Origin of the sequence: Trueperella bernardiae (assembly GCF_001469025.1) — a bacterium.
GTDB lineage: Bacteria > Actinomycetota > Actinomycetes > Actinomycetales > Actinomycetaceae > Trueperella > Trueperella bernardiae.
This window is the reverse complement of record NZ_LNIZ01000004.1, coordinates 53863-169205: the sequence shown is the minus strand read 5'-3', so window position 1 is coordinate 169205 and position 115343 is coordinate 53863. Positions and strand designations below refer to the sequence as shown.

Below are 115343 nucleotides of genomic sequence, written 5' to 3'. Positions count from 1 at the left end.
TTGTTCACCTCCACCACAATGACTCTCATCCCGCTCACCGAGCACCGGATCAGGGCGGGGCAGTGGGCTAAGCACTGGGGGATCGTGTACCTGGGCAACTTCACGGGCGCCCTGGTGCTGGCCGCCCTCATTGTGGCCTCGGGCACCTACATGCAGGGCGAGGGTGCGTGGGGCGCGGTGGCGATGAGTGCCGCAATGGGTAAGCTTTCCCACTCGTGGGGCCAGGCCTTCGTGCTCGGCATCCTGTGCAACATGCTCGTGTGCCTGGCGATCTGGGCCTCGTACACGGGCAAGACCACGGCTGACAAGATCCTGGCCGCCTTCGCTCCGATCGCGCTGTTCGTGGCCACGGGTTTCGAGCACTCGGTGGCGAACATGTTCCTCATCCCGATGGCGATCGCCACCAGCCGCATGGTCGGCCCGGAGTTTTGGACGTCAGAAGGGCCGGTGGCGCTCGGCCTGGACCCGAGCGCCACCGGCACCCTCACCGTTCAGTCATTCCTCCTCGATAACCTCATCCCCGTCACGCTCGGTAACATCGTGGGCGGCGGGCTGATGATTGGAATGTTCTTCTGGTGGACGCACGCGAAGGCGGGGTCTACTTCCGCATCGCGTCGATGATGGCATTCAGCGTGGCCGAGGGCCGCATCGCGGCCTCAACCTGCGCCTTGTCCGGGTGGTAGTAGCCCTCGATCCCGGAGTGCTGACCCTGCGAGGCGAGTAGCTCGGCCTCGATTGTCTCCGCGTTTTCGGCCAGCTGGCGGGCGAAGGGCGCGAAGGTGGCGGCGACGTCGTCGTCGGCCTTGGCGAGCTCGTCAGCCCAGTAGATGGCGAGCCAGGCGTGCGAGGAGCGTGTGTCCGGCGTGCCGGTCTTGTACTGCGGCGAGCGGCCCTCATTGAGCAGGGTTTCGGTGGCGCGGTCGAGCGCGTCGGCGAGCACGGCGGCCCGCGGGTTGTTGGCGAAGCGGGAGAGCTGGCGTAGCGACTCGGCCAGGGCCAGGAACTCGCCGAGCGAATCCCAGCGCAGGTGCATCTCGTTGATGAGCTGCTCCACGTGCTTCGGCGCCGAACCGCCCGCGCCTGTCTCGAACAGGCCACCGCCGGCCATGAGCGGCACCACCGACAGCATCTTGGCCGACGTGCCAAGCTCCATGATGGGGAAGAGGTCGGTGAGGTAGTCGCGTAGCACGTTGCCGGTCACCGAAATCGTGTCCTCGCCCTTGCGGATGCGCTCGAGCGTGAAGCGCGTGGCCTCGATGGGCGACAGGACGCGGATGTCGAGCCCGGTGGTGTCCTCCTCGAGCAGGTAGGCATCCACCTTGGCGCGGATCGTGCGGTCGTGGGCGCGCTCCGGGTCGAGCCAGAACACGGCCGGCATCCCAGACAGGCGGGCACGACGCACGGCGAGCGAGACCCAGTCGCGGATCGGAGCGTCCTTCGTCTGGCACGAGCGGTAGATGTCGCCCGCGCCCACCTCAACGCGCAGGAGCACCTCACCATCCTTGCGCACCTCCACGTGGCCCGCCTCGGCGATCTCGAACGTCTTGTCGTGCGAGCCGTACTCCTCGGCCTTCTGCGCCATGAGGCCCACGTTTGGCACGGTGCCCATGGTGGCCGGGTCGAAAGCGCCGTTGGCCTTGCAGTCCTCGATCACAGCCTCGTAGGCCCCGGCGTAGCTGGAATCAGGGATGACGGCCAGGGTGTCGGCCGTGTTGCCATCCTTGTCCCACGCCTTGCCGCCGTTGCGGATCATGGCCGGCATCGAGGCGTCTACGATCACGTCGGAGGGGACGTGGAGGTTGGTAATGCCACGGTCGGAGTTAACCATGGACAGGCCCGGGCCCTCGGCCATCTCGCGTTCGAAGGAGGCGCGGATCTCGGAGCCGTTCTTCAGCGCGTCGAGCCCGGCAAGCACCGAACCGAGGCCGTCGTTCGGTGACAGGCCGGCGTCGGCAAGCGCCTTTCCGTAGGCGGCGAAGGTCTGGGGGAAGAAGGCGGCGACGGCGTGGCCGAAGATGATTGGGTCGGAGACCTTCATCATGGTGGCCTTCATGTGCAAGGAGTACAGCACGCCGGTGTCCTTCGCCTCGGCCACGGTCCCGGCCAAGAACTCCTGGAGCGCCGCGGCGTCCATCTTCGTGGCGTCAAAAACCTCGCCGTCCGTCACGGGCACCTCGCGCAGCACGCGCTCCCCGCCCGCGCCCACGAACACGATCTGCACGGCGCCGTCGCCGGAAATGACCGTGCTGACCTCGTTGGCGCGGAAGTCGCCGGCGTCCATCGTGGCCACCCGCGTGCGGGAGTCGGCCGACCATGGCTTCATCGAGTGCGGGTGGGCCTTGGCGAAGTTCTTCACGGCCTGGGGTGCGCGGCGGTCGGAGTTGCCCTCGCGCAACACGGGGTTGACGGCCGAGCCCTTGACGGCGTCGTAACGGGCGCGGATCTCGCGCTCCTCATCGGTGGCGGGGGGCTCGGGGTAGTCGGGCAGCGCGTAGCCCTCGGCCTGCAGCTCGGCGATCGCGGCCTTGAGCTGGGGGATCGAGGCGGAGATGTTGGGCAGTTTGATGATGTTGGCCTCGGGGGTCTTGGCCAGCTCACCGAGCTCGGCGAGCGCGTCGGACTGGCGCTGGCCCGCGGGCAGGAAGTCGGACAGGGCGGCGATGATGCGGCCGGCCAGGGAGATATCGCGCAGCTCGACGTCGATGCCGGCCTGCGCCGTGAAGCCTTCGATGATGGGCAGCAGGGAGGCGGTGGCGAGCATGGGAGCTTCGTCGGTGTGAGTGTAAATGATCCGTGCCATGAGGTCTCCTTTGCGGGCAAGAATTTCTCTCGATCTCAAGATTATCCGATTTTTGCGCTCCGTGTGAGGCACTACGCAATCTCGTGCCGTCCTCCTGCAACCGAGTGTGATCTTGGGCTAGATGTGCCCTTTTCGCGAGGAAAGCTTTTCGGAATCTACGCCTCGGTTGGTACGGTGAAATCATCAATCAACCGAGGGAGCACGATGATACAAGGGAGCGCAGTCAAGCACTGGGCGATGTCCCACGGCGTCGTGGAATTCCCGTCCGGACGCCGGGTTCGCGGCCGCTCGTGGCGCAAGGCCACCGAGGAGCCGGCTGACCTGTGCGTCATTCTCACCACCGGCGTCGGCTCGCGCTTCGGCCACCCCGGCGTGGTGACGTCGGCAACCGAAACCATTCTCATCGACTGGCCGGACCTCCGCCTGCCGCGCCGCCCCGCCCAGGCGCACGAGGTGCTGCGTGAGGCGTGGGAGCGCGCGGAAAACGAGAAGGTGGAGATCGTGTGCGCTGGAGGTGTGGGCCGCACGGGCACCGCGCTCGCCATCATGGGCGTGCTCGATGGCATGGACCCGCACGCCGCGATCGATTTCGTCAAGACTAACTACGATCCCCACGCGGTGGAGACGCCCACCCAGCGCGCCTTCGTCAACGACATGGGTGCCGAAAGCAACTAGTCGATGGATGTTCAACCACCCGGGCTCTCCCTCGGGGAAGAGCGGGCCGTGCAATGGCTTCGAACCTTGCCGATCCGACCTGACCGTGTGGAGTCCTACGGGGAGGCGCCGAACCAGGTCATCGAGTGGTATGGCGATCCGGCAGGCCGGCCCGTCTGCCTCGTCCACGGCGCCCTGTTCCACCACGCCCTTGCCGCCACCCGCCCGGCCGCCCGCGCGCTCGCCCGCGCCGGCTACTGTGTGGGCCTGGTCGACTATCGCCGCGTGGACGCCCGCCCCGAACTCGCCGCGGCCGACTACACCACGCTCGGCATGCATCCGGTGCTCGGCCAGGCGATCTGGGTGGGTCACGACGTCGGTGGCACCTTTGCGATGAACGTGGCACTCGCGCCGGAAACGGCCGTGTGCTCCGCCATCCTCCTCGCCCCGATCCTCGACCTGGCGCGCGATGTGCACGAAGCCGATGACGGCGGCACCACGGCTCGCTGGATCGGCGGACTGCCAGAGGAGGTCCCGGATCGCTACGCCGTCTACGACCCGCTCTTTACCTATTACCAGGTGGGCCCGGCGCGCTTCCGCGCCCGCGAACTCTCGGTGGACATCATTCACGGGGTCGACGACGCGCTGGTGCCGGTGGACCGCTCGCGCGAGTTGCGCGCCGAGCCATTCAACCTGGCCGTGGTGGAGGGAGCCGACCACCTGGACCTCATCCGCCCCGACCGCGACGCCTGGGTCTTCCTCCTCGGCGCGCTCGCCGCCCAGGAGCGCTAGGTAGCCCGCGTTCTTCATTCCGTGGCGGAAAAACTCGGGGCGGTGGCCTGCCACCACGTACAATGGCGGCATGTCTACGTTGATCCAGGATTATGCAGCTTTCATTAGTGCGTCCCCGAGCTCGTTCCACGCCGCGGCTGAGATCGCCCGGCGCCTGGGGGAGGCCGGGTATGCCCGCCAGGATGAACAGGCGGCGTGGGTGGGGGAGCGCAAGGGCTTCCTCGTGCGCGGCGGGGCCGTCATCGCGTGGTGCGTGGGAAAGGTCGGCCCGGATTCGGGCTTCCGGATCGTCGGTTCCCACACCGACTCCCCGAGTTTCAAGGTCAAGCCTGCCCCCTCCAGCCAGGCCCACGGGTTTGGGCAGGTCAACGTGGAGGTCTACGGCGGCGGGCTGCTCAACTCCTGGCTGAATCGGGACCTGGGCCTGGCCGGCGTTGTGACCGAACTGGACGGCACCGTGCACCTGGTGCGCACGCCCGCCATCATGACCATCCCGCAGCTGGCCCCGCACCTGGACCGCTCGGTCAACGATAACCTCAAGCTCTCCCGCCAGGTCGATTACAAGCCAATCTGGGCAATCGGGGAGGCGGAGCTGCTGCCCTACATCTGCGAGCTGGCCGGGGTGGACCCAGAGCGCGCCGCGGCCTTTGACCTCTTCGCCTACGACGTGCAGGAGCCCGCGGTCTACGGCGGGCCGAGCGGGGATGCCTTCTTCTCCGCTGGCCGCCAGGACAACCTTTCCTCGGTCTTCACCTCGCTCTCGGCCTTCCTCGATCCCGGCGTGCAGGCCGCGGTGGCGGAGGGCGAGGACGTGGCGATCTTCGTGGCCTTCGACCACGAGGAGGTCGGCTCGTCCACCTACACCGGCGCGGCCGGGCCCTTCCTCGAAAATACGCTCCGCCGCATTGCCGCCAGCCTCGAGCTCGACGCCGTGGGGGACGAGCGTTTTGCCCGGATGATCGCCAACTCCACGTGCATCTCCGCCGACGCCGGCCACTCCATCAGCCCGAACAAGGCGGGCCTGCACGACCCGGACCACCACCCCGTGCTCGGGGGCGGCCCGCTGCTCAAGGTCAACGCCAACCAACGCTACGCAACCGAGGCCGAGGGCACCGCGCTGTGGCTACGCGCGGCCGCCGCCGAAGGGGTGGCCACCCAGCAGTTCGTCTCCAACAACGACGTGCCCTGCGGCTCCACGATCGGCCCGCTCACCGCCACCCGGTTGGGAGTGCTCACGGTGGACGTGGGCGTGCCGCTGCTGTCGATGCATTCGGCGCGCGAGATCTCCTCGCCGGCCGACATCGAGGCCATGACCGCGATTTTGCGAGGATACTTCGCCGGTGCTTAAGAAACCGAACTACAACGCCGCCCACGCCCTCGACCGCGCGGCCCGCGCCCACCCCCAGCGCACCTCCATCGTTTACGGGAGTGCGGAGATAACGGTGGTCGAGGCTGCCGTCCGCACCCGCCAGCTCGCGCAAATGCTCGCCGCCGCCGGTGTCTCCGAGGGTGACCGGGTCATGCTCATCTCCCGCAACTCGCCCTACCACCTGCTCCTGCATGTGGCGTGCGCGCGGCTGGGCGCCATCTTCGTGCCCGTCTCCGCGCGCCTCACCCGCGCCGACCACCAGGCAATCGTGGACTTTTGCGGCCCGCGTGTGGTGGTGCTCGAAGCGGCGCTCGCGGACCTGGGCATCTTCACGTCCACCGGCACGCTGCTCCACCTGGTGGTCGACGATGACGCCGCCTCCGTCTCCACCGCCATCTCCAACGGCTTCATCGGGATCGGCGCGGCGATGGAGGCCCAGAACGGCAAGTTCATCACCACTATCAAGGACGGCTCCACGGCGCTGAACTCCCGCCAGTACCCGGAGGGGCCGGCCGCGATGCTCTTTACCTCGGCCTCGGCGGGCATGCCCAAGGCGGTGGAACTCACCCATGAACAGCTGTGGTGGGCCAGTCGCAACTTCCGCGAGGGCTTCGAGTACTCCAACCTGGACTCGGTGCTGACTGTCGCGCCGATGACCCACATCGGCGGCTTCAATGGCACCACCCTCGATCTGTTCTCGCACGGCGGGAAGGTGGTGCTGGTGCGCGACTTCAACCCCGGCGTCGTGCTCGACCTGCTCGAAGAACACCAGGTGACGATGATGTTCGGCGTGCCGACCATCTACGCCGCCCTCCTCGACCACCCGAGCTTCCCCGTGCGCGACCTCAGCCACTGGCGCCTGCCACTCATCGGCGGGGGCATGGTGCCGCCGGCGTTACTGGCCCGCCTCATGGACGCCGGCCTCAAACCGCTTAACGTGTGGGGGATGACCGAGATGGGAGCCTCCGGCGCGTACCTGCCGGCCGAACACCTGGCCGAACGGCCCGGCTCTATCGGGCGGCCCTTCGCGCACGTGGAGGCCCGCATTGTCGACGCCGACGGCAACGACACGACCGAGGGCGAGCTGGTGGTCCGGGGCCCGAGCGTCGTGAACGGCTACTGGCACGACCCGCTTCAAACCGCGCAGTCCTTCCGGTCCGGCTGGCTCCACACAGGAGACCTGGTGCGCCTCGACGAGGACGGCTTCATGTCGGTGACCGGGCGCCTGCACAACGTCATCAACTCCGGCGGAGTCAACATTCAGGCCGAGGAGATCCAGGCGGTGCTGGCCCAGATGGAGGGCATCTCCGACTGTGCGGTCGTGGGCACGCCGGACGAGAAGTGGGGAGAGACGGTGTCGGCCGCGGTGGTCATGCAGGCCGGGCATGCGGCCCCCACCCTCGAGGACGTCCAGCGCCATGTGGGCTCGCGCCTGGCACGCTTCAAGGTGCCGCGCAAGCTCATCGTGGTGGACGCGCTACCGATCAACGGCAACGGCAAGGCCGACCGCAACGCCCTCGTGGCGATGTTCTGACCCGGCGGTTGCGCGGCCGCGCGGTCAGCCGTGGCGGGCGACGACGGCGGCCGCCTCCTGGCGGGCAAACAGCGGCTTGTCGTCCGCGCCGGCGATCGCGCGCAGGTTCTCGGGGATCTCCCAACCCTTGTGCTTCATCGCCCGCGACCACAACGAGCCCGAACGGTAAGAGGAGCGCACGAGCGGACCGGCCATGATCCCGGCAAAGCCCATCTCGTAGCCGATCTTCGACAGCTCCACGAACTCCGCGGGCTTAACCCAGCGGTCGATCGGGTGGTGCAACTTGGAGGGGCGCAGGTATTGGGTGATGGTGAGGATGTCGCAGCCGGCCTCGCGCAGGTCGGCCATGGTCGCCAGCACCTCGTCGTGGGTCTCGCCCATGCCGAGGATGAGGTTCGACTTCGTGATCAGCTCGTTCTCCGAGGCGAACGTGATCAGGTCGAGCGAGCGCTCGTAGCGGAAAGCCGGGCGGATCTTCTTAAAGATGCGCGGCACGGTCTCCAGGTTGTGGGCTAGCACCTCGGGGCGCGAATCGAAGACCCGCTGGAGGGCCGGGGCGCCGCCGCGCATGTCGTCGATCAGGAGCTCCACGCCCGTGTTCGGGCACAGCTCGTGGATCTTGCGGCACGTCTCCGCGTACAGCCAGGAGGCGCCGTCCTCCAGGTCATCGCGGGTGACGCCCGTGATCGTGGCGTAGTTGAGCTGCATCTCGCGCACGCTCTCCGCCACGCGGCGCGGCTCGTCGACGTCGTACTCGGTGGGCCTGCCCGTCTTAATAAAGCAGAAGTCGCAGCGGCGGGTGCAGATGTCACCGCCGATGAGGAAGGAGGCCTCGCGGTCCTCCCAACACTCGTAGATGTTGGGGCAGTTGGCCTCCTTGCACACCGTGTGTAGGCCGGCGCCGTCCACGCGGTTGCGCATGTCGGTGTATTCCTTGCCCACGGTGGCGGTGGTCTTGATCCACTCCGGTTTCGATTCGATCGGTGTCTCGGCGTTGCGCTCTTCGATGCGCAGCAACTTGCGCCCCTCGGGATTTCGCTGGTCGATGCTGAGGCTCACGTGTTCTCCTTTAAACGTACGTCGTCATTGTAAGCCGGGCCGCCTAGTGGCGGGGATGCCAGGCCGAGCCGGTATCCGCGTGCGGGGTGGGGTGGAAGTCGCCCATCTGGGTGATGATCGCCTCCGTGTCCGCGACCTCCAGCTCCTCCGACGGGCGCAGCGCAAACTGCTGGTAGGCCCGCGCGAGGTGAGGCAAGAGGGTGACTGCGGCGTCGTCGAGCGTGGTGGGATGTCCCAGCTCGGCAAGCGAGGTGACCCCGGCGTCGGCAAGGCCGCAGGGGATGACCCGCGTGAAGTCCTCCAGGTTGGTGGTGACGTTGAGGGCGAGGCCGTGCATCGTGGCGTCGTCAGCGAACTTGATGCCGATCGCGCACACCTTCCGATCGATCGCGCCGGGCGCGCAGATCCACACCCCGGACCGGCCCTCCACCTGGACCGAGTCGATGCCGTACTCGGCAAGCGCCCCCATGATCGCCCGCTCCGTGTTGCGCACGAACGCGACTACGTCCTTCGGCGGGCGGACCTTGACGATGGGGTAGACCACAAGCTGGCCCGGGCCGTGATAGGTGACCGATCCGCCCCGATCCATCCGGATCACCGGCACGGACGTGTCCGGGATGTCCTTGTCCTCCGTGCGCCGGCCGGCCGTGTAGGTGGGCTGGGCCTCCCACACAATAAAGGTATCCGGCATCCGCAAAGCCGCCACCTCGCCGTGAATATAGCGCTGGAGACGGTCAACGGTCATGTAATCGACTGGGCCGCGATGAAGTACGTTGACGATCTGCACGGATTCAGCCTAGTTTGGAAGTGGTCAGTTATCGACTCGAGGTCGGCTTTGCCACTCCGAGGGCATTCCCTAGCGTGATTTTGAACTGAATTTGAGGGGCGGGACACCTCTAAACGTGATTAGATCAATGCTTGGGTATAGACTCCCTGACCATAAGTGAAGAATTGACGCCCATCGTCCAAGCGAGGCGGAGGGCGTCACTTACGAGAAGGCCTCGCATGACTAAGTATCTGATCCGACGGTTGCTGAACTACGTAGTTCTACTGTTCGTAGCCGTCACTATCGCCTACTTCTTGGCGGGCACACAGTTGGATCCGCGCTCGATGCTCATCGAGAACGAACTGACCAAGATGGCCAACAGTTCGTACGCGGAGGTCGTGGCGGCAGTTGACACCCGCCTTAACGCGTGGAACATCAACCCGCTCGAGCCGATCTGGAGCCGCTACGTCGACTGGCTCGGAATGGTCTTCGGGCACTGGGACTGGGGCTTCTCCCCGCTGGGCGAATCGGTCAACGACCAGGTCGCCAACCGCATCCTGCTCTCCTTGCAACTGGTCTTCCTCGGCTTCTTCATTGGCATCGTCGGCGGCGTGGCGATCGGCGCATGGGCGGCCGTGCACCAGTACTCGGTGGGTGACCGCATCGTCACCATCATCGCCATGATCATCATCTCCACCCCCGCCATGGTTATCGCCATCGGCCTGCAGATGAGTGCCGTGTGGTTCAACAACACCTTCGATTCAACCTTCTTCCAATTCCTCGGGCCACAGTCAGCCGTGCCACCCGCGGAATTCTGGCCCAACCTGCAAGATCGCCTCACGCATCTGCTGCTGCCCACGATCGCGATCTCGCTGGGCGGCCTCGCCACTTATTCGCGCTACCAGCGCAACCTCATGCTTGACACCCTCGGTGCCGACTACGTGCGCACCGCCCGCGCCAAGGGCCTGCGCTTCGGCACCGCCGTGCGCCGCCACGCCCTGCGCACCTCCCTCATCCCGATTGCTACCTACTTCGCCTTTGGCATCACCGGCCTCGTGCTGGGCGCCGCCATCACCGAGCAGGTCTTCGGCTGGGAGGGCATGGGCATCTACGGTGTGAAGACCATCCAGGCGCAGGACATCAACGGAACCGCGGCCGTGGTCGCCTTCTCCGGTGTTGCCACACTCACCGGCGCTTTCCTGTCCGACGTCCTGATCGCAGCAGTCGATCCACGAGTGAGGGTGAACTAATGGAGCATCTCGATCACACCACTGAAGTAGTGTTGCCCGAACAGATTTCCCCGATGGCGGATGCCGCACAGCTCGGCGCCGTGCGCACCAAGCTCGCCCAGCAGAATGCCGAGCGCCTGGCTTCCACCAAGCGCTACTCGCGCCGGCAGATCGTCCTGCGCCGCTTCTGGCGTAACAAGACGGCCGTCGTCGGCATCATCGGCCTCGTCATCGTCTTGCTCGTGGCCATCATTGGCCCGCACCTGACGGAGTGGAGCTACCTCGAACGCGACCGCGGGCACTACCTCGAGGGCCCGAGCGCGGAGCACCTCTTCGGTACCGACCGCCGCGGGCGCGACATGTTCGCGATGACGCTCGAGGGCCTGCGCAAGTCGATCATCATCGGCTTCGCCGTGGCGCTCATCCAGACCGGATGGGCGGCCCTCTTCGGATCGGCCGCCGCTTACTTCGGCGGCTGGGTGGACAAGGCCGCCACCTGGTTCATTGACCTCATGCTGGTCATCCCGTCCTTCCTCATGATCGCCATCATCTCCAACCGCTTCGGCGCGGAGAACAAGGGCGTGTTCATCTTCATCCTGTTGCTGGCAGGATTCGGCTGGATGCTGACGGCGCGCGTGGTGCGGTCGCTGACGATGTCGGTGAAGAACCTTGACTACGTCCACGCCGCGAAGTTCATGTCCGTGCCCTCCGGCACGATCATCGTGCGCCACATCCTGCCTAACATCTCCTCGCTACTCATCATCGACTTCACGCTCGGCGTGGCCACCGCAGTGCTGTCCGAGACCTCCCTGTCCTACTTCGGCTTCGGCATCAAGGACCCGCAGGTCTCCCTCGGCTCGCTCATCGGCGCCGGCCAGGCGTCGGCGATCACACACCCGTGGCTGTTCCTGCCGCCGGCCGTGGCGCTCGTCGTGATGCTGGCATCGGTGAACTTCATCGGTGACGGTCTGCGCGACGCGCTCGACCCGTCGTCGAAGTCCGGGGGTGGTAAGGCGTGACATCTACGAAAGAGACCAACGTGAGTGAAACTACCGACGATCGTTCGTTGCCCACCCCCACGCCCGGCGTGCCGGTGGTGGAGGTGTCGGGCCTCAACGTCCGCTTCCCTTCCGAGGATGGCGTGGTGCACGCCGTGCGCGGAGTCAACCTCACCGTGAACTCGGGCGAGGTGCTCGGCATCGTGGGCGAATCTGGATCGGGTAAGTCCGTGACCTCCATGTCGATCATGGGTCTGCTCGATCCGGCGGCGGACGTGGAGGGATCGGTCAAGATCCACGGCACCGAGATCCTGGGCAAGTCCGATTCCTACCTGTCGAAGATCCGCGGCAAGAACATCGCCATGGTCTTCCAGGACCCGCTTTCGGCCCTGACCCCGGTCTACACGATCGGCGATCAGATCATCGAGGCACTCCAGTCGCATGACAAGAAGATCTCGGAGAAGGACGCCCAGGCCCGCGCGGTAGAGCTGCTGAGCATCGTGGGCATCCCGAACCCCGAGATCCGGGTCAAGTCCTTCCCGCATGAGTTCTCCGGCGGAATGCGCCAGCGTGCCATGATCGCCATGGCGATCGCCAACAAACCGGACCTCATCATCGCCGACGAACCGACCACGGCACTCGACGTGACCATCCAGGCCCAGATCCTCGACGTTCTGCGCCGCGCCCAGAAGGAGACGGGCGCCGCGGTCATCATGATCACCCACGACCTGGGCGTGGTAGCCGGCATCGCCGACAAGGTGGCGGTCATGTACGCCGGGCGCATCGTGGAGCGTGGCGCGGTGGACGAGATCTTCTACCACTCCGCCATGCCCTACACGATCGGCCTGCTCGGCTCCCTGCCGCGGCTCGATTCGAAGAAGGACAGCCAGCTCGCCGTCGTCGAAGGCAACCCGCCGTCGATGCTGTACGAACAGACCGGCTGCCCTTTTGCCGCCCGCTGCCCGGTGGCCGTGGAAGCCTGCCTGGACGGGGAACCCACGCTCGAGCCGGTCAAGTCTGACACCCCGGACATCCCGCACGACGTGGCCTGCATCCGCCGCGAGGAGATCCGCGACGAATCGAAGCGCTACTCGGATATTTACCCCAAGCCCGCCCCCGTCATTCCGCCGTTCGATGGAACGCCGCGCAACGAGCGCGAAGAGGTGCTGCGCCTGGAGGACATGAAGAAGCACTTCCCGCTCATGAAGGGCTCGGTGTTCCGCCGGCGCGTGGGCACGGTCCACGCGGTGGACGGCATTTCCCTCGACATCCGTGCGGGGGAGACCCTGGGCCTCGTGGGCGAGTCCGGCTCGGGTAAGACGACCACCCTCATGGAGGTCCTCAACCTGGTCAAGCCGATCGAGGGCAAGATCGTGGTGCTCGGGGAGAACACGGCGGACATGACGCGCGCGGACCGCAAGCGCGTGCGCAATGACCTCCAAGTGGTCTTCCAGGACCCGATGGCCTCCCTTGACCCGCGCATGCCGGTCTTCGACATCATTGCTGAACCGCTGAAGTATGCCGGCTGGAATAAGGCCGACATCGAGCCGCGGGTGAAGGAACTGATGGACATGGTGGGCCTCGAGCCCGCGCACGTCAACCGCTACCCGCGCAACTTCTCCGGCGGCCAGCGCCAGCGCATCGGCATCGCCCGCGCGCTTGCGGTCCAGCCCAAGCTGCTGGTGCTGGATGAGCCCGTCTCGGCACTCGACGTGTCGATCCAGGCCGGCGTCATCAACCTGCTGGACGAACTGCGCGCCAAGCTCAACCTGTCCTACCTGTTCGTGGCTCACGACCTGTCGGTCATCCGCCATATCGCCGACCGCGTGGCCGTCATGTATTTGGGCAAGCTCGTGGAGGTTGGCGATGTCGACGCCGTCTTCGAGGCGCCGCGTCATCCCTACACCCAGGCCCTGCTCTCCGCGATCCCGATTCCGGATCCGGCAAAGGAGCGCAGTCGCCACCGCATCCTGCTCAAGGGCGACCTGCCGTCGCCGGCGAACCCGCCCAAGGGGTGCCGCTTCGTCACCCGTTGTCCAGTCTTTGAGACGCTGATGGAGGGGGAGAAGCAGGTCTGCCAGGGGGCTCACCCCGAGTTCTCCACCATGGGTGCAGATCACGACGTGGCGTGCTACTACCCGCGCCAGCTCAATGTTTTCTAACCGTTCCAGGTAGGGGTGGGCCCGCGATCGTCGATCGCGGGCCCACCCTTTTGACCGGCGGCAATAGACATTTCTTGACCGAAAAGTAGATAACGCTTCGGTAACGGATGGGGAGAGGTTTTCACGATGTCGAGATTATGGACTAATCTGGCTCCATGAACTTTCGCACGTCCGGCGAAAGGCGAGTCCTGAAGGAGGACATTTTATGCGAATGAAGAAGGCAGGCATTGCACTGGTTGCCGCTGGCGCGCTCACGCTGAGCGCCTGCTCGTCTGGTGGTTCGAACGGCGGCTCGGGTGGCGACCCGGGCAAGGGTAGCGACGAGAAGGTGCTGCCGGCGTCGGACTACAACAAGGTTGATCCGGCCGAGCTCGCCGACGGCGGTACGCTCCGCCTCGCGATCTCTGACGCCTACCCGGAGCAGTTCAACCCAAGCCACGTTGACGGCAATACCGTTGACGTCTCCTCCACCATCTCCTCGTTCATCGCCCCGGTGAACTGGATTTTCGACGAGAACGGTGGCTTCGACGTCAACCCGGCCTACCTCGAGTCCTATGACGCGAACCTTAAGGGCGACGGCGAGAACGCCATGGTCATCACCCTGAACCTCAACCCGGATTCCAAGTGGAATGACGGCACGCCCATCACCGCCGCCGACTACGAGGCGCTGTGGAAGGCCTGCTCGGGCCAGGTCGAGGGCATCAGCTGCCCGTCCTCTGATGGCTGGACCCAGATCAAGTCGATCGAGGCTGGCGACTCCCCGCAGCAAGTCATCGCCAAGTACTCGGAGGAGTACCCGGACTGGTCGGCGAACTTCTCCACGGTTCAGCCCGCGGCTGGTATCTCCGATCCGGAGACCTTCAACACTGGCTGGGTTGACCCGGTCGAGGCGAACAAGTTCTTCGCCGGCCCGTTCCGCGTGGCGAACTCGAACGCCGCCCAGAAGGTCCTTACCCTTGAGCGCAACCCTGAGTGGTGGGGCTCGACTCCGAAGCTTGAGACTGTGACCTTCTCCTCGCTGAACCAGCAGGCCACGGCCTCCGGCTTCGCGAACGGTGAGATCGACGCGATCAACTTCATTGTTGACGCCGCCTCCTACGAGACGGCACAGAACCGCCCCGACGCTCAGATCACGATGTCGTCCTCGGTTCAGTGGCGTCACTTCACCTTCAACTCCCGCGCGGGTGCGCTCCAGGACAAGGCGGTTCGCCAGGCGATCCAGCTCGGCATTGACACCAAGGACATTGCCGCTTCCGACCTGTCTGGCCTGCCCTCGCAGGATTACGATCTGAACCTGGGCAACCACTTCTTCATGCCGAACCAGGCTGGCTACCAGGACAACTCGGTCGGCTTCGACCCGGAGGCGGCCACCGCCCTCCTCGAGGACGCCGGTTACACCATGAATGAAACCTCGGGCTACTACGAGAAGGACGGCCAGGAGCTTGGCTTCCGTTACCTGCGCATTCCGGGTAACGCCGCGAATGAGAACGAGGGCGCCATGCTCATGGAGATGATGAAGGACATCGGCATCAAGGTGACCTACCAGGATGTTGAGGGGCAGAACTTCTTCAAGCACGTCATTGGTGGCGAGTACGATGCGACCTCCTTCGCGTGGAACGGCACCCCGTACCCGATGGCGAACGTCGGCCAGATCTACGGCAACCCGTTCGATGATGAGGGCAACCTCGTGAACTCGAACTTCGCCGGCCTCAAGGTTGACAAGGTTGACGAGCTGATCCCGCAGATCGCTGCTGAGACCGACGTCGACAAGCGCCGCGAGCTCACCAACGAAGCCGATAAGGTGATCTGGGACGAAGTCATGGTTCTCCCGCTGTACTACCGCGCGAACATCACGGCAATCCCCTCGAACCTGGCGAACTACGGTTCGACCACGTTCGAGACCCTGCTGACCGAGAACATCGGCTACACCAAGTAATCTCTCGGCTATAGCACACGAACACGGAGGGCCGTCCCGGAAGGGGCGGCCCTCCCGCATATTGTCACGTGAGACTGCGTTTGACACTTGACCGATGACGGTGTGGAATTGCGAAAGCTATGGCAAAACACGTTTCTTCTCAGCGCGCCTCCCGCGCAATTAATCAGCGCCGGTTCGAGGTTGGGCCGCAGCCGAAGCGCTGGCCGGCCTCCTTCGAGATGTCCGCGGTTCCGGAGATGGACCCGGGCCGCCTGCTTCGTTCTACCCTTCGCGCGAACTGGCAGGTGTTGGCGCTTGCCACGCTCCTGTCGATGGCGGCGTACGGCGGCGGGGTGTTCATCTCCTGGGCGCTGGGGCGGGCGTTGGACTCCGGCATCGAGCGCGGCCTGACCACGTCCCTACTCCCAGGGGTCGCCCTCATTTTTGCCGCGATGGCGGTACGGATGATCGGCGCGGCTGCCGAGCCCGTGCTCATGGTGACAGAGTTGCGCGCGCATGTGGGCTGGTCGTTGAAGATGGTGGAGCGGATCGCGGGCGTGCGCGGAGGAGGGCGCGCAGCGATCCCGTCGGGGGAGATGGTCACGGCCGTCACCACCGACGCCCAGAAGCTTGGCGCTTTTTCCTACATGGTTGCCGACGTGACGGCTGCAATCTTCTCCTTTGTGCTGACCGCCGCCCTCATGCTCCGCATTAGCGTGCCACTAGGGCTTGTGGTGGTGATCGGGGTGCCGGTGGCGATCGGGATCATGCTGGTGTTCATCAACCCGCTCCAGCGCCGCCTTGACGCCCAGCGCGAGGAGAGGGGCAAGCTCACCACCCTGGCCTCGGATGCCGTGGTCGGCCTGCGTGTGCTGCGCGGCGTGGGCGGGGAGGATATTTACATCGGGCGTTACACGCGCCAGTCGGAGAAGGTGCGCGAGACGGGGATTCGTGCCGCCGCCCTGCAGTCCTTCCTCAACGCGTTGTCGGCCGCGGTGCCGTACGGCTTCACCGTCCTCATCGTGGGCGGCGGCCTGTGGGAGGTCTATTCGGGCGCGATGACGCACGGCCAGCTCGTATCCTTCTACGGGTATTCGATGTTCATGGGCGCTCCGATCTGGATGGTGCTCGGCTTCCTGCAAACGTACACCGACGCCCGCGTCTGCGCCGGGCGGGTGGCGAAGGTGATGGCGATTGAGCCCCTCACGTCCGACGCCGCCGCCCAGCCGGCCCGCGCCGGCGCAGACTGGTCGTGCGCCCACCTGCGGGACGAGGCGACGGGTGTGGAGATCAAGCCCGGCCTCAACACGGCGCTCGTGTGCTCCGCGCCCGAGGTCTCGGCCGAGCTCCTCGAGCGTCTGGCCCGCACCGACGACGCCGCCCCCGTCACCGCCCGCTGGGAGGGCGAGGATTCCATCCCGCTGACGGCCTTCCCGCTGGCCGAGGTCCGTAGCGCGATCGTGCTCTCGGACGCGATCGCCCAACTCTTTCAGGGCCGGCTGCGCTCGAACCTGGAGGCGAACAACGCTGCCTGGCCGCTCCCACGCGAGGTGGGCCGCCAGATGGCCGACACGGGCGACGGCTCGGGGGTTGCCCACCGCGACCACAAGGACAACCCGGTGGCGATCGGGGTGCGCGAGCTCATGCTCGCCATGATCACCGCCGACGCCGCCGACATCGTTGACAGCCTGGAGGAGGGGCTGGACGGCTACGTGGCCGAGCGCGGCCGCTCGCTCTCGGGAGGCCAACGCCAGCGCGTGGCACTGGCTCGGGCGGTGCTCACCGAGGCGCCCATCCTCCTGCTCGTGGAGCCGACTTCCGCTGTCGACTCCCACACCGAGTCCCGCATCGCCCAGCGCTTGCGCGCCGCGCGGGAGGGCCGCACCACCGCCGTCGTCACCACCTCGCCCATCGTGCTCGGTGAGGCGGACGAGGTCATCTTCCTTGGTGCCGACGGCGCCGAGCTCGCCCGCGGCACGCACGCCGAGCTGCTGGACGATCCGCGCTACTTCGACGTCGTGCACCGGGAGGCCCGATGAAACTACCCATTGCAACAAACCGGACGGTCGGGGCGAAGATGCTCGAACTCTTCGCCGCCTACAAGGACGAATTTCTGCTGGTCATCGCCACGCAGATCGTGGTGGCCGTGGCCGCCGTCATCACTCCATGGATCATCGGGCGCTCCTTCGACGCGCTCGCGGGCGGGGCACAGGCAGCGGTGATCCGCACGTATGTGGTAGCGATCGCGATCTCAATGCTGGCCAACGTGGTCGCCACATGGTTCGCCGACTTCCGTAGTCGCGTGCTGGGGCAGAAGGTGTTCCACGAGTTGCGCGTGCGGCTGGTGGAGGCCGTCATGCACTTGCCGCTGTCCACGGTCGAGGCGGCCGGCACGGGCGACCTGCTGGGGCGCACCACCGCCGACGTCAACCGGGTGGAGTTCATCATTCGCCAAGGGGTATCGCGCATCATGGTGCTGTCCTTCCAGGTGGTCGTCACGGTGGTGGCGGCGTTCCTGGTGGAGTGGCGGGTCGGCTTTGTGGTGCTCCTGAGTTTTGTTCCGATGTACTTCGTGGTACGCAAGTATTTGCGCCGTACGATCGCCGTGTACCTGGCGGCCTCCGCGCTCAACGCCGAGGTCTCGGGTGACATCACGGAAACCGTGGAGCAGTCCGCCACGGTCGATTCGCTGGCGATGAGTGAGGTGCGCATCCGCCGCACCTCCGTGCTCCTGCGCGAGTACTGGGACAACGAGCGCTACTCGGGGCTCATGCGCTCCTACCTGGTCATCTCCTTGCTTGCGGTGCTTTACGCCCCGATGGTCATCTCGATCCTGTGGGGGGCCTGGCTGGTGGGCCTGGGGTATGTGACGGTGGGTGCGGTCATCGCCGTCACACTGTATGCCCAGCAGCTGCGTGTGCCGCTGGATGAGCTCGCCTGGTGGTTCGACGAGCTACAGTTCGCCGCCGTCGCGCTCGCCCGTATCTTCGGCGTGGCCGAGGTTGAGGCGGACAGGGTTGCCGGCGACGCCGTCCCGGCCAGTTCCGCGGTCAGTGTGGAGGGCGTCTCGTTCAGCTATCGCGACGGCCGGCCCGTGTTGCGCGACGTCAGCCTCGAGGTTGCCCCGGGTGAACGGCTGGCGATCGTCGGCCCGTCGGGCGCGGGCAAGTCGACCCTCGGCCGCCTCATCGCCGCGGTCAACCCGCCGGGGTGTGGCTCGATCCGCGTGGGCGGGGTGGAGGTCACGGCGCTGCCCGAGGCGCTCTTGCATCAGACCATCGCGCTCGTCACCCAGGAAAATCACGTGTTCGTGGGCACGATCGCCGACAACCTGCGCTTTGCCAAGGAGGATGCCACCGACGCCGAGCTGCTCGCGGCGCTCGCCACCGTTGACGCCACGTGGGTGGAGCGCTTGGAGAAGGGCCTTCAGACCCGCGTGGGTTCGGGGGAGAAGGAGCTGGCGCCGTCGCAGGCCCAGCAGCTGGCCCTGGCGCGCATTGTGCTACTCGACCCTGACGTGCTCATCCTCGACGAGGCGACCTCGCTGCTCGACCCTACGGTGGCGCGCTCGGCCGAACAGTCGCTGCTGCGCCTGCTCGAGGGCCGCACGGTGATCTCGATCGCCCACCGCCTTTACACGGCCTACGACGCCGACCGCGTGGCTGTCATGATCGACGGCGAGGTAGCCGAGCTCGGCTCGCACGACGAGCTGGTGGCTAGGGGCGGGGAGTACGCCTCACTGTGGGAAGCCTGGCAACAGGACTAGCGGGTGCCCGCGATTGCCAGACCCGCTCCGGCGAGCGCCACGCCGAGCACGATGACCGGCAGGGGCTGGAACTTCGTCACCGTCTGATCGGGCCAGTATTGCGCGGGCTTGAGGCTGGCGCGTAGCTGGGCGTTGCGGGTGATGTTGCCGTGGCGGACCATGATGAGGTCCGCGGCGAAGCCGGTGGAGACGGTGCGGGAGAGCGTGCCGGAGTCCTCCCACACAATGTCCGGATCCTCGTAGGCCTTCTTGCGGTCGCGCCAGGAGTTGTTGAACAGGCCCACGTTCGAGGGCACGCCCCACACGCTGATCTTGCGGTCAGCCCGGTTGTAGAGGTAGAGGCCCCAGCGGTTTTCGGCGAGCGCCAGGTCGGACCAGGGGATCAGGTGTTCGCGGATAATGTTGACCACGCGCAGGCCGCCGGGCCCCACCTCGAGGCGTGGGTTGTGGAAGACCACCCAGCCGAAGGCGGCGAGGACGGCGGCGATCGGCACGGCCCACAGCAGCTCGGCCACCCCGCCGTGGACCGCCGAGCCCACCAGGGAGATGGCGGCGAGGGCGTAGAGGAGGTAGGCGTAGGTGCGGGTTTTACCGCGCAGGATCACAGTCATGCCGGTATTCTCTCACGCTCCGCTGGGCGCTGCCGGGCGGGCCCGTGTACTTTCGCTCGCATTTGGCCGGCCGCTCTACGCCGGTGCGGCGGGCCGGGTTTAGGATGAGACGTTGGCTTTCTACCTGAAGGATTCCTATGACCCTCACCGTTCGCAACGATCTGCGCAACGTCGCGATCGTGGCCCATGTCGACCACGGCAAGACCACCCTGGTGGACGCCATGCTCTGGCAGGGTGGCGTCTTTGACCCGCATGCCACGGTGGAGTCCACCGGCGAACGCGTGATGGACTCGGGCGACATCGAGCGCGAGAAGGGCATCACGATCCTGGCTAAGAACACGGCCATCTCCTACGTGGGCCCGTCCGCGGCCGAGTTCGGCGCGCCCGAGGGGCTGACCATCAACGTCATCGACACCCCCGGGCACGCGGACTTCTCCGGCGAGGTCGAGCGCGGGCTGTCGATGGTGGACGGCGTGGTGCTCCTCGTCGATTCGTCCGAGGGCCCGCTGCCGCAGACCCGCTTCGTGCTGCGCAAGGCGCTCGAGGCCGGCCTGCCCGTCATCCCGGTCATCAACAAGGTCGACCGCCCCGACGCCCGCATATCCGAGGTGGTCCAGGAAACCCAGGAGCTGCTGCTCAACCTCGCCGCCGACGTCGAAAGTGAGGGCACTGCACTCGACCTCGAGGCGATCCTGGAGATCCCCGTGGTTTACGCCGCCGCGAAGGCCGGCCGCGCGTCGCTGACCCAGCCCGACGACGGCGCCCTGCCGGACTCGCCCAACCTCGAGCCGCTCTTCCGCGCCATTTTGCAGCACGTGCCCGCGCCCACGTATGACCCGGCGGCCCCGCTCGTTGCGCAGGTGACCAACCTGGACGCCTCGCCGTTCCTCGGCCGTTTGGCGCTCGTGCGCGTGTTTTCCGGCGAGCTGAAGAAGGGCGCCTGGGTGGGCTTGGCCGACGGCCCGGATTCGCCGATCGAGCGCGTCCACATCACTGAGCTCCTGCGTACGAAGGGCCTCGAGCGCCAGCCGGCCCCGAGCGCCGGCCCGGGTGACATCGTGGCCATCGCGGGGATTGCCAACATCACGATCGGTGAGACGCTGGTGGACATGGAGGACCCGCGCCCGCGCCCGCCGATCCACATTGATGATCCGGCGATTTCCATGACGATCGGCACGAACACCTCCCCGCTGGCCGGCCGCGTGGCTGGCCACAAGCTGACGGCCCGCCAGATCCGCGACCGGCTCACCCAGGAGCTCGTGGGCAACGTGTCGATCCGCGTGCTGCCCACCGACCGCCCTGACACGTGGGAGGTCCAGGACCGCGGCGAGCTGGCGTTGGCCGTGCTCGTGGAGACGATGCGCCGCGAGGGCTTCGAACTGACCGTGGGCAAGCCGCAGGTGGTGCGCAAGGTGATCGACGGCGTCGTGAACGAGCCGTGGGAGCGCGCGCAGGTGGACGTGCCCGAGGAGTACCTGGGCGCGGTCACCCAGCTCATGGCGCTGCGCAAGGGCCACCTGGAGACGATGGCGAACCGCGGCTCGGGGTGGGTGCGCATGGAGTTCATCGTGCCGGCACGCGGGCTTATCGGCTTCCGCACGCAGTTTCTCACGCTCACGCGCGGCACGGGTATCTACACCTCGATCTCGGAGGGCTACAAGCCGTGGGCGGGGGAGATCGTCTCGCGCCAGACCGGCTCGCTCGTGTCGGACCGTCAGGGCCAGGTGACAGCGTTCTCCCTGCAGCGCCTCGAGGACCGCGGCACGTTCTTCGTGGACCCGGGCGACGAGGTCTACGAGGGCCAGGTAGTGGGCGAGAACCCGCGTAACGAGGACATGGATGTGAACGTGGTGCGCGCAAAGGAGATGACGAACATGCGCTCCTCCACCGCCGACGTCTTCGAAACGCTCCAGGCCCGGCGCTACCTCACGCTCGAGGAGGCGATCGAGTTCGCCGCCGCCGACGAGTGCATCGAGGTCACGCCCGAGACGGCGCGCATCCGCAAGGTCGAGCTGTCCGCGACGCTGCGCGGGCGGGAGGCCGGGCGGAAGAAGGCCGCGGCGAAGGCGGGCAAGTGAAGAGCGTCGTCGGCGCGGTGGTCGGCTTCGTCACGGGGATGCTGACCGTGGTGGTGTCGGCCGGACCCTTGGATATGCCGTGGGTGGGCGTTGGGCTGGCCGCGGGGATCGTGGCCGCCGGCGCGTGGTTCATGTGGGAGTGGGGCTCGTTTGGGGCCTGGGTGGCCTACGTCATCGGCACATTCGCCGCGACGGGGTGGCTGGTCTACTTCCCGCCCGCCGATGACACGCTCGCCGTGGTCGGCGCCGGCGTTTCGTCCACCTGGGTCCTCGTCGCGGCCGTATCGGCGGTCTTTCCTGTGCCGCTCGTGATCCGTTACGGGGCGCGCCGTGGCCTGGGGGACGAGGGCGCCGACGACGTCGACGACGCCGAGGCGGGCCTGTAGCGGCCGCGCGGGTGACGTTGGCGGCCTTTTCAGCAACACCCGGAGGTGTCTTAGTAAGATCGGTGTGAACAAGGGAGAAAACGTGGCTGATAACCAGGACGACAACCTCGTCGACGCGTGGCGCAGGCGCCTCGGCGATGAGTCCACCGACGAGGCGAACGGCGCCGACTCGGCGGGCGCGACCGCGGCAGAGACCCCGGCCGGTGAGCCGGCAGGCGAGCAGGCGGGCGCCGAGCAGGAGACCCAGGCGATGGAGGCCGCGCAGCGGCCAACCGAGGCGATGGGCGCGGCAGATCCGGCCCAGACTCAGGCGATGGGCGCTACAGAGGCCGGGCAGTTTGCGGCCACTGAGCAGTTTGCGCAGACCGAGCACTTCGCCGGCCCCGCGGACGCGGAAGAAACCGCTCGCTTTGACACCAACCCGGCTCCGGCCTTCGTGCCGGCGGGTGAACCGGCGAGCGAGCCTGCGGAAAGTGAGGGGGAGGCCGTGAAGAAGAAGCGGCGCAAGTGGCCCTGGGTGGCGGCGACCGTGGTGTTGCTTGGTGGCGCCTATACGGGCGCGGCCTACGCCTATCAAGACAAGATCCCGTCCAACACGTCGATCTCGGGCGTGCAGGTGGGCGGCATGAATGAGGCCCAGGCACGCGAAACCCTCGCCTCCGGCCTCCAGGACGTCCTCGCCACGCCACGCCAGGTGGGCGTGGCGGGCGATGACAAGTCCGACGCGGTCAATCCCGGCAACATCGCCCTCGAGATCGACTATGACAAGACGTTCCATGGGCTCACCGTCTTCTCGCTCGACCCGCGCCGGCTCTGGGCTCACATCTCCGGCGCCGCGAACGTCGACGCCGTCCTCACGGCCGACCAGGCCTCCCTCGATTCCGAGGTGGCACGCCTGGGCGAGGTATTCAAGCAGGACCCGGCCAACGCCGAGCTGGCGATCGTGGACGCGGCCACCCAGGTGACCGACGCGAAGGAGGGCCGCTCGCTGGACACCAGCGCGGCGGGGGAGACGATCCTGGGCAACTGGCTGGCGGGTGACGCCCCGATCGAGCTGCCCACCACCACGGTGGACCCCGAGGTCTCCACGCAGGACATGCAGGACTTCGCCACCTCCTCGGTGGACCCGTTGCTGAGCGACAAGATTTCGATCACGGTCAAGGATTCGCTGGTCGAACTTCAGCCGGCCCAGACAGCCGACCTGATGAGTGTCACGACGGCGGAGGGTAAGGCGTCGCTCGTCGTCGATAAGGACAAGCTCAACGCCGTGATCCAAGAGGCCGTGGGCGACGTGCTCGGGACGCCGAAGGACGCCACGATCGCGATCATGGATGGCGCGCCGAAGATCACCCCGTCGGAGAGCGGGGAGTCGGTGGATGCGGAGCAGATCGCCACGGCGCTGCTCGCGCTGCCACAGGGAACGGACCGGACGGTCGTCGCCGAGGTCACGGTCCAGGAGCCGAAGTTCACCACCGAGGCGGCTGAGAAGATGGGGATCAAGGAAGTCGTCTCCGAAATCTCCACGCCGCTCACCAACGACTCGGTGCGCACCACCAACCTGGTGGTCGGCACGCGCATGGTCAACAACACGCTCGTCAAGCCCGGCGAGGAGTTCAATCTTGAGGAAGCGCTCGGCCCGATCGACGAGGCCCACGGCTTCGTCTCCTCCGGCGTGGTCTCCAACGGCTTTAACTCCACGGCGCTGGGCGGCGGCCTGTCCCAGCTGTCCACCAACACCTTCAACATCGGCTACCGGGCCGGCATGGTGGACGTGGCCCACAAGCCGCACTCGAAGTACTTCAGCCGCTACCCGATGGGCCTGGAGTCCACCCTGTGGAGCGGGCAGATCGAGATGATCTGGAAGAACAACACCCCCTACGGCGCACTGGTGGAGGCCTGGGTGGCGGACGGCCGGGTCTACACGCGCCTGTGGTCCACCCACTACTGGGACGTGGAGGTGTGGCAGGGCCAGCCGTACAACTACGTTCAGCCTGAGACGAAGACGAACCCGGCCAGGGACTGCGAGGCCTCGCCGGCGGGCGGTCCCGGATTTACGGTGACGGTGGGCCGCGTGGTCAAGCTCAACGGCGAGGTCCACGAGGATTCCCAGTACACGTGGACCTACCAGCCGGTACACGCAGTCAAGTGCGGGTGAGTCCGTCTTTCGTACTAGGATTGAGAGCAGTAAGAGGAAGAGAAAGAGGATAGCGTGACGTACATTATCGCTTTGCCCTGCGTGGACGTGAAGGATCGCGCCTGCGTCGACGAATGCCCTGTGGACTGCATCTACGAGGGCGAGCGCATGCTCTACATTCACCCTGACGAGTGCGTGGATTGTGGCGCCTGCGAGCCGGTGTGCCCGGTGGAGGCCATCTACTATGAGGACGACACCCCGGAGGAGTGGTCCGATTATTACAAGGCGAACGTCGAGTTCTTTGATGATCTCGGCTCGCCGGGCGGCGCCTCGAAGATGGGCCCGATCAAGAAGGACCACCCGCTGATCGCCAACCTGCCGCAGGGCATCAACGATTAGCTGTGGTTTTTTTCGCTGATAGCCTGCCCGATTTCCCGTGGGACACGCTTGTCCCCACGCGGAATCGGGCAGCGCAGTATCCGGGGCCGGTGTGTGACCTGACGATCGGCACCCCGGTGGATGACACGCCTGCGCTGGTACAGGCGGCGCTCGCTGAAGCGAGCAACGCCCACGGCTACCCCACGGTGCTCGGAACCGCCGAGCTGCGGGAGGCGATCGGGGCGTGGATGGCCCGGCGTGGCATCACCTCCGACGTGGGGGTCCTGCCCACGATCGGCTCGAAGGAGATGGTGGGCCTGTTGCCCTCCCTCCTGGGCCTGGGGGCGGGCGCGCGCGTGGGCTTCCCGGACGTCGCTTACCCCACCTACGACGTCGGGGCGCGGCTTGCGGGGGCAGCCACCGTTCTCATTGACACCGATGCCGACCCGTCCACGTGGCCGGCCGTGGATCTGCTGTGGCTGAACTCGCCGGGAAATCCCAATGGGCACGTGCTCTCCCGGGAACAGTTGCGGGCGATCGTGGCCTGGGCGCGCGAGCGCGGCGCTATCGTGGCCAGTGACGAGTGCTACGCCGAGCTGTGCTGGGACGTGGCCGAGGCGCCCTCCATACTCGACGACTCCGTGTGCGGCGGCGACCCGCGCGGCCTTCTCATGGTTTACTCCCTGTCGAAGCAGTCGAACATGGCCGGCTACCGCGCCGCCTGGATGGCGGGAGATCCGGCCATCATCGCCCCGATCGTGGAGCTGCGTAAGCACCTGGGCTTCATGATGCCCGCCCCCGTCCAGCATGCGATGGCCGTGGCCCTCGGGGACGGCGAACACGTGAGTGCCCAGCGCGAGGTGTACGGGCGGCGTCGTGAAACGCTGCTCGCGGCGCTCGACGCGGCGGGCCTGGTCAACGACCCGGCGTCGGTGGCGGGACTGTACCTGTGGGCGCGAGCCGAGGGGGCGACGTCGTGGGACATCGTGGACGCCTGCGCCCAGCTGGGGATCGTGGTGGCGCCCGGAACGTTCTACGGCGAGGCCGGGGACGGGTGGGTGCGCATGTCGCTCACCGCCACCGATTTCGCAATTAACGAAGCCGCCAAGCGCTTGGAAAGGATTTCTGACCTGCTGAAACGGTCCTAGTGTATTTATCTTGACTTTAAGGGATCACTTTTTCTCCGCAATCGGGTAGTGTGATGAATGTTAACTGCCCGGCAACGTGGTCGGGAAGGATCGCGAAGGAGACTCGATGTCTAACAATGCGCAATTGACGATCGATGGAACGACTCTTGAACTCGAACGCGTCACCGCCACCGAAGGCAATGACGGCTTTAGGATCGGCCAGATGCTCAGCCAGAGCGGCACCACCACCCTCGACCCAGGATTCACCAACACCGCCTCGTGCGAATCGGAGATCACGTACATTGACGGCGGGCAGGGCATCCTGCGCTACCGCGGCTACCCCATCGAGCAGCTGGCCGAGCGTGCCTCCTTCCTCGAGACTGCCTACCTGCTCATCTATGGCGAGCTGCCGGACGCGGCGTCGCTGGCGGCCTTCACGCGCCGCATCAAGAAGCACACCCTCCTGCACGAGGACTTCCGTAGCTTCTTCACGGCGTTCCCGTCGTCAGGCCACCCGATGTCGATCCTGCAGGCCGGCATTGCGGGCCTGGGCACCTACTATGAGAACACGCTCGATCCGAACGACGCCGAACAGCGCGACCTGGCCTCCATCCTCCTGCTGGCGAAGGTGCCCACGATGATCGCGTTTATCTCCAAGCGTGCCACCGGCCTGCCGCTCATCTACCCGGACGCCTCGAAGTCCTACACGGAGGACTTCCTGCGCATGACCTTCGGGCTGCCCTACCAGACGCACGACGTGGATCCCACGATCGTCAACGCGCTGGACAAACTGTTTATCCTGCACGCGGACCACGAGCAGAACTGCTCGACGTCCACCGTGCGGCTGGTCGGCTCTTCGCGCGCCTCGATCTACGCCTCGGTGGCGGCGGGCGTGGGCGCCCTGTCCGGCCCGCTCCACGGCGGCGCGAACGAAGCGGTGCTGCGCATGCTGGACGACATCCGCGAGGCCGGTATCCCGATCAAGGAATTCGTGCAGCAGGTCAAGGACAAGACGAACGACGTCAAGCTCATGGGTTTTGGCCACCGCGTCTACAAGAGCTACGACCCGCGCGCCAAGATTGTCAAGGGCCTGGCCGACGACATCCTCGGCCGCCTCAAGGGCGACACGGAGCTGTTCGACATGGCGATGGAGCTCGAGCAGGCCGCGCTTGAGGACGACTACTTCGTGGAGCGCAACCTCTACCCGAACGTCGACTTCTACACGGGCCTGCTGTACAAGGCGATGGGCTTCCCCACGAAGATGTTTACCCCGCTGTTCGCCCTCGGCCGCCTGCCCGGCTGGATCGCGCAGTACCGCGAGCTCGTGCTCGACCCGGCCCAGAAGATCGGCCGCCCGCGCCAGGTGTACGTGGGTGAGGCCGAGCGGGATTGGGTGAAGATGTCCGATCGCACCAAGCAGGACCGGGCCTTCGACGAGAACCTGGACTACGTGGTCTAGCTTGCCGGCGGCCGGGCCAGGCCTCCTGCGGGCGGGGCACCGGCCAGCGGCGGTCGCGCCACCTGAGGCGTCCCTGCCGCCAGCCGGCCAGGCCGCCCGCGCAAATGCTGCACTAATCCGCAAGATGCTGCACTAAATAACCGTAAAGTAGTGCAGCATCTTGCGGTTTTGTATAGCACCTGTGGGCGGCGCGCGGGTGCCGGCGGCGGGCGACAGCGGCCGGCGGCTAGGCGGGGATGTGGGCCAGCAGCTCGGGCAGGGCGCGCCGGAAGGGCGGCAGGAGGTCTAGAGCCTCGAGTTCGCTCGCCTTCACCCAACGTAGGTCTGCGGATTCGGGGTTGATAACGACGTCCGCGCCCGGGTCTGCCATCTTGGCCACGAACGTGGTGTAGCTCCAGTCGGGGTGGGCCAGCACGTGGCTGCCGGTGGGCGGCTCGAGCTCGCCGATCCCGGTCTCCTCGAAGAACTCCCGTAGAGCGCCTTCCCATGGGCTTTCACCGACGTCGATCGCGCCGCCCGGTACGCCCCACGTGCCGCCGTGGTGTGACCAGCCCGCGCGCAGCTGCACGAGCACTTCCACCGCGCCGGCATGCTCGCTGGTTTCCGGGTGGGCGCGGGCATCGCGGCGTGGGTCGGGGCGGGCGGGGGTGTCAAGCCGGGCGTCGGCGTCGGGGCATGCCACGGCGTCGTCGGCAAAAACAGCACCGGCAGAAACGGCCCCGGCGGAACCGTTAGCGGAAGCAACGGCATTGGCACTGGGCGTGGGCCGCCACGCCAGGATCCCGGCGGCGCCGAGTAGCCCCCAGTGGCGCTGCCCGCAGCGGCACTCGATGAAGCCGTCCCCGCCGCGGGTCATGGCCAGAAGTCCGTGATCGCGTGCCCCAGCTCGGCGAGCAGTTCGCGCAGGAGCGGCAGGGAGATGCCGACCACCCCGTGGTGGTCGCCCTCGATGCGTTCGATGAAGGGGCCGCCGTAGCCGTCGATGGTGAAGGAACCGGCCACCACGAGCGGCTCGCCGGTGGCGACGTAGGCCTCGATCTCGGCGTCGGTGAGGTGGGCGATGTGGACGGTGGCGGTGGATGTCCCCACGGCTACGCGCCCGGTGGCCACGTCGATGACGCAGTGGCCGGTGTGGAGGTCGCCGGCGTTGCCCCGCATGGCGCGCAGTCGCTGGAGGGCCACCTCGGGCGTGTGCGGCTTGCCCACCACCTGCCCGCCCATCTCGAGCATCGAGTCGCAACCGACGATCACCGTGGGTGGCTCGCCGTCCAGGAAGTCCAGCTCGGCGGCGATCTTCTTCGCCTTGGCCTCGGCCAGCAGCTGGACCTGCTCGGCCGCGCTGATCGGCCCGCGGGCCTTCGCTGTGGTGAGCAGCCCGTCCTCGTCCACGTCCGCCACGGCGATGCGCGGCGGGATGTGGGCGGCGAGCAGTGTGGCCTTGCGGGCGGGGGAAGCGGAGGCGAGGAGGAGGGTCTTCATCATTCCGCCAGGCCGTCGCGCAGGATGTCCAGGCCCACTGAGCCCATGGAGAGCGCCCGCATGTGCCAGTCCTTGACCGAGAAAGCCTCGCCGCGGGCGGCGGCCCGGGCCTCGGCGTCGGCGCGCAGCTGCTTCCAGATGCGGTGGCCCACCTTGTACGACGGCGCCTGTCCGGCCCAGCCCAAGTAGCGGTCGAGCTCGAACGCGAGGAAGGCGCGGTCCATTGCCACGTTGTCCTGGAGGAACTGCCAGGCTACCTCGCGCGTCCAGACAGGCGAGATGTGCCCGTATCCCTTCGGGGAGGGCTTGCCCAGGTGGAAGCCGATGTCGAGCGCCACGCGGGTGGCACGCAGTCGCTCCGAATCGAGCACGCCCATGTAGTCGGCCGGGTCGTCATGGTAGCCGAGCTCCGCCATGAGGCCCTCGGCATACAGCGCCCAGCCCTCGCCGTGCCCGGAGTTCCAGCACAGGTGGCGGCGCCAGTCGTTGAGCGAGTCCTTGACGTAGGTGGCCATGCCAATCTGGAGATGGTGGCCCGGCACGCCCTCGTGGTAGACCGTGGTCTTCTCCTGCCACGTGTGGAACACCTCGGTGCCCGCCGGCACCGACCACCACATGCGCCCGCCGCGCGCGAAGTCGTCCGAGGGGCCGGTGTAGTAGATGGCGCCCGTGCCCGAGGGGGCGATCATGCATTCGAGCTTGCGCAGCGGGTCAGGGATGTCGAAGTGGGTGCCGTGCAGGTCGTCCAGCGCGCGGTCGGAGGTCTCCTGCATCCACGCCTTGAGCGCGGCGGTGCCGTGGACCTGGCGGGCCGGGTCGGCGTTCAGTCGCTCGAGCGCCTCGGGGATCGTGACGCCCTTGCCGTACAGGTCTGCCACGATCGCCTCCTGCTCGGCGACGATGCGGGCCAGCTCCTCAAGGCCCCACTCATAGGTCTCGTCCAGATCCAGGGTGGCGCCGGTCGAGCTGCGCAGGCGCGGGGCGTAGCGCTCGCGGCCGAAGGCCTCGCTGGCCGCTCCGTGGGGCAGGATCTCCTCGCGCAGGAAAGTGGCCAGTTCGCCATACGCGCGGCGCGCCGAGTCGGCGGCGTCTTTCACGACGCCGGCCAGGTCTGGGTGCGCCGCACCGCCGCGGGCCGCGAGCTCCGCCAGCGGGGAGGAAGCGCCGGCCTTGTGCTCTGCCTGGGAGATCGCCAGCTCGATCTGCTTGGCGGCAGTGGGCGGGCCGGACTGGGCGCGGCGCAGCAGGGTCTCCTGCCAGCCACGCAGGGCCGAGGAGGTGTTCGCCAGGCGCTGGGCGATCAGCTCCCAGTCCGCGGCGCTCGCCTGAGGCATGTTGTCGTAGATCTCCTGGACCGACTGCAAGGGGGAAGCGATCACGTTGATGTCGCCCACCTCCCCGCGCTCGAAGAAGTCGATCTCCTGCTCCAGCTCGGCGGTGAGGGCAGCCTTGGTGACGCGGTCGACGGAGTCGGCAGGCTCAAGCGCCGACAGCTGGCGGAGGGTGGCAACGTTGAGCTCGTTGAGGTCGGCCAGGCCCTCGGGGGAGTAGTCGGAAAAGGCGCCGTCGTCGTCGCGCCCAAGGCCGAGCGCGGTGACGAGCTCGGGGGTGCGGTCGAGGACCTCGGAGACGTAGCGGTTGCACAGGATGTCGATATCTGAGGTGGGTCGAGAAGTCATGCCTCTACAGTAGTCGGTTGACGTGAGACAGGGCACGTTAAAGAGGGTACGATTGTGCAGGTTGAGGAAGCTGCCAAAGTTGTTGGCAAAGGAGTCGAAGATTGCTAGGCTGGTTCGTGTGACCCATAACACAGAGTTTGCGGGGTCCTCTGACGAGCATCCAACCACAGTCGAGACGCACGTGCGTCGGCTCCTTGACGGGCCCGCAAAGTATCAGCTGCGCGAGGCGGCGGAATTGGCCAACATGGACACCGATTCTGCACGCCGCTTCTGGCGCGCCATGGGTTTCCCCTACATTCAAGACCCAGAATCGCGGCTGTTTACCGAGTACGACGTCGACGTCATGCGCGCCCACCAGGACATGGTGGACCTCGGCCGCACCGATGAGGACACGCAAAACTCCCTGGTCCGCGCCCAAAGCCACCTGGCCGACCGCCTGGTGCTGTGGCAGTATGAGGCGCTCGTGGAGGAGGCCGAGGCCCGCCACGGGCTCGACGAACTCTCGGCCCGCTACTGGGTGCTCGACCACATAGGCGACTACGAAGAATTCCTCATTTACCAAATGAAGTACGCCTGGCGGCGCCACCTGGCCTCCTTCCTGCGCCGCACCGAGGTGGAGCTGGAAAACTTGCGCGCCGGCAATGACGTGATCTTGCTGCCGCGCGCGCTCGGCTTCGTGGACCTCGTGGCCTTCACCGACCGCTCCGGCCAGCTCTCCCCGCACCAGCTGGTGGACTTCATCCAAACCTTCGAGTTCACCTGCCGCGACGTCATCTCCGGCCTCGGCGCCCGCGTAGTGAAGATGGTGGGAGACGCCGTCCTCTATATTGCGGACGACCTGGCCACCGGCGCCGAGGCGGTGGCCGGCATCCGCGAGGCGCTGCGTGCCACCCCATCGATGCCAGAGGTGCGGGCCTCGCTCGTGTGGGGCCGGGTGGTCTCGCGCTTCGGTGACGTGTTCGGGCCGAGCGTCAACCTCGCCTCGCGGCTGTGCGCGATCGCGCCGGAGGGGTCGATCGTCGTGGACCGGGACACGGCCGAGGCCCTGCGCGCCCTCGACGCCCACAAGTACGTGCTCGAGGAGAACATCGGATCGGAGCTGCGCGGGATCGGATACATCGAATCGGCGCGGCTCACTGTGATGCCTGATGAGGAGTAGAACTTGCATCGTTCCACTTTTGCCTTGGCGATTTCTTTACTAGGCTAAATCCCAACGGCGTTCCTTTCACGATTGGACGGAAAATTGACAAAGATTTTGCTAGTCGAAGATGACGCAGCGATTTCGGCGCCTCTGGTGCGTGCTTTTTCTCGCGAGGGATATGACATCGAGGCGGTAGAGACGGGGCGGGACGCCCTGGAGAAGATGGACGGCCACATTGACTTAGTGGTCCTCGATCTTGGTCTGCCGGACATGGACGGCCTCGATGTGGCGCGCACGGCGCGCGCTCGGTCCAAGACCTTCCCGATTCTTATCCTTACCGCCCGTTCTGAAGAGGTGGACATGGTGGTCGGCCTTGACGCGGGCGCGGACGATTACGTGACGAAGCCCTTCCGCCTGGCCGAACTGCTGGCGCGCGTGCGCGCCCTGCTGCGCCGCTCAGTCACAGGCGAGGAGGGCAGTGATCTGCTCAAGGCCCAGGACGTGTCGATGGACGTGGACGCCCACCGTGCCTACGTCGGCTCGCGCGAACTGCAGCTGACGGGCAAGGAGTTCGAGCTGCTGCGCGTGCTGTTGCGCGACGCGGGCAATGTGGTCGAACGCGACAAGCTCATGCTGGACGTGTGGGGATCGGAGCCGGATTCGTCCACGAAGAAGCTTGACATGCATATCTCGTGGCTGCGCCGCAAGCTGGGCGACGACGTGAACGACACGAAGTACATCAGCACCGTGCGCGGGATGGGTTTCCGTTTCGAGGTCTAGGCGATGCGGCGGCGCGCAATTGCGATGACGACGGCGGCCGTGGCGGTCGCCGTCCTCATCTTGGGCCTGCCGGGGATAATGTTCGCGGTCTCGCTCGTGTGGCAGCAGGTGCACACCGAGCTGTCCGACCGGGCCACTTCCGTGTCCACGGTGGTGGAGCGCGTGGCGGCGGATGACCTGTACATTTCGGAGGCGCTGCTGACCCGGCTCGCCACGAACGGCAACCCCGATAACGCCCACATCGTGGTGAACTACCCCGACGGTACGAGGGTGGAGTCCGATACGAAGGAGCCGCCGTACTCACTCGAGCAGTCGGTGGTCAACGCCGCCGGCGTGCTCGTGACCGTGGAGGTGCCGCGCGCGGACATCCTGCAAAAGATCGGGCTCATGGTGGCCGGCGCGGTCGGGCTCATTTTCGTGGCTTTTATGGCCGGGGTGACGCTGGCGATGAAGCAGTCGCGCAAGATATCAGCGCCGCTCATCTACCTGGCGGCCGCCGCCGAGCAACTGGGCGCGGGGCGGGTACGCCCGCAGATCCGCCAGTCGGGGATCGAGGAGATCGACCTGATCAGCGACGAGATCGCCCGCAGCGCCGACCGCATGGCAGGCCGCCTCGCCAAGGAACGCCAGTTCGCCGCCGACGCCGCCCACCAGCTTCGCACCCCGCTCGCGGCCCTGTCGATGCGGATCGAGGAGATCGAATTCCTCACGGACGACGAGGAGATCATCGAAGAGGTCCACAAATCCCTCGAGCAGATCGACCGCCTCACCGGCGTGGTCAGCGAGCTCATGGCCACCTCCCAGTCCGAATCGGGCGGCACCACGGAGGCGATCGCGGTCTCGCGCGCGTTCAACCGGATCCGTGACGAGTGGACAAAGCCGTACCAGCGCGAGGGCCGCCAGCTTGTCTTGGACCAGGACTTCGACGGCGCCGTGCTCGCCACCCCCGGCTCGCTGTCCCAAATCCTTGCGACCCTCGTGGAGAACTCCCTCAAGTACGGCGCGGGCACGACGTCGGTCTCCGCGGCTTCTGCCGGAAAGTCGGTGATCTTCAAGGTGCGCGACGAGGGGCCGGGCGTGTCCGCCGAGGACGCCGAGGATGTCTTCGAGAAGGGCTATTCCACCGGCGGATCCACCGGCATCGGCCTGGCCGTGGCCAAAGAGCTCGCCGAGATCGACGGCGGCCGGCTCGAACTGACAAACAAGGCGCATGCCGAGTTCACCCTTACCCTGTCGGCCCTGCCCAAGTCGCTCGACCCGAACAAGGTGCTGCCCCACGGGGCGATTATGACCGTGGGCGCGCGCCGCGGCCGGCGTTAGGCCGCCAGTCGGCGTTAAGCCGGCGTTCGACGTCGTGAACCCGCGTCCCGAGCCCGGCCCGTGCCCGGGCCCGTACCCGAGCGGCCGTTTGCTTTCTCGGCACCAAAAGTGTTCTCGCGTCACTCAAATCCGCGATTTGAGTGTGCAGAAATAATTTTGCGTGACGAGAAACGGGTGGGGCCTGCGTCAGGCCGGCTCAGCGGGACTCGTCGGCCGCGGGGGCCTTGGTGAAGACGAGGTAGCGGTAGCACACGTAGCGGAAGGCCGTACCGAGCACCAGGCCTACCCCGTTGGCGGAGATGTTGTCGGCCAGCTGGGAGTCCAGGCCCAGGATGTAGCGCGAGAAGCCGAGGCACCCGAGCGCGATGAGCAGGCCGCCGATATTGATCGCGAGGAAGAGCACGAACTCCTGGCCCCGGCTCTTGTCGGACTTGTTGCGGAACGTCCACAACCTGTTGACCACCCAGGAGAAGATGATGGAGACGAAGACGGACAGGGTTTTGGCCACCATGGGCGCGTCGCCGGGCAGGTGGACTACGCCGGAGTAGGCCAGGAAGTTGAATAGGCCGACGTCCACGACATACGATCCCAAGCCCACCGTGCAGAACTGGATAAACTCTACCAACCACCGCTTGAACGATTGCCCGCGCAGCAACTTGGTGGCGAGGTCGTGCATTTAGAAGCTCGCGAACGAATCGGGGGTGAGGGCGCCGTCGCGCAGGTCGGCCCAGAATTGCTCGGCCTCGTCGGCCAGCAACACGGTGGAGGATCCGCCCGGGCCGGGGTAGTTGAGCGAGGCGATCGGCGGGGCGCCCCTGAGGCCGTCGGGGCCGATCGTGTCGCGCAAGGCCAGGCCGGCGTAGGCGACGTCCATGAGAGAGGAATCGTCGTTGACCGTGAGCGTCTCGGCGACGGAGCCAACCAGGTGCCGCTGGCTCAGCGGGTTGAACAGGGTGGCAGGCGAGGTGGCCTTGTCGATAATCTTGGCCACCACCTGGCGCTGACGTTCGGTGCGGCCGATGTCGCCCAGCGGGTCGGAGTAGCGCATGCGGGAGAAGGCAAGGGCGGTGGTGCCGTCGGTTTCGTGGCAGCCCGCAGTCCACTCGAGGCCGGAGAACTCGTCGGAGACGTCGTAGTCGAGGCAGAGTTCCACGCCGCCAACCGCGTCGGTCAGGTCCTTGACGCTGTCCATGCCGATCTGGATGTAGTGGTCGATCGTCAGGCCGGTCAGCTCCTCCACGGTCTGCACCAGGTATTCGGCCCCGCCGTAGGAGAAGGCGCCGTTGAGCTTGCCGTAGGCGTCGGAGTCAGGGAAGTGAATATAGGTGTCGCGCGGGATGGACACGAGCGCCGCCGGGCCCGATTCGGGCTTGTGCAGCAGCATGATCGTATCCGCGCGGTGGCCTTCCGTGGGGTCGTTGACCGCCTCGCCGCGCTCGTCGGAGCCGACGATGAGGTATGTGGTGCCCGGCGTGTCCGGCGCGCCGGAGAGCGCGGCCGTGTGGGCGAGCTTGTCGTTGCCATAGGAGTACAGGTAATAGACCCAGGCAAACACCGCGATGATGAGGATGAGCACGATCGCCAGGATGCGCTTGCCCCACGAACGCTCCTTGCGCGGACGGGCGGGCCGCTCGGCAGGACCGGCGGCGTCCGGGCGCGTGTCGGGTCGCCCGGCGTCCGGACGGGGGTCGACGACGCGCGAGCGCTCGACCCGCGCTCGCTGCTGGCCCTGGGGCGGGAACGCCGGGGGTGGAGCCTGATCGGACGCCGAGTCGGACGCGCCGGAAACGGGCGCGAACGAGGCCGGGCGGGCGTCGTCGGCAAACGCGGAACGACGCACGGGCCGCCGGGGTGCACCCGCAGCGCGACTGGGGCTACTGGAGGGCCTGTCACCACGCGGCTGGCCCTGGCGCCCCCGGCTTTCGCGACCCTGGCCCTCGAGATCTTGGCCGACCGGGCGGGCACCCTCAACGGAGGGGCGCTGACGGCGATTGCGGGGTTCGAACGACGGTGGCTGGCTCATCAGTCCTCCAAGCGCAGGCCCCCGCCGATGGCCTGCTGGAACGCGTTGATCTCGTCCTCGGTGCCTTTGAGGATCGGGCTATCCGTGTTGGCGTCGTTGGTCACTTCGGGCAGCGGCTGGTCGTTGCGGAGGGCCTCCCACACGGCGGCGGCGGCGGCGGCCGGGCGCACGCGGTTGCCCTCCGGGTAGAACGGCATCGTCACGAAGTTGACGTTGTCGAGTGAGAGCCCGCGCAGGGAGTAGGCGAGTCCGCCCAGGTAGGTGATGGAACCGAGGCTGGGGGAGACGTCGATGTTTTCGGTGACGTCACTCAGCACACCGTAGAGCGTGGGCAGGTCGGAGACGATGTTGAGAGATAGGGCCTTGGAGATGATCGCCTCGACCATCTGCTGCTGGCGGCCGATGCGGCTGATGTCGGAGCCGTCGCCCAACGACTTACGGGCGCGGGCCAGGGCGAGCGCCTGCTCGCCGTCGAGCACCTGGCACCCGGCCTCGAGGTGCAGGCCCGCCGCCTGGTCCTCCGCGGGCTCGGACAAGCAGACGTTCACGCCGCCCAGGGTGTTGACGATGTCCTGGAAGGAAGCGAAGTCGATGACCACGAAGCCGTCGATGTATACGTCCGACATTTCCTCGAGCGTGCGGATCGTGCAGGCCGCGGCGCCTGCCACGTCGCCCGACTGCCCGCCGATCGAAAACGCCGAATTGAACATCGCATCGTACTGCTCGTAGCTGCGTGAGCCGTCCTTGAGGATGCAGGAGGGGATGGTGACCAGGGTGTCGCGCGGGATGGAGACCACGTCCACCCGCTGGCGGTCCGCCGAAATGTGCATGAGCATCGCCGTGTCCGAACGCATACCGGTGATGTAGCCGGCGGCGCCCGCCCCGTCCACGTCGCTCGCACCCTCGCGCACATCCGAACCCAGGATGAGAATGTTGAGCGGCCGGCCTGCCGATTCGTCCGCGGGCTCCTGGGGGGTGGGGCGCTCGTTCGGTTCGAAGTAGTGGCCGACCTCCTGGACCTTCAGGTTGCCCTGGAGGTTCTGGTAAAGAAAAGCGGCCGCCGAGCCCACGGTGAGCAGGAAGGCGAGGAGGACGACGAGCACCCAGCGGAGTACGGGGACAGCGCTCCCGGCCAGGGAGCGATGTGACGGGCCGCGCTTAGCGGGTGCAGATATCATGTGTCGATCATAGCGGCCGGCGCGCGAGGTATTCATCAGCCCGGGGAATGTGCGTCGTGTTTAACGCCCGCGCGCGCGTTGGCTAAGGTGGGGGGTATGGCAGGTAACGAGCACGATTCGGTCCTCATCCGCGTGGTGAGTGTGGCGTTCAACCCCGGCGATGAGCTGACCCAACTGCTCGACTCGCTCCCTGCCGCCGTGGGGGATACGGCCTTCGAGGCCGTCGTGGTGAATAACGGCTCGGCCACCCCCGCGCTCGACGCCGCCCGCTCGCGTGCCACCGTGATCGACGCGCCCGCAAACCTCGGCTATGGCAAGGCCAACAACCTGGGCGCTCGCGGGTTTACCGGGCCTTGGCTCCTTATCGTCAATCCTGACGTCCGGCTCGAGCCCGGGAGCGTTGCACGCATGATCGGCGCGGCGGCGAACTACCCGCGCGGCGGTGCGTTCGCTCCCAAGATCATGACGCCCGAGGGCGAGGTCTATCCCTCGGTGCGGCAGTTCCCCCGGCTGGTTGCCGGCACCGGGCATGCGCTCTTCGGGCGAGTGTGGCCGGGCAACCCGTGGACCGCGCGCTACCACGCGAACGGTGCCACCGGCTCCACTCACCCCGTGGACTGGCTCTCTGGCGCCTGTCTGCTCATCCGCCGCGAGGCCTTCGAGGATGTGGGCGGGTTCGACGCGGACTTCTTCATGTTTTTCGAGGACACGATGCTGGGGGAGGACCTTGCGCGCGCCGGCTGGCAGCGGGTTTTCGTTCACGACGCCGTGGCCGTCCACGACCAGGGCAAATCCTGGCGGGAGCGGCCTGAACCCATGATGCGCGAACATCACCGGTCGGCCTACCGGTACCTGGCGAAGGTATACGACAGGCCGTGGCAGGCACCCCTGCGCGCCGCGATCAAGGCGGGGCTGAAGGTGCGGCTGGCGCGGGAGTTGCGGGCGCAGCGGCAGACCTCGGCGCATGTGTCACACTAATTACGTATGTGCAACGGCAAAAAGCGGTTTATTGGTGTTGCATATTGCGGATTAACGTTGCATCTGTGGGAGGCCGGCGGCTGGTTGCCACGGAGGTCCGGCAACGAGCCGGCTAGCGGGGGCCGCCCCGGCCAAGGAGCCCGTCGCGCAGGCCGGCGGCCAACTGGGTGATGCGTTCAGCCCGGCGGTCGGCGACTAGGGAGTGGAAGGCGGCGAACTTCGCCAGCCACACCACGTAGCCTGTCCGCCAGTGCCAGGGCAGGAGCCCTGAGCGCAGCAGGAAGATCGTGTTGCGAGCCAGGTAGTAGCAGCGGATGGGACCGTGGACGTGCACGGGCTGGGTGCGCCCGGGCAGCTGGACGGTTGCGTCCCCCAGCGAGTGCTCGAGCTTGGCGCCCGTGTCCACCACCATCCGGTAGCCGCGCTTGCGAGCGCGCAGGCACCACTCGAGGTCGACGTGGTCGATGAAGTAGGCCTCGTTCATCGGGCCCACCTCCTCCAGAACCCGCATGGGAATGAGGCACCCGGAGGCCAGGAGAAAGGCGGCCTCCACGGCGGGCTGGGCCAGCTCCTCGGCGCTCGCGCGCCGCGGCCCCCAGCGCCGGTCCACGTAGACCAGCTCGTCCCCTCCGGGCTTGTTCTCCGCGATGTATGGGCCCACCGCCCCGATCGGCGCGCCCGTGCCGCCCGTTGCCTCAGCCCCCGTCCCGCGCTCCAGGCGGTCGACGAGCGTGGCGACCATTCGTGCGTCGGGAAGGGAATCCTGGTCGGAGAGCAGCACGTAGTCGACGCCGAGCTTGCGGGCCCGCAGGATCCCGACGTTTTGGGCGTGGGCGATGCCGGTGTTGGTGCCCAGCTCGATGAGCTGCGCCCCCGCGCGTCGTACAGCGTCGGCGATCTCGGCGAGGGCCGCGGGCGCCGAGCCGTTGTCCACCACGACCACCGCGCACTGCCGCGCCAACGCCTCAATGAGGGCGGCAGTGCGCGCATCCGGGCCGTACGTGACGACGACGGCCGCGGCGGACCCCACTACTGGCCGGCCTTGCGGTACTTGGCTTCGACCTCGGCCTTCTGGTGGCGCCACCAGTCCTCGTGGTTCTTGTACCAGGAGATGGTGTCGCGCAGGCCGTCGCGGAAGTCGGTGAAGGTGGGCTGCCAGCCGAGCTCGGACACCAGCTGGGTGTTGTCGATGGCGTAGCGCTGGTCGTGGCCGGGGCGGTCGGCCACGTGGTCGAAGTCGTCTCGGTCGTAGCCGAACTCCTCGAGGATGAGCTGGGTGACCTCCAGGTTCGTCTTCTCCCCGTTCGCGCCGATTAGGTACGTCTCCCCGATGCGGCCCTTGTTGATGATGTCCCACACGGCGGTGTTGTGGTCGTGGACGTGGATCCAGTCGCGGATCTGCTCGCCCGTGCCGTACACGCGGGGCTTGACCCCGTCGATCAGGTTGGTGATCGTGCGGGGGATGAACTTCTCGATGTGTTGGTAGGGCCCGTAGTTGTTCGAGCAGTTCGACAGGGTGGCCTCGATGCCGAAAGAGCGCACCCAGGCGCGCACCAGGTGGTCCGAGGATGCCTTGGAGGCGGAGTAGGGGGAGGAGGGCACGTACGGGTCGCCCGCCTTGAACTTGCGATCTTCGCCGATCTCCAGGTCGCCGTAGACCTCGTCGGTGGAAATGTGGTGAAGGCGCCCACCGTGACGGCGTAGCGCCTCGAGGATCTGGTAGGTGCCGATGATGTTGGACTGGATGAAGGGCCACGGGTCGCGTAGCGAGTTGTCGTTGTGTGATTCGGCGGCGAAGTGCACGACGACGTCGGCCTCGGCCACGAGCGGGTCGATGACGTCGGGGTCGGAGATGTCGCCCTTAACCAGCTTCACGCCCGCCCCGAGCATCTCAATTGAGTCCTTATTTCCCGCGTAGGTGAGCTTGTCGATGACCGTGACGTCGGCGTTGCGAAGCTCGGATGCGGTGTAGTTGACGAAGTTGGCGCCGATGAAGCCTGCGCCGCCGGTGACCAGTACCTTCATTTTTCTTCCTCCTCCTCGAGGGTTTCGCCGTGGAGGATGGCCTCCGCGGGATCGGTGGCGGGCGTGAATTCGCCAGCCCGGGTGATCGTTTCAGGGTGTGTGCGGGCCACCGCCAACTCGCGGGCCAGGTCTACCAGTCGGTTTTCCAGGATGACCATGCGCCGGTAGGAGACCACGGAGTAGGACAGGAAGGCGATGATCGTCAGGTACAGCAGCAGGTCCACCCCGCGCCCGACTCCCACGAAGTGCGCCACTTTCGTGGTGATCTGCGGGAAAACAATGGTGGCGACGGCGAGGGCGACGAACACGAGCAGGAGTAGGCGGCGCAGTGCCACGTTCTTCGTGTCCTGCGTGCCGCGCACGAGGTACACGGCCGCCACGAGGACAACCGCGAGGAGGATGAGCTTGATCAGCATGTTTATCGGCTCTCTGTCGGTGCGAAGATCATGTCGGTCAGGATGTTGACGCCGTTGAGCAGGCTCTGACCCTTAGAACGAGAATAGTCGGTGTAGTCGATTGTCACGGGCTCTTCAGCCCACGGCAAGCCCATGGAGGCGAGCTGGTTGATGATCTGGGAGGCGTGGGCCATGCGGTGCATGGTGAGGTCGAGCCGGGTGGCGGCGTCGCGGCGCAGTACTCGTAGGCCGTTGTGGGAGTCAGTGAGGTTCATGCCGGTGCGCGCCCGCGTGACCTTCGCGGCGGTTGAAAGCACGGCCTTCTTCAGCCACCCGGCCTGGTGTTCGCCGGTCAAGAAGCGAGAGCCGAGCACGAAGGCAAGGTCCTCGCGTTCGGCGCGCTCGATCATGCGAGCGGCGTCGGACGTGCGGTGCTGCCCGTCGGCGTCGAAGGTGACGATGTATTTGGCGTCGGTGTAGGTGAGCACCCACGTGATCCCGGTTTGGAGGGCGGCGCCTTGCCCGAGGTTGATGGGGTGGTCGACGACGACCGCGCCCGCGGCGCGCGCCAGCCGTGCCGAGTCGTCTTTCGAACCGTCGTTGACGCAGACGATGTTGGGGAAGGTCTGGCGTGCTTGGCGAACGACGTCGTAGATGACGGTCGCCTCGTTATACAGGGGGACCACGAGCCAACTCACCCGTGCTAAGTCCCGAAAGCCGGCGTCTTGCATGGGATATATTATTGCATAAGGTTCTACGAACCGATTTTTGTGCCTGCCAATACAAGGAGAAATGGATGGCAAAAGCGCGGATCGTTGATTCGGCTGACGTGTCGGATGAGGCGAAGATTGGCGATGGATCCAGTGTCTGGCATCTTGCTCAGGTTCGTGAGCACGCTGTCATTGGCGAAAACTGTGTGATTGGCCGCGGGGCCTACATCGGCGAGGGCGTCGAGATGGGCAACAACTGCAAGGTGCAGAACTACGCGCTCGTCTACGAGCCGGCCAAGCTGGCCGACGGCGTGTTCATTGGCCCGGCCGTGGTGCTCACCAACGATCACTACCCGCGTGCGGTGAACCCCGATGGCTCGTTGAAGTCTGCCTCCGACTGGGAGCAGGTGGGTGTGACGTTGGAGACCGGCGCGTCGGTGGGCGCCCGGTCCGTGTGCGTGGCTCCCGTGACGATCGGGGCGTGGTCGCTGGTGGCGGCTGGCTCGGTGGTCACTCGCGATGTGCCCCCGCACGCCATCGTGGCGGGTGTGCCGGCCAAGCAGATCGGCTGGGTCGGGCATGCCGGCGTCAAGCTGGAGGATGACGGGAACGGGATGTGGACGTGCCCCGCCACCGGAGATACTTACCAAGAATGTGACAACACAATCCGAAAGGTTGCTAAGTAAAAATGGAACGACAGATGATCCCGGCCGCCAAGCCGATCGTGGGCGAAGAGGAGCGCGCCGCGGTTGATGCGGTTCTCGCGTCCGGCATGCTGGCACAGGGCGCGGAGGTTGCCTCCTTCGAGCAGGAGTTTTCCGAGCAGCTCACCCCGGGCGCTGAGGTTGTGGCGGTCAATTCCGGCACCTCGGCCCTTCACATTGGCCTGCTGGCCTCCGGCATCGGCGAGGGCGACGAGGTCATCGTCCCGTCCTTCACTTTCGCGGCAACCGGCAACTCGGTGGCGTTGACCGGCGCGAGCCCCGTGTTCGCCGACATCGAGCCGGACTACTTCTGCCTCGATCCCGATTCGATCCGCGCCTCCATCACCGAGCGCACCAAGGGCATCATGCCCGTCCACCTGTACGGCCACCCGGCGAACATGGTAGAGATCCGCAAGATTGCCGAGGAGTTTGGCCTGCAGATCTTCGAGGACGCCGCCCAGGCTCACGGCGCGTCGCTGAACGGGGAGATGGTGGGCACCTTCGGTTCCTTCGCCGGCTTCTCGCTCTACCCCACGAAGAACATGACCTCCGGTGAGGGTGGCATGATCTCCACCAAGGATCCACAGATCGCCCGCCGCGCTCGCCTGCTGCGCAACCAGGGCATGGAGGTGCAGTACCAGAACGAGCTGGTGGGCCTCAACAACCGCATGACGAACATTCACGCCGCCATTGGCCGCGTGCAGCTGCGCAAACTTGAGGGCTGGACGAAGATCCGCCAGGAGAACGCCGCGTTCCTGAACGCTAACCTGGAGGGCGTCGTCGTGCCGCCGGTGGCCGAGGGTGCCGTGCACGTCTACCACCAGTACACCATTCGCGTGGCAGACGATCGCGATGGCTTCGCGAACGCCCTGCGCGAGGAGTACAAGGTGGGCTGCGGCGTGTACTACCCGATTCCGAACCACCGCCTGCCTTCGCTGGCGCACTTCGCACCGGGCCTGGAGCTACCGAACACGGAGGCGGCCGCCAAGGAGGTTATCTCCCTGCCGGTGCACCCGTCGCTCAGCCAGGAGGACCTTGACCGGATCGTCGAGGCCGTCAACGCCGTGGCGAAGGCTGGTGCCTAATGACTTTGCGTTACGGACTGATCGGCCTGGGCTCGATGGGTCGCCACCACGCGCGCAACATTCGCGCGCTGGAGGGCGCCGAGCTGGTGGCCGTTGCTGACCCGTATGGGGACAAGTTTGGCGTGGCGGGGGACCTGGAGGTCCTTCCCGACGTCGACGCGCTGATTGACGCTGGCATCGACGCCGCCATGGTGGCCGTGCCCACCGGGCAGCACGCCGAGGTGGCCCTCAAGCTGGCGGAGGCCGGCGTTCACACGATGGTGGAAAAGCCGCTGGGTTCCACGATCGAGGAGGGCAAGGCGATGGTGCAGGCCTTTGAGTCCAAGGGGCTCGTGGGCGCGGTGGGCTACGTGGAACGCTGCAACCCGGCGCTGCTCGAGATGCGCCGCCGGATCGCCGAGGGCCAGCTGGGCAAGGTCTACCAGATCACCACCCGCCGCCAGTCGCCGTTCCCGGCGCGCATCGCGGACGTGGGCGTGGTCAAGGACCTGGCAACCCACGACGTCGACCTCACGGCTTGGGTTGCCGGCTCAAAGTACGCTTCCATCTCGGCTCAGACGGCGCACCGCGCCGAGCGCGAGTACGAGGATCTGGTGACGGCGTCCGGCAAGCTGGAGAACGGCGTGCTGGTTAACCACCTGGTCAACTGGCTCACCCCGTACAAGGAGCGCCAGACCGTGGTGCTGGGCGAGCACGGCGCGCTCGTGGCCGATACCACGATGGGCGACCTGACGTTTTACGAGAACGGCTCGCTGCCGCTCGGCTGGGATCAGATCTCCGCCTTCCGCGGCGTTTCCGAGGGCCAGGTGATCCGCTACGCGTTCGAAAAGCGCGAACCGCTGGCAGTGGAGCACGAGCATTTCCGGGACGCGATTCTGGGCAAGGGGTCGGAGCACGTGACGATGAAGGAGGCGCTGACCACCATGGAAGTGGTGCAGGCGATCCTGGATTCGGCCGCGGCGGACGGGGAGGTCCGGCACTTCTAGGCCACGAAGCAGATAGCTAGGAAGCAAAGGTGGGCGGGAGCTGGAGCTCCCGCCCACCTTTTGCTATGTGAGTGCGTTGAGTGCGGTTCCGCGCACGCTCTTAGAGCTCTTAGAGGTAGTGAGCGTAGCCTTCGAGGACGATGTCGAGTGCAGCGCTCGGGGAATGGTGGCGCTGCACCCATGCGTGGGTGTCGGCCGGGGTGGGGTTCTCAAGCGCGTCGCGCGTCAGGCGGGCTAGTGTCGCGACGTCGGCCGGGTCCACCGCCGTTCCGCCGAGTACGGGAGGGGAGAGGAGCGACGGGGCCGAGCCATCGTACCAGTCGGGATTGAGCGCCATGACGAGCGGGACGTTGAGGTCGAGGGAGTCGAGCTCGGAGGCGCCCATGATCCCGCTCTGTTGGCCGATCGCCAGCCTCGCCCCCGCAATCGTGGCGAGGTAGTCCGGGTAGGCCTGCTTCGGGATGAGCTCCACGCCCGCCGCGCGCGCTTGGCCAGAGTTTGGACCCCAGTCAATGCCCACGATCGCCGTTGAGTCGCCGAGTTCGCGGCGCAGCTCGCGGGCGAAGTCGATCTGATTCTGTCCGCCCTTAACGTCCTCCCAACGGGAGGCGAAGAACACGTAGTCGCGCCCGGCTAAGCCTGGTGCGGGCGTGCCCAGTGGCGTGGTGCTCGCCGCGACAGGAACGGGGACGAGGATCGCGTCCGCGCGGTGAGGCACCACATGCGCGCGGAGGTCGGGGGTCGAGTAGTAGACCACCGCCGCGCCGTCGATCGCGGCGAGGATGCGCGCGCGGTAGGCGGGCTTGTACTGCTGGGTACGGATGTCGGTGCCGTGCAGGTGGAGCGCGTAGGTGCGCAGCGCCCACTTCACGTGCGGCAGCGCGAGGGCGGAGTGCAGATGGATCAGCGGGTAGCGGGCCCGGGTGGCCGCGAAGCGGACCTCCCAGGCCAGGCCGCGTGCGGCCCGGTGAGCCTTCGTCGCAAGCGGGCTGGAGTGGACGGGTGTGCGCGCCCACTGGATCACCTTCCAGTCGTATCCGCGGTCGCGGGCCTTGCGGGCGAGGACGGTCGCGGTGAAGGCCGGGTCACCAAGGTGAAGCATTTTCTGCCACGTTGTAGTCATGGCTGTAGCCTAACCTGTCCGGCTGGCATGCCGGGCGAAGGCGGTGAGGAAATCAGATCCGGCCACACGTGTCTTTCGTGTTTGCGCCATCGTCTCAGCTGGTGCGATAAGATCGCCATCAACGGTGGACTGAGAGGACCGGTTGATCATATGGCGCGAGCTTTGGTTATGCTGACGGACAGTTTCCCCTTTAACGTAGGGGAGGAGTTCCTTGAGCAGGAAATTGATATCGTGTGCGAACAGTTCGACAAGGTGCTCATCATCCCCATGCGCACGCGTTCCGCCGACGCCAAGCAGACCCGGACCTTACCGCCCAACGCGGTGGCGGTGGCGCCAGATCCATCCGTTTCGCTACCGTGGTGGGTCACAACTGTGCTGAGGGTTCCGCAGGTGCTCATGCGGGCGCCGTCGTTATACGAGAACTGCCCGCTTACGGATCGCACCCGAGCGCTGATCGACGCCCGATTCTCGGCTAACGCCGTCGACCTGTTTAATCAGGTGCGCAAGATCATTTCCAAGGAGGTTCTCTCCCAGTTCGATTCCGTCGTCTTCTACGCCTACTGGCTGCACACCCCCGCGGCGGTGGGTGCGCTCATGCGCAAGTACCTCATGGCAGAGAGCCGCAGGGGCGTCGTCGTGAGCCGGGCACACGCCTACGACGTCGACGAGAAGGACTCGCGCTACGGCTACATTCCGGCGCGGCGCTTCCTCCTCGACGAACTGGATCACATTTATCCCATCAGCGACTACGCGGCGAGGTTCCTCACGAACCACGGGGAACGCAGGCCCGGACAGATCCAAGTCCGCCGACTCGGCGTGCCCGAGGTTCCGCTCGTCCACCGGACGCGCTCTCAGACCGTCTCCATTCTCTCCTGCTCGCACATGGCGCCCTACAAGCGGATCGACCTGATGACGGAGACGATCGGTGAACTCGAAAGGCGAGGATGGAACGTGCGCTGGCAACATATCGGGGAGTCCAATCCCGATCGCCTCGCCCATGCCAGGGAGCTCGCGGATCGGCTCTGTCCCCATTCGACGGTCGAGTTCCTCGGGCACCGGCCCAACGCGGAAGCGCGCCAGCGTTACGCCGACCCGTCCATTACGTTGTTTCTCAATACGTCGGACGGTGAGGGCGTGCCCGTCACGGTGATGGATGCGCTGGCCGCCGGCTTGCCCGTGGTGGCGACGTCGGCCGGCGGGACGGCCGAGGTCGTTCACGACGGCGTCAACGGCGTTATCGTTCCCGTCGAGACGAACGCCGCCGAGATCGCCGACGCGATCGAGAAGGTGGCGCGCGCTGACGACGCGGCCTATCAGCGAATGTGCGAGGCGGCGCGTCAGACCTGGTCGGAGATGTCGAACGCGCGTAAGCAATACGAGGACTTCGCCCGGCACCTGGCGGAGCTGTCACACGAGGCGGCACGCCGCGGCACATCGGCGTGAGGCCGCCGTGTCGGCGTCGCCACAGAAATAAGCGAAACGTGCCGGTGCCGGTAGGATCAAACCCATGTGTGCTGTAATCATCGCCGACGCCGAGAATTGGCTGCCCCTCGAGGGCCCCGCAGGCACCCTGTACTGGCGCGCCTCGCTTCGCGGCCAGGAACCCATCGGTATCCCGGACGGCGGCGAGCGCCTGGAAGAGTGGATCCGCCGTCAGGTAGGCAACTGGGCAGCGGCCTTCGTGACGGAGGATACGGCCTACCTCATGACGGATCAGGCGCGTTCCTTCCCCATTCACATCGCCTTGGGGTCGCCGACCGTGGTGTCATCCTCCATCGAAGCCATGCGCGCTCACATCCCATTCGTCCGTAACGAGCACGCGGCACAGGAGTTCCTCCACAGCGGGTACGTCCTCGGTGCCGACATGTTGGTCGACGGGGTGACGTCGCTACCGACGAGCACGCTGGCCGTGGTTCGTGGTGGGACGATCAGCCAGAAACACTACGTCAACTTTTACCCCGAGCATTCGGCCGATTCTTCCTCCTTTTGGCGGGCGGTGAAAGAGGAACTTCTGCGCACGTATGCGGGTCTGCTTGCTCGCGCCGATGGCAGGCAGCTCCTCATCCCGCTTTCTGGCGGGATTGACTCGCGCCTGCAGCTGGCGATTCTTCGTGAACTCGACGCCCCGAACGTCCTCAACTTCACGTATGGGAAGGCCGGCTCCGCCGAGGCCGGCATTTCGCGGCGATCGGCGGACCTCGCGGGCTTCGACTGGATCTTTGTGGAGCAGGACGGCGAGCGTGTCGCCCAGGCCTGGAACAGTCCCGCCAACAACGGGTTTCTCCGCCGCGCCTGGGAAGGCAACGCCCTTCCGCACATCCAGGACTGGTATGCGCTCCGCAAGCTTCGCCAGCTGGACCAGGTTGAGGCAGACGCGATCGTGCTACCTGGGCACACGGTGGTGGGCAATCAACACCACGCTGAGCTCCTCCAGCCGGGTACCTCCGTCACGAAGGCCCAGCTTGCCCGCGCCGTCGCGGAGACCCATCTCTCCCTGAGACGCCGCCCGGATCGAGCCGTGGCGCGGGCCTACACCGCGGAGAAGATCTCGAGCTTCATCGATGCGCACTGGGGCGATGGGGATGCGCAGCGCCGCTCTGATCTGATGCACCATTTCAATCTGGATAACCGGCAGGCCAAGTACATCTCGAATTCCGTGCGAGCGTACGAGCATTTCGGCTTCGACTGGGCTATGCCCATGTACGAGCGGTCTTTCCATGAGCTGTGGCTATCCGGGCCCTTTGGTGTTTATAGCCCGGATCGCGCCGAGTATCGTGAGTTTACCAACGCCTGGTTCGCAAAGACCACGGGCGAGGAGCTCGAGTATTTTCATGTTGCCACGGCACCCAGAGTGTCGCGAGGGCGGGCCGAGCTCCTGGCGATCGCCAAGAAACTGAAGCTGGTTGAGAAGGTGAATCGTCTGAAATCCGTCAAAACCCAGCTCAATCACCCGATGGGCTTTGAGGGATTTGCTCGAGGCACCTCCACGGGGATGCTCGCTTGGAAACTCTTGCGAGGCGAGACCCTCATGGGCGTTTTCGCCGAGGAGTTCCTGACCAATACATGGGTGCCGGAACAGGATGTGGTTCCCGACTCGCGGGGAGGGACGCAGTGAGGGCATGGCGGTGGGCGACCAATCAGCTAGAGCACCGGCCCGTGTTCAAAAACGTTCTCGTCCTGTTGACGGGGTCCACTCTCGCTCAACTCATCGCGATCCTCATCTCGCTGTTGACGGCCCGCATCTTCTCCCCGGAAGACTTTGGCGCCTTCGCGATCTACGGCTCGATCACCGGCGTCGTGACCGCTATAGCCAGCCTGCGCTACGACATGACGATCGTGCTTCCGGACTCGGATGAGGAAGCGCGGGTAGTTGGCAAGCTCGCGACTCGGATCAACGTCATCATCTCGGTCGCGTTCGCGCTGGCAGCTGTATTCCTGCGCAACTGGGTGTTCGACCTCTGGGGAAACCGGGTCGTGGCCGACTGGTTGCCCGTTGGCGGGCTCAGCATCTTCCTCGTCGCTCAGGTTACCATCCTGCAGTATTGGCACAACCGGACGCGTAACTACAAGGCCATCTCCATCAACCGGGTCGAGCAGACCGTGGGCTCCGCGGGCGGACAGCTCGGCTTCGGGGTAGCGGGGATGGTATCGATGCAGGGCCTCCTGTTTGGAACGCTCGTGGGGCAGGCCTGGGCCTTCTTCCGGCTGAACGCGAAAGCGAAGGATTTCCGCCAGCCCGTGGGGGAGGACGCCCCCTCGCTGGCGTACGTGGCGAAGAAGTATAAAAAGATGCCACTGCTGAACCTGCCTAACGCGCTTGTTGACGCGGTGCGGGTCAACGGCATTCAGATGCTCGTGGGGCTCGTGGCCGTGAGCGGGTTGGGCCAGTTCAACCTTGCGTGGCGGACTCTGCAGGTTCCCATCGGGCTCATCAACGGAGCCATCTCCCAGGTCTTCTACCGGGAACTTGCCGCGATCAAACCGGGAGGAATGAGGCTTCTGGTGGGGAGGACCACATTGCGCTCGGCCGTGTTCGGAATCCCTCCCTTCATCGCGCTGTACATCGTCTCGCCGTGGCTGTTCACCTTTGTCTTCGGTCCGCAGTGGGACCAAGCGGGCGATTTCGCGCGGGCTCTCACCCCTTGGCTGGCGCTTCAGCTCATTACCTCGCCGATCTCGACCGTATTCGTGGTCACCTCGAAGCAACAATGGCTTCTCGCCTTCTCCGTGGTCTTCGCCGCCGCGCCCCTGGCACTCCTGGCGATCAACCCGTTTGGGCTCCTCGGAACGATCGCCGCGATGAGCTGGATGATGGCGGGATTGCTGGGATTCATGATTGTGATGGCGCTATGGGCGGCACGCGATTTTGACCGGACTGCGGACAGCTCCGAGGCGTGAGGGCAACCCAGCGCTTCCCTTCCCCGGGCGGCCAGCTAGGCAGCTTCGCGCGCACGGGTCAGCCACGCGGGAGGCTAGCTAATCTCACACCGCGTACAGCGGCGACATGATTGAGGACGGCTACCTCGTGGAGCAGACTAAAACAAGCAAAGCACGAACAGAGATGGAGAAACTGTGGGGTATCTGGGCACCTGGGCTGGCTACGCTGGCCTTTTTCTGGCGCTGATGGCGGTTGTTTTTCTACCCGGTTACATCGCTCTCCGCTTCCTCCGCTTCCCGCGCTTCGGCTCGTTTGCCCTGGCGCCGGCCTGGACGATGGCGATCGTCGGCATTGGCGCAATTGTCCTCAACGACGGTGACGTGGGCTGGAATCGCGCAAGTTTCGCGCTCCTGTCTGTGCTGGTGATCTTGATATGTGCGATCGTGCGACGTCACGTATCCGCGGTGTTTGGTGCGGATAGAGCTCCCTATGGCGCATATCCGCGAAAGACCATGGCGGTGGCCATCGGCCTCCCGGTGGCGGTGTTGCTGGTCATGCTGGCCCCGATCCTGATCCTCATGGATCCCACGGTTCCCAGCTGGAGCCCGGATCCGATGTTCCACTACAACGGTGTGAACGCCGTGTTGCTCAGAGAGAACGCCTCCATGTTCGGTGCGATGGACACGAACCACGGCATCCGGGTTGCGGGTACCGTCTACCCCTCCGTGTGGCACGGGATCGTCTCCCTTGTGGCCGCGACTGGAACAATTGTGCCTGCCTCGCACGTCCTGGCCTTCGTGGTGATTCCGATCATCTGGGTGGTCGGCATGAGTTATCTCGCAACCAAGGCACTTCCGTACCACCCAATCGCCGCGATGCTCGTGCCAGTCATGTTGCTCGCTTTCCCCATATTTCCGGGATACCTTACCGTGGTTAACGGCTTGTGGCCGAATTCCCTGGCGCTTGCCGCCACCCCGGCCGTGATGGGTGCGGTGGTCGCGGCGTATCACCGTTACCGTTGGGGAGGAAGGCAGAATGCCAAGGAGATCCTCCTCCTCTCGGTAGCTGTGGTGGCCGTCGGAGTTGTCGGCGTGGCGGCGGCGCACCCCTCGACCGCCTTCACCCTCGGCTGGATAGCGATCCCGGCAGTCATCATGGTTGTCGTGCATGCCATGCGTGATCGGCTAAACGCTATGCAGGGCCGCAAGGGAATCTTGCTCACCGTCCTGGTGGTCCTGGCGATGGTAGCCGCTCTCGCCCTCGCGCTCAGTTCGTCAATCGTGCGTGACTATCTCGGCCGGAGTATGCCGCGTGGCTGGGACGATGTTTCGGCGCGGCTCGTGTCAGCGCTCGCCGTCTGGCCCGTCGGCAGGAATCCCATCGTGCTAGCCGGTGCGAGCATCGTCATGGTATCCGCAATTGTGATAGGGCTGCGTGTAGTGATCCGCCGACGCCACCTCTATTGGATCGCCCTAGCATGGGTGATGCAAACGCTCCTGATCCTCGGCGCGTTCTTCCCCCTCGGCCCGCTCACTTCGGTGGCCGGCCTGTGGTATCACAATGCCTACCGGCTCTTCGCCGTCCAGGTGATCTTCCTGGCACTCATCCTTGCGCTTGCCGCCTCCGAGGTGATCGGCTGGCTTTCCAGGTTCGCAACCAAGGGTGCCCCGGCGCGCTCGATGAGCGCTCAGACGGACGTGATCGCTCGGCGTCCCGCGTTTGTCGGTGGCATGGCGGCCGCTCTGATCGTCGTTCTGTTCTGCGCGTCGTTTGTGTACAACAAGCCCACGGTGTACGCGCAAGCCAAACCGAAATTCGGTGCGGATCAGATTCTCAAATCACGTGCCGAGCTGGACTTCATCGCTCACTTGGATGACTACATTCCGAAGCGCTCCATCGTGGTGGGCGATCCGACCTCGGGCATCGCCTATGCGCCGGCGTTCGGGCCGATCGATTCAGTCTTCTCCTCGATCGTCGTTCGCAACGTTGACGTCGAGGGCAAGATCCTAGCCAATGGTTTGAGGAGTATCGAGTACGACCCCCGGGTCTGCCAGGTGCTGAACGCCTACGGCATCAACTACTACTATGAGGACGCTCCCATTACATACCAGGGCATCAACGGTGCTGAATCAGTGCCCGGCCTGCACTCGGTGGACACGTCCAACGGCTATTTCCACCTGGTGGCGGAGGTCGACGGAGCTCGATTGTGGCAGATCACCGGCTGCCCTGGGCGAGCCGAGGCTCCGAACTGGTGGAATGTCCGAGACCGGAGGCTATCCGTGATTCAGCCTCCGTTGGATTCCGTGCGCTAGAGCGCATAAGAATGGGTCCGCGTTGCCACGGCAACGCGGACCCAGCCGATGTGCGGCCTGCCTAGCGGACCCGATCCTGGAGCAACCCGACGACGCGGTCTGCTGCATGCCCGTCGCCGTACGGCGTGGCGTCCGTGTCTGCCGGTCGAGGGCGCGAGGCCGCCTCGATGAGGGCATCGCCCGGCTCGACCAGCACGTTCCAGCCGAGCTGAACCGTCTCTACCCATTCGGTCTCGGTGCGAACCGTGGTACACGGGGTACGCAGGAGGAATGCCTCCTTCTGCAGACCGCCCGAATCGGTGATCACGCCGCGGGCGTGGCGCACCGTGGCGAGCAACTGGCTGTAGGGCACCGGCGGGTGGGTCACGAGATTGCCGCCGCCAAGGGTAAGGCCGTGCTCGGCGCACTTGGCGACAAGGCGCGGGTGGGCGAGGATCACGACGGTGTGATCGACCTGCTCGAGCGAGGAGAGCACGGCGGCGAGGCGCTCGCCGCCGTCGGTGTTCTCCGCCCGGTGGATGGTCGCAATGGAGAAGGTTCCGTTCTCCAGCCCCAGCTCTGCGGCGATCGGGGAGTAGGTCTCGTCGAGTTGGGCCACCTCGGTGAGAAGGACGTCGGTCATGACGTCGCCGACCACCACGGTGCGCTCGGCGAGGCCCTCGTGGGCGAGGTGCTCGGCGGCCACCTGGGTGGGAGCGAGCAGGAGGTCCGCGGCGTGGTCGGTGAGCACCCGGTTGTGCTCCTCGGGCATGAGCCTATTGAAGGAGCGCAGGCCGGCCTCTAGGTGGGCGATGGGAAAGTGAAGCTTGACAGCGGAGACGGCGGCGGCAAGCGTCGAGTTCGTGTCACCGTAGACGAGAACCCAGTCGGGCTTGTAATCCAACAACACACCGTCGAGCTTTTCGAGCATTTTGCCGGTCTGCTCGCCGTGGCTGCCCGAGCCGACGCCGAGGTGGACGTCGGGGGCCGGGATGCCGAGCTCGTCGAAGAACACATCCGAGAGCATCGGGTCGTAGTGCTGGCCGGTGTGGACGATGATATGCTCGACGCCTGCGCGCTCACACGCGTGCGCGATGGGGGCAAGCTTGACAAACTGCGGGCGTGCGCCCACGACGCTAAGGATCTTCATGTGAGTCATTTTAGAGGATGGAATGAGGGGACATAGATTCTTTGAGGTGGGTGTCAATCATAGTCCTTGCCTCCCCCACGCCCCGGCAATCGATATTAGGATGTGGTGCTATGACAAGGTGTGTCATTGTTTCCCGTATCTACGTGCCCGAGCCGGCCGCTGCGAGCTTCCGCCTGCGCGCCCTCGCCCGGGCGATAGCCGAGGACGGCGGTAAGACGCTGGTTATCACCAGCGACATCCCCAACGCTCTGACCGAGACGGGCAACGAGCCGGGGATCCGGGTCAGCCGGCGCCGCGTGCTCCGTGACTCGGAGGGGTATGTGCGCGGCTACCTGCCCTACATGAGCTTTGACCTGCCGGCCTTCGTGCGCCTGCTCGCCGTGCCGCGCCCCGACGTCGTGATCTGCGAGCCGCCGCCCACCACCGGTTTCTTCACGCGGATCGCCTGCACGATCCGTCGCGTCCCCTATGTCTACTACGTGCCGGACATCTGGGCGGACGCGGCACAGACCTCCGCGCCCGCGCCGGTGGTCAAGGTGTTGCGCTGGGTGGAGAACTGGGCTATCGGGGGAGCGGCGCATGTCGTCACCGTCTCCGACGCGGTGGCCGCCCGCCTCGGCGAGCTCGGCCACACGCACGTGACTGTGGCCACCAACGGGATTGACACCGACGTGTTCACGATGGAAGGCCCCACGCCTGCCGACGCCGAGGGGCCGTACTTCGTGTACGCGGGGACGGCCTCTGAGTGGCAGGGGGCGGAAATCTTCGCCCAGGCCATGCGCAAGGTTCACGCCCAGCGCCCGGATGCGAAGCTCGTGTACCTCGGCCAAGGCAGTTCGGCCGAGGCGATCGACGCGATCGCGCGCGAGCTACCCACGGGTGTCATCACCCAGCTGGGCCGGGTGGATGCGCAGGAGGCGGCCGCCTGGCAGCGCGGTGCGGTCAGCGCGCTGGTGTCGATCAAGCCGGGACTCGGCTACGACTTCGCAATGCCGACCAAGGTCTACTCGGCCCTGGCGGTGGGCACCCCCGTTGTCTACTGTGGCCCTGGCCCGTTGCGCGAGCCGATCGTCAGCGAGCGCCTGGGGGCGGTGGTTGCCTACGACGTCGATGAGGTCGCCTCGGCCATGCTGGCCGCGCTTGAGAAGCCTCGGGGCGATGAGGATCGCCGGCGCCGAAGGGCGTGGGTGGTCGAGTCCCACTCGCTGCGGCAGACGGGCCGCACGGCCCTGGAGGGCGTCAAGCGGGCTCTGAGCCCCCGAGCAACTCGCCAATAATCGAGTCGATCGTACGCGACTCGTTCTCGAAGGAGAGCTCGCGCGCGCAGGCTGTCGAGGCCCGCTTCCACTGCTCCACCTGCTCTCGCGTCAGGCTCTGGATGGCATTCACGATCGTGTCGTGCTCGAAGTCCTCGGTCACCAGGCCGAGCCCGTAGCGTTCCACGAGCCGCGCCATCTCCACGGTGGGTCCGACGGCCACGGCGAGCCGAGCCTGGATGAAGTCGAAGATCTTGTTGGGCAACGTCAGGCGGGCGTTTGTGTTGAACGGTGGGATCCAGAAGATGCCCACGTCGTAGGCGTTGAGCGTGGCGGGCAGCTCGTCCGGCTTGACCGGGCCGTGGAAGGTGATGCGCGGGTTATCGCCGGCGATCTCCTTAAGCTTGCGCAGGTAGGCGCCGCCGTCGTTCGCCGGGATGAGGTAGAGATCAAGCGTGACCTTATCGCCCGCGTCCACGGCCCCGGCGATCATCGCCTCGATGTTGCGCCCGAACACGGCGCCGCCGGAGTGGACCAGCCGGATGACCCCGTCCTCGCGCATGGGGCTGGGCTCGAGGTCAGCGAACGGTGCCATGTTGCGCACGAGCCTGGGAGTAACCCCGTAGCGCTCGCGGTAGAGCGAGGCGATCTCCTCACCCACCGTGGACTGGGCGGCGGTCTGCGGAAGATATGTCTTGCAAGCGTAGTCCATGAACGGCGCCACGAGCAGGCGCCAGGAGGTGACGTGCGTACGCTCCTCGGGCGCCCACTCGTGCAGGTCGGCCCATACGGGTGCCTGCCCGCGCACGGCGAACGCGAGCGGCAGGGCCCGGGCGTCGTTGGCGATCACCAGGTCAAAGGTGCGATCCCCGATGAGCGCGAGGGCCGCACGGGTGCCGGGTGCATCCAACTCCACGGACTTGTGCATGCGCAGTGCGAGCTTGAGCACGCCGAGCGGGGTCTGCGGCAGAGAGACGGCCTTGTCCGGCAGCTGAAGATGCTCATCCGAACCCGCGGGCTTGGGGCCGTAACCCACAGTGGTCACGTGGCCGTGCTTAGCCACCACAGAAATTTCCCGGAGCACGCGTGCGTCCGAGGCGATCTTGGAAAAAGAGATGACGAGGATCCGTGGAGTCATGGGTTAAGCATAGCGCGGGGCTCCGCTAGTCTTGACCCGAAGGAGGAACCGCGTGGGCATGATCATCGACTATCTGGGCCTGATGGCGTACGCCGCCGGCATCGCCGCCGCCTGCTATCTTCCCGGCTTCGTTACCGCACGCGCCGGGGGCGCCTCGCGCGCCGTCGCGCTCGTCCTTGCCCCCGCGCTCAGCTTCGCTGCCGTGGGGCTCGGAGGAATCGCGGCGCATGCTGCCGGCATCCGCTGGGGGTGGCCCGTCTTCCTGGGCGCCGCCGCGTTCCTCGCCGGTGTCTGCGCGCTCGGCCGGCGCGGCATGGCGCCCGTCAACGCCGCGTGGGAGTCCCTGAGGGACCGGGCCGTGGATCGCCCGCGCCGCCTGTCCCTCGTCCTCGCTGCCCTTTTCCTCATCGCCCCCATCCTGGCGCTCATCGACCCGAACGTCCCCAGCTCACAGGCCGACCCCATGTTCCACTACAACGGGGTGAACGCGATCGTCCACACGGGCGACGCCTCCGCCCTGTCCGCGATGGGCTGGAACTACGGCGTGAGTGCCGCGCCCGCCACCTACCCCGTGGTCTGGCACGCGCTCCTCGCCCTCTTCGGCAACTCCCACATCCTGCTTGCCTCGCATGCCTTCGCCTACGTCGTGATTCCGATCGTCTGGCTTGTGGGCATGGATGCCTTCGTGCGCGCCGCACTCCCCGGCCGCCCGCGCGCTGGGGTGGCCGCGCCGATCGTCGGGGCGATCCTGCCCTACTTCCCGAACTTCATGACAGTCGCGCGCGGCTTTTGGCCCAACGCCATCGCCGTGGCCGTCATCCCCGCCATCTACGCCGTGGGGATCCTTGCCGTGCGTTCCCTGCCGATGCGGGCCCGCGACGCCGTTGCCCCGGTCACGCTGATTGTCGTTGCCGGCGTCGGGATGGGGCTCGCCCACCCGGGCGCCGTGTTCGCCGCCCTGTGGCCGCTCGTCCCCATCGCGGGCGCGCTCATCGTGGTGGGTACAGTACGCGGGATGCGGGAGCGCTCGCGGATCTGGGCGGTGCTCGCGGTGCTCAGCGCCGCCGTTCTCCTGGTGGGCGGACTGCTCACCCTCCACCCGCGCGTGCAACTCTTCCTCGCCCGCCCGCATCCGCGCTCCTGGAACACAGCCGAACGCCTTAATACCTTGCGTGAGCAGCTCGCGGACGTGCCCGTGGCGCTGGTCGTGGCCGGCGTGATCGGCGTCGTTATTGCGGTAGCGGCCGTGGTGTTCGTGGCGCGATCGGCGTGGCGGGTGAGCGAGGGGCGCTGGCTCTTGGTGGCGTGGCTGGCGCAGTGGCTCATCGTGTTCGGCGCCTACGTGGACGGTAATGTGTTCTCGGACATCGCCGGCATCTGGTACCACGACCCGAAGCGGGCCATGGCCATCCAGACGATCTTCACGGCCCCGCTCATTGCCCTCGCACTCGAGCAGTGGGTGCGAGGCTGGAGGTTTGGCGTCGTCGTGCTCGCCTCCTTCCTGATTGGTGGCGGTCTGAGGGCTAGCCTCTATGCCGATGCCCGTCCGCCGATCGGTCACGATAAGATCATCGACTCGCGCACCGAGATCGAGCTACTGTCCTCGCTCGACAAGCTCGTGCCCCCGGACTCGGTCATCCTGGGCGACCCAACTACCGGCATCGGTTACGGACCGGCGTACTCGCGGATCGGCGTCGTCTTCCCGCAGGTCAACTACCGCGCGAAAGATCCCGACGCCGACTACCTGCGCCAGAACTTTGCCAGCCTCGACCCGAAGGTGTGCGAGATCCTGCACACCTACGGAATCGGGTACTACTACTCCGATGCCCCGCTCCTCTTCCAGAAGAAGGACCGGGCGCAGACCTGGCCAGGACTCTACGGCGCCACAAACGGACTGGAAGAAATCGCCAGCACAGGCGGGGGAACCCTGTGGAAGATTACCGGGTGTGGACCGATCCAGCCCACGAACTGGTGGGCGAATCCTCATCGCCTGGCGGCTGCGCATCCGGCGACCACCGATTAGCGCCGAATCCCCCGGAAGGCGACGGCTTTAATGCTAGTGTTGATCGGGCAATGTGGCGGCACATGCCCGCGGAAATGACGTGAGGAATCGTGTGATGAAAGAACTGATGGTCTACCACGCTCCCTACCCGATGGACTGGAACGCCTCAAGCGCTTCGCGCGTCCGGCCCGCCCGCATGCTTCAGGCGTTCCGCGAGAACTACGACGTCCATGAGATTGTCGGCAACCCCAACGAGCGCCGGCGCGCTTTTTCCGAGCTGAAGAAACGGGTGAGGGCGGGCCAGAAGGTGGCCTTCGCATACTCCGAGTCCTCCACGTCCCCCAACTGCCTGGCCACGTCGGTCAAGAAGGGAGTCGATCCCCTGATCGAGCCGCGCATCTTCGCCTACTTCAAGCGCCACGGTATCCCCTTCGGCCAGTTCTACCGTGACGTGTACTGGATGTTCCCCGACCAGCTCACCACGGTGGCGCCGCTACGAAAGTTCATCATGCGGATCCTGTACCGTTTCGACCTGGCGCTCATGGACAAGACGGGCGCCCACCTGTTTGTCCCGACCGCGAAGATGGGGACGCTGTTGCCTGCGTTTTCCGGGCGGTGTACGCCGCTTCCCCCCGGGACGACGCCGGTCGACTCCGCCTATCCCGACCAGCTGTCTCTGTTCTACGTGGGGGGAATCGGCCCGCATTACCGGATGGAGGAGCTGTTCAAGGCGGTCAAACGGGTGCCCGAGGTGCGGCTGACGGCGTGCTTCCCGAAGGCCGGATGGGACTCGGTCAAGGCAGACTACTGGCAATACATGGGCGACAACATCCGGATCGTTCATGCCTCCAACAAAGAGATGCCAGCCTTCTACGATGAGACCTCGGCGGCGCTACTGTTCGTTGAGCCGAGCGAATACCGGGAGTTCGCTGCGCCGATGAAGTTCTATGAGGCGCTGTCCTTCGGCAAGCCCGTTATCACCACGAAGCACACGCACGCGGGCCGCGAGTGCGAACGTCTGGGTGTGGGCGTGGCTCTTGACTACGACGCCGATGCGCTAGAGGCGCTGCTACGCTCTTGGCTCGCCCACCCCGACCAGCTTGCCGCTCTGCAGGCCCGCGCCCGCGAGGTGCGCAATACCGAGCGGTGGCTGGATCGCACGTCCGAGGTCGCCAGGGTCCTGCGCTGAGCGCCGGCGTTCGCGCTGGCCAATTAGCGCATCTCACTTGCCAGCGATGCGCAGATAGCGGCGCCACCTGGCCAGGTGCAGTAGTCTTATATCAGCCAAATAAGGAGTGAATTATGCGTATTGCTGTTATCGCGATGGGCAAGATCGGCCTGCCGCTCGCCGTCCAGTTCGCCGACATGGGCCACGAGGTCATTGGTGTGGACGTGAACGAGGAGACCGTGCGCCTCATCAACGAGGCCACCGAGCCGTTCCCGGGCGAGGCCCACCTGCAGGAGAAGCTCTCCGAGCTGGTTCCGGCCGGCAAGCTCCGCGCAACCACCAACTACGCCGAGGCGATCCCGGATGCTGAGGCAATCGTGCTGGTGGTGCCACTCTTCGTCAACGATGCCACGTGGGAGCCGGACTTCGGCTGGATGGACGCGGCCACGAAGTCCCTGGCTGAGCACCTCACCCCGAACACCCTTATTTCGTACGAGACCACCCTGCCGGTCGGTACCACGCGTGGCCGCTGGAAGCCCATGATCGAAGAGATCTCGGGCCTGACCGAGGGCAAGGATTTCCACCTCGTCTTCTCCCCGGAGCGCGTGCTCACCGGCCGCGTGTTCGAAGACCTGCGCCGCTACCCGAAGCTGGTGGGTGGCCTGAGCGAGGCCGGCACCAAGGCGGCGATCGAGTTCTACGAGTCCGTGCTCACCTTCGACGACCGCCCGGACCTGCCGCGCGAGAACGGCGTGTGGGACATGGGCTCGGCCGAGGCCGCCGAGATGGCCAAGCTGGCCGAGACCACCTACCGCGACGTCAACATCGGCCTGGCTAACCAGTTCGCCGTCTACGCCGACTCGGTGGGCATCGACGTCCAGCGGGTGATCGACGCCTGTAACTCCCAGCCCTACTCTCACATCCACCGCCCGGGCATCGCGGTGGGCGGGCACTGCATCCCGGTCTACCCGCGCCTGTACCTGTCCACGGACCCGGACGCGTCGATCGTGCGCACGGCTCGCCAGTACAACGCTGGCATGCCCGAATACGTGGTGGGCCGAGTCGAGTCCCTGCTCGGCGACCTCAAGGGCCAGAAGGTGGCCGTACTCGGCGCCTCCTACCGAGGTGGCGTGAAGGAGACGGCGTTCTCCGGCATCTTCGCCACCGTCGACGCGCTGCGCGAGCGCGGCGCCGAGGTCACGGTCCACGACCCGATGTTCACCGACGAGGAGCTTGCCACGTTCGGCTGGGACGCCTACCACCTGGGCGAGGAGGTGGCCGCCGTCGTCGTGCAGGCCGACCACGCCCAGTACAAGAGCGTGACTCCTGCCGACTTCCCGGGCATCAAGGTGCTCTTCGATGGCCGCCGCGTGACCGACCCGGCCCTGTGGGTGGGAACCCCGCGCCTGGTGATCGGCGACGCGAACTAGACCGCATAAGCCCGAGGGGCGCCACGCGCGCCCCTCGGGCTTCCCTATAGAGATCCAAGGAACATAACCACGTGACGATTCTTGAGGAAGTGCGAAGCTCAAAGGAGCTGCTTCGCAATCTCACGCTGCGCGAGATCAAGGGCAAGTACAAGCGCACGGCCCTGGGGCAACTGTGGTCGCTCGCCAACCCGATCGCCCTGATGATCGTCTACAGCTTCGTCTTCGCAATCGTCATCCGAGTCAACGTGCCGCCAGGGTCGCCCTCGGGGCTGGACCTGTTCGTCATCTGGCTCCTGTGCGGGCTGCTTCCCTGGACGTTCTTCTCCAACGTGGTTAACGGCGCGATGGACGCCGTGACGGGGAACGAAAACCTCATCAAGAAGGTCTACTTCCCCCGCTGGGTGCTGGTGGTGTCCAACACCTCCGCGGCCCTCTACCAGCATGCCCTCGAGCTGGCGATCTTGGCGATCGCGATCCTCATCCTCGGCTCGAACATCCTCATCTACATCCCGATCGTGGCAGTGACCACGCTCATGTTGGCTTTCTTCGCCACCGGCCTTGGCTTCTTCGCGGCGATAGCGAACGTGTACTTCCGCGACGTGCAACACTTCATGGGGATCCTCTTCCAGCTCGGCTTCTACGCCAGCCCGATCGTCTACCCGGTCACGTACGTGCGCGACGTTTCGGATTCGGTGGGCCCGATCATCGGCCCGATCTCGATCATCGATATCTACAACCTTAACCCGTTCGTGCACTTCGCTGCGATCTTCCGCAACCTGCTCTACGACGGGCGCTGGCCCGACTGGCCGGTGTTCGGCATCATGGCGCTGGCCAGCGCGGTGGTGTTCGTCTGGGGTTGGCACGCGTTTACCAAGCGCCAGGATTACCTTGCGGAGGTGCTGTGAACGCTGTCGAGGTCCGGGACGTCACGAAGTCCTTCAAGATTTACTCCGAGCGCAACAACACGCTCAAGTCCGCCATCATGCGCGGGCGTCGCTCCGTCCACCAGGACTTCCAGGCACTCAAGGGTGTCTCGCTTGACGTGCCGCAGGGTTCCACGTTCGCGCTGGTGGGCGACAACGGTTCGGGCAAGTCCACCTTGCTCAAGTGCATCGCGAAGATCCTCGTGCCCAACTCGGGCACCATCACCCGCAACGGCAAGATCGCGGCCATGCTCGAGGTCGGTTCCGGCTTCCACCCCGAGCTGTCGGGCCGCGACAACATCTACCTCAACGGCTCTATCCTGGGCATGTCCCGCGCCGACATCGACGCCCGCCTGGATGAGATCATCGCCTTCTCCGGCGTGGAGGCCTTCATTGACCAGCCGGTCAAAAACTACTCCTCTGGTATGTACGTGCGCCTGGGCTTCTCCGTGGCAATCCACACCGAGCCGGACATCCTGCTAGTGGACGAGATCCTCGCCGTCGGGGATGCGGCCTTCCAGGAGAAATGCACCAAGAAGTTCGTGGACTTGAAGAATGAGGGCCGCACGGTCGTCGTCGTCTCCCACTCCGTTCCGCAGCTGAAGCAAATGGCGGATCACGCCGCGTGGCTCAAGGAGGGCGTGCTGCAAAAGGTGGGCCCGGCCGAGGACGTGCTGGACGACTACGCCGACTCCACCCGCTTCTTCACCGGCATTGACGATGCGGGGCGCGTGCGTTGGGGAAGCGGCGAGGCGCGCGTGGACCAGGTGGAGGTGCTGCGCGGGGACGGCAGCCCGGTGATGGGTTCGGTGCGCACGGGCGAAGAGCTCATCTTCCGCCTGCACTACACCGCCCACGAGCGCATCGAGCGGCCCGTCTTCGGCTTTTCCCTGTCCTCCAACGACGGCACCTACCTGTGGGGCAACAACACCCGCGACCAGCACTTTGGCATCGACTTCATCGAGGGTCCGGGCACGATCGACCTGCGAGTGCCGAACCTGGTGCTCCAGCCGGGCCTGTACACGATCGACGGTTCGGTGGTGAACACGACTACCGAGCATGTCTACGACTACGTACGCGAGGCGAACGGGATCGCGGTGCGCAACGGCGTGCCCTTCGAGTCGGGTGGGTATGTGATTTTGGATGGGCGCTGGTCGATGCCCGGCCGCGACGAGCAGGACCACTGGGGACGCCCCGGCAAGCCACACTTGGAGGCATGATGCGGATCGCGATCGTCACCCTTGACACCTTCGGCCAGAAGATGGCCGGCCCCGCCATCCGCGTGTGGGAAATGGCGGGTTTGCTGAGCTCCGAGCATGAGGTGGAGGTCTTCACCTTCGGTGCTGTCGAGCGCGAGGGGGAGGGCTTTCGGCTGCGCCGCACGCGCGTGGAGGACTTCCGCGGTGAGCTTGGGCAACCGGACGTGGTCATCATCCAGGGATACCTGGTGCGCACCTTCCCGTGGCTGGCTACCTCCGCCTTCAAGCTGGTGGTGGACCTGTACGATCCGTTCCACATCGAGTCCCTTCAGGTGGAGCGCTTCCACCCGATGGATGAGCGCCAGCGCGCCATCGACCACGCGCTCGGCGAGCTGAACGCACAGGTGCGCGGCGGGGACTTCTTCCTGTGCGCCTCGAACAAGCAACGCGACTTGTGGCTGGGCCACCTCGCCGCGCTGGGCCGCATCAACCCCCTTACCTACGATGATGATCCGCAGCTGCGCCACCTCATCGACGTCGTTTCCTTCGGAATCTCCTCCACACCGCCGGTGCGGACACGGGCGGCGGTACGCGGGGTGATCGACGGGATCGGCGCGGATGACCGGGTGATCGTGTGGGGCGGCGGGGTCTACAACTGGTTCGACCCGCTAACCGTGATCCGCGCGGTGGACGCCGTGCGCGCCGACGTGCCGAACGTCCGCCTGTTGTTCATGGGCGCCAAGCATCCCAACCCCGATGTGCCCGAGATGCAAATGCTGCGCAACGCCCGCGAGCTCGCCGACCGGTTGGGCCTGACCGACACTCACGTCTTCTTCAACGAGGAGTGGGTGGAGTACGCCGACCGGCACAACTACCTTCTCGACGCCGACCTGGCCGTCTCCGCCCACCTTCCGGGCCTGGAAACCGACTTCTCCTTCCGCACTCGCATGCTCGACTACCTGTGGGCCGGGCTGCCGATCGTGACCAGCGAGGGCGACTTCTTCGCCGAGCTCGTGGCCGAGCGCGGGCTCGGACGCGCGGTGCCCACGCAGGACGCGGACGCGATGGCCCGGGCCTTCCGGGAGTTCCTCACCGACGACGCCGAACGCGCGGCCTGCGCCCGAAACGTCGCGGAGGTGGCGGCGGACTTCACATGGGAGAGGACCCTGGCGGCACTCGCGGCCTACTGCCGCGACCCGTGGGAGGCTGCCGACCGGCCGCTCGGCCGGCGCGGGCAGGGGGAGCAGGGCCCGGGCCCTGGGCGCGGGTACCGGGTGTTGGCGCGCAAGGCGGTGCGCTCGGTGCGCGAGCGCGGCCTGCGTGCCACGGCCGCGCAGGTGCGGCGATACCTCACGCGCAACTAAGTATGCGGTCCAGCGCGGTTAGCCCCAGACGTTGACGTAGGGGTCCTGCCCGATCCACGGCTCCCACTGGGCCATCCAGCCAGCCTCCCTGTCTGTCAGCACGTGCGTGCGCGTGGTGGATTCGCGGTGGATGAGCGAGACCGCGTTGTCCTGGAGGTTGGTCAGGCCGCAGGCGTGGAGCTTGAGGCAGAAGTCGACGTCGTTGTAGTTGAGCGGCAGCTCCTCGGTAAGCCCTCCCACGGCGTGAAAATTCTCCCGCGAGACGAGCAGGCAGGCGCCCGTGACGGCGAGGAAGTGGGCGAGGCCGCTGGCCACGGGGTCGGCGATGTCTTCCGGGCGCAGGCCCATATAGAGGTGGTTGGGCTCGAGGTTGCGCGGGCTGACCACGATCCCGGCGTGCTGGATTGTACCGCCCGGGAACATGAGGCGGGCGCCCACGGCCCCCACATCGCCAAGGGTGGCCAGGCCGAGCAGGGAGTCGAGCCAGCCGGGGGAGGTCGCCTCCACGTCGTCGTTGAGGAGCAGGAGGTGGGTGCCGCTCGCAGCGGCGGCGCCGGCGTTGATGGAAGCGGAGAAGTTGAACTGGCCCGCCACGCGTACCACCTGCACGCCGAAGTCGGCGGCCTGATCGAGCACCGTCTCGGGCATGCGCGGGCCGGCCACCACGATGATCTCTTTGACCTCAGTTGTCTCGCTTAGCGAGCGCAGGCAGCGCAGGAGCGCGGGCTCGATTCCCTCGGGCGTGGTGATCGGGGTGCCGATCGAGGGGATGATGACCGAGACGGAAGCCTGGTCGGTGGGCCCACCCAGGGCGAGGCGGGCGCCGGCGGGGGTGGCACGCTCGGAGGCGCGCACGTAGGCCAGGGCCTCGAGCACGGCGGCGCGGGCGGCCCAGCTGAAAGGCGCGGGCCCCACGCCGGGCGCAAAGACGGCGTCGGTGGCGCTGGTGGCGGGGGCGTCCCAGGAGTCGAGGAAGACGGGGATGTGCTCCAGACCGTCGTCGATGGCGGCGAGTCGCAGCTGGTACCACCACTCGGCGGGATCCACCAGGGCGGCGAGCGTGGCGCGAAGGAGGCCGGCGCGGACCACGATCGAGTCGCCAGCGGAGGCCGCCGCCCACAGCGCGTACCTCTCGGCGCGCGGGCGGGTGAGCGGGTGACCGGCGGCTAGAGTGTCGCCGTAGAACGCGCTCGCCGGGCGCCCGGGGGAGCGAGCCAGCCACACGCTGAGCGCCTCGATGGCGCCCGTGGCGGGGGAGACGCCGGCGGGCAGGAGCCAGACCAGCTCATCCTCGGGGAAGGTCACGTCCTTGGGGCGCGGGGCGCCGTGCTCGCCCGCCTCCGCGCGCACCAGCTCCCACCCGGCCGGCAGCGAGGCAGCCCAGGCGGGGATATCGGTGCTGGCTGGCCCGGCGTGGAGCGCGAGCACCTTCATCGGCGCGCCAGCTTCTTCAGGCCGTGGTAGGCGGCGTAGGGTACTTTCGCCATCGGCTCGGGTAGCTTATCCACGATCGGCTTGACCACCTCGACCGCGGACTTCGGGATGTGCAGCTTCTTCATCTCCAGCTCGGCCACGCGCTGCGTGAGGGCCGCGATCGTGGCGTCGCGCTCGCGGATGTCGGCGTAGGCGCGGGCGAGCTTGGCCTCAAGCTCGGCGTCGATGAGCGCGGAGCTGGCCGCGCGCACCTCGTCTGCCTCCTCGGCCAGGGCCTGGCGCAGCAGGGAATCGTTGTCATCACTCATGGGCACCATCCTACGGTCCGCGCGGGCTGTTAGCATCGGAGCATGAAGATCCTACAGGTCACCGCCCACTACCCGCCCGACTTCGTCTCGGGCGGCGCTCTTGTCCCGCATCGCTTCGCCACTGAGCTGACGAGGCGCGGGCATGAGCTGAGCGTCTTCGCTGGGCGCCTGGGAGCCGAGCCAGGCGAGGTGATCGACGAACGGCAGGGCGAGGTGGCCGTGCGGTGGGTGGGTAACTCCAACGCGCTGGCCTGGTTCGACGCGAAGAACGTGGACAACCGGGCGATGTACGCTCCCTTCGAGGAGTTCCTCGAGCGCCAGCGCCCGGACGTGGTCCACTTCCACTCGATCCAAACGATCGGTGCGGGCGCGCTGAAGATCGCCCACGATCACGGGTGCGCCGTGGTGGTGACCATGCACGATTTTTGGTGGACGTGCGCGCGGCAGTTCCTCGTGGACCGTTCGGGGGAGCCGTGTATCCCGGTGGTGTCGGCGGGGGATTGCCAGTGCGCGGCCGGCCGCACGCACCTAGAGGAGCGTAACGCCTGGCTCGCCCAGCAGCTACGCTTCGCCGACCTCGTCCTCTTCCCCTCGCGCTCGGCGCGCGACCTCATGGTAGCCAACGGAGTGCCGATCGAACGTACGGGCGTCAACGAGAACGGGGTGGAAGCCGTCGCGGGAGAGGCCCGGGAGCCGTTCGCGCGGCCCGTGCGGTTCATGTACACCGGCGGGGACGCCGCCATGAAGGGGTACGAGGTGTTGAGGGAGGCCTGCGCGGGGGCCCGCGTGCCGGAGGGCACCGTGCTCGACCTCTACAACACGCCCGCCGACGGCTTCCCTGAGTGGGCGACCAGCCGGCCCGCCTACGGGCGCGAGGACCTGCCGCGTGTCTTCGCCGAACACGACGTGCTCATCCTGCCCTCGGTCATGCGCGAGTCGCACTCGATCGTCACGCGCGAGGCGCTGAAGGCCGGCATGGCCGTGATCGCCACCGACTCCTTCGGCCCCGAGGAGGCGATCGCGGACGAGGAGAACGGCCGCCTGGTCGCCTCCGGATCGGCTGCCGACCTGCGCGCCGCGCTCGAGGAGCTGGCCGACCCGGCTGTGGCCAGCGCGCTCGCGGGCCGCGGTTCGGCATCCCCGATCCGCACGGTTGACGAGCAGATCGACGAGGTGGAGGGCTACTACGCCCGCCTCCTCGCCCGCCCCACGCCCGATCTCCTGGCCGAGCCGGACGATGCCATCCTGCGCGCCGGCGTGGCGGCCGCAATCCGTGACGTGGTATTCGTGATCGGTATCCAGGGCGCGATGGCCCGCTACCGGGCCCACCTACCCGCCGAGGCCCTCGCCCTACGTGGCATCCGCGCCCGGGTGATGCACTACCGCGACCCGGCGCTCGAAGCGGGCGCGCTTGCCGCCGACGCGGTGGTCCTCTACCGGGTGCCCGCCACCTCGCAGATCCTCGAGCTGATCGAGCACATTCGAGCCGCAGAGCGGCCGATCCCCATCCTGGGAGATGTGGACGACCTCATCTTCGATCCCGGCATCGTGGCCGGCCTCGACAACCTTGCCAGCCTGGATGACGCGGAGCGCGAACTGTGGATCCGCGGCATCCACCGTTACCGCACCACGCTCGACCACTGCGACTACTTCGTCGGCTCCACCCACACCGTCTCGGCCGAGGGGGAGCGCCTGCTCAGCGTGCCCGCCCATCGATTCTCCAACGGCATCGGCCACCTGCTCGGCGTCGTCTCGGAAGAAGCATGCCGTCGCGAGCGCACCCCCGGCCGCCTGCGCATCGGCTTCTTCTCCGGCACGAAGACGCACGACGCCGACTGGGCCTCCGTCGAGGGGGCCGTGGCGCGCGTGCTGGGCGCGCATGATGTGGAGCTGTGGCTCGGCGGGCTGGTCGAGCCAAGCGCGGCGCTCGAGCCGTACGCGGACCGGATCGTGCGTCTGCCGTTCGTTCCCTGGTACGAGCTGCCGGGCTACCTGCGCGACGTCGACATCAACCTCGCCCCGCTCACCGCCGGCTCGATCTTCAACGAGGCCAAGTCCGCCATCAAGTGGCTGGAGGCCGCGCTCGTAGAGACCCCTACGGTCGCCTCGCCCTCCCAGCCCTTCCGGGAGGCGATCGACGACGGCGCCACCGGGCTCCTCGCGTCTGGCGAGGACGAGTGGGTTGCCGCGATCGAGGCCCTACTGGACGAGACCGCGCGGCGGCGGATGGGTCGCAAGGCCAAGCGGGCGGCGTTGCTCAGCCTCTCGCCGGACCTGCAGGGCCGAGCCTACGAGGCGATCCTCGTTGACGCCTGGCGCCACGTGGTCCGCCGCGGCCACAAGGCCGCCTTCCTCTTCCCGCCCGTCTACGACGACGAGCCGCCCGCGGCCGCCGCGGCCGTACTCGAGCGCTACGAGCTTCCAAAAGTCCGTCACCAGCTCATCGACACCGTGCGGATGACCGGGCTCAAGACCGTCCACTCCCTGCGGGTGAACGGGGTGGTCGGCACGGCGGCGAAGGCTGCGAACGTGATGCGGGGGCGACGATGATTGACCACCTGATGGGAGCGGGAATCTTCGCCCTCTTCGTCTTTCTCTTTTATGGCTTCGGCTCTGCCTTGCGTAAGGACGCCTCGACCTTCGCCCAAAACCTTGTGGTCGGATACATCGCGCACAGCTTCCTCATCGCGTTCGCGGTGATCCCCATCCAGATCTTCGAGCTGTCCTTCACCCCGGCGCTCGTGGCGGTGTCGGCGGTAGGTGTGGCGACGGCGTCGTACACGGCGGTGGCGTGGGTGCGCCACGGGCTGGTGGCCACGGCGCTGCCGCTAAGGCGGTGGCTGGCCGAGAACTACTTCCTGTTCGTGCTGGCGGCGGCGCTGTTCGCGATCTACCTGCTGCAGACCGACCTCATCCTCAATAACAACAACACCGACGACGGTTACTACCTGCTTAAAGTTGCGGGGATCGCGCAGGCCGAGGACCCGTTCAACATGATCTACGGGACGGGCTTCGTCAACCTCGCCCCGGGATTCAACCCCTACCACCTGTCCTCGGTGCAGACCGAGATGGGCGTGTACGCCTACCTCACCGGCATCGACCCGGTGGTTTTCATGCGCGCCACGCTCAATACGTTCCACTACCTGTTGGCCGCGGCCTCGATCGCGTGGTTCGCCCGTGAGCTCGGCCGCTCGCTCGGAAAGCCGCCGCGCGAGGGCCTCTACCAGTACGCCGCCTCGATCCTTCTCCTCTTTGCCTTTGAATACCGCACGATCGAGGACTGGCACATCCTCGCCGCTCAGGACCTGTGGCAGTTCAACTCGGCCATGTGGTTCGGCGGGTCGATCGTGCGGGTGATGGGCATCCTGTGGATCATCACGCCGTTCCTATCCGCGCGCCGGATCGGCTGGAGGCAGATCGCACAGGTGGCGGTCATTTGCGTGGCGCTCGTCAGTAAGGCGGCCGCTGCACTGCCCGTCATCCTCGTGGCGGGCGTGGGATACCTCGTGGCATACGCCTTCACTAGCACCCGCCGTGCGGCCTTCGGCGGGGTGGTGCTCATCGGCTTTTTCGCGGGCGCGGGCGTGACCCTGGCCGGGGCGCCTGCGACCAACGGCTACGTCAGTGAGGTTTTCATCGCGAACCTCACGAATCCGCTCGTGTGGCTGGCCGCGGCGGCGGTGATCGCCGGCGTAGTGCTTTTCCGTACCCGGGAGTGGTTGCGCGTCGGGATCGTTCTGGTCGTCGTGTTCGTGATGATGGCGGTGCCCGAGGTCAACGACGTGTTCGAGGTCGTGGCGATGAGCGACTTCGTGGCGCTGCGCGCCCAGACCACGGCCTACTACACGCTCCTTATCGCCGGCTTTGTGGCTCTCGTTTTGGCGCTCGCGCGCGTGCGTCGGCAGGCCGTCCTTCAACTGGGGGTCGCAGCGGTGCTCGGGCTTGGTGCCGTGGCCTCCACTGTTCCCGTGTATGGCAATCCGATCGGGACCTACCGCTTTATGGCCGCCAACCCGCACCTCATCCCCAAAGAGACGGCCCAGCTTTCCGAGCGCCTAGAGGACATGGCGGCCGGTGAGCCGCTCGACGTCCTTGCGCCCGAATGGGTGGAGCTCAAGCATCGGCGCCACTATCTGGCCTCGATCCTTCGCGTCTACGCCCCGCATGTCCACTCGCTCTCGGTACTCACACGCTTCGGTACCACGTGGCACTCGGACTACTACCACTGGGACCTTGTTGATCAAAGCGCCTACGACTACTTCATCAGCTCTCCGGGCGACGAGGCCTACGCCAACCTCCAAGCCGTGCTCGACACCTACCCGGTGCAGGTGATCGTCATCCCGGGCGACTCGTTCGAACCCTATGCCGAAAACGCCGGCTTCGAGCTTGTGGACCAGGTGGGGGAGTACCTCATCTACCGACGCTAGCGGGGATTACTCTCGTAGCCGTAGGTGTAGAGCAACCCACCCTTCGTGATCGCGTAGAAGCGGTGCAGGTTGCCTTCGGAGTAGCCGAGCTCGAGCTGGGCCATCGCGTTCCACCGGCTACCTATGCGGGCGCGCTTGCCGTAGCCGCCCTCGGTGATGTCAGCGTAGTAGTAGAGGTTGTTGTCCGCGCCGATGGCGATCGCGTCCGAGTAGCCCGAGCCGCTCCAGTCGCCCACGAACGTGGCGCCCTTGAGGTGAGCGTAGTTGCCCGCCGGGTGGGAGGTCTTGGTGAACGAGCCCGCGCCGTTTGTGGCGTAAATGTAAAGGTCGCCACCCACCTTAAGCCCCACCAGCGCCGGCTTGCCACCCGGGCCCTGCGCGACCCCGAACACGTGGGTGAAGGCCCAGCCGTGGCCGATCTGGCGGCCGGGGTTGACGCCGCCCGTGCCGTTGCCGGGGTAGAAGTACAGCCTCTTGTCGGCGTGGATGCCGAGGATGTCGTTGATCCCATCCCCGTCGAAGTCGATGCCGGTCACCAGGCTCGCCATGTTCTGCCAGCCGTGCCCAATCTGGTGGCCGGGCATGAACTGGTCCTCGCCGCGCCCGGCGTAGAAAAGGAGCCGACCGTCGGCCGTGCGCAAGAGGAGATCGGCCAGAGCGTCGTCGTTGGCGTCTCCCAGCCCCCACACGTCAGTGGCGGGCCAGCCGTGCCCAGACTGGGCAGAGTAGCTGTATGCCGCCGTCGCCGGCACGTCCACGTAGCTCGGAGTATTCGGAGTGCCTGGGGCGGCCTGCTTGTCGGAGATGAGCTTGGCAACCGCGGCGCGGATCTGGCCGAGCTTGGGATAAATGCGGGCTGGGCAGGCGGTGGCAGCGACATCAAGGTGACCGCTGATCGCGTTGATGGAGCGCTTGACGCCCGAGTGGTCGGTGTAGATGAAGGTGCCGAACGGGTCTAAACCGGCGCGGCCGAACTGCCAGGCGAGCACGGTGGCCACCGAATCGAGGGAGACCTGCGTGGGGTCAATCGAGGTGTAGTTGCCCATGACCGAGATGCCCACCGAGCCTGTGTTGGCGGGCGCGGCATGGGCGCCGATCACCATCTGGCCCGCGGCCGAGGCGAGCGAGCCCGTGCGGCCCTCGTAAATGTTGCCGTACTTGTCAATGAGGAAGTTGTAGCCGATGTCGCCCCACTCGCGGCCGAATGCGTGGTAGTTCCAAATCGCCTTGACGATCGCGGGCCCCTGGGCCTCGGTGTACACGTTATTTCCGGCCGTGTGGTGGATGATCGCGCCGGTCAGCTTAACCGTCTCCGGCGGCCACGACGTCTTCTTCGCACCCCACTCCTCACGCGATATCACCTTCGGCGCGGCGATGCCCACCTTCTGCGGCGCCCGCGCCGGGTTGCCGAACGCGGTGGCGGCGGCATTGGTGAACGTGGAGTCCGTGCGCAGGAGCGCCGGCATGAACGCGGCCCCGGTATGGGAGTCGACGTTCGTGGCCGGCTCGAGGTCCGTCTCGGGCTCGGGGGTGACCTCCGGCTCGCTGACGTCGGCCGGCTCCTCCGTGCCGCCCGTGCCCTCGCCGGTATTGAGCGAAAGGCTGAGCGACGTGGTCCGGTTCGCCCCCGCCACACGCACCTGGATACCGCTCGAGCCGGCCGCCATGTAAGGTTCGGTGCCCGGCGTTCCCTCGCCCTCATCCTCGATGTCGAGCGCGTACCACTCGCCCCACTCGCCGTTGGTCAGGGTCCGGATCTCCACCGCCTCGGGTGACGCGCCCTCCCACGTCACACCGGCCACGAGGAAGTCGTTCGTCTCCATCGGCTCCGTCACCAGGTCAAATTCGAGCTCGCCGGGGGCCAGGGCAGCTGGCGCCGCCGTCGCGTCGTCCTGCTCGGGCGCGTCGAGCTCGGGTGCGTCCGTCTTCGGGGCCTCGGCCGGCTTCCCGACGGCGTCCTCGCCCGCCCCGTCATCAGGCGCGGCCTCCTCGCTGGTCGCGGGAGCCGTGGTCTCATCCGTAAGGTCCGGGGCCGAGTCCGGCTCCGGCGTCGTGGGCTCCTCGAGCGCCGGGGCGGCAAGGAGGTCGACGACGTAGGCGGACGGCTCCCCATCCGCGGGGGCCGCGGGAAGCGTGGCCGCGAGAGGGGCAACGAGGAGAGCGCTGAGGGCGAGCGAGAGCGTGGTTTTCATGAGAATCCTTCTGTGCTTGAAAGTCACACGAGTCACAATCTAAACAATATTCACACCCGTCGCAAGGATAAGACGCCCGCGTCACAGGCCGCGATAGACTGGGTGAAAAACCAAGGAGAACTATGCACTGGACAGTCATTGGCGCCGCCGGCATGCTCGGCACCGACCTCACCGAAATCCTCCGCGATCGCGGCTACGAGGTCACAGCCCTCGACCAGCCACAGATCGACATCACCGACCCGGCCTCGGTGGCCGAACTCGGCGCCACCGACGTGATCGTCAACTGCGCCGCCTTCACCGCCGTGGACCCGGCCGAAGAGCACGAGGCCCAGGCCTTCGCCGTCAACGCGGTCGGCCCCCAGCTGCTCGCCCGGCGCGCTCGTGAACTCGGCGCCCGCATCATCCAGATCTCCACCGACTACGTCTTTGCCGGCGACGCCGAGGCCCCCTACGGCGAGTACGCCCCGATCGCACCCAAGTCCGCCTACGGGCGCACCAAGGCCGCCGGCGAATGGGCCGTCCGCGCCGAAACCGGCGACTACCTCCTCGTCCGCACCGCCTGGCTCTACGGTGCCCACGGCGCCTGCTTCCCCAAGACCATGGCGCGCCTGTCCGACACCCACCCGCAGCTGTCCGTGGTCACCGATGAGATCGGCCAACCCACCTGGACCCGCGATCTCGCCGACCTCCTCGTCCGCCTCGTCCAAGCCGGCGCGCCCTCCGGCATCTACCACGGCACCTCCTCTGGCCAGACCAACTGGCACGGCTTCACCAAGGAAATCGTGGCCGCCTACGGCAAGGACCCGGCGATCGTGGGGGAAACCACCGCCGCGGCCTTCAACCGGCCCGCGCCTCGGCCGTCGTATTCCGTACTCGCCCACGACTCACTCGGCGCCATCGGCGTGGCCCCCATCGGGGATTGGAAGGAGCGCTGGGCGCTCGCGGCGCCGGCCGTGCTCGCCGACATCGACTAAGCCCGACGCCGCCCGGCCCCTCCCGGTGCTCCTCGGGGTCCTGGCCCAGTACGTCATCATGCCGCTCATCGCGCTCGCGCTCGTCAAGATCCTCAACCTGCCCGAGGCGGTGGCCGTGGGCATCATCCTCGTGGGCTCGGCGCCGGGTGGCACGTCGTCGAACGTCATCTCCTACCTGGCCAAGGCCGACGTCGCCCTGTCCGTCACCATGACGGCCGTCTCCACGCTACTGGCCCCCATCATGACCCCGTTGCTCGTGCAGTGGATGGCAGGCACGATCATGGACATCGACGGCGGGGCGATGGCGATCTCCATCGTCAAGACCGTGGTGGTTCCCGTGCTCGGCGGCCTGCTCCTGCGCCTCATCCTCCCGCGCGTGATCGACAAGATCCTGCCCGTGCTGCCCTGGGTCTCCACCTTCGGCATCTGCGCCGTGGTGATCGGCGTGGTGCCCGGCTCGTCGCAGGCCTTCGCCACGGCAGGAGCGGTCATCTTCGCCGCCGTCATCTTCTCGGTGTGGCACAACCTCTCCGGCGCGTTCCTGTCCATGTTCTACCGCCGCACGGCAGAGCACACGGCTACCGAACCGGCGGGCGAGCCTGCAGGTGCCTAGCCCGCCCACAGTGGCTTAGCCCGCCCACAAATGCTGCACTACTTCGCAAGATGCGGCACAAAATAACGGTAATTTAGTGCCGCATCTTGCCGGTTAGTGTCGCGTTTGCCAGGCGCGACCTCACGAGGCTCCTAGCGCTGCTCGATGAGGTCCAGCAGGTATTGCCCGTAGCCCGACTTCACGAGGGGCTCGGCGCGGCGGCGCAGACCGTCGTCGTCGATGAAACCCATCCGCCAGGCGACCTCCTCCGGTGAACCCACCTTGAGCCCCTGGCGGGCCTCGACGGTGCGGACGTAGGCGGTGGCGTCGGCGAGCGAGTCGAACGTGCCGGTGTCCAGCCAGGCCGTGCCGCGCGGCAACACCTCCACCGAGAGTTTGCCTGCCTCGAGGTAGACCTTGTTGATGTCCGTGATCTCGTACTCCCCGCGTGCTGAGGGCTGCAGGTTTTTGGCGATCTCCACCACGTCATTGTCGTAGAAGTACAGGCCCGGCACGGCGTAGTTTGACTTCGGCTTGGCCGGCTTCTCCTCAATCGACAGGGCTCGGAAGTCCTCATCGAACTCGACCACGCCGTAGCGCTCCGGATCCGTCACGTGATAGGCGAACACGGCCCCGCCGTCGGGATCCACATTGCGGCGCAGGCGCGTGCCCATGCCCGGGCCGTAGAAAATGTTGTCGCCGAGGATGAGGCTGGCCGCCTCGTTCCCGATGAAGTCCGCGCCCAGCACGAACGCCTGGGCCAGCCCGTTGGGCACCTCCTGCACGGTGAAGGACAGGTTGACGCCGAACTGCGATCCGTCCCCGAGCAGGCGATGGAATTGGGGGGCGTCCTCGGGGGTGGTGATGATGAGGATGTCCGAAATGCCGGCCAACATGAGGGTGCTCATGGGATAGTAGATCATCGGCTTGTCGTACACGGGCACGAGCTGCTTGGACGTGCCCAGGGTGATCGGATGAAGACGAGTGCCGGATCCGCCGGCCAAGATGATTCCACGCATGGGTCTATTGTGGCCTACATTGGATGTCTAATGGGTGATAATTGCCGGTAAATGGAAAGAGAACACATGTCGAAGCGCTCTGAGGATCGTTCCGCACTCATCGCGGTCAGCGTTTTCCCGGCCGTCATCGTGGCGGGGGCAGTGTGGGCCTACCTTTTCCCGGCCACCGCCTCCCACCTCACGCCCTACATCTCGCCCGGTCTGGGCTTCATCATGTTCACCATGGGCCTCACCCTCACGCTCGCCGACTTCAAGCGCGTGGCCGAGCGCCCCCTCGCCGTGCTCATCGGGGTGGCGGCCCAGTACGTCATCATGCCGCTCGTGGCGATCGCGTTGGTGAAAATCCTCGGCCTGCCGCAGGGCCTGGCGATCGGTTTCATCCTGCTCGGGTGTGCGCCGGGCGGCACGGCGTCGAACGTGGTGGCGTACCTGGCCAAGGCCGATGTGGCGCTGTCGGTCACGCTCACCACCGTCTCCACGCTGCTCGCCCCAATCTTTACCCCGCTGCTCGTGCAGTGGCTGGCGGGCACGTTCACTGACATCGACGGCGGTGCCATGGCGCTCTCCATCCTCAAGACCGTGGTGATCCCGGTGGTGGGCGGCGTGGTACTACGCCTGCTTATCCCGAAGGCCGTGGACCGCGTGCTGCCCGTGCTGCCGTGGATCTCCACGCTCGGCATCTCGGCCGTGGTCGCCGCTCTCATCCCCGGCTCTGCCGACGCCATCGCGAGCGCCGTGGGCGTGGTGCTCGTGGCCGTCATCTTGCACAACCTGGCCGGCCTGCTCATAGGCTACTGGGCCGCTCGCGCCACCGGGTGCAGCCCTCGCGTGGCACGCACGGTCTGCATCGAGGTGGGGATGCAAAACTCCGGCCTCGCCGCCACCCTGGGTAAGACCCACTTCGCCGCCACCCCCGAATCCGCCCTGCCCGGCGTCATCTTCTCCGTGTGGCACAACGTTTCTGGTTCCCTGCTCTCGCTCTATTTCCGCCGCCGCGTCCAGTCCGGGGCCGTAGCTAAGTAACGGGTTAGGGAAGGATCTGCGCGCGCTCTGCCGCCACGATCCTTGCGGGGTCGCCTTCGCCAACGACGACGATCGCCGCACCTCCCGCACTCGCCGCCAGGAGCGCCCGGGTCGCCTCGGCGACGGTGGGCTTCACGAGCACGCTGGCGCGCTCGATCACCTTGCCCCCGCGCGCCCGCTCGGCGTTGTCGGTTTCTTCGGCGAGCACGAGGGCATCGGGTTGGCCCATGACGTCGGCCAAACCGTCCGCCACACCGGCGGGCAGATCGCCATTCCAGGCGAAGGCGAAGGAGTCGAGGTTGAGGGCCACCACTTCGGCGGCGCTCTCTGCCCAGCGCTCGGGGTGGTTCGTTACCACCAGGTCGCTGGCCAGGTCGCTAGCCGGACCTGCCGGGCCGGCCTCTCCAGCCGCGCCGGCATGATTGCCAGTCGCGCCTGCGGCCGGAACCTGCGCCACGGCGTCGTGAACCTCCAACCCGGCCACGAGCGCGCCGAGTGCCCAGGCGAGGGTCTTCCAGTGCAGGGGCAGGTCAAGGGCTACGTGCTCGCCGGGTTCGAGGCCGAACTCGTCGCGCAGGTAGTTGGCGATTTTGGCCACGTGGTTGGCGAGCACCTTGCCGGAGAGTTCGAGGCGGCCGTCGGAGTCGTACCAGGTCAGCGCGGGGGAGGTGCCGCGGGTGGCGAGGGAGGCGTACAGGCTCACGCGTCACCTCCGAAGTAGTGGGTTTGCAGGTCTTGGGGCGCCACGCAGCCGATGGCGTCGAGGCAGAGCTGGAGGGAGTCAGGGTGGCCGGCCGCGGCGTAGGTGGGGCTGTCATAGACGGAGGTGTTCGTGGAGCGGTCGTCACGCACGCCGAGGATCTGCCCGCCGGCGGCCTTGACCAGGGCGATGCCCGCGCCGATGTCCCACGGCTGGGTGCCCATTCCCAGACACGCCCCGAGCGTGCCCTCGGCTACGCCGGCCAGGTGCAGGGCGGTCGAACCCAGGCGCCGCATCGACTTCGACCCCTCGAGCAGGAGCCGGTAGCCACGCGCCGCGCTGTCCTGATCCTCGATGCGCTCGGAGGGGAAATCCGCGGCGAACAGGCTGCGGTGCGGGGGCTGGTCGCTCACGCGCATCGGCTCGCCGTTGCGGTAGGCGCCCGTGTCGTCGGCCAGGTAGAGCACGTCGAGGCTGGGCTGGTAGATGACGCCCGCCACCACCTCCCCGCCCACCACGGCCGCGATCGAGACGCACCAAAACAGCAGGCCAGAGGTGAAGTTCGACGTGCCGTCGATGGGGTCGACCAGCCACACGACGTCGTTCGGCCCAGGAACCGTGCGCGAGCCGGAGGAGTCGATGACGTGGCCCTCCTCCTCGCCAAGCAGCAGCGAGGACGGCAGGGCCTCGAAGAGGATCGCGCGGATGGCGGCCTCGGCACGGCGGTCGTGAACCGTGACGGGGTCGTGGAAATTGCGCTTGTACTCGACTGGGCCGGGGTTCTTGAAGGCCTCGAGGAGGTCCGGTGCCACGGCGCGTGCGGAGCGTTCGGCAAGCAGGGCAAGCTCAGAAGGGCGAGGTGTCATGCCACCATCGTCGCACGAAAGTGGGGGCGCGTGCTCGCCCGCTCGCACAGGAAAACCGCAATATCTCACACTAAGGGGCCCAAAACGCGGACAACACGCCGATGGGCGTCTCGAAGTGTGTAAAGCGTCTTGACTTTAGGTGGTTACACCGATGTAATTTAACCACAGAGATTTTGAACGGAGGACCACATGAGGCAGTCGAAAGCGACGCCGCTCCACACCGCCCATGTCGCGGAGGATCCTCAACTGGCTCAACGGCTGATGCAGGGAATTTTTGACCTCGGCTACGGCTTTGCCCAGGACGCGGACCTGTCATGGATGGAAGAGGCGCTGTGTGCGCAGACCGATCCTGACATTTTTTACCCCGAAAAGGGCGGATCTACCGCGCCGGCCACGTCCATTTGCAAGAACTGCTCCGTGCGGGCCGAGTGCCTCGAATACGCCGTGACGAACGACATCCGCCACGGCATCTGGGGCGGCACTTCGGACAATGACCGCAAGCGTATGGCTCGCGAGCGTAAGGCAGCGCGCGGAGCTCGCTAGTGGAGAGCGTTACTCGTGAGAAAGTCACGGCGATCGTGGTGTGCCACCGCCGTGACCTTTCTTTTTTGGCCGACACGCTGGCAGGGCTGAGGGAGCAGATCCACGGCCCTGACCACATCGTGGTGGCCGTGCCCAGCCTCGATTCCCCGTTCGTCCAGCCGGTTCACGCCCAGCTCGATCCCGACGGCGAGCACATCCAGCTCGTCCACGGCGCCGGCAAGAACCTCGGCCAGGTGATCGCGGGCCTCGAGCTTCCCGAGTCGGACTGGCTGTGGATCCTACACGCCGACTCCCGCCCCGAACCAGCGGCCCTCGACACCCTGTTGCGTACCGGCGAGGGATCGAACCGCATCGGTGTGGTCGGCCCCAAGCAGATCGCGTGGGAGGATGCGGACTCACCGGTGCTGCTGGAGGTGGGCATCCGCGCCACCCGCAGCGCGCGGCGCGTGCCCGAGGTAGAGGCGGGGGAGCGCGACCAGGGTCAGTACGATTCGCGCATCGATGTGCTCGCGGTGGGGACGGCCGGGGCTTTAGTGCGTCGCTCCATGTGGGACGAGCTCGGCGGGCTTGACCCGTTCCTTGGGCCCTTTGGCGAGGGGCTCGAATTCTCCCGCCGCGCCCGCCGTGCCGGCTACCGCGTGGTGGTCGACCCGGCCGCCGTGGTCCGCCACGCCCGCGCCGGCCTGGGCGAGAACCCCGACCGTAGCTACGCCCAGCGCCGCTCGGCCCAGATCTACAACTCGTTACTCGCCGCGCCCGGCGCCCTCGTGCCGCTCTACGTGCTCGGCTATCTGCTGCTCGCACTGCCGCGATCCCTGGCCCGGCTCGTCACGAAGGACACGGCCCTTGCCTGGGCCGAGCTGGGAGCCGGGGCGCGCGTGCTGACCATGCTCGACGACGTCGTGCGCGGGCGCCGCCGGATCGCAAAGGTCGCGTCCGTGGGGGCCGACGCCCTGACCGCGCTCGAGGCCCGGCCGGCCGACATCCGATCGGCGCGCCGCGAATCGAAGAGGTCGGCCAAGGAGGCCAAGATTCTGGCCGAGCAGCCCGACCCGCTCACCATCAAGGCCCGCGCAGACCTCGCCCGCCACTCCCGCAGGGGTGGGCTCGTGTCGGTGGCGATCGCCGCGCTGGTCGCGGTCGTGTTCTTCCTGCCCGTGTTCTCCGCGGGCGTGCTTTCGGGCGGCGGGCTCGCGGCCGACACCACGGGCGCGCCGGACCTGGCCCGCCTCATTTGGTCAGGTTGGCTCGACTCGGGATCCGGCCACGCCTATGCGGTGGATCCCCTGTGGGTGGCGATGTTGCCCTTCCTTGTCCTTGGTCACCCGTTCGGGCTGACACTCGGCGCGCTCGCCACCGGCATGCTGTACCTGGCGATCCCGGCCGCCGCGTTCTTCGCTTACCTTGCTGCCGGGCGGATGTCCGCCTCCTGGGTGGTGCGGACCGTCGCAGCGCTTGCCTGGGTGGTGGCGCCCCCGTTCATGGCGGCGCTGGCCGATGGGCAGATCGGGGCCGTCGTCGTGCACGTGACCCTGCCCGTGGCACTGTTCGCGATCGCCGGGGCCTGGCGTGGCTCGGCGCGTAGCCTGGGGTTACTTGCGCTGGCGTTCGGCGTGCTGGCGGCGGCCACGCCCCTGTTTGCTGCCGTAGCGATCGTGGTCGCTGTGATCGGCGTGGCGGGCAGGCCCGGGCAGCGCAAGCGCTGGCTGTGGGTGCCCGTGCCGGCCCTGCTCCTGCTTGCGCCCTCGCTCGGCGCGTTTTCCCCCGGCTTGCTGTTTGCCCAGCCGGGCGTACCGACGGGCGCCACCCCGGCCCTCGTCATGGTGGACCAGGTGCGCACCGACCCCGTCCTCCTCGTGGCGGTCGCGTCCGTGTTCGGCGCCGCCGCGCTCGCGTTGTTGCGCCTGCACCGGCGTTGGTGGATCCGCCTCGGCTGGCTGATTCTCGCCGCCGGCCTCGGTGTCGCCGCGCTCGCCCCCACGTTCACGGTGGGATACCGGCTGGTGACCGGCGGGTATGAGTCCGTGGAGGGCTCGCCGATAGTGGGCTATTCGTTGGCGTGGTTGGGCGCGTGGATCGCGATCATCTGTGGTTCGCACGGGCTTCGCACCGCCATGCGCCGCCGCAGTTTTGGGGCCACCCAGATCGTGGGCGGGCTCGTCATGCTCGCCCTGCCGCTCGCCGTTGTGGCCGCGGGTGGGCGCGGCCTGCAGACCGTGTGGGAAGAGGAGCCCGTGCTCGGCGCGAACGCTCCTGCCCTCCCCGCGCTCGGCGTGGAGGCCGAGGCCCGCCACGAGCGCGTCCTCGCCCTTACCCCCACCTCCGAGGGCGTCAGCGCCGAACTCTGGCGCGGCCAGGGCATCGAGCTCCACGAATACACCATGGCGCGCGGGCAGGCGATGGATCCCGACTCCGCCGACTCCGCCCTCGCCGACGCCGTGGCCGGGCTCACCCGCGGCTCCGGGGACGGCGCCGAGCTGGCCGACCACGCCATCGCGATCGTGCTCGTCCCACCGGCGGGGGAGGGCGAATCGCCGGAGTTCCGCAGCCAGCTAGTCGGCCGCCTCCACACCATCCCCGGCCTCCAGTACGTCACCACGGGCGAGGCCGGGACCTTCTGGCGCGTCACCGAGCCGGCAGACCGCGCGCGGGCGGACGCTGGCCTCGCCTCGGGCGTCGTGAACGCGGAAGGGGAAGTAACGGGACCCGGCACGCTCTCGCTTGCCGAGCGGGCCGACGCGCGGTGGGTGGCCACGCTCGACGGCCAGAGGCTCGAGACGATCGAGGACAGCTGGGCGCAGGCCTGGCAGCTGCCGGACGCCGGGGACGTGCATATCGACTACGTAGACCGGGTGCACCGTGTCACAGTTGTGGCGCAGTTCGTGGCGCTCCTGGCCAGCCTGGTCACCGCGCTGCCTCTGCGCCGGCGGGTGGGAGGCATCGAATGAAGAAAGAACTTGCGGCGCTCGTGAGCGGGGTGGGCGTGTTGGCGCTCGCCGCCGGCGCGGGCCTGGCCACCGCGATGCCGGCCGCGCAGCCCGCCGCGCCCACCACCGTGGCCGCGCCGCAGGGCCAGGCCGGACCAAGCCAGGCCAGCCTCGTATGCTACGCTCACGCCCAAGACGCCAACACCGGCGGCATCAACGTGTCCGAAGTCGTCGAGGGCAAGAGCTCTTGGGCCGGCGTCTTGTCCGACGGGGCCGCCACCTTCGACAGCACGCCCTTCACCGGCGTTCTCACACAGATCGCGGGCGGGCAGGCCGTGGGGGTGGTACGCGGCAAGGGCGTGATGGCCGGCGCCTCCATCCAGACCGCCCAAGCCGGCGACTCACGCGGCCTCATCGCCGCCCCGTGCGAGTGGCCGGCGAACACCGTGTGGCTGGTCGGCGGGTCGAGCGAGGTGGGCACGTGGTTGTCGCTCATGGTCCGCAACGCCTCGGCCACCGCCACCACGATCGACATCGCGGTCTACTCCTCGGCCGGCCAGCTCGACATCCAGGGCCTGTCCACCCTGTCGCTCGAGGCCGGCGGCGAAGCCACGCGCGACCTCACCGGCCTCATCCCGCCCGACTCCCGCATCGCCATCCGGCTCTCCTCCGACACGGGCGCCTTCGTAGCCGCCATGCAGGTCCTCCAGCTCGACGGCGTCACCCCCGCCGGCATCGACATGCTCACCGACTCCGCCGCGGGCACGGACGTGGTCATCCCGGGCGTCGTCGTCGACGCCGACACCACCGCCGCCCTGCGCATCGTCAACCCCCACGACGAGCCGACCACCGTCAACGTTGCCACGCTCGGGGAGGAGGAGCGCCCGCTCGACGGCGCGCAGGGCGTGGAGGTGGCGCCCCAGTCCGTGCTCGACCTCTCCCTCGCCGGCCTCGCACCCGGCTCCTACGGTGTGCGGGTCAGCGCCAGGGCCGACGTCGCGGTGGGGGTTTCGCTTACTCGTTCCGGCGACGACGGCGTGGACGTCGCCTGGCTCGCCGGCCGCGAACCCGTGACAGCCGGGGGCATCGCCGCCGGCCCCCACGCGGGCACGCTAGTGCTGAACGGCAGCGGGCAGGCACGCTGGACGAGTTATGACGTCGACGGCGCGCAACTCGATAGCCAAGTGCTGAACGTTGACGAGATCGCGAGCGTGGAGATTCCGGCCGAGGCCCACTACGTCACGCTCGAGGCCGACCAGCCAATGTACGGCGCCGCGCTCCTACACACGGACACGGGGATCGCCTGGATGGCACTCACCCAGGACTCCACCACCAGCCAGGCCGTGCGGCTCACCATCGCCAACTAGGCGCGGCCGGCGCTAGCGGGCGTCGTCGCTGGGGCGGTCGGCGTCGGTGGCGCGGTCGTCGTTATCCCCGCCGTCGATCAGCGTGAGGCGCGGGCGCGGGTGGGGCCGAGTGGAGACGTCGGCGGCGGGCCGGCGGATCTCACGCTGGGCCGGCTTGGGCGGCGGCACGTCGCGGCGAGAGGCCTCGCGGATGGCGTCAGCGAGGGCGAGCAGGTCGTCAGTGGAGGGCGGCGCCTCCTCAAACTCCGTCTGGAGGCGAACCATCTGCCAGCCCACTGGCGCGGTCACGTGATTGGCATGATCCTTGCACAGGTCAAAAGCGCCCTGCAACGGCACCGGCGACAGCGGGCCGATCACGGCCGTGGCCTCGCGATAGCCGTACGTCATGGTGGCAACTGCCGGCTGCTGGCAACCAACGCGGGAACACTTTCGAAGACTCACGGCTCCTACCTTAGTCGCATCCCCGTGCCCCGCGGCAGAGGCGTTAGGGTAGGTTCATGGTCTTCCCCGCATCCGCCCGACGCCGCGACCGCCACGGCCGCGGCCCCCGCTGCCCCATCCTGCCCGCCTCCATCCCCGCCTGGCGTACCCGCGCCGACGAATTCGACGATCTCCTCGCCTGGGAACTCGGCTCCTACCGCCGCACACTCGGGGCTAAAATGGACCGCTTCGACTTCGCGGTCATGGACGTGCCCGGCCAGGACCCGGCTCCCTGGGAAGACGGCGTGCCGCTCGCACGCTTCCTGCCCTTCGAGCGGCCCGCGAAGATCCACGGGCGCCTCATCTTCTATCGGATGCCGATCCTCGAGCAAATGCGCCGCGAGCCCGATCCGCGGCTCTTCATCCACGACGTTGTCACCAGCCAGCTCGCCAGCGCCCTCGACTGCTACCCGGAGGACATCGACTACTACTACGGCTAGGCTGATTCGCCCAGGCCGTAAGGGATTTCCGCCACGCGGGTGCCCAACCGTTGGCGGCGCTCGGTGACCTCGGTGTAGCGGCGGCGTTCAACGTCATAACGGATGACAGTGACGGCCTCAATGAAGGCCTCGGCCGGCGTGCCCCACGGGGGCGGGGGAGAGACGTACTTCTCGCACGCGGCCGCCAGCGCACGCGCCTGGGCTTGGCGGGCCTGCGGGGTGAGGCGCTCGCGGCCCTTGAGGAAATCGGCGATATTGAGGGACAGGCCCGTGGGCAGCGCGCGCGTTTGGGCGACCCCGGCCCAGGCGGCCAGGCCCTGCGGCATGGAGACCTTCGGCTCCCAGTCGCTGCGCGACGGCCAGCGCACCACGTACGTGCCTGCCAGCATGTCGCCCAGCCGTTGGCTGTTCTTCGTGATAAAACTGGTGATCGTGGCGATCGCGCCGAACGCGACGAACACTTCGAGGATCCCGGCCGTGGCCCGAATGAAGGCCTGGTTGGCGGTGATCGTGCCACCGTCGAGCCGTACCACGCGCGTGCGGGTGACGAGCTTGCCGAGCGAGCGCCCGTTGGAGGTAGTCGTGACAAGCGCGGGCAGAAGCCAGAACAAGACGGCGGTCACGGACACCACGATCGTGGCCACCTGCGCCCCGTTGAAAGTGGGGAATGTGTTGGCCAGGCTGAAGATGAGGACGACGTAGGCGATGACAATGAGGCCGTAGTCGATGAGCCCGCTGACGATGCGCGAAAGCACGGTCGCGGCGGGGAGCTCGAGCTCGACTCCCTCGCCCGTGATGATGCTGTGTTCTGCCACGCCTCCAAGCCTACCTGCAACCCGCGCCCCATTTGTGGCACCCTTGGAGTGTGGAGAGTCTAGCTTTTGCCAAAGCGCACCAGGCCCAGTGGGAGCGCCTCGACGAACTGACGGCCCGGCCGCGTCTGACCGGCCCGGAAGCCGACGAGTTCGTGCGCCTCTACCAGGCCTCCGCCGCCCACCTGGCCACCATCCGCACGCAGGCCCCCGACGCCGACCTCATTCTCACGCTCTCTGCCACCGTTGGCGCCGCCCGGGCCCGCCTGACCGAGATCCGGGGCGCAAACCTGCGCTCGCTCGGTCACGCCCTGACCTCCACCCTCCCGCACGCCTTCTACCGGATCCGCTGGTGGGCACACGCCGTGACGATCGCGGCAGTGGCGATCGCCGCGATCGTCATCGTCTATTTCCGTATGTACCCCAACGAGATCTTCCAGCTCGGACCCTACGAGCTGTTGCGCTCGTACGCTGACGAGTCCTTCGCCGCCTACTACCGCGAGTATTCCGGCACTCAGTTCGGGGCGATGGTGTGGACTAACAATGCGTGGATTGCGCTGCAGGCCGTGGGCGGGGGCATCACGGGCGTTTTCCCTGTTTACGTGCTCGCCACCAACGCCGTGTCAGTGGGGCAGGCGGGCGCGATCCTCGACTACTTCGGGCTCCTGCCGATCTTCTTCCAGCTCATCTTGCCCCACGGTCTGCTCGAGCTGACTGCGATCTTCGTGGCCGGTGGCGCCGGGCTCAAGCTCTTCTGGACGATGCTGGTGCCAGGCGGCCGGCCCCGCCTGCAGGCGCTTGCCGTCGAGGGTAAACAGGCCATGTTCGTCGGCTTCGGGCTGGTGGGCGTGCTCTTCATCTCGGCCCTGCTAGAAGGCTTCGTGACCCCGTCCTACCTGCATTGGGGTGTGAAGGTCGCGATCGGCGCGGGCGTGCTCGCGGCCTTCTGGATCTGGGTCTACGCCTTCGGTCGCGGCGAACCTAAGGAGAAGGACCTGGTCCGCTACGCTGCCTAGCCGAGGGTGGCCTGAGGCCCGGCTGGTGGTGAGAAGAAGTTGTCGACTGGAACAGACCGGACTAGAGCAGACCCCGGGCCTTGAGGCTCATGTAGGTATCCACCACCGCCACGGGCAGGCCCTCCGCGTCCGAGCGCACCACCTTCGCACCCGCGCGCTCGAGGGACCGGGCCAGGTTGTTCTCCTCGATCTGGGAGCGCTCGTGAGCCGCGAGCTCGTAGATGGCACCCACCTCCTCTTCCCGCTCCGGATCGCCCGTGTGAACCGAGGCGACGAGCACGGTGTGGGTGCGCTTGAGGGTGGGCAGGACGTCGACCAGCCCGGAGGAGAGCGTGCCACCGCCGATCGTGGTAGCGATGACCACGAACGCGGGCCGCTTCGAGATCTGCGAAATGTAGGCCGGCAGCGAGGCCCAGTCGGTGGCGTGCAAGCTCGGCTCGATGTCGGCCAGGGTCTGGGCCACCTTGTGCGTGATCGTCTTCGTGTGCTCTAAGGCCAGCCGCGCCCTCAGCTGATCGTCCATGGCGATGACCGACACACGGTCGCCCGCTCGCTGCGCGATCGCCGACTGCAAGAGCGCCGCCTCGATGAACGTGTCGAAGGCAGGACCTTCCGCCACGCGCAGGGCGCCGCCACGGCCGGCGTCGAGAACAATGACCACGTGCCTGTCACGTTCGGGGCGCCATGTGCGCACCACGGTCTCACCGAGGCGGGCCGTGGAGCGCCAGTCGATGGCTCGGACGTCGTCGCCGGCCACGTATTCGCGCAGGGAGTCAAACTCGGTGCCCTCGCCGCGAGTGAGGAGGAGGGAGCGCCCATCGAGTTCGCGCAACTGCCGCACCCGCGAGGGGATGTGGCGCCGCGAGACGAACGGCGGTAGCACGTGGATTTGCCAGGACGTGGGGGCGGACTTCTGCCGACCGGCCAGGCCCAGCGGGCCGAACGTGCGCACCGTGACCGTGGAGGAGTGGATCGTGCCGCGCCGTTCGGGGCGCAGCGAGGAATCGAAGATAGCCTCGCTGCGCGGCCTCAGACGGAAACCGTGGCGCGAGGGGGAAACGTTCGCCGACGGCGGCCACGCATCCCGGAACATGCCCGAGATCTTGCGCCCGGACGGGTTCGTGAGGGTGAGCGTGGCGGCCGCCTCGTCGCCCACACGCACCGAATCATCCCCGTTCCGGTCGGCCACGAGGACCGACGGGTTGGGCGCGAGCGCGGCGTCGAGCAACACGAGGAACACCAACACGATGGTGATCAGCACCGCGATGCCGGCGTCGCGGGTCGCCACCCCGAACACGATGCCGAGCACGGAGCAGACCACGGCGGGAAGGCGAATGAACATCAGCGCGGCACCGGCACCGAAGCGAGGATCGACTCAATAACCGAGCGCGGGCTGACCCCGTCAAGCTCGGCCTCAGCGTGAAGCTGGATGCGATGGGTGAGGGCGGGAACGGCGAGGGCCTTGACGTCGTCGGGTGTCACGTAGCTCCGCCCGGATAGCCACGCCCACGCGCGCGAGCCATGCAGGAGCGCGGTGGCGCCACGTGGGGAGACACCAAGCGAGACCGCCGGCGACACGCGGGTAGCCCGCACCAGGTCCACGATGTAATCCAGCACCCGGGTGCCGACCTCCACGCTTGCCACTTCCTCGCGCGCCCGGCGCACGTCGTCAGCGCCGGCCACCGCCTCAATCTTGGCGGTGCTGAGGTCCGTGGGATCGAAGTCGCCCGCGTGGCGGCGCAGAATCTCCACTTCCACCTCGCGCGGGGGCAACGGCAGGATGGTTTTGAGCATGAAGCGGTCCAGCTGGGCCTCCGGCAGCGGGTACGTGCCCTCGTACTCCACCGGGTTCTGGGTGGCGACCACCATGAACGGATCGTCGAGCTCGCGCGGCTGGCCGTCCACCGACACCTGGTGCTCAGCCATCGCCTCGAGCAGGGCCGCCTGGGTCTTGGGCGGGGTGCGGTTGATCTCGTCCGCAATGAGTAGGTTGGTGAAAACCGGTCCGGGGCGGAACGAGAATTCGCCTGTGGATGCGCTGTAAATGAGCGAGCCCGTGAGGTCACCCGGCATCAGGTCCGGGGTGAACTGCACGCGCTTCGCGTCCAGTTCGAGTGCCGCGGCCAGCGAGCGGACCAGCAGGGTCTTCGCGGTGCCCGGCACACCCTCAAGGAGGACGTGCCCGTCGCACAACAAGCCGATGAGCACCGAAGTGACGGCGTGATCCTGGCCCACGATCGCCTTGGCGATCTCGGCGCGGATGCGGCGGAACTTCTCCGCCGTGGCCGACTGGGCCGGCTCCTCCTGCGCCGGCTGAGTCACCTCCGGACGGAAGCCCTGCGCGCGCGGCACTCCCTGGGGCGCCCCCTGCGGGGTGGACTGAGAGATGGCCGGAGACTGCGGCTGGTAGCCGCCTGGCTGCGGGTCGCCTTGCGCGTGCGCAGTGACCGGGGGCTGGTAGCTGCCCTGGGCCGGATCTTGGCCCTGGCGCCCGTATGGCTGGTTGGAATCAGCGGTCATTGATTTCCCTTTCGAATTCATCGAGCTGGTCAGCCAGCCTCGACAGGTCGGCGTCGGACGTGATGGGGAGAGAGTAGAACAGGGCGTCAATCGCGGACGGATCGCGCCCGCTGACCCGGGCGAGCACGTCCACGACCACCTCGCGCGGCGAGGTCGGACTCAGGCGCCCGCGCGCCACGCGCGAGATCGTTCCGGCGCGCAGGGCACGGGCTGCGTGCTCGGTGGCCCGCCCGCGGTGGTAGAGCTGGCCGCGGCCGGCGTCGGCCTCGGAGGCAGGCACGACGACGGGCATGGGCTCAGCTACGAGCTTTCCGAAGCGGCGCCCGCGGTAGAACGCCCACCACAGGGCCGTGAGTACCAGGCCAACGAGGAGGGGGTAGAACCAGGTGGGCAGGCCCGCCCACTGCGGCGTGGTCCGCATCTCGGATTCCCAGTAATCGCCACTCACCCACAAGACCTTCGGCTGGGTGCCGAGCTTGCGCATGGCGAAGGCGGCGTTGCCGTGGTCGGCCAGGTATTCGTTCGTGAGGAAGGTCGGATCGAGAATTAGGGAGATCTTCGGGTTGGAGGTGAACTGCACCCAGCCGTAACCGCCGAGCTGGGGGAAGCAACCCGTCACGTCCCTCTCCCGGTCTGGTCTGAAAGCGAGGGAGAGGGGGCTGATCCCGCGCGCCTCCTGCGCATCCGGGTCTTGACACTTCGCGGCCACCGGGATCGGCGGGAAACTCTCCGTGTAACCCTCGAAGCCGAAATCGTACATGCTGGAGGAGTCCCCGAGGACCACGATGGTGGCCCGGGAATTCACCAGGTCCTCGGTCACCTCGGTGGGGGCGTAGAAACTGGGGTCGATCACCAGCGTGGTGTCGGTGTCCGCTGAGTCCATCGCCTCTAGCGGGCTCACCTCGGACACGTCCACCCCATGATTCTTGAGGATCTGGGCCAGGGCGCGCGTGCCCGTGGAGGCAGTGGACGTGGGGGAGTAGGGCTCGCCCTGCTGCGGGATGTCGACCAAGGCTATGACCGCGAGCGCGAGCACCGCGATGAGCGACAGAAGGATACCCGTGCGAGATCGCTTTGGTGCCGACACGCTCATACGACCACCTCGCGCGCGGCTACGCGGTGCAGGCGGTGGACCGACTCCACGTCCGCCGCCGTAGCCTGGTGGTGCCAGTAGTAGACGTCATTGAAAAGCTGGGCGCCCGCCGAGAACTCATCGATGTGCCCGAGCTTGCGTGAGCCGGCCTCAGCCGCCTCCTGGGCAGTCATTCCCGGCACCACGTGGATGAGCTCGCGCTCGTCAAGCAGACGCATGATTGCGCGGAAACGTTCGACGACGGCGAGGTTGAGATCCCCCGCCTGCTCGGCCCGGTCGGCCGCCTTGAACAATTCGGCAGACGTGCGGTCATCATCAAAGAGCTGCTCGCGCTCGCGAGAAGCCGGTGCGCTACTGGCCCGCGAGCGGCGGTAAGCAAAGACGATGACAGCCACCACGAACAGGGCCAGTCCGATGATGACCACGAGGTTCCCCGCCCCGCCCTCACCCGGGTTGAGCTCGTTCACCACGATGTTGAGCCGCTCAAACAACCATTGCAAGAAGCGCGAGAGGAGGCTGGGCGAGTGGTCATACATCGCCTTCGACAGCTCGGCCTCCGCTAGTTGCTGAGCGGTGTCCGCATCCGGGGTGAAGGGAACGAAGGTCACTTCTCAAAATCTCCATACCAGCTCGGGCGCTCGCCGGGGGTGTCCTTGCCGGACTCGGTATCCTGTCCCTGCTGACCGTACTGGCTCTGCTGACCGTATTGACCCGGCTGGCCGTACTGACCCGCCTGGCCATAGCCGTAAGTCTGGCCATTGTAGCCGTAAGACTGGCCGTACTGCGTGCCGTCACCCTGACCGTAGCTCTGGCCGTTGTGGCCGTAAGACTGGCCGTAACCCTGGCCACTCTGGCCGTCACCGGCCTGACCGGAGTCGTTACCGTACACGGGCGGGGTGTATCCAGCCTGAGGCCCGTACTGGTCGTATCGGTTGTGCTGGCTGTACTGGTTCGGCTGGCTGAAGGCGCCGGGGCCGGCTGCCTGACCGGCGCCGTACAAGAACTCCTGATGGAAGTTCTCCCGCTTCATCCGCATGTTGACGTAAATGAGGTTGATCAGTGCCATGGAGATCGGCACCAGCAGGGCTGAGATGAGGAGCGTGAAGAGGATGCTCACCGCGCTGCCGGCCGTGGCGGCCACGATATCTCCGGAGTTGCTGAAAACACCGCCGACGACCAGGCCGAAAACGATGCCGAGCACCCCGGAAAGGACCGACATAATGATGCTGAGGGTGATGTACAGGCCAGCGAAGTAGCCAAGCGAGCCCTGGGTGAGACGCCAGGAGCGCCCGATTGCCTCGGCCGGCCCGATGTCCTCAGCAACCAAGGCAGGAACCGCCACCGAGAAGCGGTAGACCAGCAGGAAGACCGCGACGACGTAGACGAGGAATGACAGGATCATGAACGTGATCGTTGTGCCCGACGAGTCCGCGAAGCTGAAGGCGCTGAGGGCGAGCCCGCTGATGACCGCGGCAAAGATGAGGACTACCACGACGCCGGCGGCGATGGCGAAAAGCGCCAGGACGATCATGCGCAGAGCGATCTTGCCCAGGCCGGCTCGTGCGAGGGCCAAGGTTTCGGACAGCGACAGTTTTTGGCCGCGCACCGACGCCAAGGTGACCCGCGTGCCCGCGACCAGCACGAGCATGTTGGCGAAGAAGTAGATGATTGCGACGGTCAGGGCATAGAGCGTCAGGTTGGTGGCCCCCACCACCTCACGTGAGACCAACTGACCGAAGGCCAGCGAGAGCAGCACCTCGAGCGCGGCGACCACGAGGTTGACCACGATCGGGAATACGATGAAGGGCACGGGGTTGAAGCGCAGGAGGCGCATGGTGGCATCGAGCGTTTCGCCCACTCCCAGCGGGTGCATCGGGATGACCGTGCGCCACGGTTCGACGCGCTGGTGGATCTGCGGCTGGTCATCGCCGTACTGCCCGTACCGGGGACCCTGGGAATCGAATGCGGACATCGGATAACCTTTCGTGTCGATACGTGAACCAATTTACCCGATCCCTCCGACAGTTTTTAAGGGGCCCACAATACCGGGAGTTGTCGGAGGCAACTGATATCATGTCGTCAAAAGCGCCAACAGAGGGTAGAGGCTATGGCAACGCGCATTCTAGTGGTTGATGACGATCCCGCGATCTCGGAGATGGTGGCAATTCTGCTGGAAACCGAGGGCTATGTCGTCTCCGCGTGCGCCCACGGCGATTCGGTCCTGCCCCTTTTCCGCGCGGAGCATCCGGACCTCATTCTTCTGGACGTCATGTTGCCGGGAATGGATGGCGTGTCGGTGGCCCGCGCGCTGCGTGATGAGTCGGACGTGCCGATCATCATGATGAGCGCGAAGACGGACTCGGTGGACGTCATCGCGGGCCTGGAGGCCGGCGCGGATGACTACGTGACCAAGCCCTTCGAAAACTCCGTGCTGCTTGCCCGCGTCAAGGCCTGCCTGCGCCGCCAGGAGCCCGAAACCGAGACCCTGAAGATCGCCGATCTGGCAATTGACCTCAAGGCTCACGAGGTCCGCCGCGACGGCAAGCCGCTCCACCTCACGCCCCTGGAGTTCGACCTGCTGTCGGTGCTGGCCCGCAAGCCATTCCAGGTCTTCACCCGCGAAGAGCTGCTTGAACAGGTGTGGGGCTACCGCCATCCCTCCGATACGCGCCTGGTCAACGTCCATATCCAGCGCCTGCGCTCGAAGGTCGAAAAGGACCCGGAAAACCCTGAGGTTGTGCTCACCGTTCGTGGCGTGGGCTACCGCGCCGGGAACGCGAGCCGGTGAGCGCGCTAGCTCGCGAGCGCATTTCCGCCACCGTTCGGCGCCTCGATTCCATCCGCGAGCGCTGGTATTCCTCGCTCAGTTTGCGTGTGGTGGCGCTCATCGTGCTGGCTGGAATCGCCGGCATCGTCATCATGGGCCTGGCGATTTCCAGCCAGGTGCGCTCCTCTGTTTTTGATAATGCGGTCACGACGAACGTGGAGCAGTTTTCCACCGACGTGCAGTTGGCCCAGGATCGCTTTACGGCGTCGGCACCGACTGCGGGCCGTTCGCAGGAGGTGGCGAACCAGCTGGTGTCGTCGATGTATGACCCGTCCCGGGGCCTGCTGGGGGCGGTGCTCATCCGCACGCCGGATCAGGAGCCGTTACCCACTCAGATTTTTGAGCCGGCCACGGCCTCGGCCACACAGGTGCGCTCGCTCGTGTCGGCGGACCTGCGCCAGCTCGTCACGGAGGGCGGACAGATCGGCTGGCAGTCGGTGAACCTGCAGTCGGATGGTGAGACGATCCCGGGCATCGTGGTGGGGACGACGCTCGACATCCGCGGCTCGGGTAGCTACGAACTGTATGCCGCCTATTCGCTGGGCAACCAGCAGTCGTTGATTAGCACCACGATCCGGGTGATGTGGCTGTCGATCGCGATCCTGCTCGCGATCCTCGGCGTGGTGAGCTGGGCGGTGACGCGCTGGGTGCTGACCCCGGTGCGGGCGGCGTCGCGCGGGGCACAGCTGTTGGCCGACGGCGAGTTCGACACGCGGATGGAGGTGCGCGGCTCGGACGAGATCGCGCAGCTGGCCGAGTCCTTTAACCAGATGGCTGAGTCGCTCGAGACCCAGTTCACCCAGATGGAGCGCATCTCCAAGGTGCAAACGGAGTTCGTCTCGGCTGTCTCCCACGAACTGCGATCACCGGTGACCACCGTGCGCATGGCGGGCCAGCTCATCTACGACCACCGCGAGGACCTGCCGGCCGGCCTCAAGCGCGCGGCCGAGCTGCAGTACAACCAGCTACTCAACCTCGACGCCACGCTCGCCGACCTTCTGGAGATCTCCCGGTACGACGCCGGCGGCATGACCCTCGCCACCGAGCCGGCCGACGTCGGCTCCCTCGTGGCCGACGAGATTGAGGCGGCCGACCCGCTCGCCGTATCGAACGGGGTCACGGTCACGTACGAGGCCATGGGCGACACGATAGCCGAGATCGAACCCAGGCGCGTGCGGCGTGTGGCCCGCAACCTGTTGGTCAACGCGCTCGAGCATGCGGAGGGCAACCCTGTCGACGTCGTCGTCGCAGCGAACGACACGGCGGTGGCGGTGCGCGTGCAGGACCACGGGGTGGGGGTGTCGCCGGAGCAGATCAGCCACGTCTTTGACCGGTTTTGGCGGGCGGATTCCTCGCGCGTGCGCAAGTCGGGTGGCACGGGCCTGGGGCTGACAATCGCGCGCGAGGACGCGCAGATCCACGGCGGTACGATCGAGGTGGCCGGCGAATTGGGCGTGGGCTCCACCTTCCTCTTTACTTTGCCCAAGGTACCCCACCAGGACTTCGTGCCGCCGCTCCCGCTCGAGGTGCCTGAGCCCCTGCCCGCCGAAGCCCCGGAGGTAGCCGAGCCGACGGCGAGTGGCCCGTTCAACGTCGTCGTCGAAGAGGACCCGGACGCGGCGGTCGAACTGCGCCTGGACGTGAAGAGTCAGGAGGAATCGTGAAGAAGCTGCTCATTCTCCTCGTGACCCTCGTCCTCGCCGGATGTGCCAGCCTGCCCACCTCGGGCGCCCCGCAGGAGGTGGAGCGTCCGGCGAACACCGGTGGCGGCGTGGTCCTCGATCCGCAGGGCCCCACCCCGGGTTCCACACCGGAGGCCCTGGTGACGGACTTCCTTCGCGCGTCGGCGGCGGGACTGTCCGGCGATTTCACGGTGGCCCGCCAGTTCCTCACGCCCGAGGCCTCCGCCCGCTGGGACCCGACTACCGAAGTGCGGGTCTACCAAGACGCCCAGAACCCCTCGATTTCCTCCACCCGTACGGGCGCGATCCGGGTGAGTGCGGCGGCGTCGGCTACCCTGGACGAGGCCGGGCGCTACACCGTGGCCACGCCGGACGCGATCCTCAATTCCGAGTTTTCCCTCACCCGGGATGCGAACGGCGAGTGGCGCATAGCCGTGCTCGACCAGGGCATGGTGGTGCCCAGCTCGATTTTCACCTCGCTCTACAGCGAGACCACCATTTACTTCCTCAACTCCGACCGCAGCTCGCTCGTGCCGGAGGTGCGCTGGTATTTGACGACGTCGCAGGCCACGAGCGCGGTCCAGGCGGTGTTGGCCGGGCCGTCGTCGTGGCTGTCGCCCGCCGCGCACTCGGCCATCCCGTCCGAGGCACGCCTGACGCAAAGGGGCGTGCGCGTGACCGACGGCGTGGCGCAGGTGGACCTCAGCTCCGAGGTGGCCTCGATGACGGCGTCTGACATGATGGCGATGGAAGCCCAAATCTCCAAGACGTTGCTCAACCTGCCTGGCATCCAGGAGGTCAAGCTCAGTTCCGAGGGTGCCGAACTCGAGTTCCCCTCGAAGATCGACCTCAGCGCCTATCAGTACGCGAGCTACACGCTCGCCGCCCTCGCGGATGGGGCGCCGGCCACCATCAGCGGTGGTGAGGTCAGCGTGCTTGGCGACGGCGGGGGACTGGGCCTGACCCACCTCGCCACGTCCTACACCGAACCTGTCAGCAGGGGAGCCGCCCTCGGCAACGACGGCACGGGTCTATACGAAGTCCGCTTCGACGGCAGTGCGCCCACCCTGCTTGCGCGCGGCACGAAGCTGGTGGCCCCCTCGATCGATGCGCGCGGCTGGGTGTGGTCGGCCGAGGCGGCCTCGAACGGGGAGCTGATCGCGGTCAACCTCGCCTCGGGCGAGACGAAGCGGCTCCCGCTTCCCTACCTGCAGGGGTTGAACGTGCGTAGCCTCGCGGTTTCGCGCGAAGGATCGCGGATGGCGATCGTCACCGACCAAAAGGGCGAGGTCCAGATGAACGCCGTGTCGATCCTGCGTGATTCGGGTGGTGCGCCCACGGAGATTGGCGCGCCGCTGCGCTTCGGGCAGTCGCTCGCGGACGTCACAGACGTGGCCTGGGTGAGTGACGTGCGGCTCGCGGTGGTGGGCCGGCAGTCGACGTCGTCCACCAGCTCGATCCATGTGGTTGGCATCGGCACGCCGACGACGTCGCTTGCGGCGGTCGACGGGGTTGTGGACCTTACAGCCGGGCGCGGCCTCGACACGATCATTATCCAGGACAATTCCAACCGGCTTTTCTCCTACGACGGTGCGGGCTGGCGCCTCATCGCCGACGGCGTGACCGCGCCGGCGTTGCCGGGCTGACGCGCGAGGCTTTCCACAGGTAGGTTCGCGGGGCGGCTGTCCACATTTGCTCGTTATCGGCCTTTGCGGGCGGGGGCGCTGAGACACCATGAGGGCATGTGGATGAACGACCAATGGAACGCCCTCCTCGACCTGTTTTACCCGCGCTGGTGCGCCGGGTGCGGGGCATGGGACGAAGACCTGTGCGCGAGCTGCGGTGCGGAGTTTTCCGGGTGGGAGGACGTGAGCGAGCACCTGCCCTACGTCGGCGTGGCGGGCGAGGAGCGCGCCGAGTTTCCGGTGTTCGCGCTCGCGAGCTACACGGGCCCGGCGGCAAGCGCCGTGGTGGCCTGGAAGAACATGGCTGACCGCCGGATGGACCGCGCCTTCGCCGAGGTCATCGGCGCCCACCCGCCTCCCGAGCTCGCGGCCACGCTCGTGGTGCCCGCGCCCTCCGCGCCGAAGCGCGCCCGGCAGGGCCGGTTCGTGGCCGGTGTGATCGCGCAGGCGGTGGCTGAGATGTACGGTGCCGAGGTGGGCATCGTGCTGCGGCGCCAGCGGGCGGGAGGGCTTCCCGGTGGGCTGGGCCGGGCCGGCAGCCGGCTGGAGCGGCTCGGCGGTACGGTGGCGGACGCCGTCGGGCGAATGGGCAGGCAACGCGCCAACCTGCAGGCACGCGGAAAGAAGGCCCGGGGAATCACGGCCCTGCCGGTGGGCCTGGAGGGCGCGGACGTGATCGTGGTGGACGACGTCGTGACAACCGGGGCGACCCTGGCGGAGGCTTCGCGCGCGGTGAAATCGCGCGGAGGCACGGTACGTGGCGCTTTCGTGCTCGCGGCGGCGAAAGATCCCCGGGAGTTTCGTGTAAGAGGTCACACTGAGCCCTTCCGGGCCGTATAATAACAACATCCAAAATCTTTACGTGAACAGGCGAAATACCACGGAAGGAGGCGAGGCAGTCGCTTGCAGAGGCAGGCATAGTTTTTGGGTCATTCCCACTTTCGAAAACGGCCAAGGAGGTCATCATGGAAATCGTCGTCACCGGTAGGAACACCGAGGTTCAGGGTAGGTTCCGGTCGCACGTGGAGGACAAGCTCGCCAAGATCGAGCAGTACGCTCCGTATGCGCAGCGCGTTGAAGTGGAAGTCACGCACGAATCAAATCCGTCCCAGGTGGAGACATCCGAGCGGATTGAAATCACCGTTCGGGATAAGGGACCGGTGGTCCGCGCGGAAGCCTCAGCATCCGACCGTTTCGGAGCACTTGACTTGGCCGCGCAGAAGCTCTTCGAGCGCCTGCGCCGCCGCCACGAAAAGAAGAAGAACCGCCGCAAGGGCGAGCGTCGGGACGAAGTGGTCCAGGATCTGCCGGTCGATGAGCTACTGGCCAAGCCCGCGCCGGATGAGGCGGCAGAGCCCACGCTCCCCAGCTCGGTGGGCGAAGCGGTGGAGAGCCAGCTTGGCGATTCGCCGGCGATCGTGCGCCAGAAGCTGTACGAGGCCAAGCCGATGTCGGTGGAGCAGGCCATCGATGAGATGGAGCTGGTGGGCCACCCCTTCTACCTCTTCATTGACGAAGAGACGAAGCAGCCCTGCGCGGCCTACCGCCGCCGCGGGTGGACGTACGGCGTGATCAGGCTGAACGCCACCACGGGCGAGTACGGCCCGGCGGCCGACGAGTAAGGCGGGCCTGGCGCCCAGGAAACCCGGGGGCGGGTGACGATTACGTCACCCGCCCCTTTCTTAATCTAGGAAGTTGCGCGGGCGAACAATTAGGATGGAGGGCGTTTAGGCCGGGATGCCCGGCGCCAGAGTCGATAAAGGGGAAAGTGTGGCCGATCGTCCACTTCACGTAGCAGTCATTGGGGCCGGCCCGGCCGGAATTTACGCCTCGGACATCCTGTCCAAGTCTGGCGTGGAGGTCAAGATCGACCTGTATGAGAAGCTCCCGGCGCCGTACGGGTTGGTGCGCTACGGAGTGGCCCCCGATCACCCGCGCATCAAGGCGATCATCAACGCCCTGTACAACGTGCTCCAGCGTGGCGACATTCGCCTGGTGGGCAACGTAGAGATCGGCCGGGATATCACGTTCCACGAGCTGCACGAGCACTATGACGCGGTCATCATCGCCACGGGTGCTGACCAGGATCGCCCGTTCAACATCCCCGGCTCGAACCTGCCGGAGGTCTACGGCGCGGCGAACTTCGTCTACTGGTACGACGGTCACCCAGACTACCCGCGCACGTGGCCGCTCGAGGCCAAGGAGATCGCCGTGCTGGGCGTAGGTAACGTGGCGCTCGACGTGGCCCGCATCCTCGCCAAGCACCCCGACGACCTCATGGTCACTGAAATCCCCGGCAACGTGGAAGAAGGCCTGCGCCGCTCGCCCGTCACGGACATCCACATCTTCGGCCGCCGCGGCCCCGCCCAGGTGAAGTTTACCCCGATGGAGCTGCGCGAGCTGGGCCAGGTTCCCGACGTCGACATCATCGTCTACCCTGAGGACTTCGACTACGACGCCGGCTCGGAGAAGGCGATGGAAGAGTCGAAGATGACCCGCCAGGTGGTCGAGCAGCTCACCGAGTGGGTCTTCCAGGAGCCGGAGGACCTGACGGCGTCGCGTCGCATCCACATTCATATGCTCCAGCAGCCGGCCGAGATCCTTGGCGACGAGCACGTGGAGGGCATCCGCATGGAGCGCACCGCCCTCCAGGGCGACGCCTCGGTTAAGGGTACCGGCGAATTCATCGACTACCCCGTCCAGGCCGTCTACCGCGCGGTGGGTTACTTCTCTTCCGAGATCCCGGGGGCGCCCTACGACGCCGGCCGGGGGATTGTCCCCAACGTCCAGGGCCGCGTCATCACTACCGACGGCGAGGTAGTCCCCGGCATGTACGCCACCGGCTGGATCAAGCGCGGGCCCGTCGGTCTCATCGGCTCCACCAAGTCGGACGCCCAGGAGACCATCGGGCACCTCGTGGAGGACTACGAGGCCGGCAAGCTTCACGCCACCACCGATGCGCTCGGCTGGGAGGAAACCAGCAAGGTGCTCGACGAGCGGGGCGTTCGCTACACCACGTGGCGCGGCTGGGAGCTGCTCAACGAGTACGAGATGGCGCTCGGCGCGGAGCGGGGGCGTGCGCGGCTGAAGGTGGTCGAGCGCGAGACCATGACCGCCGTCTCCCGCGGCGAGGAGCACGACGGCAAGCTGTACTAGCCCTGTTAGACGACCCTGAGCCGCTGCCCGCGCCTAGCGGAAGTTGACGAACTGGAGGGCGACGTCGAACGAGGCTCCCTTGAGCAGAGCGATCGTGGCCTGCAGGTCGTCGCGCGACTTGGAGGTGCAGCGCACCTCGTCACCCTGAATCTGGGCCTTGACGGACTTGGGGCCCTCGTCGCGGATCAGCTTCGTGATCTTCTTCGCGTTCTCCTGGCTGATGCCCTCCTTGAGCGAGCCCGACAGGTGGAAGAGCTTGCCGGAAAGCCGGGGCTCGCCGTCGCCGAAGTCCACTTGCTTGAGCAACAGTCCGCGGCGGATGAGCTTGGTCTGGAGCACGTCGAGGATGGCGAGTACGCGCTCGGCGGTGTTGGCGGTCAGGGTAATGGTCTCGCCCTTGAGCGTGATGTCGGCGTCGACGTTGCGAAAATCGTAACGCTGGCTGATCTCCTTGGCGGTCTGGTTGACGGCGTTGTCGACCTCCTGGGTGTCGTAGCGGCTGACGACGTCGAACGAAGAGTTGGCCACGGTTCCTCCTGAACTTGAACGGTGTGAACTACCCACTCACTCTAGCTTAGGCAAGTGTGACCATGACGGCAGTCCGCGCGGGGGTTCTGGTTTGACAGTACGCGGGGGAGAACTGCTAATGTCTTTGCCGTGCACTTCTTCGGGAGTACGCGACGGCGGGTTGACCGAGCGGCCAATGGTATCTGACTGTAAATCAGACGCGAAAGCTACGGGGGTTCGAATCCCTCACCCGCCACAGTTCGAAAGAACAGCGGTTATGGCAAGCGCCACGTCCGCGAAGTTGGAATGCATTCCATTCGATTGGTAGGCTTTCCAAGGTTGCCCCGATAGCTCAGTCGGCAGAGCGTCTCCATGGTAAGGAGAAGGTCAAGGGTTCGATTCCCTTTCGGGGCTCCATTCATTCCCGTTCGCGGGGATGGACGAGGCGAGGTAGCTCAGTTGGTCAGAGCGCACGACTCATAATCGTGAGGTCGCGGGTTCAAACCCCGCCCTCGCTACGACCGGTATGGCGACCGCCGTATCGTAGAACGACGAAGCACCCGCTTCACAAGCCGAACGTGAGGAAAAATAGTGGCTAGTAAGTCTGCAGACGTTCGCCCCAAGATCACCCTCGCATGCGAGGTTTGCAAGGAGCGTAACTACATTACGAAGAAGAACCGTCGTAACACGCCGGATCGCCTGGAGATGAAGAAGTACTGCCCCAGGTGCAATGCGTCGACCACACACCGCGAAACCCGCTAGGGTAGTCATCTTCTACGGCCTCCGCCTCAAGCGGGGGTCTTTTTTTGCCCGTCCGGCCGGTGATCGCCGCGATGGTTAAAGAGAACTGGACGATTTCGCGGCGATCTTCTTATATGAGGAGATCGGCCCAGAAACGTCCAAGTTATTTCAATCCGGGCGTAACGTGGACCGTATTGGGCGGAGCGCACCGAGAGCCCGGGGTAGGATGGAAGCTGAACGAGGAGGACACGTGCAATTCATCGAGGTTCCGCGCGAGGAATACGACGCCTTTGTGGCGAGCCACCCGCTGTGTAACGTGCTGCAGTCCTCGGCATGGGCTGAGGTGAAGGGCTGGGGCCATTCGCTGACGGGCTTGCGCGACGATACGGGTACCCTGGTTGCGGCGGGCCTGGTACTCAAGCGCCACCTTCCGTTGGGGATGAGCTTTTGGTACATGCCGCACGGCCCGATCCTCGACTTCGAGGGCCCCTACCTGGAGGTCTACCTGCGCGAGCTGCGCGCGTTCGCGAAGAAGAACCGGGCGGTGGCCGTGCGGATCGACCCGTTCGTGCCCGTCCGCAAGGCCCCGCTGGCCGAGCTACCCGAGCACTACGACCCGCGCGCCCGCCACATCGGCCGCCGCATCGAGTCCGCGGGCTTCAAGCATCTCGGCTTTGTCATGAGCCTGCACGAGTCGCTCCAGCCGCGCTTTATGCCGGTCACGTTCCGCCCGGCTGAGCTCGCCGACGCCGTCCCCGCGCCTGCAGGCGCCGCTCCTGCCGCCCAGCCCGGCATTCCCGCCGACGCCGTCGCCGCCTACCAGGCCACCTTGCCGAAGAAGTCGCGCACGCTGGCCAACAACGCGCGTAACCGATTCGTGGAGGTCACCTCGGGCGGGGCCGACGTGCTGGATGAGTTCCTCTCCGTCATTGAGCAGACCGAGGAGGAGAAGGGGATCCGCCTGCGCTCGCGGGAGTATTACGAGAAGATCCTTGCCGCCTACGAGGATGATGCCAAGATTTATCTGGCCACCCTCGACGTCGACTCCGCGATCGCCACCTACACCGCCCGCCGCGACGCCGATTCCGCCGAGCTTGCCGCTACCCCGGCCAGCGCGAAGAAGAAGCGCAACCGCCTGCAGGATTCGATCGCCTCGGCTGCCAAGAACATCGCGGAGCTCGAGGAGTCGGGCCAGCGCGGCCGCGTGACCCTGGCCGGCGTTCTCATGGTCCGCTTCGGCACTTCGGCGGAGATGCTGTACGCGGGCACGAACCGCCACTTCGGTAATATCCCGGCCCAGCACCTCATGTGGGTGGTGGCGCTCGGCGAGGGCTTCGCCTCTGGGCTGGAGTCCGTCTCGCTCGGCGGCGTGGACGGCTCGCTTACCGATTCCCTCATGCAATTCAAGTCCCGTTTCAACCCCGAAATCGTGGAGAAGATCGGGGAGTTCCAGGCGAACATCAGCCCGCTTGGCCGCCTGGTCAGCTACTACCTTTCGCGCCGATAGGAGATCCCATGTCGTGCCAGATCCCAGAACCGTCTGAGCCCACCACCACGATCCCGCCGGTGGCCACCACCCGCTATCGCGGCAACACGCTGGCGGAGATGACCACGATCGGCGTGGGTGGGCCGGTCGCGGAGATCGTCAACGCGCACGCGGAGGCCGAGATCGTCGACGCCGTCTCCACGGCCGACGCCGAGGGCCGGCCTGTGCTTGTGGTCGGCGGGGGATCGAACATCCTCGCGTCCGATCAGCCGTTTGACGGCGTGGTCGTCCACGACACCCGCTCCCAGATTGAGACCCTCATGGAGGACGGTTGCGGGGGCGCGGAGATGCGCGTCACCGCGGGCACGCCGTGGGACGAGGCCGTGGTCTACGCGATCGAGCACGGCTGGATGGGCCTCGAGGCGCTGTCGGGCATCCCGGGTTCGGTGGGCGCCGCGCCCGTGCAGAACATCGGCGCCTACGGCCAGGAGGTGGCCGAAACCCTTGCCCAGGTGCGCACGTGGGACCGCCAGACTGGCGAGTTCAAGACCCTGTTCCTCTCAGACATGAAGTTCGGCTACCGCGATTCGATCCTCAAGCGCTCGATTTGCGGTGGCAGCCCGCGCTGGGTGGTGCTGTCGGTGACGTTCCACATGCGCCGCGCCACGCTGTCCCGCCCGGTCGGTTACGGCCAGCTCGCGCGCACGCTCGGGGTGGAGATCGGGGAGCGGGCGCCGTCGTCGGACGTGCGGGCCGCCGTGCTCGAGCTGCGCGCCTCAAAGGGTATGGTCCTCGACGACGCCGACCGCGACACGTACTCCCTCGGCTCCTTCTTCACCAACCCGGTCCTCAGTGAGGAGCAGTCCGCCCTGCTGCCGCCCGAGGCGCCGCGCTTTGGGGTGGCGCGTCACGACGCCGTCAACCAGATTGGCGCCGCCGCTCCGGTAATCGAGGGGCAGGTCAAGACGTCGGCCGCTTGGCTTATCGACCACGCGGGCTTTACGCCTGGCTATGGCATGCCCGGGCCGGCGGCCCTGTCCACCAAGCACTGCCTGGCGCTCAGCAACCGTGGCGGGGCGAGCGGGGAGGACATCGCGGCGCTGGCGTGCGAAATCCGTGACGGGGTTGCCGAGAAGTTCGGCGTCACCCTCGTGCCCGAACCGGTGCTGGTTGGCCTGGAAATCTAGCCGGTCAGGAGATCTAGCCGGAGGGGCCGAGACGGCCCGGCCTAACCAGCCGGGTCAGGATCGGGCGCGGCCAGCCACTCCTCGACTTCGGCCAGCCACTTTTGCTTGGAGTCGATGCGGGCCATGGAGGCGGTGATGGAGTCGCGGGCGAAGCGGGCGAGGTCGGCGTCGGAAAAGCCCTGGTCGCGGGCGATCTGGTACTGGTCGGTCAGGCGGGAGAGGAAGAGTAGCGGGTCGTCGGCGGAGAGGGCGATCTGCGCGCCGGAGTTGTACAGCACGCGCAGGGGCACGTTTTCGGGGTCGGAGTACACGCCGAGCGAGATGTTGGACGCCGGGCAGACCTCGAGCGCGATGCCGGCCCCCACGATCCGGGCTAGCAGGTCGGTGTCTTCGGCCGTGCGCACGCCGTGCCCGAGGCGGGTGGGGCGCAGGTAGTCGAGCACCTGGCGGATGTGGTCCGGGCCGAGTAGCTCGCCGGCGTGCGGCACGCTGGCCAGCCCCGCGTTGCGGGCGATGTTGAAGGCCGTGGCCCACTGGGAGGTGTCCCCGCGCCGCTCGTCGTTGGATAGACCGAAGCCGATCACCTGGCCCGGCCCGTCGCCGGCGTGCTTGGCGGCCAGGCGCGCGAGCGTGCGGGCATCGAGCGGGTGCTTGATTCGCGAAGCAGCCACGATGATCGCCACCTCCACGCCCGTCTCGCGCGAGGCCACCTGCGCCTCGTCGAGCACGATCTCCAGCGCGGGCGTGATGCCCCCAACGAAGGGCGCATACGAGGTGGGGTCGATCTGAAGTTCCAGGCGGCGCGATCCCTCGGCGGCGTCGTCGGCGGCGGCCTCCCGCACGATCCGGCGCATCGCGCCCTCCGAGCGCACGACCTTGCGAGCGGCGTCGTAGGCACGCTGGAAACGGAACCAGCCGCGCTCGTTCGCGGGCACCTGCATGGCCTGGGTGTCGGTGAGGTTGGCGGGCAGGCGCACGCCCTGCTCACGGGCGAGATCGATCAGCGTGGAGACCCTCATGGAGCCGGTGAAATGCAGATGAAGGTGTGCTTTGGGCAAAGTCTTCAGATCTCGCATGCGCCCATCCTAGTCGGTGCGGCATCCCAATACACGCCGCGCATTTGAGACCTTCCCCAATCACTCCTATAAATGAACCATGACCACCCACACCGAGCGCCGCGCTGTCGCGCTCCTCACCGGCCCGTCCGCGGGGGAGATGCTCTCCCTGGCGCTCGGCGAAGGGATCCTGCGCTCGTGGCGGCTGCGCGCGGTCAACCACAGGCCAGGCGCCGGGATCTCGGTGGGCTACTCGGTCACATGGGACGAGGTGCGCCACAAGTCGAGCGCGCGAGAGGTGCGCGAACGCCAGGACGGCTACGTCGTCGCCTCCACCGCCCGCATCCCCCAAAGTAGGCTCGACGCCGCCGGCGCCGTCACGCTCTACGCCGGCGACCTCCCCGTCCACCTGTGGGAGTTCCCCGGCGACCCGGAACTGCCCGCGCTCGCGGACGCCTGCAACCCGGAGGCCATGGCCGGCCTGGTGGGAGAGTGCGATGTCGAACTGCTCGGCTACCGGCCCACTCGCCGGGCCGTGCTACGCGTGCAGACGGACGCCGGCCTCAGCTACGCGAAGGTGGTGCGCCCCGACGCGCTCGACGCACTCATCACCCGCCACCGCGTCGTCGCCGACGCCGAGCTGCCCACTCCGCGCGTCGTGGTCTGCCGGCCCGACGGGCTGGTGGTGACCTCGGCGGTGGAGGGCGAGTCGCTCGCGCTCAGCTTCCAAAGCGGGCGCGACCTGCCCTCGATCTTTCGGTCGCTCACGCGCACGCTCAACGCCCTGCCTGCCTCCGCGCTCGACCTGAAATACCGGCCGGCGTGGGCCGAGAGGTGCGAGCACTACGCGCGGGCCGCCGGCGCCGCGAGCCCCGAGCTCACCGGCCGGGTCTTAGACCTTGCGGCGGGGATCATGGCCGTGCGGCGCAGCGCGGACTACGGGCCGCTCGTGCCCACCCACGGCGATTTCTACGAGACCAACCTGCTGGTCAGCGGCGGGCGGCTCAGCGGCCTGCTCGACCTCGACTCCCTCGGCCCCGGCTACCGCGCCGACGACTGGGGCTGCTTGCTCGGCCACCTCTCCGTGCTCCCCGGGTTGAGTGACAAGTACGCCGGCGCGCGCCAGATCCAGGAGGACTGGTATAGGCGCGCTTCCCACGACGCCGACCCCGCGGCCATCGCCGCCTCCGCCGCTGGCGTGGTGCTCTCGCTCGTGGCCTCGGCTCGCCAGCGCGGGCGCGCCGACTGGAAGGACCAGGCCCACTCTCGTCTTGTGGTGGCAGAAGAATGGCTCGCCCGGGCAAACCGCCCGGGCGAGCCAGCCAGATAGGGGCTTATGCGAACAGGCGCTGAATGCGCTCCACACCCTCCACCAGGTCCTCATCGCCTAGCGCGTAGCCGAGGCGGATGTAGCCCGGCGCGCCGAAGGCCTCGCCCGGCACGACAGCCACCTGGGCCTCCTCGAGGATGATCTCGGCCAGCTCGGAGGTGGTGGTGGCCACCCGGCCGTTGATCTCCTTGCCGAGCACGGCCTGGACGTTGGGGAACACATAGAAGGCGCCGGTGGGCTCCGGTACCTCAAAGCCCTCGATCTCCCGCAGCATCGTCACGAGGGTCTTCCGGCGGCGGTCGAAGGCCTCCTTCATCTCCTCCACCACGCCCTGGTCGCCAGTGAGGGCCGCGATCGCGGCGCGCTGGGCCACGTTGTTGACGTTGGAGGTGATGTGGGACTGGAAGTTCGCCACCTTCTTCATCACGTCAGCCGGGCCGTGCATCCAGCCCACGCGCCAGCCCGTCATCGCGTACGTCTTGGCCACGCCGTTGACGATGATCGTTTGGTTCTGCAGCTGCGGCACCTCGCGCAGGATGTAGGCCATCTCGCCCGCGTAGATGAGGTGCTCGTAGATCTCATCTGAGATCACCCAGATGCCGTTGTCTAGCGCCCACTCGCCGATCGCGCGTAGCTCATCGGGGGTGTAGACCGAGCCGGTGGGGTTGGACGGGGAGCACAGCAGGAGTACCTTGGTGCGGTCCGTGCGCGCGGCCTCCAGCTGATCCACCGTCACCTTGTAGTCCTGGTCCGAGCCGGCGAAGACCTCCACGGGCACGCCGCCACACAGGGTGATCGCCTCGGGGTAGGTGGTCCAGTACGGGGCGGGAAGGATGACCTCGTCGCCGTCGTCGAGCAGCGAGACGAACGCCTGGAAGACGGCCTGTTTGCCGCCGTTGGTCACGATGATGTTGTCCGGATCGACGACGACGCCCGAGTCGGCCTTCGTCTTCTCCGCAATCGCCGCGCGTAGCTCGGGCAGACCCTTGGCGATCGTGTACTTGTGGTTCTTCGGATCGGAGGCTGCATCAATCGCGGCGGCGACGATGTGGGCCGGGGTGGGGAAGTTCGGTTCGCCGGCGCCGAAGCCGATGACAGGCTGGCCGGCGGCCTTGAGGGCCTTAGCCTTCGCGTCAACGGCCAGGGTGGCCGAGGGCTGGAGCGCCGCGAGGCGCTGGGAGACTCTATTGCGTGGTTCTGTTGCCATGGTCACTATGGTCGCACGAAGTGCGCCGATCAGGAAGAATCATTCCGAAAAGCGGGCCAAGTGGTCCAAATTACAGCAGGGTAACCCCCAGCCGCCTAGACCTGCGGCGCGTTTGTCACTAGACTGTTGCGAGTTGCTCATTGGCAACACCACAGCGACATCAGGCATAATAGTTCTGACGTCTTTAGGGTAGTGGCGCAATTGGTAGCGCACCGGTCTCCAAAACCGGCGGTTGTGGGTTCGAGTCCCTCCTGCCCTGCAATGAAGGCGGCCCTAGATTAGGGTCGTTTTCCACATTACCGAGAGGACACCCTAGTGAGCCAAGCAGCATCTCGACGCGAGTCCGAGTCCAAGGGCCTGTGGCAGCGCATTATTACCTTCTTCAAGGAGGTTGTCGCCGAGCTCAAGAAGGTCCAGCGCCCCACCCGCAAGGAGCTGTGGCAGCTCTTCCTCACAGTCGTGTTCTTCGTGGCCGTGGTCATGGTGTTCGTGGGCGTGATTGACGTGGTCTTCAACCAGGCCATGTTCTGGATCTTTGGCTAGGAATAGGGAATCAATGTCTCAATCGAACGACGATATTTTCTCCGACAAGCCCGAGCAGGCACTGCCGGTCGACGCCGAAGCTACGGCTGGCGTCGAGGATCTCGAGGAGCTTTCCGTGGACGACGCCGCGGCGCCGGTTGCCGCCGTGTCGGAGGTGGAAGCTGAGCTGGACGCTCCCGAGTCCGAGGCCGCGCCTGAGGACGACGGCGTCGTGACGGAGGAGACCGTGCGGGCGCGCCTGCGCGGGCTGCCGGGCGACTGGTACGTGCTACACACGTACGCCGGCTACGAAAAGCGCGTCAAGCAGGACATCGAATCGCGTGCTCACACCATGAACATGGAAGATTACATCTTCGAAGTTCAGGTGCCGATGGAAGAGGTGTTCGAGGTCAAGAAGGGCCAGCGTAAGCTGGTGACGCGCGTGCGCATGCCAGGATATGCCCTCATCCGGATGGAGATGACGGACGATTCGTGGCGGACCGTTCAGGACACGAACGGTGTGACCGGCTTCGTGGGCAACGGCCGTGATCCGGTGGCGCTCACGCAATCCGAGGTCGTGCAAATGCTCACCCCCGTGGTCGAGCAGGAGGCCGCCGAGGCGGCCAAGGCCGCTGGAAAGCCCGTTACCTCGGGCGCCCCGGCCATCGTTGCCGACTACGAGGTTGGCGAGACCGTGACACTTACCACGGAGCCGTGGGTCGGAATGCCCGCTACAATTTCTCAGGTTGACGCGGCGAACCAGAGGCTCACCGTGCTCATGACTCTTGTCGGCCAGGAAACCCCGGTCGACCTGTCCTTCGGCCAAGTGGAGAAGATGGACTAACCCGGTTTCTCCGAACCGGGCGTGGAAACACACCGCTTCTTTGCCGCCGTTGGGCGCCCGCCATCGTTGCCATGATGGCGGTTTGTAGATAAACAAGAAGGATCAAATATGCCACCCAAGAAGAAGGTTGCAGGTCTGATTAAGCTCCAGATCGAAGCTGGAGCCGCTACCCCTGCACCGCCGATTGGCCCCGCGCTGGGTCAGCATGGCGTGAACATCATGGACTTCGTCAAGGCCTACAACGCCGCGACCGAGTCCCAGCGTGGAAACGTCATCCCGGTCGAGATCACCGTCTACGAAGATCGCTCGTTCGACTTCGTGACCAAGACCCCGCCGGCTGCTGAGCTCATTAAGAAGGCAGCGGGAATCGCGAAGGGTTCCGGTGTCCCGCACACCAACAAGGTCGGCCACCTCACCGCAGATCAGCTGCGCGAGATCGCCAAGACCAAGGAGCCGGACCTGAACGCTAACGACATCGACAACGCCGCTCGCATCATCGCTGGCACCGCGCGTTCGATGGGCGTCACCACCGACGAGATTTAATTAGCGATCATCGATCGCCGTGGTAGAGCCCGGAGCGGGTTCGTTTCCCACGACTGCCAACTAGGAGAAATGCAGACATGGCAAAGCGCTCTAAGAATTACCGCAAGGCCGCTGAACTGATTCAGCCGGGTGAGCTTTACACCCCGCTGGAGGCGATGGACCTTGCCAAGAAGACCTCCGTGACCAAGTTCGACTCCACTGTCGAAGTGATGTTCCGCCTGGGCGTTGATCCGCGCAAGGCTGACCAGCTGGTTCGCGGAACGGCTATCCTTCCGCACGGCACGGGCAAGACTGCCCGCGTCATCGTCTTCGCCCAGGGCCCGAACGCCCAGGCCGCGATCGACGCCGGTGCGGACGAGGTCGGCGACGACGAGCTGATCGAGAAGGTCGCCGGCGGCTGGACCGACTTCGACGCCGCCGTGGCCACCCCGGACATGATGGGCAAGGTCGGCCGCCTGGGCCGCGTGCTCGGCCCCCGCGGCCTCATGCCGAACCCCAAGACCGGCACCGTGACCATGGACGTGGCCAAGGCTGTCTCGGACATCAAGGGCGGCCGCATCGAGTTCCGCGTGGACAAGCACGGCAACCTCGCCTTCATCGTGGGCAACACCTCGTTCACCACCGAGCAGCTCTACCAGAACTACGTGGCTGTTCGCGAAGAGGTCCTGCGCCTCAAGCCGTCCTCGGCTAAGGGCCGCTACGTGAAGAAGGCAACCGTGTCGACCACGATGGGCCCGGGCATCCGCCTGGACGTGTCGAAGCTGGCCGACAACGACGCCTAAGTGTTATCGGCAAAGGCCCGCACCAACGTGCGGGCCTTTGCCCTATATTCACCACGGCAGACTTGAGTGGGAGCGGGAAGAGGAGCGCGTATGGCTAAGCCGATGGTGATCGGGATCGCGGGCGGTACCGGTAGTGGGAAGACCACCTTGACCCGGGCGATCGAGGCGAAGTTCGCTCCGCGCACCGCGGTCGTTTTCCACGACAACTACTACCGCCCTCACGACGACCTGCGGCTCGAGGAACGCGCCAAGCTCAACTACGATCACCCGGACGCCTTCGACAACGACCTGATGATCGACCAGCTCCACCAACTCATCAGCGGCCAGGCGATCGACTGCCCCACGTACGACTACGCCCAGCACACGCGGGCGAAGGAGACGATCCGGATCGAGCCGGCGCCCGTCATCCTCGTGGAGGGGATCGTGCTCTTCGTCGAGGAGCGCCTGTGCGACATGTTCGACGTCAAGCTGTTCGTGGAGACCGACGCCGACGTGCGGATCCTGCGCCGCGTCAAGCGCGACGTGATCGAGCGCGGGCGTACGATCGAATCGGTGGAGCAGCAATATCTGACCACCGTCAAGCCGATGCACGAACTGTACGTGGCGCCCTCCAAGCGCCGGGCCGACATCATTATTCCCGAGGGCGGGCGCAACCTCGTGGCCCTCGACATGCTCGTCCATCGCATCTCCCACGAGCTACGCGAACACGGGCAGTGAGGGTGCGAGGCGAGCAACGGCGTCGTGAAGTGACGCACGTTCGCCCGCGCGGCCTTGCCCGGCTGGGGCGAAGGCGTTAGTCTGATTCATGCCCAAGACCGCAGGTCTCTTCGGAGTTAATTTCATTCAATGAAAACCCGCGTAGGTATGACAAGAGAATTATTCTTCGTGAATCTCCTCGTGCCTGCGTGCGCGAGGTTTTTTATTGCGTGAAAACTGTGGCAAACCATCGGAAGGAGGTCCCATGAAGCGGACCGAAAAGTCTGCAGAGATCGCGCAGCTGACGGAAGAATTCCGTAACTCTGACGCCGTTCTTCTGACGGAGTACCGCGGACTGACCGTGGAGCAGATGAAGACTCTGCGCCGCGTGCTCGGCTCTGATGTGCGTTACCACGTCGCTAAGAACACGCTCGTGCGCATCGCTGCGAAGGACGCTGGTGTTGAGGGTCTGGATGCAGACCTGACCGGCCCCACCGCCCTCGCTTTCGTCACCGGTGACATCGCTTCCGCAGCCAAGGCACTGAAGAACTTCGCGAAGGACAACGACAAGCTCGTGCTCAAGTCCGGCGTGATGGAAGGCCAGATCCTCGACGTCGACGGCGTCAAGGCCCTTGCTGATCTTGAGTCGCGTGAGGTTCTCCTCGCGAAGGCCGCCGGAGCCCTCAAGGCTTCGATGGTCAAGGCTGCATTCGTCTTCAAGGCATCCGCCACGAAGACGGTCCGTACCGTTGACGCCCTGCGTGCGAAGCAGGAAGCCGCTGCCTAGCAGCACCCACCAATTGTTAAATCCTCACCTGAGGGAACTGCCTCGCAAGTAGGCAAAGGAAGGAAGGTCTACCATGGCCAAGCTCACTGTTGACGAGCTCATCGATGCTTTCAAGGAGCTCACCCTGATCGAGCTCTCCGACTTCGTGAAGAAGTTCGAGGAGGAGTTCGACGTCGAGGCCGCCGCTCCGGTCGCCGTCGCCGCTGCTGCCGCCCCGGCTGCTGGCGAAGCCGCCGCTGCTGAGGAGGAGAAGTCGGAGTTCGACGTCATCCTCGCTGATGCCGGCGCCACCAAGATCGCGGTCATCAAGGAGGTCCGCGCTCTGACCTCGCTCGGCCTGAAGGAGGCCAAGGACCTCGTTGACGGCGCTCCGAAGCCCGTCCTCGAGGGCGTTGCCAAGGAGGCCGCTGAGGAGGCCAAGGCTAAGCTCGAGGCCGCCGGCGCCAAGGTGGAGCTCAAGTAATTTTTGCGGCCTAGCCGCATGGGCCCCCGCGCTTGATCCTTCCGGATCAGCGCGGGGGCTTTTCCACACGCCGGGCCGGTACTTGCATTGGCGGGCGTGGCGTGCGATAGTCTTGGGAGCCGGCATTGCCGGAATCACATGGCCCCGTGCATCGAGGAACCCTCTTCTGCAGCGACCGCAGCGAGGTGATTCGAGGATCGCGGGTGCTACATAGGTGTCGTGACCCCTTCCACAGGGCGGGGGATAGACTTCCCTACGCCAAAGCGGTAAATTTGAAACTTGCGCGGACTTTCATTTGCCATGCCCAGGTTAGCTAGGAGCTCTCGCAAGGATGCCTCCCTAGCTCGAGGTTTGTGCTGGTGACGGCCTCGCGCACGGCCTAACCGACATAGAGGGAAGGATCACCCTTTGGCTGCTTCGCGCACCTTTAATACCACCTTTGTTGACGGCAAGCTCGCCTCGGATCGCGTGTCTTTCGCTAAGCTCCACGAGCCGCTGCCGGTCCCGGACCTTCTCGGACTTCAGACCTCCTCCTACGGGTGGCTGATCGGCTCGGAGGAGTGGCGCAAGAACGCTGCCCCGGATGAGAAGTCTGGTCTTGAGGAGATCTTTGATGAGGTCTCCCCGATCCAGAACACCGCTGAGACCATGGGTCTGGTGCTGTCCAACCCGCACCTCGAAGGCGAGAAGGCGTCGATCGCCGAGTGCAAGGAGAAGGACCTGACCTACTCCGCCGCGCTCTACGTGACGGCCGAGTTCCAGAACTATGAGACGGGCGAGATCAAGTCTCAGACCACCTTCATTGGTGACTTCCCGCTCATGACCCCGCAGGGTACGTTCATCATCAACGGCACCGAGCGCGTGGTCGTGTCCCAGATGGTGCGTTCCCCGGGCGTGTACTTCGAGCGCAGCGCGGACAAAACCTCGGACAAGCTGATCTACAACACGAAGATCATCCCCTCGCGCGGTGCGTGGCTGGAGTTCGAGATCGACAAGCGCGATTCTGTGGGCGTTCGCGTGGACCGCAAGCGTAAGCAGTCGGTGACCGTGTTCCTCAAGGCTCTTGGCATGACCGAGGCGGAGATCCGCGAGGAGTTCGCGCAGTACCCGATCCTTATTGACACCCTGGAGAAGGACACGGTTCACACCCAGGAGGAGGCCCTCCAGGATCTGTACCGTAAGCTTCGCCCGGGCGAGCCGCCCACGGCCGAGGCCGGCCGCACGCTGCTCAACAACTTCTATCTCAACCCCAAGCGCTATGACCTGGCGAACGTGGGCCGCTACAAGCTCAACAAGAAGCTGGGCCTTGACCCGGAGGGCAAGGACCGTCAGCTCCAGTTGTCGGACATCACCGCCACCCTGCGCTACCTCCTCGCGCTGCACGCGGGGGAGAAGACCACCGTGACCGTCGACGCCGGCCGTGAGGTCGTGGTGGAGGACGACGACATCGACCACTTTGGCAACCGCCGCATCCGCGCCGTTGGTGAACTGATCCAAAACCAGGTGCGCACCGGTCTGGCCCGCCTCGACCGCATGGTCCGCGAGCGTATGACCACCCAGGATGCTGAGGCTATCACGCCGTCGTCGCTCATTAACATCCGTCCGATCGTTGCCGCGATTAAGGAGTTCTTCGGAACCTCCCAGCTGTCGCAGTTCATGGACCAGAACAACCCGCTGGCGGGCCTGACCCACAAGCGCCGCCTGTCGGCTCTCGGCCCGGGCGGCCTGTCGCGTGACCGCGCGTCGATGGAAGTGCGAGACGTCCACCCGTCCCACTACGGGCGCATGTGTCCGATTGAGACCCCGGAAGGTCCGAACATTGGCCTGATCGGCTCGCTGGCCACCTACGGCCGTGTCAACGCGTTCGGCTTCATTGAGACCCCGTATCGCAAGGTCGAAAACGGGGTTGTCACCAACCAGATCGACTACCTCGATGCTGCGGATGAGGACCGCTACACTGTCGCTCAGGCCGCCGCGCCGATGGATGAGAACGGGAAGTTCCTCGAGGCGGAAGTCCTCGTTCGCCTCCCCGGCGGTGAGCCGGCGCTGATCCCAGCCGACGAGGTCGACTACATGGACGTCTCGGCGCGTCAGATGGTGTCGGTGGGTACCGCCGCCATCCCGTTCCTCGAGCACGACGACGCGAATCGAGCCCTCATGGGTGCGAACATGCAGCGCCAGGCCGTGCCGCTCATCAAGCCGGTCGCCCCGCTCGTGGGCACGGGCATTGAGATGCGCGCAGCGGTCGATGCGGGAGATGTTCTCGTGGCCCGCGCGGGCGGCGTCGTGACCGAGGTCTCGGCCGACCACGTGACCGTGGAAGAGGACGAGGGCACGTATTTCACGTACCGACTGACGAAGTTCGAGCGCTCCAACCCGGGCAACTGCACCAACATGAAGGTCGTGGTGAGCGAGGGCGATCGCCTGGAGAAGGGCTCGCTCATCGCGGACGGCCCGGCCACCGAGGGCGGCGAGCTCGCGCTCGGCCAGAACCTGCTCGTGGCCTTCATGGCGTGGAACGGTTACAACTACGAGGACGCGATCATCGTCTCTCAGCGTTGCCAGTCAGAGGACCTTCTGACCTCAATCCACATCGAGGAGCACGAGGTCGACGCGCGTGACACGAAGCTGGGCCCGGAGGAGATCACCCGGGACATCCCGAACGTGTCGGAGGAGATGCTCTCCCACCTCGACGAGCGCGGTATCATCCGCGTGGGCGCCGAGGTCGTGGCCGGCGACATCCTGGTTGGCAAGATCACCCCGAAGGGCGAGACCGAGCTGACGTCGGAGGAGCGCCTGCTGCGCGCGATCTTCGGCGAGAAGGCGAAGGAAGTGCGCGACACCTCGCTGCGCGTCCCGCACGGCCAGTCCGGTATCGTCATCGGCGTCAAGGAGTTCTCAGCCGAGAACCACGACGAGCTGCCCTCGGACATCCGTCAGTCAGTCCGCGTGCACATCGCTCAGCGCCGCAAGATCTCGATTGGCGACAAGATGGCCGGCCGCCACGGTAACAAGGGCGTCATCTCGCGAATCCTGCCGGTGGAGGACATGCCGTTCATGGAGGACGGCACCCCGGTCGACATCGTGCTCAACCCGCTGGGCGTGCCCTCGCGTATGAACCTGGGCCAGGTCTTCGAGCTCCACCTCGGGTGGGTGGCGAAGCAGGGCTGGGACGCCACCGCGGCGCGCGAAGCCGGCGAAGAGTGGGCCGTGCGTCTGCCCGAGCGGGCCGTCAAGGCCGGCCCGGATCGTACCGTGGCCACCCCGGTGTTCGACGGCGTCCTGTCCGACGAGCTCAACGGCCTGCTCGCGAACACGAACCCGAACCGAGACGGCGATCGTATGGTTGACGCCGCGGGCAAGGCTCGCTTGTTCGACGGCCGCACCGGCGAGCCGTTCCCGGATCCGGTGTCGGTGGGCTACATGTACATGCTCAAGCTTCACCACCTGGTGGACGACAAGATCCACGCCCGTTCCACGGGCCCGTACTCGATGGTCACCCAGCAGCCGCTGGGCGGTAAGGCCCAGTTCGGCGGCCAGCGCTTCGGTGAGATGGAGGTGTGGGCGCTGGAGGCTTACGGCGCCGCGCACACCCTGCAGGAGATGCTGACCATCAAGTCGGACGACACGGTTGGCCGTGTGAAGGTCTACGAGGCGATCGTGAAGGGCGACAACGTCCCCGAGCCGGGCCTGCCCGAATCGTTCAAGGTCCTCGTTCAGGAAATGCGTTCGCTGTGCCTGAACGTGGAGGCCCTCGACGCGGGCGGAAACGCGATCTCGCTGCAGGATGCGGACGAGGACGCCTTCCGTTCGCCGCAGTCAGCAGGTATCACCACCGGCCTCGAGGGGCTCGAGTCCGGCTCTGACTTCTGACTCTTGTGGGTGGGGCGGCGAACGCCCGCCGCTCCACCTGCCAATGGCCACAATTGAGGCGTGAAGAACTGAGGATGTAGGAATCTTGCTCGACGTCAATCTTTTCGATCAACTCTCGATCTCCCTTGCCACGTCGGAGGATGTGCGCAAGTGGTCGCACGGCACCGTCACTAAGCCGGAAACCATTAACTACCGTACGCTCAAGCCGGAAAAGGACGGTCTTTTCGGCGAGCAGATCTTCGGCCCCACCCGCGACTGGGAGTGCGCGTGCGGCAAGTACAAGCGCCCCCGGTACAAGGGGATCGTGTGCGAGCGCTGTGGCGTTGAGGTCACGCGTTCGAAGGTGCGCCGTGAGCGCATGGGCCACATTGAGCTGGCCGCGCCGGTCACCCACATTTGGTACTTCAAGGGCGTGCCCTCGCGCCTGGGCTACCTGCTGGACATCGCGCCGAAGGACCTGGAGAAGGTCATCTACTTCGCGGCCTACATGGTCACCGATGTGGACGAGCAGCGCCGTCACGATGACATGCCCTCGCTCACGGCCGAGTACGAGCTCGAGCGGGAGAACCTGCTCAAGGAGCGCGACGCCGCCGTCGAGCAGGCGCTGAAGGCCGAGGAGCAGACCCTGGCCGAGGCGGAGGCTGCCGGTGAGGACGCCGCGTCGCGCGGCAAGATCAAGCGCTCCACGCAGGCCGACACGCGCCGCGTGCGTGCCCGCTACGAGGCCGAGATCGCCAACCTCGAGGAAATTTGGGACAAGTTCACCAAGCTCAAGGTGGGCGACCTGGAGGGCGACGAGGTCGCCTACCGCGAGATGGAGACCCGCTGGGGCGACTACTTCCAGGCTTCGCGCGGCGCGGAGGCCATTCAGCGTCGCCTCAAGAGCTTCGACCTGGAGGCCGAGCACGAGTTGCTCGTGGACCAAATCGAGAACGGCACCGCCCAGCGCAAGACCCGCGCGCTCAAGCGCATCAAGGTGGTCAACGCCTTCCTGCACTCGAACACCCCGCCGGAGGCGATGGTGCTCGACGCGATCCCGGTGATCCCGCCGGATCTTCGCCCGATGGTGCAGCTCGACGGCGGCCGCTTCGCCACGTCCGACCTCAACGATCTCTACCGCCGCGTCATCAACCGCAACAACCGCCTGCAGCGCATGCTGGAGCTGAAGGCACCGGAGATCATGGTCAACAATGAGAAGCGCATGCTTCAGGAGGCCGTGGACGCCCTGTTCGACAACGGCCGCCGTGGCCGCCCGGTCCAGGGCGCGGGCAACCGTCCGCTCAAGTCGATCTCCGACATGCTCAAGGGCAAGCAGGGCCGCTTCCGTCAGAACCTGCTGGGTAAGCGCGTGGACTACTCGGGCCGTTCGGTTATCGTGGTTGGCCCCACCCTCAAGCTTCACCAGTGTGGTCTGCCGAAGACCATGGCGCTCGAGCTGTTCAAGCCGTTCGTGCAGAAGCGCCTGGTGGACCTGGAGCTGGCCAAGAACATCAAGGCCGCCAAGCGACTCATCGAGCGTCAGCGTGACGAGGTCTTCGACGTGCTCGAAGAGGTTATCCAGGAGCACCCGGTGTTGCTCAACCGCGCACCTACCCTCCACCGCCTGGGTATCCAGGCCTTCGAGCCGCAGCTGATCGAGGGTAAGGCGATCCGCCTGCACCCGCTCGTGTGTTCCGCCTTCAACGCGGACTTCGACGGCGACCAGATGGCTGTTCACCTTCCGCTGTCGGTGGAGGCGCAGGCCGAGGCCCGCGTACTCATGCTGTCGGCCAACAATATCCTCAAGCCGTCCGACGGGCGCCCGGTCACCGTGCCGGCGCAGGACATGATTATCGGCCTGTACCACCTCACCACCGTGCGTGAGAACGAGGTGGGCGCCGGGCGCTACTTCACGTCTGTTGCGGAGGCGGAGATGGCCCACGACCTGGGCGAGCTCCACCTTAACGCCCCGGTTCACATCCGCTGGAAGGCTGACGAGATCATCCCGCCGCGCGATTGGGCTGCGCCCGAGGGGTACGAGGAGGGCGACGACGTCATCCTCACCACCACGCTCGGCACCGCCCTGTTCAACGACGCCCTTCCCACCACGTTCCCGTTCGTCAACGAGCCCGTGGG

General features: G+C 66.5%; 97 protein-coding genes and 4 tRNA genes (2 of these 101 only partly in view). 68 read left to right on the top strand and 33 right to left on the bottom strand.

Annotated features, from left to right (window positions below; all coding sequences use genetic code 11):
• A protein-coding gene (gene focA, locus AQZ59_RS05545) for a formate transporter FocA (RefSeq protein WP_201783159.1) crosses the window boundary here: on the top strand, window positions 1-621 show its 3' portion. 288 nt of this gene lie to the left of the window's left edge; the window shows 621 of its 909 coding nt (coding positions 289-909); its start codon lies beyond the left edge, outside the window; its stop codon occupies window positions 619-621.
• Here focA and AQZ59_RS05540 read toward each other — a convergent pair.
• The gene (locus AQZ59_RS05540; protein ID WP_062613677.1) at window positions 599-2800 is read right to left on the bottom strand and encodes an NADP-dependent isocitrate dehydrogenase; all 2202 of its coding nucleotides are present in this window, start codon (window positions 2798-2800) and stop codon (window positions 599-601) included. The two genes, focA and AQZ59_RS05540, sit on opposite strands and share 23 nt — an antisense overlap.
• A gap of 204 nt (window positions 2801-3004) precedes the next feature.
• Between AQZ59_RS05540 and AQZ59_RS05535 the strand changes: the two genes are divergently transcribed.
• The 4 genes from AQZ59_RS05535 to AQZ59_RS05520 all read left to right on the top strand — a co-directional run bounded on the left by AQZ59_RS05535 (window position 3005) and on the right by AQZ59_RS05520 (window position 7149).
• Complete coding sequence (locus tag AQZ59_RS05535; protein WP_201783158.1) at window positions 3005-3475, top strand: protein-tyrosine phosphatase family protein; 471 nt, start codon at window positions 3005-3007, stop codon at window positions 3473-3475.
• Window positions 3476-3523: 48 nt separating this feature from the next.
• Entirely contained in the window at window positions 3524-4246 is a 723-nt protein-coding gene (locus AQZ59_RS05530; protein ID WP_152994724.1) for an alpha/beta hydrolase family protein, read from the top strand.
• 70 nt (window positions 4247-4316) lie between these two features.
• The gene (locus tag AQZ59_RS05525) at window positions 4317-5594 is read left to right on the top strand and encodes a M18 family aminopeptidase (protein WP_062613674.1); all 1278 of its coding nucleotides are present in this window, start codon (window positions 4317-4319) and stop codon (window positions 5592-5594) included.
• A complete protein-coding gene (locus AQZ59_RS05520; protein ID WP_062613673.1) occupies window positions 5587-7149 on the top strand; it encodes a class I adenylate-forming enzyme family protein in 1563 nt (520 codons plus the stop codon). Before AQZ59_RS05525 ends, AQZ59_RS05520 begins: the two co-directional genes overlap by 8 nt.
• A 24-nt stretch (window positions 7150-7173) precedes the next feature.
• On the opposite strand, the gene lipA is transcribed toward AQZ59_RS05520, so the two are convergent.
• On the bottom strand, window positions 7174-8208 hold the full coding sequence (gene lipA, locus AQZ59_RS05515) for a lipoyl synthase (protein ID WP_062613672.1): 1035 nt from the start codon (window positions 8206-8208) through the stop codon (window positions 7174-7176).
• Window positions 8209-8251: 43 nt separating this feature from the next.
• Window positions 8252-8995, bottom strand: a complete 744-nt coding sequence (lipB, locus tag AQZ59_RS05510) for a lipoyl(octanoyl) transferase LipB (RefSeq protein ID WP_062613671.1) — start codon at window positions 8993-8995, stop codon at window positions 8252-8254.
• A 218-nt stretch (window positions 8996-9213) separates the two neighbouring features.
• Between lipB and AQZ59_RS05505 the strand changes: the two genes are divergently transcribed.
• From AQZ59_RS05505 to AQZ59_RS05480, 6 genes are all read left to right on the top strand, one after another.
• Window positions 9214-10224 carry an ABC transporter permease gene (locus tag AQZ59_RS05505; RefSeq protein ID WP_062613670.1) on the top strand — a complete coding sequence of 337 codons (1011 nt, stop codon included), beginning with the start codon at window positions 9214-9216 and terminating at the stop codon, window positions 10222-10224.
• A complete protein-coding gene (locus AQZ59_RS05500; protein ID WP_082661181.1) occupies window positions 10224-11222 on the top strand; it encodes an ABC transporter permease in 999 nt (332 codons plus the stop codon). Before AQZ59_RS05505 ends, AQZ59_RS05500 begins: the two co-directional genes overlap by 1 nt.
• A gap of 20 nt (window positions 11223-11242) precedes the next feature.
• A complete protein-coding gene (locus AQZ59_RS05495) occupies window positions 11243-13363 on the top strand; it encodes a dipeptide ABC transporter ATP-binding protein (protein WP_101923747.1) in 2121 nt (706 codons plus the stop codon).
• Window positions 13364-13568: 205 nt separating this feature from the next.
• A complete protein-coding gene (locus AQZ59_RS05490; RefSeq protein WP_082661180.1) occupies window positions 13569-15299 on the top strand; it encodes an ABC transporter family substrate-binding protein in 1731 nt (576 codons plus the stop codon).
• A 119-nt stretch (window positions 15300-15418) separates the two neighbouring features.
• Window positions 15419-17317 (top strand): ABC transporter transmembrane domain-containing protein, encoded by a 1899-nt coding sequence (locus AQZ59_RS09675; RefSeq protein WP_062613667.1) that lies wholly within the window; start codon window positions 15419-15421, stop codon window positions 17315-17317.
• Complete coding sequence (locus AQZ59_RS05480) at window positions 17314-19044, top strand: ABC transporter ATP-binding protein (protein WP_068538794.1); 1731 nt, start codon at window positions 17314-17316, stop codon at window positions 19042-19044. Before AQZ59_RS09675 ends, AQZ59_RS05480 begins: the two co-directional genes overlap by 4 nt.
• Here AQZ59_RS05480 and AQZ59_RS05475 read toward each other — a convergent pair.
• Window positions 19041-19655, bottom strand: coding sequence for a PH domain-containing protein (locus AQZ59_RS05475; RefSeq protein WP_062613665.1), 615 nt, complete (start codon window positions 19653-19655; stop codon window positions 19041-19043). The genes AQZ59_RS05480 and AQZ59_RS05475 overlap by 4 nt on opposite strands.
• A gap of 137 nt (window positions 19656-19792) precedes the next feature.
• Here AQZ59_RS05475 and typA point away from each other — a divergent pair, with 137 nt between their 5' ends.
• The 6 genes from typA (at window position 19793) to AQZ59_RS05445 (ending at window position 27217) form a co-directional block, all read left to right on the top strand.
• The gene (gene typA, locus AQZ59_RS05470; protein ID WP_062613664.1) at window positions 19793-21733 is read left to right on the top strand and encodes a translational GTPase TypA; all 1941 of its coding nucleotides are present in this window, start codon (window positions 19793-19795) and stop codon (window positions 21731-21733) included.
• Window positions 21730-22119, top strand: coding sequence for a hypothetical protein (locus AQZ59_RS05465; protein ID WP_062613663.1), 390 nt, complete (start codon window positions 21730-21732; stop codon window positions 22117-22119). Before typA ends, AQZ59_RS05465 begins: the two co-directional genes overlap by 4 nt.
• A gap of 82 nt (window positions 22120-22201) precedes the next feature.
• Window positions 22202-24274, top strand: coding sequence for a VanW family protein (locus AQZ59_RS05460; RefSeq protein ID WP_143602036.1), 2073 nt, complete (start codon window positions 22202-22204; stop codon window positions 24272-24274).
• 54 nt (window positions 24275-24328) lie between these two features.
• The gene (gene fdxA / locus AQZ59_RS05455; RefSeq protein ID WP_062613661.1) at window positions 24329-24652 is read left to right on the top strand and encodes a ferredoxin; all 324 of its coding nucleotides are present in this window, start codon (window positions 24329-24331) and stop codon (window positions 24650-24652) included.
• 2 nt (window positions 24653-24654) lie between these two features.
• Window positions 24655-25779, top strand: a complete 1125-nt coding sequence (gene dapC, locus AQZ59_RS05450) for a succinyldiaminopimelate transaminase (protein ID WP_062613660.1) — start codon at window positions 24655-24657, stop codon at window positions 25777-25779.
• A gap of 106 nt (window positions 25780-25885) precedes the next feature.
• Window positions 25886-27217, top strand: a complete 1332-nt coding sequence (locus AQZ59_RS05445) for a citrate synthase (RefSeq protein ID WP_062613659.1) — start codon at window positions 25886-25888, stop codon at window positions 27215-27217.
• A 226-nt stretch (window positions 27218-27443) separates the two neighbouring features.
• Here AQZ59_RS05445 and AQZ59_RS05440 read toward each other — a convergent pair whose 3' ends face one another.
• Genes AQZ59_RS05440 through AQZ59_RS05430 form a run of 3 tightly spaced genes read right to left on the bottom strand, consistent with a single transcriptional unit; the run spans window position 27444 to window position 30375 of the window.
• The gene (locus AQZ59_RS05440; RefSeq protein ID WP_062613658.1) at window positions 27444-28073 is read right to left on the bottom strand and encodes an NUDIX domain-containing protein; all 630 of its coding nucleotides are present in this window, start codon (window positions 28071-28073) and stop codon (window positions 27444-27446) included.
• On the bottom strand, window positions 28070-28699 hold the full coding sequence (locus AQZ59_RS05435) for a Maf family protein (protein ID WP_201783157.1): 630 nt from the start codon (window positions 28697-28699) through the stop codon (window positions 28070-28072). The genes AQZ59_RS05440 and AQZ59_RS05435 overlap by 4 nt, the downstream gene beginning before the upstream one ends.
• Window positions 28696-30375 carry a DUF885 domain-containing protein gene (locus tag AQZ59_RS05430; RefSeq protein WP_062613656.1) on the bottom strand — a complete coding sequence of 560 codons (1680 nt, stop codon included), beginning with the start codon at window positions 30373-30375 and terminating at the stop codon, window positions 28696-28698. The genes AQZ59_RS05435 and AQZ59_RS05430 overlap by 4 nt, the downstream gene beginning before the upstream one ends.
• Window positions 30376-30493: 118 nt before the next feature.
• On the opposite strand from AQZ59_RS05430, the gene AQZ59_RS05425 reads away from it, so the two are divergent.
• The 3 genes from AQZ59_RS05425 to AQZ59_RS05415 all read left to right on the top strand — a co-directional run bounded on the left by AQZ59_RS05425 (window position 30494) and on the right by AQZ59_RS05415 (window position 33616).
• Window positions 30494-31534: an adenylate/guanylate cyclase domain-containing protein gene (locus tag AQZ59_RS05425; protein ID WP_062613655.1), complete on the top strand. Its 1041-nt coding sequence runs from the start codon at window positions 30494-30496 to the stop codon at window positions 31532-31534.
• Window positions 31535-31618: 84 nt separating this feature from the next.
• Complete coding sequence (locus AQZ59_RS05420; RefSeq protein ID WP_062613654.1) at window positions 31619-32296, top strand: response regulator transcription factor; 678 nt, start codon at window positions 31619-31621, stop codon at window positions 32294-32296.
• Window positions 32297-32299: 3 nt separating this feature from the next.
• Window positions 32300-33616 (top strand): sensor histidine kinase, encoded by a 1317-nt coding sequence (locus tag AQZ59_RS05415; protein ID WP_062613653.1) that lies wholly within the window; start codon window positions 32300-32302, stop codon window positions 33614-33616.
• 196 nt (window positions 33617-33812) lie between these two features.
• Here the strand turns inward: AQZ59_RS05415 and AQZ59_RS05410 are convergent, their stop codons facing one another.
• From AQZ59_RS05410 to AQZ59_RS05400, 3 genes are all read right to left on the bottom strand, one after another.
• Window positions 33813-34292 carry a GtrA family protein gene (locus AQZ59_RS05410; RefSeq protein WP_062613652.1) on the bottom strand — a complete coding sequence of 160 codons (480 nt, stop codon included), beginning with the start codon at window positions 34290-34292 and terminating at the stop codon, window positions 33813-33815.
• Complete coding sequence (locus tag AQZ59_RS05405; RefSeq protein ID WP_236698676.1) at window positions 34293-35456, bottom strand: LCP family protein; 1164 nt, start codon at window positions 35454-35456, stop codon at window positions 34293-34295.
• A gap of 182 nt (window positions 35457-35638) precedes the next feature.
• Window positions 35639-36817, bottom strand: coding sequence for an LCP family protein (locus tag AQZ59_RS05400; RefSeq protein WP_062613651.1), 1179 nt, complete (start codon window positions 36815-36817; stop codon window positions 35639-35641).
• A gap of 96 nt (window positions 36818-36913) precedes the next feature.
• On the opposite strand from AQZ59_RS05400, the gene AQZ59_RS05395 reads away from it, so the two are divergent.
• Window positions 36914-37795: a glycosyltransferase family 2 protein gene (locus AQZ59_RS05395; protein ID WP_062613650.1), complete on the top strand. Its 882-nt coding sequence runs from the start codon at window positions 36914-36916 to the stop codon at window positions 37793-37795.
• 112 nt (window positions 37796-37907) lie between these two features.
• On the opposite strand, the gene AQZ59_RS05390 is transcribed toward AQZ59_RS05395, so the two are convergent.
• The 4 genes from AQZ59_RS05390 to AQZ59_RS05375 are packed head-to-tail and all read right to left on the bottom strand — an operon-like array spanning window position 37908 to window position 40946.
• Window positions 37908-38825, bottom strand: coding sequence for a glycosyltransferase family 2 protein (locus tag AQZ59_RS05390; RefSeq protein WP_062613649.1), 918 nt, complete (start codon window positions 38823-38825; stop codon window positions 37908-37910).
• Window positions 38825-39820 (bottom strand): dTDP-glucose 4,6-dehydratase, encoded by a 996-nt coding sequence (gene rfbB, locus AQZ59_RS05385; RefSeq protein ID WP_062613648.1) that lies wholly within the window; start codon window positions 39818-39820, stop codon window positions 38825-38827. The genes AQZ59_RS05390 and rfbB overlap by 1 nt, the downstream gene beginning before the upstream one ends.
• Window positions 39817-40236: a DUF2304 domain-containing protein gene (locus AQZ59_RS05380; RefSeq protein WP_062613647.1), complete on the bottom strand. Its 420-nt coding sequence runs from the start codon at window positions 40234-40236 to the stop codon at window positions 39817-39819. The genes rfbB and AQZ59_RS05380 overlap by 4 nt, the downstream gene beginning before the upstream one ends.
• Window positions 40237-40238: 2 nt before the next feature.
• The gene (locus AQZ59_RS05375) at window positions 40239-40946 is read right to left on the bottom strand and encodes a glycosyltransferase family 2 protein (protein WP_062613646.1); all 708 of its coding nucleotides are present in this window, start codon (window positions 40944-40946) and stop codon (window positions 40239-40241) included.
• A gap of 65 nt (window positions 40947-41011) precedes the next feature.
• On the opposite strand from AQZ59_RS05375, the gene AQZ59_RS05370 reads away from it, so the two are divergent.
• The 3 genes from AQZ59_RS05370 to AQZ59_RS05360 are packed head-to-tail and all read left to right on the top strand — an operon-like array spanning window position 41012 to window position 43700.
• Window positions 41012-41611, top strand: a complete 600-nt coding sequence (locus tag AQZ59_RS05370) for an acyltransferase (protein WP_062613645.1) — start codon at window positions 41012-41014, stop codon at window positions 41609-41611.
• Window positions 41612-41613: 2 nt separating this feature from the next.
• Window positions 41614-42714 carry a DegT/DnrJ/EryC1/StrS family aminotransferase gene (locus tag AQZ59_RS05365; protein ID WP_062613644.1) on the top strand — a complete coding sequence of 367 codons (1101 nt, stop codon included), beginning with the start codon at window positions 41614-41616 and terminating at the stop codon, window positions 42712-42714.
• Window positions 42714-43700: a Gfo/Idh/MocA family protein gene (locus tag AQZ59_RS05360; RefSeq protein ID WP_062613643.1), complete on the top strand. Its 987-nt coding sequence runs from the start codon at window positions 42714-42716 to the stop codon at window positions 43698-43700. Before AQZ59_RS05365 ends, AQZ59_RS05360 begins: the two co-directional genes overlap by 1 nt.
• 109 nt (window positions 43701-43809) lie before the next feature.
• Here the strand turns inward: AQZ59_RS05360 and AQZ59_RS09575 are convergent, their stop codons facing one another.
• Window positions 43810-44823 (bottom strand): glycosyltransferase family 4 protein, encoded by a 1014-nt coding sequence (locus AQZ59_RS09575; protein ID WP_148132424.1) that lies wholly within the window; start codon window positions 44821-44823, stop codon window positions 43810-43812.
• Window positions 44824-44991: 168 nt separating this feature from the next.
• Here AQZ59_RS09575 and AQZ59_RS05350 point away from each other — a divergent pair, with 168 nt between their 5' ends.
• The 4 genes from AQZ59_RS05350 to AQZ59_RS05335 all read left to right on the top strand — a co-directional run bounded on the left by AQZ59_RS05350 (window position 44992) and on the right by AQZ59_RS05335 (window position 51513).
• Window positions 44992-46266 carry a glycosyltransferase gene (locus AQZ59_RS05350; protein WP_062613641.1) on the top strand — a complete coding sequence of 425 codons (1275 nt, stop codon included), beginning with the start codon at window positions 44992-44994 and terminating at the stop codon, window positions 46264-46266.
• 64 nt (window positions 46267-46330) lie between these two features.
• Window positions 46331-47938 (top strand): asparagine synthetase B family protein, encoded by a 1608-nt coding sequence (locus AQZ59_RS05345; RefSeq protein WP_062613640.1) that lies wholly within the window; start codon window positions 46331-46333, stop codon window positions 47936-47938.
• Between the two features lie 41 nt (window positions 47939-47979).
• Window positions 47980-49221, top strand: a complete 1242-nt coding sequence (locus AQZ59_RS05340) for a lipopolysaccharide biosynthesis protein (protein ID WP_236698675.1) — start codon at window positions 47980-47982, stop codon at window positions 49219-49221.
• 225 nt (window positions 49222-49446) lie between these two features.
• A complete protein-coding gene (locus tag AQZ59_RS05335) occupies window positions 49447-51513 on the top strand; it encodes a DUF6541 family protein (RefSeq protein WP_148132426.1) in 2067 nt (688 codons plus the stop codon).
• Window positions 51514-51574: 61 nt separating this feature from the next.
• Here the strand turns inward: AQZ59_RS05335 and wecB are convergent, their stop codons facing one another.
• Entirely contained in the window at window positions 51575-52642 is a 1068-nt protein-coding gene (gene wecB, locus AQZ59_RS05330; protein WP_062613703.1) for a non-hydrolyzing UDP-N-acetylglucosamine 2-epimerase, read from the bottom strand.
• Window positions 52643-52752: 110 nt separating this feature from the next.
• Between wecB and AQZ59_RS05325 the strand changes: the two genes are divergently transcribed.
• Window positions 52753-53919: a glycosyltransferase family 4 protein gene (locus AQZ59_RS05325; RefSeq protein ID WP_062613637.1), complete on the top strand. Its 1167-nt coding sequence runs from the start codon at window positions 52753-52755 to the stop codon at window positions 53917-53919.
• Here the strand turns inward: AQZ59_RS05325 and AQZ59_RS05320 are convergent.
• Window positions 53882-55036 (bottom strand): glycosyltransferase family protein, encoded by a 1155-nt coding sequence (locus AQZ59_RS05320; RefSeq protein WP_062613636.1) that lies wholly within the window; start codon window positions 55034-55036, stop codon window positions 53882-53884. The two genes, AQZ59_RS05325 and AQZ59_RS05320, sit on opposite strands and share 38 nt — an antisense overlap.
• 58 nt (window positions 55037-55094) lie before the next feature.
• Between AQZ59_RS05320 and AQZ59_RS05315 the strand changes: the two genes are divergently transcribed.
• The 6 genes from AQZ59_RS05315 (at window position 55095) to AQZ59_RS05290 (ending at window position 63122) form a co-directional block, all read left to right on the top strand.
• Window positions 55095-57059: a DUF6541 family protein gene (locus AQZ59_RS05315; RefSeq protein ID WP_152994723.1), complete on the top strand. Its 1965-nt coding sequence runs from the start codon at window positions 55095-55097 to the stop codon at window positions 57057-57059.
• 94 nt (window positions 57060-57153) lie between these two features.
• Window positions 57154-58227, top strand: coding sequence for a glycosyltransferase (locus tag AQZ59_RS05310; protein ID WP_082661177.1), 1074 nt, complete (start codon window positions 57154-57156; stop codon window positions 58225-58227).
• Window positions 58228-58340: 113 nt separating this feature from the next.
• Window positions 58341-59636, top strand: coding sequence for a nucleotide sugar dehydrogenase (locus tag AQZ59_RS05305; RefSeq protein WP_062613634.1), 1296 nt, complete (start codon window positions 58341-58343; stop codon window positions 59634-59636).
• Between the two features lie 71 nt (window positions 59637-59707).
• Entirely contained in the window at window positions 59708-60541 is an 834-nt protein-coding gene (locus AQZ59_RS05300; RefSeq protein ID WP_068538812.1) for an ABC transporter permease, read from the top strand.
• Window positions 60538-61779: an ABC transporter ATP-binding protein gene (locus AQZ59_RS05295; RefSeq protein ID WP_062613633.1), complete on the top strand. Its 1242-nt coding sequence runs from the start codon at window positions 60538-60540 to the stop codon at window positions 61777-61779. The genes AQZ59_RS05300 and AQZ59_RS05295 overlap by 4 nt, the downstream gene beginning before the upstream one ends.
• On the top strand, window positions 61776-63122 hold the full coding sequence (locus AQZ59_RS05290; protein WP_062613632.1) for a glycosyltransferase family 4 protein: 1347 nt from the start codon (window positions 61776-61778) through the stop codon (window positions 63120-63122). The genes AQZ59_RS05295 and AQZ59_RS05290 overlap by 4 nt, the downstream gene beginning before the upstream one ends.
• Window positions 63123-63140: 18 nt before the next feature.
• Here AQZ59_RS05290 and AQZ59_RS05285 read toward each other — a convergent pair whose 3' ends face one another.
• Window positions 63141-64556: a glycosyltransferase family 2 protein gene (locus AQZ59_RS05285; RefSeq protein ID WP_062613631.1), complete on the bottom strand. Its 1416-nt coding sequence runs from the start codon at window positions 64554-64556 to the stop codon at window positions 63141-63143.
• The gene (locus AQZ59_RS05280) at window positions 64553-64864 is read right to left on the bottom strand and encodes a hypothetical protein (RefSeq protein ID WP_062613630.1); all 312 of its coding nucleotides are present in this window, start codon (window positions 64862-64864) and stop codon (window positions 64553-64555) included. The genes AQZ59_RS05285 and AQZ59_RS05280 overlap by 4 nt, the downstream gene beginning before the upstream one ends.
• Before the next feature lie 42 nt (window positions 64865-64906).
• On the opposite strand from AQZ59_RS05280, the gene AQZ59_RS05275 reads away from it, so the two are divergent.
• Together AQZ59_RS05275 and AQZ59_RS05270 are read left to right on the top strand one after the other, a co-directional pair.
• Complete coding sequence (locus AQZ59_RS05275) at window positions 64907-67414, top strand: glycosyltransferase (RefSeq protein ID WP_062613629.1); 2508 nt, start codon at window positions 64907-64909, stop codon at window positions 67412-67414.
• A complete protein-coding gene (locus tag AQZ59_RS05270) occupies window positions 67411-69291 on the top strand; it encodes a hypothetical protein (RefSeq protein WP_062613628.1) in 1881 nt (626 codons plus the stop codon). The genes AQZ59_RS05275 and AQZ59_RS05270 overlap by 4 nt, the downstream gene beginning before the upstream one ends.
• Here the strand turns inward: AQZ59_RS05270 and AQZ59_RS05265 are convergent.
• Window positions 69288-71483 (bottom strand): N-acetylmuramoyl-L-alanine amidase, encoded by a 2196-nt coding sequence (locus AQZ59_RS05265; protein WP_062613627.1) that lies wholly within the window; start codon window positions 71481-71483, stop codon window positions 69288-69290. The genes AQZ59_RS05270 and AQZ59_RS05265 overlap by 4 nt on opposite strands.
• A gap of 122 nt (window positions 71484-71605) precedes the next feature.
• Here AQZ59_RS05265 and rfbD point away from each other — a divergent pair, with 122 nt between their 5' ends.
• Both rfbD and AQZ59_RS05255 read left to right on the top strand, forming a co-directional pair.
• Window positions 71606-72457 carry a dTDP-4-dehydrorhamnose reductase gene (gene rfbD, locus AQZ59_RS05260; protein WP_062613626.1) on the top strand — a complete coding sequence of 284 codons (852 nt, stop codon included), beginning with the start codon at window positions 71606-71608 and terminating at the stop codon, window positions 72455-72457.
• Between the two features lie 25 nt (window positions 72458-72482).
• Window positions 72483-73070, top strand: a complete 588-nt coding sequence (locus AQZ59_RS05255) for a bile acid:sodium symporter family protein (protein WP_062613625.1) — start codon at window positions 72483-72485, stop codon at window positions 73068-73070.
• A 131-nt stretch (window positions 73071-73201) separates the two neighbouring features.
• Here AQZ59_RS05255 and rfbA read toward each other — a convergent pair whose 3' ends face one another.
• Window positions 73202-74068 carry a glucose-1-phosphate thymidylyltransferase RfbA gene (rfbA, locus tag AQZ59_RS05250; protein WP_062613624.1) on the bottom strand — a complete coding sequence of 289 codons (867 nt, stop codon included), beginning with the start codon at window positions 74066-74068 and terminating at the stop codon, window positions 73202-73204.
• 66 nt (window positions 74069-74134) lie between these two features.
• Between rfbA and AQZ59_RS05245 the strand changes: the two genes are divergently transcribed.
• On the top strand, window positions 74135-75091 hold the full coding sequence (locus AQZ59_RS05245; protein ID WP_236698674.1) for a bile acid:sodium symporter family protein: 957 nt from the start codon (window positions 74135-74137) through the stop codon (window positions 75089-75091).
• A gap of 4 nt (window positions 75092-75095) precedes the next feature.
• Here the strand turns inward: AQZ59_RS05245 and AQZ59_RS05240 are convergent, their stop codons facing one another.
• Both AQZ59_RS05240 and AQZ59_RS05235 read right to left on the bottom strand, forming a co-directional pair.
• Entirely contained in the window at window positions 75096-75794 is a 699-nt protein-coding gene (locus tag AQZ59_RS05240) for a TIGR03089 family protein (RefSeq protein ID WP_062613622.1), read from the bottom strand.
• Window positions 75791-76657, bottom strand: coding sequence for an inositol monophosphatase family protein (locus AQZ59_RS05235; RefSeq protein WP_062613621.1), 867 nt, complete (start codon window positions 76655-76657; stop codon window positions 75791-75793). Before AQZ59_RS05235 ends, AQZ59_RS05240 begins: the two co-directional genes overlap by 4 nt.
• Before the next feature lie 261 nt (window positions 76658-76918).
• On the opposite strand from AQZ59_RS05235, the gene AQZ59_RS05230 reads away from it, so the two are divergent.
• From AQZ59_RS05230 to AQZ59_RS05220, 3 genes are read left to right on the top strand one after another with little or no spacing between them, the layout of a single operon-like run.
• Window positions 76919-77200, top strand: a complete 282-nt coding sequence (locus AQZ59_RS05230) for a WhiB family transcriptional regulator (protein ID WP_062613620.1) — start codon at window positions 76919-76921, stop codon at window positions 77198-77200.
• Window positions 77200-80148: a glycosyltransferase family 2 protein gene (locus AQZ59_RS05225; protein ID WP_062613619.1), complete on the top strand. Its 2949-nt coding sequence runs from the start codon at window positions 77200-77202 to the stop codon at window positions 80146-80148. Before AQZ59_RS05230 ends, AQZ59_RS05225 begins: the two co-directional genes overlap by 1 nt.
• Window positions 80145-81494: a DUF5719 family protein gene (locus tag AQZ59_RS05220; protein WP_062613618.1), complete on the top strand. Its 1350-nt coding sequence runs from the start codon at window positions 80145-80147 to the stop codon at window positions 81492-81494. The genes AQZ59_RS05225 and AQZ59_RS05220 overlap by 4 nt, the downstream gene beginning before the upstream one ends.
• A 12-nt stretch (window positions 81495-81506) precedes the next feature.
• Here AQZ59_RS05220 and AQZ59_RS05215 read toward each other — a convergent pair whose 3' ends face one another.
• The gene (locus AQZ59_RS05215; protein ID WP_236698673.1) at window positions 81507-81935 is read right to left on the bottom strand and encodes a DUF3499 domain-containing protein; all 429 of its coding nucleotides are present in this window, start codon (window positions 81933-81935) and stop codon (window positions 81507-81509) included.
• 56 nt (window positions 81936-81991) lie between these two features.
• Between AQZ59_RS05215 and AQZ59_RS05210 the strand changes: the two genes are divergently transcribed.
• Window positions 81992-82414 carry a metallopeptidase family protein gene (locus tag AQZ59_RS05210; RefSeq protein ID WP_062613616.1) on the top strand — a complete coding sequence of 141 codons (423 nt, stop codon included), beginning with the start codon at window positions 81992-81994 and terminating at the stop codon, window positions 82412-82414.
• Here AQZ59_RS05210 and AQZ59_RS05205 read toward each other — a convergent pair.
• Window positions 82411-83229 carry an RDD family protein gene (locus AQZ59_RS05205; RefSeq protein ID WP_062613615.1) on the bottom strand — a complete coding sequence of 273 codons (819 nt, stop codon included), beginning with the start codon at window positions 83227-83229 and terminating at the stop codon, window positions 82411-82413. The two genes, AQZ59_RS05210 and AQZ59_RS05205, sit on opposite strands and share 4 nt — an antisense overlap.
• 50 nt (window positions 83230-83279) lie before the next feature.
• Here AQZ59_RS05205 and AQZ59_RS05200 point away from each other — a divergent pair, with 50 nt between their 5' ends.
• Complete coding sequence (locus tag AQZ59_RS05200; RefSeq protein ID WP_062613614.1) at window positions 83280-84242, top strand: stage II sporulation protein M; 963 nt, start codon at window positions 83280-83282, stop codon at window positions 84240-84242.
• 61 nt (window positions 84243-84303) lie between these two features.
• Here AQZ59_RS05200 and AQZ59_RS05195 read toward each other — a convergent pair whose 3' ends face one another.
• From AQZ59_RS05195 to AQZ59_RS05175, 5 genes are read right to left on the bottom strand one after another with little or no spacing between them, the layout of a single operon-like run.
• The gene (locus tag AQZ59_RS05195; protein WP_062613613.1) at window positions 84304-85584 is read right to left on the bottom strand and encodes a DUF58 domain-containing protein; all 1281 of its coding nucleotides are present in this window, start codon (window positions 85582-85584) and stop codon (window positions 84304-84306) included.
• Window positions 85584-86762 (bottom strand): AAA family ATPase, encoded by a 1179-nt coding sequence (locus AQZ59_RS05190; protein WP_201783156.1) that lies wholly within the window; start codon window positions 86760-86762, stop codon window positions 85584-85586. Before AQZ59_RS05190 ends, AQZ59_RS05195 begins: the two co-directional genes overlap by 1 nt.
• Window positions 86752-87855 (bottom strand): DUF4350 domain-containing protein, encoded by a 1104-nt coding sequence (locus AQZ59_RS05185; RefSeq protein ID WP_062613612.1) that lies wholly within the window; start codon window positions 87853-87855, stop codon window positions 86752-86754. The genes AQZ59_RS05190 and AQZ59_RS05185 overlap by 11 nt, the downstream gene beginning before the upstream one ends.
• Window positions 87852-88463 (bottom strand): DUF4129 domain-containing protein, encoded by a 612-nt coding sequence (locus AQZ59_RS05180; protein ID WP_062613611.1) that lies wholly within the window; start codon window positions 88461-88463, stop codon window positions 87852-87854. The genes AQZ59_RS05185 and AQZ59_RS05180 overlap by 4 nt, the downstream gene beginning before the upstream one ends.
• The gene (locus tag AQZ59_RS05175; protein WP_062613610.1) at window positions 88460-89827 is read right to left on the bottom strand and encodes a glycerophosphoryl diester phosphodiesterase membrane domain-containing protein; all 1368 of its coding nucleotides are present in this window, start codon (window positions 89825-89827) and stop codon (window positions 88460-88462) included. The genes AQZ59_RS05180 and AQZ59_RS05175 overlap by 4 nt, the downstream gene beginning before the upstream one ends.
• Window positions 89828-89962: 135 nt before the next feature.
• Here AQZ59_RS05175 and mtrA point away from each other — a divergent pair, with 135 nt between their 5' ends.
• From mtrA to AQZ59_RS05145, 6 genes are all read left to right on the top strand, one after another.
• On the top strand, window positions 89963-90643 hold the full coding sequence (gene mtrA / locus AQZ59_RS05170; protein WP_062613609.1) for an MtrAB system response regulator MtrA: 681 nt from the start codon (window positions 89963-89965) through the stop codon (window positions 90641-90643).
• Window positions 90640-92346 carry an MtrAB system histidine kinase MtrB gene (mtrB, locus tag AQZ59_RS05165; protein WP_068538825.1) on the top strand — a complete coding sequence of 569 codons (1707 nt, stop codon included), beginning with the start codon at window positions 90640-90642 and terminating at the stop codon, window positions 92344-92346. Before mtrA ends, mtrB begins: the two co-directional genes overlap by 4 nt.
• Window positions 92343-94010: an LpqB family beta-propeller domain-containing protein gene (locus AQZ59_RS05160; RefSeq protein ID WP_062613608.1), complete on the top strand. Its 1668-nt coding sequence runs from the start codon at window positions 92343-92345 to the stop codon at window positions 94008-94010. The genes mtrB and AQZ59_RS05160 overlap by 4 nt, the downstream gene beginning before the upstream one ends.
• Window positions 94011-94112: 102 nt before the next feature.
• A complete protein-coding gene (locus AQZ59_RS05155) occupies window positions 94113-94889 on the top strand; it encodes a ComF family protein (RefSeq protein WP_160326873.1) in 777 nt (258 codons plus the stop codon).
• Between the two features lie 125 nt (window positions 94890-95014).
• Window positions 95015-95671 carry a ribosome hibernation-promoting factor, HPF/YfiA family gene (gene hpf / locus AQZ59_RS05150; RefSeq protein WP_062613606.1) on the top strand — a complete coding sequence of 219 codons (657 nt, stop codon included), beginning with the start codon at window positions 95015-95017 and terminating at the stop codon, window positions 95669-95671.
• A gap of 115 nt (window positions 95672-95786) precedes the next feature.
• Complete coding sequence (locus AQZ59_RS05145) at window positions 95787-97205, top strand: FAD-dependent oxidoreductase (protein WP_062613605.1); 1419 nt, start codon at window positions 95787-95789, stop codon at window positions 97203-97205.
• A 33-nt stretch (window positions 97206-97238) separates the two neighbouring features.
• Here the strand turns inward: AQZ59_RS05145 and AQZ59_RS05140 are convergent, their stop codons facing one another.
• A complete protein-coding gene (locus AQZ59_RS05140) occupies window positions 97239-97733 on the bottom strand; it encodes a YajQ family cyclic di-GMP-binding protein (protein ID WP_062613604.1) in 495 nt (164 codons plus the stop codon).
• Window positions 97734-97887: 154 nt separating this feature from the next.
• Between AQZ59_RS05140 and AQZ59_RS05135 the strand changes: the two genes are divergently transcribed.
• The 6 genes from AQZ59_RS05135 to AQZ59_RS05115 all read left to right on the top strand — a co-directional run bounded on the left by AQZ59_RS05135 (window position 97888) and on the right by AQZ59_RS05115 (window position 101126).
• A tRNA-Tyr gene (locus AQZ59_RS05135) sits at window positions 97888-97968 on the top strand.
• A gap of 85 nt (window positions 97969-98053) precedes the next feature.
• Window positions 98054-98129, top strand: a tRNA-Thr gene (locus AQZ59_RS05130).
• Window positions 98130-98156: 27 nt separating this feature from the next.
• Window positions 98157-98230 (top strand) — tRNA-Met (locus AQZ59_RS05125).
• 73 nt (window positions 98231-98303) lie between these two features.
• The gene (rpmG, locus tag AQZ59_RS09150) at window positions 98304-98474 is read left to right on the top strand and encodes a 50S ribosomal protein L33 (protein ID WP_082661174.1); all 171 of its coding nucleotides are present in this window, start codon (window positions 98304-98306) and stop codon (window positions 98472-98474) included.
• Window positions 98475-98703: 229 nt separating this feature from the next.
• On the top strand, window positions 98704-99960 hold the full coding sequence (locus tag AQZ59_RS05120) for a peptidoglycan bridge formation glycyltransferase FemA/FemB family protein (protein ID WP_062613603.1): 1257 nt from the start codon (window positions 98704-98706) through the stop codon (window positions 99958-99960).
• 8 nt (window positions 99961-99968) lie between these two features.
• Window positions 99969-101126 carry a UDP-N-acetylmuramate dehydrogenase gene (locus tag AQZ59_RS05115; protein ID WP_062613602.1) on the top strand — a complete coding sequence of 386 codons (1158 nt, stop codon included), beginning with the start codon at window positions 99969-99971 and terminating at the stop codon, window positions 101124-101126.
• A 41-nt stretch (window positions 101127-101167) separates the two neighbouring features.
• On the opposite strand, the gene AQZ59_RS05110 is transcribed toward AQZ59_RS05115, so the two are convergent.
• Window positions 101168-102202, bottom strand: coding sequence for an adenosine deaminase (locus AQZ59_RS05110; RefSeq protein ID WP_062613601.1), 1035 nt, complete (start codon window positions 102200-102202; stop codon window positions 101168-101170).
• 79 nt (window positions 102203-102281) lie between these two features.
• Here AQZ59_RS05110 and AQZ59_RS05105 point away from each other — a divergent pair, with 79 nt between their 5' ends.
• Window positions 102282-103511, top strand: coding sequence for a phosphotransferase (locus tag AQZ59_RS05105; RefSeq protein ID WP_062613600.1), 1230 nt, complete (start codon window positions 102282-102284; stop codon window positions 103509-103511).
• A gap of 4 nt (window positions 103512-103515) precedes the next feature.
• Here AQZ59_RS05105 and AQZ59_RS05100 read toward each other — a convergent pair whose 3' ends face one another.
• Complete coding sequence (locus AQZ59_RS05100; protein ID WP_062613699.1) at window positions 103516-104718, bottom strand: pyridoxal phosphate-dependent aminotransferase; 1203 nt, start codon at window positions 104716-104718, stop codon at window positions 103516-103518.
• A gap of 186 nt (window positions 104719-104904) precedes the next feature.
• Between AQZ59_RS05100 and AQZ59_RS05095 the strand changes: the two genes are divergently transcribed.
• The 10 genes from AQZ59_RS05095 to rpoC form a co-directional block, all read left to right on the top strand.
• Window positions 104905-104977, top strand: a tRNA-Trp gene (locus AQZ59_RS05095).
• A 56-nt stretch (window positions 104978-105033) separates the two neighbouring features.
• The gene (gene secE, locus AQZ59_RS05090) at window positions 105034-105261 is read left to right on the top strand and encodes a preprotein translocase subunit SecE (protein WP_062613599.1); all 228 of its coding nucleotides are present in this window, start codon (window positions 105034-105036) and stop codon (window positions 105259-105261) included.
• A gap of 13 nt (window positions 105262-105274) precedes the next feature.
• Window positions 105275-106084: a transcription termination/antitermination protein NusG gene (gene nusG, locus AQZ59_RS05085; protein ID WP_062613598.1), complete on the top strand. Its 810-nt coding sequence runs from the start codon at window positions 105275-105277 to the stop codon at window positions 106082-106084.
• Between the two features lie 108 nt (window positions 106085-106192).
• Window positions 106193-106627: a 50S ribosomal protein L11 gene (rplK, locus tag AQZ59_RS05080; RefSeq protein ID WP_062613597.1), complete on the top strand. Its 435-nt coding sequence runs from the start codon at window positions 106193-106195 to the stop codon at window positions 106625-106627.
• 77 nt (window positions 106628-106704) lie between these two features.
• A complete protein-coding gene (gene rplA / locus AQZ59_RS05075; protein WP_062613596.1) occupies window positions 106705-107409 on the top strand; it encodes a 50S ribosomal protein L1 in 705 nt (234 codons plus the stop codon).
• Window positions 107410-107499: 90 nt separating this feature from the next.
• On the top strand, window positions 107500-108126 hold the full coding sequence (gene udk / locus AQZ59_RS05070; protein WP_062613595.1) for a uridine kinase: 627 nt from the start codon (window positions 107500-107502) through the stop codon (window positions 108124-108126).
• Between the two features lie 244 nt (window positions 108127-108370).
• Entirely contained in the window at window positions 108371-108892 is a 522-nt protein-coding gene (rplJ, locus tag AQZ59_RS05065) for a 50S ribosomal protein L10 (RefSeq protein ID WP_062613594.1), read from the top strand.
• 73 nt (window positions 108893-108965) lie between these two features.
• Window positions 108966-109355 carry a 50S ribosomal protein L7/L12 gene (rplL, locus tag AQZ59_RS05060; RefSeq protein WP_062613593.1) on the top strand — a complete coding sequence of 130 codons (390 nt, stop codon included), beginning with the start codon at window positions 108966-108968 and terminating at the stop codon, window positions 109353-109355.
• 408 nt (window positions 109356-109763) lie between these two features.
• Window positions 109764-113228 (top strand): DNA-directed RNA polymerase subunit beta, encoded by a 3465-nt coding sequence (gene rpoB, locus AQZ59_RS05055; RefSeq protein ID WP_062613592.1) that lies wholly within the window; start codon window positions 109764-109766, stop codon window positions 113226-113228.
• An 85-nt stretch (window positions 113229-113313) separates the two neighbouring features.
• Window positions 113314-115343: the 5' portion of a DNA-directed RNA polymerase subunit beta' gene (gene rpoC, locus AQZ59_RS05050; RefSeq protein WP_062613591.1), read on the top strand. 1945 nt of this gene lie beyond the right edge of the window; the window shows 2030 of its 3975 coding nt (coding positions 1-2030); its start codon is at window positions 113314-113316; the stop codon falls past the right edge of the window.

Coding starts and splice junctions, on each gene's coding strand:
- AQZ59_RS05155 (WP_160326873.1), top strand. CDS start 94,113: ATGAACGACCAATGGAACGCCCTCCTCGACCTGTTTTACCCGCGCTGG.
- AQZ59_RS05285 (WP_062613631.1), bottom strand. CDS start 64,556: ATGAAGGTGCTCGCGCTCCACGCCGGGCCAGCCAGCACCGATATCCCC.
- AQZ59_RS05480 (WP_068538794.1), top strand. CDS start 17,314: ATGAAACTACCCATTGCAACAAACCGGACGGTCGGGGCGAAGATGCTC.
- rplA (WP_062613596.1), top strand. CDS start 106,705: ATGGCAAAGCGCTCTAAGAATTACCGCAAGGCCGCTGAACTGATTCAG.
- AQZ59_RS05335 (WP_148132426.1), top strand. CDS start 49,447: ATGGCGGTTGTTTTTCTACCCGGTTACATCGCTCTCCGCTTCCTCCGC.
- AQZ59_RS05475 (WP_062613665.1), bottom strand. CDS start 19,655: ATGACTGTGATCCTGCGCGGTAAAACCCGCACCTACGCCTACCTCCTC.
- AQZ59_RS05230 (WP_062613620.1), top strand. CDS start 76,919: ATGCAGGGAATTTTTGACCTCGGCTACGGCTTTGCCCAGGACGCGGAC.
- AQZ59_RS05430 (WP_062613656.1), bottom strand. CDS start 30,375: ATGACTTCTCGACCCACCTCAGATATCGACATCCTGTGCAACCGCTAC.
- AQZ59_RS05525 (WP_062613674.1), top strand. CDS start 4,317: ATGTCTACGTTGATCCAGGATTATGCAGCTTTCATTAGTGCGTCCCCG.
- AQZ59_RS05535 (WP_201783158.1), top strand. CDS start 3,005: ATGATACAAGGGAGCGCAGTCAAGCACTGGGCGATGTCCCACGGCGTC.
- AQZ59_RS05415 (WP_062613653.1), top strand. CDS start 32,300: ATGCGGCGGCGCGCAATTGCGATGACGACGGCGGCCGTGGCGGTCGCC.
- AQZ59_RS05375 (WP_062613646.1), bottom strand. CDS start 40,946: ATGCAAGACGCCGGCTTTCGGGACTTAGCACGGGTGAGTTGGCTCGTG.
- rfbB (WP_062613648.1), bottom strand. CDS start 39,820: ATGAAGGTACTGGTCACCGGCGGCGCAGGCTTCATCGGCGCCAACTTC.
- rplJ (WP_062613594.1), top strand. CDS start 108,371: ATGAAGCGGACCGAAAAGTCTGCAGAGATCGCGCAGCTGACGGAAGAA.
- AQZ59_RS05315 (WP_152994723.1), top strand. CDS start 55,095: ATGATCATCGACTATCTGGGCCTGATGGCGTACGCCGCCGGCATCGCC.
- AQZ59_RS05190 (WP_201783156.1), bottom strand. CDS start 86,762: ATGACCGCTGATTCCAACCAGCCATACGGGCGCCAGGGCCAAGATCCG.
- AQZ59_RS05350 (WP_062613641.1), top strand. CDS start 44,992: ATGCTGACGGACAGTTTCCCCTTTAACGTAGGGGAGGAGTTCCTTGAG.
- AQZ59_RS05445 (WP_062613659.1), top strand. CDS start 25,886: ATGTCTAACAATGCGCAATTGACGATCGATGGAACGACTCTTGAACTC.
- AQZ59_RS09575 (WP_148132424.1), bottom strand. CDS start 44,823: ATGACTACAACGTGGCAGAAAATGCTTCACCTTGGTGACCCGGCCTTC.
- AQZ59_RS05220 (WP_062613618.1), top strand. CDS start 80,145: ATGAAGAAAGAACTTGCGGCGCTCGTGAGCGGGGTGGGCGTGTTGGCG.
- AQZ59_RS09675 (WP_062613667.1), top strand. CDS start 15,419: ATGGCAAAACACGTTTCTTCTCAGCGCGCCTCCCGCGCAATTAATCAG.
- AQZ59_RS05280 (WP_062613630.1), bottom strand. CDS start 64,864: ATGAGTGATGACAACGATTCCCTGCTGCGCCAGGCCCTGGCCGAGGAG.
- AQZ59_RS05290 (WP_062613632.1), top strand. CDS start 61,776: ATGATGCGGATCGCGATCGTCACCCTTGACACCTTCGGCCAGAAGATG.
- mtrA (WP_062613609.1), top strand. CDS start 89,963: ATGGCAACGCGCATTCTAGTGGTTGATGACGATCCCGCGATCTCGGAG.
- AQZ59_RS05500 (WP_082661181.1), top strand. CDS start 10,224: ATGGAGCATCTCGATCACACCACTGAAGTAGTGTTGCCCGAACAGATT.
- AQZ59_RS05395 (WP_062613650.1), top strand. CDS start 36,914: ATGGCAGGTAACGAGCACGATTCGGTCCTCATCCGCGTGGTGAGTGTG.
- rplL (WP_062613593.1), top strand. CDS start 108,966: ATGGCCAAGCTCACTGTTGACGAGCTCATCGATGCTTTCAAGGAGCTC.
- AQZ59_RS05145 (WP_062613605.1), top strand. CDS start 95,787: ATGCCCGGCGCCAGAGTCGATAAAGGGGAAAGTGTGGCCGATCGTCCA.
- AQZ59_RS05380 (WP_062613647.1), bottom strand. CDS start 40,236: ATGCTGATCAAGCTCATCCTCCTCGCGGTTGTCCTCGTGGCGGCCGTG.
- typA (WP_062613664.1), top strand. CDS start 19,793: ATGACCCTCACCGTTCGCAACGATCTGCGCAACGTCGCGATCGTGGCC.
- AQZ59_RS05435 (WP_201783157.1), bottom strand. CDS start 28,699: ATGATGAAGACCCTCCTCCTCGCCTCCGCTTCCCCCGCCCGCAAGGCC.
- AQZ59_RS05305 (WP_062613634.1), top strand. CDS start 58,341: ATGCGTATTGCTGTTATCGCGATGGGCAAGATCGGCCTGCCGCTCGCC.
- AQZ59_RS05365 (WP_062613644.1), top strand. CDS start 41,614: ATGGAACGACAGATGATCCCGGCCGCCAAGCCGATCGTGGGCGAAGAG.
- AQZ59_RS05400 (WP_062613651.1), bottom strand. CDS start 36,817: ATGATATCTGCACCCGCTAAGCGCGGCCCGTCACATCGCTCCCTGGCC.
- AQZ59_RS05410 (WP_062613652.1), bottom strand. CDS start 34,292: ATGCACGACCTCGCCACCAAGTTGCTGCGCGGGCAATCGTTCAAGCGG.
- AQZ59_RS05440 (WP_062613658.1), bottom strand. CDS start 28,073: ATGACCCGCGGCGGGGACGGCTTCATCGAGTGCCGCTGCGGGCAGCGC.
- AQZ59_RS05210 (WP_062613616.1), top strand. CDS start 81,992: ATGGTCTTCCCCGCATCCGCCCGACGCCGCGACCGCCACGGCCGCGGC.
- AQZ59_RS05275 (WP_062613629.1), top strand. CDS start 64,907: ATGAAGATCCTACAGGTCACCGCCCACTACCCGCCCGACTTCGTCTCG.
- nusG (WP_062613598.1), top strand. CDS start 105,275: ATGTCTCAATCGAACGACGATATTTTCTCCGACAAGCCCGAGCAGGCA.
- AQZ59_RS05270 (WP_062613628.1), top strand. CDS start 67,411: ATGATTGACCACCTGATGGGAGCGGGAATCTTCGCCCTCTTCGTCTTT.
- AQZ59_RS05195 (WP_062613613.1), bottom strand. CDS start 85,584: ATGTTCATTCGCCTTCCCGCCGTGGTCTGCTCCGTGCTCGGCATCGTG.
- hpf (WP_062613606.1), top strand. CDS start 95,015: ATGGAAATCGTCGTCACCGGTAGGAACACCGAGGTTCAGGGTAGGTTC.
- AQZ59_RS05115 (WP_062613602.1), top strand. CDS start 99,969: ATGTCGTGCCAGATCCCAGAACCGTCTGAGCCCACCACCACGATCCCG.
- AQZ59_RS05310 (WP_082661177.1), top strand. CDS start 57,154: ATGAAAGAACTGATGGTCTACCACGCTCCCTACCCGATGGACTGGAAC.
- AQZ59_RS05325 (WP_062613637.1), top strand. CDS start 52,753: ATGACAAGGTGTGTCATTGTTTCCCGTATCTACGTGCCCGAGCCGGCC.
- AQZ59_RS05175 (WP_062613610.1), bottom strand. CDS start 89,827: ATGTCCGCATTCGATTCCCAGGGTCCCCGGTACGGGCAGTACGGCGAT.
- rfbD (WP_062613626.1), top strand. CDS start 71,606: ATGCACTGGACAGTCATTGGCGCCGCCGGCATGCTCGGCACCGACCTC.
- AQZ59_RS05235 (WP_062613621.1), bottom strand. CDS start 76,657: ATGACACCTCGCCCTTCTGAGCTTGCCCTGCTTGCCGAACGCTCCGCA.
- AQZ59_RS05360 (WP_062613643.1), top strand. CDS start 42,714: ATGACTTTGCGTTACGGACTGATCGGCCTGGGCTCGATGGGTCGCCAC.
- AQZ59_RS05490 (WP_082661180.1), top strand. CDS start 13,569: ATGCGAATGAAGAAGGCAGGCATTGCACTGGTTGCCGCTGGCGCGCTC.
- AQZ59_RS05540 (WP_062613677.1), bottom strand. CDS start 2,800: ATGGCACGGATCATTTACACTCACACCGACGAAGCTCCCATGCTCGCC.
- AQZ59_RS05110 (WP_062613601.1), bottom strand. CDS start 102,202: ATGCGAGATCTGAAGACTTTGCCCAAAGCACACCTTCATCTGCATTTC.
- AQZ59_RS05100 (WP_062613699.1), bottom strand. CDS start 104,718: ATGGCAACAGAACCACGCAATAGAGTCTCCCAGCGCCTCGCGGCGCTC.
- wecB (WP_062613703.1), bottom strand. CDS start 52,642: ATGAAGATCCTTAGCGTCGTGGGCGCACGCCCGCAGTTTGTCAAGCTT.
- AQZ59_RS05265 (WP_062613627.1), bottom strand. CDS start 71,483: ATGAAAACCACGCTCTCGCTCGCCCTCAGCGCTCTCCTCGTTGCCCCT.
- AQZ59_RS05185 (WP_062613612.1), bottom strand. CDS start 87,855: ATGAGCGTGTCGGCACCAAAGCGATCTCGCACGGGTATCCTTCTGTCG.
- AQZ59_RS05345 (WP_062613640.1), top strand. CDS start 46,331: ATGTGTGCTGTAATCATCGCCGACGCCGAGAATTGGCTGCCCCTCGAG.
- AQZ59_RS05320 (WP_062613636.1), bottom strand. CDS start 55,036: ATGACTCCACGGATCCTCGTCATCTCTTTTTCCAAGATCGCCTCGGAC.
- AQZ59_RS05505 (WP_062613670.1), top strand. CDS start 9,214: ATGACTAAGTATCTGATCCGACGGTTGCTGAACTACGTAGTTCTACTG.
- udk (WP_062613595.1), top strand. CDS start 107,500: ATGGCTAAGCCGATGGTGATCGGGATCGCGGGCGGTACCGGTAGTGGG.
- AQZ59_RS05370 (WP_062613645.1), top strand. CDS start 41,012: ATGGCAAAAGCGCGGATCGTTGATTCGGCTGACGTGTCGGATGAGGCG.
- AQZ59_RS05105 (WP_062613600.1), top strand. CDS start 102,282: ATGACCACCCACACCGAGCGCCGCGCTGTCGCGCTCCTCACCGGCCCG.
- AQZ59_RS05245 (WP_236698674.1), top strand. CDS start 74,135: ATGTCGAAGCGCTCTGAGGATCGTTCCGCACTCATCGCGGTCAGCGTT.
- rplK (WP_062613597.1), top strand. CDS start 106,193: ATGCCACCCAAGAAGAAGGTTGCAGGTCTGATTAAGCTCCAGATCGAA.
- rfbA (WP_062613624.1), bottom strand. CDS start 74,068: ATGCGTGGAATCATCTTGGCCGGCGGATCCGGCACTCGTCTTCATCCG.